We start from the raw sequence: 101094 nt of genomic DNA, 5'->3' as shown, positions 1-101094 counted from the left end.
GAGGTGGTGCGTCCGCGGACGCACCACCTCCGGCAGACGCCGTTCCGCCGGCCCCGCCCGCGGACGCACCACCTCCGGCAGACGCCGTTCCGCCGGCCCCGCCCGCGGACGCACCACCTCCGGCAGACGCCATGCCGCCCGCGCCCGCCGATGTGCCCCCGGCTCCGGGCGACGCCAACGGGGCGCCTTCCGCACCGCAGCAGGTCGCCGGGGTCGGCTACACCCAGAAAGTGTGGGACGCGATCCGCGGCGAGGACGTCAACGGCAACGATGCATTGGACGCGCTGGCGCTGTCGGCTCCCGCCAACTGACCACACTGACGCTGGATCGGATTTGGCGCTAAGCCGAACCCACCCATTCCTCGGTTCCGTCGTCGAAGAACTGGTGCTTCCACACCGGTAACCGCGCCTTGATGGTGTCGACCAGCTGGGAGCAGGTGGTGAATGCCGCTTGTCGATGGTCGGCGGCGACCGCGACCACCAGTGCTGCCTCTCCGATCTGCAGCGCGCCAATCCGGTGGCTGGCCGCGACCGCGCGCACGCCGCCGGATGCCTCGGCGACCGCGCGCACGCCGCCGGATGCCTCGGCGACCTCGGCCACCACCTCCGCTATCACCTGGGCGGCCGACGGATGCGCGGAGTACTCCAGCCGCACCACCCGGCGTCCCTCGTCGTGGTCGCGAATCATGCCGACGAACCCGACGATGGCCCCGGCCGAGCGATGGCCTACCAGCTCTTCATGCTGGTCCAAAGAAATCGGCTGCTCGGTCATCGCGGCCCGCAGGACGATGGTCATCGCTCGTGGTCTTTGCCGGCGATCTGATCGAGGGCATGGTCGAGCACGTCGGCAAGCACCCCCAGCCCATCGCGTACGCCGCCGGGCGATCCCGGGAGGTTGACGATCAAGGTCGCACCGGCCACACCGCACACACCGCGCGACAGCACCGAGGTCGGCACTTTGGGGAGTCCGGAGTGGCGAATCGCATCGGCCAAGCCGGGAATCATGTAGTCCACCACAGCCACAGTCTGATCCGGGGTGGTGTCGGTGGGCGAGATACCCGTGCCACCGGTCGTGAGGATGACGTCGACATCGTCGTCGAGTGCACCGCGCAGTGCCTCGCCAACCGGGTTCCCGTCGGCGACCACTTCCGGGTCTGCAGCCGAAAATCCATGCTGCTCAAGCCATTCAGCAATGATTGGCCCGCACTTGTCGGTGTAAACACCGCCTGAGGCCCGAGTCGAGGCGACAATGATGCGCGCGGATCGAGGACTCATGACCGCACCCAATTTCCGGTCTTGCCACCCTCCTTGCGGAGCACACGGATGTCATCGATACGGGCCGCCGGGTCAACCGCCTTGATCATGTCGTAAAGCGTAAGCGCGGCCACGCTGACGGCCGTCAGCGCCTCCATCTCCACGCCCGTGCGGTCGGTGCTGCGTACCGTCGCGACGATCTCGATATCCGACTCACCAACGGTGAAATTCACGTCGACTCCGGTGAGCGCGAGCTGGTGACACAGCGGAATCAGGTCACTGGTGCGCTTGGCCGCCAGAATGCCCGCCACCCGGGCAGTGGCCAGGGCATCGCCCTTGGGCAGCCCGCCGCTGGAGATCAGCGCCACCACTTGCGCGGAGGTCCGCAAAGAACCCGCGGCGACGGCGGTGCGCTTGGTGGCTCCCTTTTCGGTGACGTCGACCATGTGTGCCGCTCCCCGTTCGTCGAGGTGCGACAGTGCGTCCGGGCGGGATTCCTCGGACTGCAAGGCCTTCGCAGGCCTGGACGCCCCGGATGCTCCAGCCATCCCGGTGCTACCTACCGGTTGATGACCGTGACCGGGTGGACGTAGGGCAGATGATCGGATTCCACCGGGAACACCAATTCGCCAAACGGCGACAGTGCACCTGTTCGGTCGGTCACCAGCTCGCTTACCGCATGGTCGTCGGGGTCCGTCGTCGGCCAGCCGTTGTCGACGTACTTGGATTTACCCGCCTTGCCCTCAGCAATGTCAGCCACGCCGTCCATTCTGACAGGTCGCGCAGCCGCGCGTGACGCTAGTCGGAATGCGCGGCCCGTCCCGGCCGACCGGCAGTACCTGCGATGCGTCGTCGCCGCCGCCTCGCGATCCGCGAGCTGCTTTACGCTGGTCAGCGATGACCGACAACACCCCGGATATCCCGCTGGGGTCCTGGCTGGCCGACTTGCCCGACGAGCGGCTGATCCGACTACTGGAACTACGGCCAGACCTTGCCCAGCCACCACCCGGCAGCATCGCGGCCCTGGCCGCACGTGCCGGGGCTCGACAGTCGGTCAAGGCTGCCACCGACGAGCTCGACTTCCTGCGGCTGGCCATACTCGACGCACTGCTGGTGCTGCACGCCGACACCGCTGGGGTGCCGACGGCGAAGCTGCTGGCGCTGATCGACGACCGGGCCCCGCAGGCCGACGTGATCGACGCGTTGAACGACCTACGCCGGCGCGCGCTGGTGTGGGGCGATACCGCGATGCGGTTGGCCGCCGACGCCGGCATGGCGTTGCCCTGGCATCCGGGCCAGGTGACGCTCGAGGACACGTCGCGCACCGGCGAACAGATTTCGGAGCTGATCGACGGCCTCAACCAGGCGCAGCAGGAGGTCCTGGACAAGCTGCTCGAAGGGTCTCCGATGGGGCGTACCCGCGACGCCGCGCCCGGCGCCCCCACGGATCGGCCGGTGCCGCAGCTGCTGGCGATGGGGCTGCTGCGACGGGTCGACGCCGAGACGGTGATCTTGCCCCGCCATGTCGCGCAGGTGCTGCGCGGCGAGCAGCCGGGCCCGATGCAGCTGACCGCACCCGACCCGGTGGTGTCCACCACCACGTCCAGCGACGTGGACGCCGCGGCGGCCGGGGCCGTCATCGACCTGCTGCGGGAATTCGACGTGCTGCTGGAAAGCCTCGGCACCACACCGGTTTCCGAGCTGCGCAGCGGCGGTCTGGGAGTTCGCGAAGTCAAGCGGCTGGCCAAAGCGACCGGCATTGACGATCAGCGACTGGGTCTGGTCCTCGAAGTCGCGGCCGCCGCCGGGTTGATCGCCAGCGGCACGCCCGATCCGGAACCGGAAAACGGCGACGGCCTGTACTGGGCGCCGACGGTGGCCGCCGACCGCTTCGCCGCGATGTCCGCGGCCGAACGGTGGCACCAACTGGCCAGCGCCTGGCTTGACCTTCCGGGCCGCCCGGCGCTGATCGGCGGCCGCGGCCCGGACGGCAAACCGTATGCGGCCCTGTCCGAATCGCTGTACTCGACGGCGGCTCCGCTGGATCGGCGCCTGCTGCTGGGCACGCTCGCCGATCTGCCCACCGGCGCCGGAGTGAACGCGGCCACGGCGTCGGCGGCGCTGATCTGGCGGCGCCCGCGCTGGACCAGGCGTCTGCAGCCGGGACCCGTGGCCGATCTGCTGGCCGAGGGCCACGCGATGGGTCTGGTGGGCCGCGGGGCGATCAGCACTCCCGGCCGCGCGCTGCTGACCGAAACCGTCGACTTCTCAGTCACGGTGGACGCGATGGCGCGGGCACTGCCCAAACCGATCGACCACTTCTTGATGCAGGCCGACCTGACCGTTGTGGTGCCCGGGCCGCTGCACCGCGATCTCGCCGACGAACTGGCGATGGTGGCCAACGTCGAATCAGCCGGCGCGGCGATGGTGTACCGCATCAGCGAGCAGTCGATCCGGCACGCACTCGACGTGGGCAAAACCCGCGACTGGATGCACACATTTTTCGCTGATCACTCCAAAACACCGGTGCCGCAAGGACTTACATATCTCATCGACGACGTCGCCCGCCGGCACGGCCAGCTGCGCATCGGCATGGCCGCGTCGTTCGTGCGCTGCGAGGACCCGGCCTTGCTGGCCCAGGCCGTGGCGGCGGGTGAGGATCTGCAGCTGCGGGCCCTGGCCCCAACGGTGGCGGTGTCCCCCGCGCCGATCGCCGAGATGCTCGCGGTGCTTCGGGCCGCGGGCTTCGCCCCGGCCGCCGAAGATTCCACCGGCGCCATCGTCGACGTCCGCCCGCGGCGGGCTCGGGTGCCCACGCCGCAGCAACGTCGGCCCTACCGCACGTCGCCGCGGCCGAACAACGAGACACTGAACGCGGTCGTTTCGGTGCTTCGCAAGGTGACCACCGCGCCGTTCGGAAACAGTCGCGTCGACCCGGCGGTGGCGATGTCGCTGCTGGCCGAGGCGGCAAAGAATCAAGACACACTGGTGATCGGTTACCTTGACGCCGCGGGGGTCGCCAGCCAGCGGATGGTGTCGCCGATCACCATACGAGGCGGACAGTTGGTGGCCTTCGATTCGGCGTTGGGACGGCTGCGTGACTTCGCTATCCACCGCATCACGTCGGTGGTGTCGGCCGACAACCGATAATGGATGACATGACCGACGGACCATTGATCGTGCAGTCCGACAAGACGGTGCTGCTGGAAGTGGACCACGAGCAGGCCGACGCCGCGCGCGCCGCCATCGCGCCGTTCGCCGAGCTCGAGCGCGCACCCGAACACGTGCACACCTATCGCATCACTCCCCTGGCGCTGTGGAACGCCCGCGCCGCCGGCCACGACGCCGAGCAGGTCGTCGATGCCCTGGTCAATTTCTCCCTTTACGCCGTGCCGCAGCCGTTGCTGGTCGACATCGTCGACACGATGGCCCGGTACGGCCGGCTGCAACTGGTCAAGCACCCGGCGCATGGCCTGACCCTGGTGAGCCTGGACCGTGCGGTGCTCGAGGAGGTACTGCGCAACAAGAAGATCGCGCCGATGCTGGGTGCCCGGATCGACGACGACACCGTCATCGTCCACGGCAGTGAGCGCGGCCGCGTCAAGCAGATGCTGCTCAAGATCGGTTGGCCCGCGGAGGATCTCGCGGGCTATGTCGATGGCGAGGCGCATCCGATCAACCTGGAACTGCATGACTGGGAGCTACGCGATTATCAGCGGCTGGCCACGGACTCGTTTTGGGCCGGCGGCTCCGGGGTGGTGGTACTTCCGTGCGGTGCCGGCAAGACGCTGGTCGGCGCGGCGGCGATGGCGAAAGCCAGTGCGACGACGCTGATCTTGGTCACCAACATCGTGGCTGCCCGGCAATGGAAACGCGAACTCATCGCGCGCACCTCGCTGAGCGAGGAGGAAATCGGCGAATACTCCGGCGAACGCAAGGAAATCCGGCCCGTCACCATCTCGACCTACCAGATGATCACCCGCCGCAGTAAAGGCGAATACCGCCATCTGGAACTCTTCGACAGCCGCGACTGGGGGCTGATCATCTACGACGAGGTGCACTTGTTGCCGGCACCGGTGTTCCGGATGACCGCCGACCTGCAATCGAAGCGACGGCTTGGCCTGACCGCAACGTTGATCCGCGAAGACGGCCGCGAGGGCGACGTGTTCGCCCTGATCGGCCCGAAACGCTATGACGCTCCCTGGAAGGACATCGAGGCGCAGGGCTGGATCGCACCGGCGGAGTGCGTCGAAGTCCGGGTCACCATGACCGACAACGAGCGCATGATGTACGCCACCGCCGAACCCGAAGAGCGCTACAAGCTCTGCTCGACCGTGCACACCAAAATCGCTGTGGTCAAGTCGATTCTGGACAAACACCCCGGCGAGCAGACCCTGGTGATCGGCGCCTACCTGGATCAGCTCGACGAGCTCGGCACCGAGCTGAACGCCCCGGTGATCCAGGGGTCCACCAAAACCAAGGAACGTGAGGCATTGTTCGACGCATTCCGCACCGGCGAGATATCGACGCTGGTCGTGTCCAAAGTCGCCAACTTCTCCATCGACTTACCCGAAGCATCTGTGGCGGTGCAGGTTTCGGGCACGTTCGGTTCGCGCCAGGAGGAGGCGCAACGACTGGGGCGGCTACTGCGCCCGAAGGCCGACGGTGGCGGCGCCATCTTCTATTCAGTGGTGGCCCGCGACAGCCTGGACGCCGAATACGCCGCGCACCGGCAGCGCTTCCTGGCCGAGCAGGGCTACGGCTACATCATTCGCGACGCGGATGACCTTCTGGGACCGGCGATTTAGGGAGCGAAACGATACTCCGGCGGCGGCGGAGCATCGGGGTTTAACCACCGTGACCGCGCCAGCACCGCTCACCTGAAATCGGCAAGCACCTAAGCCGCGTATCCGGGGCAACAGAGATGTGTCACCGGTGACGAAAGCGCGTATGCGTTCGCGGCCGCCGCTGCGGCAAGTTTTGCGATCTCCGCAAAGCTGTAATACAGTTTGACAGATGCAGGACAGATCGCCGGTCACCACAGGGCCCATTCTTCGGACGACGTCGGCGACCGCGGTAAGAGACGAACTGGTCACGCTGATTCGGTCGGGCCACTTCCCGGTGGGAAATCGGTTGCCCGGGGAGATCGCGTTGGCTCGGTCGTTCGGCGTGTCTCGCCCGGTGCTCCGCGAAGCCCTCGGCGGGCTGCGTGCGGCAGGAATGATCGAGAGCCGTTCGGGAGCAGGGACATTCGTTATCAGTGCAACCGGTACCGACGCAGGGTTGTCCCTACTTGGTACGACGAACTCAACCGAGTTCTTCGAGGTGCGATCGATGCTGGAGGTCCCAGGCGCCGGCCTGGCCGCCCAGCGCAGAAGCACGATTCAGCTGGATCAGCTGCTCGAATTAGCGGCGACCAACAGCGAGGACGCCGACGTCGTGACGTGGGTGCGCAACGACCTCCGCTTTCACACTGCGATCGCGGAGATGACCGGGAATTCGCTGCACGTGCGATTGATCAGTCAGCTTCGCGAGCTTCAGTTCGAGCAGACAGTCCAGACAGCCAGACGGCTGGGCGGGCTGGGCGCGCCTATCGCTGAGCACGCAGCGATCGTTGACGCGATCGCCGCGGCGGACGCCGACGGGGCCAAAGCGGCAATGGCCGCACATTTACGCGCGATCCAAGAACGCGCTCAAATCGCCCAAGCATACGGAGAACGATGATGTCTGCGCTGCCTGCCCACGGCCGCTTCGAATACTCGGCAATAGTTGAACGGCCGGACTTCTGCTGGCCGGACGGCAAACGCCTGGCGGTGTATGTGGCCGTAAATGCAGAACACTTCTCGTACAACCAGGATGGGTTGGGGTTGTCCTACTCTCCCGGACTCGATCACCCCAATACCTACAACTGGGCATGGCGAGAGTACGGGAACAGAGTGGGCGGCTTTCGAATCGCAGACCTTCTCGACCAGTATGGAATTGCGCCGACTGTGCTACTCAACACCGCGACCTATGAGCATGCTCCGGCACTAATAAACCGGTTCCGCGGACAAAGGGCCGAGTTCGTTGCGCATGGCCACACGAACTCAATCCATCCAAACGGGCTGAATGAAGATGCCGAAAGAGCCATCATCGATGAAACCTTCACAAAGATCACAGATTACGAGGGGCACCCACCCCAAGGATGGATGAGTCCAGGCGCCAATCCGAGTGCGGTCACCGAGGACCTCCTGGCAGAGCGCGGATTTCGATACACGTTGGATTGGCCGATGGATGACCAACCAGTATGGCTCAGCACCCGTACCGGTCCACTTCTGAGCGTTCCCTACCCCCACGAAGTCAACGACGTACCGATGGTCGTCCTGCACCATGGCAGCGCGGACAAGTTCGCGGACATGGTCGTCGCATCATTCGACGAGATGCTGCAACAATCCTCGGAACAGCCTCTGGTACTTGGTATCTCGATACATACTTTCATCGTCGGCCAGCCGTTTCGGTTGCGTCACTTCCGACGGGCTCTGGACCATATACAGCGCCAACGAGAATCCGTGTGGTTCACCACACCCGGCGGAATCGCCGATTACTACCGTACCCACGTCTGTCCGCCCACAGGTGACGAGCGTTCATGAACGACTACGACGCATCGGGATCCGCTAGCATCCGTCCGATCCTGCTAGGGCATGGCGTGGCAATCGATGACTCTGAAGCCGCCCGAATTAGCTCGACAATCCGATCCGTTCGCTCAACCGTGGATTCGATGATCAAAGACGAAACGGCCCTGCTGGAGATCGGGCAATTCCGGGAACTCCTCAGGCGTGAGGCGAGCGTATGAGCCCACAACCATTGACTGCCGTAGAAATCAGCGCCGGCCTGCACTCCCGATCACTAAGCGCCACCGAGGTGGTCGAGTCCGCTCTAGAAGCCAGCCAGCTAGCACAGCTGTCGACGAACTGTTTCGTTTGCCTCGATGAGCAGAGAGCGCGTCAACTGGCAGCTCAGGTGGACCACGTCATGAAAATTGCTATTCCGCAACCATTACCGCTAGCCGGGGTCCCCTATGCGTATAAGGACATGTTCACGCGTAAGGGCAAACCAGCCGGTCTGGGTGTGAGCCGTTCATCGCTGCGAGCAGCAGACGACGACACACCATGTCTCGACCAGCTCGACAGTGCAGGCGCAATCACACTGGGCCGGCTCAACCTCGACCCCTACGGCTACTCGGCAACGGGTCTCAACAGCCACCACGGCCACGTGCGCAATCCTTTCAACCCACTTCGCATTGCCGGTGGATCATCGAGCGGGTCGGCCGCAGCCGTCGCCAGCGGTGCGGTACCCATCGCGATCGGCAGCGACACCGGGGGGTCAGTCAGAATTCCCGCGGCTCTGTGTGGCGTTGTCGGTTTCAAACCCACATTTGGTCGCATCTCACGGCGGGGTGCGATCTCGTTGTCACAGTCCCAAGACACCATCGGCATCATCGCCCGGACGGTGCAGGATGTAGCCCTCGCGCTAGCGGTGATGGCCGGGCACGATCCGGCAGACCCGGCATCCATCGACTGCCGGCCAGTGCAGCCGTTGGGGCAAATAGATATCAACCTGCACAACAAAAGAATCGGCATCGATTCTGGCTACCTGCGCGAGAAGTCGAGTCCGGACATAGTCACCAACATCGAAGCGTCCTGGGAGCTCCTGGAGACCATGGGTGCACAACTCGTCGAAGTAGATCTAAGCCCGCTCCGAGACTACGACCGAGCCGGATCACTGCTAACCTGGTGCGAAGCAGCAGCGGTTCATGGGGACCATTTTGGTAATGCAGCCAACGATTATCCCGCGGCAATACGATCCCGCCTGCATCATGCCTTCGTCACCAGCAGCGCGGATCACGTGCGGGCCCTGTGCGCCCAGGGCGCTTCGCTTGCACGATTCCTCGACACCGTCCTTGACGAGTGCGATGTCCTCGCAACCAATACGACGTTGGACACCGCCCCTACCATCGCCGCCGCGACCGAGGATGCCGCACAGACGACGGCACGCCTGCTGCGCACTACCCGCCCGTTCAGTTTCTTAGGACTTCCGGCCATCACTGTCCCAGCGGGCACCGACGCCGATGGCTTGCCCGTTGGCCTTCAACTTGCCGGAAGACCATTTGCCGACCAAACAGTCCTCACCGTGGCAGCAGCCTTCCAAAAGTGTTCGACCTCAATTCTTCCCACCCCTGCTCCCGTCCTCGAAAGCAGTAAATGACTGCCTCCGCCACCACCCCGAATCAAATCCGCGTCGGAATCGTCGGGCTCGGACCTGTCGGAAGCGTAGTGGCCCAAGCTCTCGACAAAGGTATCACCGGCTATCGTCTGTCGGCGGTGAGCGCCCGCCGCACGAAGCTCGCTGAAGACTTCTCCCGGACGCTCACCTCACCAGTCCCCGTCGTGGATGCCGACCAGATCGAACCCTGCTCTGACCTCGTCATCGAATGCGCGCCGGCAGCCCTGTTCGCCACCATCGCCACTCCAACTATCGAAGCAGGCAAACAGCTTGTCGTCCTGAGTTCGAGTGCTTTGCTACAACATTGGAGCCTGGTCGAGCGCGCTCACCAAACCGGAGCCGTTATCAGCGTGCCCTCTGGAGCGATCGCGGGATTGGACGCAGTCCAGGCGGCAGCTCGCGGCACCATCTTCGAAATCACGATGACCACGCGCAAACCGATCGCAAGCCTGATCGGCGCCCCCTACGTACGTGGTCGCGACGACGAGCTGCGCTCATTGCGTGAACCGCTGCTGCTTTTCGAGGGAAGCGCTCGCCAAGCGGCCACCGGCTTTCCGGCCAATCTCAATGTTGCTGTGGCACTTTCCCTCGCCGGGATAGGGCCGGATAACACCACCTTGCGGGTGTGGGCCGATCCCACGGTTGACCGCAATACCCATATCGTCGATATGCGCTCGGATTCCGCTGATCTACACATCCATATTGCGAACATTCCCACCGAGAACCCCAAAACAGGGCGGATCACCGCGCAAAGCGTGGTAGCCCACCTCGCCAAAACAGCGGGCACGCTGCGCCTGGCAACCTAACTCTCCCGATTATTGAAGGCATACTATGGATTTCGGAATAAACGACAAAGTCGCCCTTGTCACCGGCGCCGGGGGCGGACTCGGCGGCGCCATCGCATTGGCGCTGGCGCGTGAAGGTGCCCGCGTACTCGGCGCCGATCGAAACTCCGAATCTCTTACCGCAGTTGCCAAGTCGATAAGCGACGAGAAGCTCGACTTCACTCCCCTAGTCGTCGACTTCACCGACGCCACAAGCTTGGCCGAGATGCTCGCTGACCTACCGCACCGGTACGGAAACGTAGACATCCTGGTCAACAATACCGGCGGTCCTCCGCCGATAGCGGCTACTGAGATCGCCGGCGCCGACTGGCACACCTGGTTCAATGCTCTGGTAATCCCGGTCGTTACCACTACCGCCGCCGTATTACCCGCTATGCGCCAACGCCGTTGGGGCCGCATCATCACCAGCACGTCGTCGGGAATCGCCTGCCCAATTCCCAACCTCGCGCTATCGAACTCGTTGCGCGCATCCCTGGCGGGGTGGTCAAAGACTCTTGCCGCAGAGATTGGTCGTGACGGTGTCACCAGCAATATTGTCGTCCCGGGTCGTATCGCTACTGGCCGAATCACCGCACTTGACGAAGCCAAAGCGGCCCGTGACGGCACCACGGTCGAACACGTCGCTGCGGCAAGTACCGCCGCTATTCCCTTAGGCCGCTACGGGGATCCCGCCGAATACGGCGCTGCCGTAGCCTTTTTGGCCAGCGCTCGAGCCTCTTACATCACCGGATCGGTCGTGCGCGTCGATGGCGGACTCATTCCCAGTATCTGACCGACCACCCCCGAACCATGGAAGGACCCACTCATCGATGAACACCACCGCTGAAGAACGCGAAACAATCCGAACACGGTTCCTGGCAATCGATACGGCGAACGTGGGGGATGTCCTCGATGAACTCGGTTACCACGACCAAGGTCTCGACCCAGCGTTGGGCGCATTGGCGGGAGACTCGCTTGCCGGATGGGCATTCACGATTTCGGGTGCGATGTTGCCCTACACCGGCGATGGCGACCCCACCAAAATGGCAGCATGTGCCGACATATGCCCGGGTGACATCACCGTATGGTCGGGAGCGGGCGTTGGTATCTGCTACTTCGGAGAACTGATTGCCCTAGGCATGGCCGAACGTGGCGCTGTCGGAGCAATCGTCGACGGCGGCGTACGTGATCTCAAATGGCTACGGAAACATGACTTTCCCGTGTTTGGTCGCTACCGATCGCCCATTCAGTCAATCGGACGATGGAAAGTCACCGACTACAACCAGCCCGTCTACCTGCCCGGGGCAACCACCCGTCACGTCGCTGTGAATCCTGGTGACTTCATTCACGCAGACGCCGACGGCGCGTTAGTCATCCCGGCAAAGCTGATCGACCCCGTACTTATCCGAGCCGAGGAGCTCACTAACATCGAAGTGCTTGTGCGACAAGCAATCGCCGAGGGTTACTCTCTGCAGGATTGCCTTACCAGATTCGGACATGTTTGATCCGAACATTCGGTAGGAGTTACCCGAAAGTAGCCACATCCCCAGCGGACGGTCAACGCCCGATGGTCGGAATCTCAAAGGAGTACAACCATGATCCCCTCAAAACCGGCAATCCTTCTGCTACACGGACTCACCGGGAACCCCAGAATTTTCGGTGAGCTGCCCGAATACCTGTCGCGGCTCGGCTATTTCTGCTCGACACCAACACTGCCCGGCCACGGCACGGTCCTTGCCGATATGTATGGCAGCACGTGGGACGACTGGTTCACCAAAGCTCAATGTGCCGCAGCAGAGACGCTTGAGAGATCAAAATCTCTGGTAGTGATCGGACTCTCGATGGGCGCCACTCTCGCTCTAACACTTGCTACACCATTGCGAGAACAGATTCGCGGCCTCGTACTCATCAACCCTCTGATTTGCCCCACACCAGATTTGAAGCAGCAGCTTCGGCAGGCGGCAGCCATGGGCGAGACTCTGCTTTCGCCTTTCGGGGGAGATATCAAGGATCCCCAAGTCTCAGCCGCGGATTACGGAGCCGTTCCCATTGAATCCTTCCTCTCAGCGCTCGACGCTGTCGACGAAGTTCAGCCCTCGCTATCCGCCATCGAGATCCCCACTCTCATTTTGGCAAGCCGCAACGACGACGTTCTCGACGCGACTGCCGCAGCAGACCATCTTTGCGCGACCATGCCTGACACGTCGACAGTACTTCTCGACAAAGGAGGGCATCTCGCGACCATCGACTATGACAAGAACGAAGTAGCATCCGCTATAAGCGCTTTCATTCACGGACTGATATAGCAACGCATAGCCACCGCGAAGCCGTCTGCGGCTCCCAAGGACCGCGGCCCGGCCGCCTAGTCCGAACCTTCGTTGCTGCCGCGTTGCCCAATGCGCGGAACTGCAGAAATCAATCGGCGCCGGCGCCGTCGTTCCCGTAAGCGTGGATTCGGAATGGATAGCGTGAAATATGTTGCGGTGCAATACAATTCACATCAATCAACGATTGACGGCAGCAAACGGTATTGGTATCAATGATGTTATGAAAAACGTTCCAACACAGCATTTCATCCACGCCGCCGATGCCCCCGACAACACGGGCATTAACATCGGCAACTTCTCGCAAGCCGTGCGGGTCGGCCACATTGTTTACATTGGGGGTACGCTCGCCACCAATCAGCACGAGCAACGTGTCATCGACGAGAGCCCCGAAGTGGCAATCCGCCAAGCCTTCCGCAACCTCGAGGCGATTTGCCTGGAGGCTGGTGCCAGCCTCAAGGACATCGTCATGCTCACTGCCATGCTGACAGACTTGGGCGACCTCCGAACCCTCAATGCGGTACAAGCCGAGTTCTTTGCGGCGCCGTTTCCACCGCGGTCGACATACCAGGTGGTAGCGCTGCCGCATGGCCGAATCGAACTCGTGGCCGTTGCATACATCGGCTCCGGTCTGGACGAATAACGACGCATATCGACACCATAGATTTCGAGATACGCTGAACACTAAAGCTATTCGATCTCAGCTCGCCGCGCGCCGGTAGCGCTGTCCGGCCGGGTAGGGTTACGGCAGCATCATCGGCGACGCGGATAGCCTTCTAGAACAGGCGATTTAGAGCGACAGGATCGTCGCCGACGCGGTTCCGGGAGCGCCGTACACCTGCGCCAATCCAACCCGCGGGTTGCCGGGAACCTGGCGATCGCCCGCCTCGCCGCGCAGTTGACGCACCAGTTCGTGCATCTGACGCAGCCCCGACGCGCCGATCGGCTCGCCGTTGGCGATCAGCCCGCCATCGGTGTTCACCGGCATCGAGCCGTGAATCTCGGTGGCACCGTCGGCCAGCAGCTGCTCCTGCTCACCGTCGGCGCACAGGCCCGTCTCGGCCATGTGAATGACCTCGTTGCCGGCGTCGGTGTCCTGCAGTTGAGCGACGTCGACGTCCTCGGGCCCGATGCCCGCGGCCTCGTAGGCCGCCTTGGACGCGTAAACCGTCGGTGAGACGTCCTCATCCAACGGCGCGAAGGTGGCATGCACCTCGTACGCGCCGAACGTGCGGGTGCGGATCTCGCAGGCGCGCACGTACACCGGCTTGTCGGTAAACTTGTGCGCGATGTCAGCGCGGCACATGATGACGGCCGCGGCACCCTCGTCGGGTGCGCAGAACATGTACTGCGTCAACGGATAGTTGAGCACCGTCGAGTTGAGGATCTCTTCTTCAGGAATTGGCTTGCGACGAAACGCATTCGGGTTCAGCGCGCCATTGCGGAAGTTCTTGGCGGCAACCTTGGCCAAGGTGGCCTGAGAGATGTTGTGATCATGCAGGTACTTGTTGGCCTTCATCCCGAAAAACTTGGTCGTGACGAACTGCCCATTCTGCGCGTACCACTGCGGCAGTGCCAGCTTGGCGGGGTCGTCGGTGAAGGCGCCACGCGGATGCTTGTCTAAGCCGATGGCGATACCGATGTCGTACTTGCCCAACCGGATGGTGTCGGCGGTCTGCTGAATGGCACTGGCAGCGGTAGCACAGGCGTTGAAGACGTTGGTGAAGGTGATGCCCGTCAGCCCGACCAATCGGGTCACCGCGTCCGGGTTGGACACCTCGTGACTGCCGCCGAAGCCGAACTGGATGTCTTTCCACTGGACACCGGCATCGGTGAGCGCGAACTGGATGGCGTCGGCGCCCATCTCCATGGCGGTCTTGTCGAACCTGCCGAAGGGGTGCAGGCCCACGCCGATGATGGCTACGTCGTTAGTCATCTCGAGACTCCTTGCTAGACCGGCTGGAAAGCAAACGTGATGATCTCGTTGCCATCCGCGTCGGTGGTGAACGGCACCATGGTGAGCTCGACCTGTTGGCCGAATTGGAGTTTGGCCGGGTCATTCTCGGTCAGCCGACCCTCGACGCGGATCACGTCGCCGAGCTGGACCAGGCCCACGCCGAACGGCACGAAGTCCTTGCCGGTTGGGCCGGCGTAAGGCGCCCCGGGCGGGAACCCCTGGGTGGTCCAGGCCACCACGGTTCCGGTCCGCGGCAACAGCACCTCGCTCATCGCTCCGCCGCTGCACCGCGGGCACCGCTGCTGCACCGGGAAGGTGGTGGCACTGCAATCACCGCACCGGCTGCCGATCAGCTGCGGGTTCTCATCGGGCCAGGTCGAGATCTCGGGAGCGAGTGCCTTCTGCATTGAGGGATCCTCCAGGAACGTCCACGGTGGGCCAAAGAACAATTCTGACTGAACCGTATAACAGCTTTCCGAAAAGTGGAAATGGCATTCTCATCCGCATGCCCGGTGGTGGCCATTCCCGTCACCCGGAGCCAAACCCTTCAGGTGCAAGCCGGGCCCGCTTAGCGTTTGACCGGGCGCCGCCGCTGCCGTCCCATTCGCGAATCTCCGCAAAGGTCCTTCCAATAATCGTGAGCACACCCATCGAGACGGGCGCCGAAGCACTGCCGGCAGCCGCGGTCGCCAAGCCGCGCAGGCAGCGCCGGTGGGCCATCATCCGGATCTCGTCCCCGTTGGTTTTGGTGGTGTTGTGGCAGCTCTTCAGCGCGACCGGCCTGATCCCTGCGGACGTGCTGCCGGCCCCACAGCTCATCTTCGATGCCGGCCTGCAACTGATCCGCAACGGAAAGCTCGCCGAGGCCCTCGAGGTGTCCGGGCTTCGCGTAATCGAAGGCCTGCTGCTCGGCGGCGTGGTCGGCGTTGCCTTGGGGGTGGCCGTCGGGTTGTCGCGGTGGTTCGAGGCGACCGTCGACCCGCCCCTACAGATGGTGCGCGCGCTGCCGCACCTCGGCTTGATCCCGTTGTTCATTCTGTGGTTCGGCATCGGCGAGCTACCTAAGGTACTGCTGGTCGCGCTCGGAGTCAGCTTCCCGCTCTACCTCAATACCGTGTCCGCGATCAAGCAGGTCGACTCCAAGATGCTGGAAACCGCTGATGTCCTTGGCTTTTCGCTATGGAAGCGCCTGCGCGTCATCATCCTGCCGAGTGCGGCACCACAGGTTCTAGTCGGGCTGCGGCAGTCGCTGGCCATCGCGTGGCTGACGCTGATCGTCGCCGAACAGATCAACGCGGACAAGGGCATTGGGTTCTTGATCAACAACGCCCGCGACTTCTTGCGTATCGACATCATCATTTTCTGCTTGGTTATCTACGCGCTGCTCGGCATCGGAACCGATGCCATCGTTCGAGCTCTCGAACATCGAGCCCTGAGGTATCGCACATGACAGTGACATCGGAACGACAGACCGCCGTGGTGGGCAGGCTCACTAATATCGACAAGTGGTACGGCAATCGGAAGGTTCTCGACGGCATCTCCTTCGAGATCCGCACACATGAGATCGTCGCGCTGGTTGGCCGCAGCGGATGTGGCAAATCGACCGTATTGCGGGTGTTGGCAGGCCTTTCCGCCGATCACACCGGTGACCGCGAGGTCGTCGGCGCGCCGGCCGTCGCGTTCCAGGAGCCGCGGCTGTTCCCGTGGCGCGACGTGTGGACCAATGTGCGCTACGGCCTCAACCGCACCAGCCTGTCGCACCACGCTGCCCGGGGTCGGTCGCAGCGGGCGCTAGACGAGATCGGCCTTGCCGACCATGCGGGCGCATGGCCGCTGACGCTGTCTGGCGGTCAGGCACAACGTGTTTCGCTGGCGCGGGCACTAGTCGCCGAGCCCCAGCTGCTGCTGCTCGACGAGCCGTTCGGCGCGCTGGATGCACTCACCCGGCTTTCCATGCGGGCGCTACTACTCGACCTGTGGCGCGATCACGGGTTCGGCGTGCTGCTGGTCACACACGACGTCGACGAGGCCATCGAGCTGGCCGACCGGGTGCTGGTGCTCGAGGACGGCCGGGTTGCGCACACCATCGAAATCGGAACACCGCGGCCCACAGCGTCGGAGCGCACCGCGCAGCACGACCAATACCGCGCCCACCTTCTCGACAAGCTCGGCGTTCGGCTTTGACGGCCACACGCCGCATCGGCATTCGCGCCGCCCTGGTGCTGCTGCTCGTCGCGAGCTTGCCGGCATGTGTGTCACGGTCTTTGGGACCGCAGTTGATCGCATCGCCGCCGCCGGTCCCAGTGTCGGAGCTCGCCGGGGTGACCCTGCAAGTGGGTGATCAGAAAGGCGGCACCCAAGCGCTGCTGCGCGCGGCTGGTGCTCTAGACCAGCTGCCCTACAAGATCGCGTTCTCGACATTCACCTCGGGACCGCCGCAGATCGAGGCACTGACCGCCGGCAAGATCGACTTCGCGATCACCGGCAACACCCCACCCGTCTTCGGTGCCGCGGCCAACTCTAAGACCCGGGTGGTTTCGGTGTGGGACGGCGCCGAGATCGGCGAACAGATCCTGGTGCGCGCCGGTTCCCCGATTGCCAGCGTTCCCGATCTAAGGGGCAAGACAATCCTGGTGACCAAGGGCAGCTCCGCGCACGCCAACGTGCTTGAACACCTTGCCGATACGAGCCTGAAGCCAAAAGACGTGAAGCTGGTGTTCCTGCAGCCCGCCGATGCGCTGTCGGCATTCGCCAACGGACAAGGCGACGCCTGGGTCATCTGGGAGCCCTACACGTCGCAAGCCACTCTCACGCTGAAGGTGCGCAATATCGGGACCGCCGAAAACGGCTACCAGTTCGCAAGTGCCTCCATTCGGGCACTCACCGATCCCAAACGCAACACCGCGCTGGCCGATCTGTTGATCCGCTACAACAGGGCGGCGCAGTGGGCGCGGGAGAGTCCGCCGGAGTGGGCCAGCAAGTACGCCAACGCGGTGGGCCTGGACATCAAAAACGCCGAACTCGCTCAGAGTCACCAGCTGCGACTACCCATCCCCCTCGACGACAAGGTGGTCGCCGCCGAACAACGCCTGGCCGATTTGTTCGCCGCCGCCGACCAGATTCCGGAGGCGCCGCAGTTCGCAAAATGGGTCGACCGTAGGTTCAGCAGTGTGCTCGCGGCGAGCGGCGCACAGTGACGATACGAGGAGACGACGATGACGGTCACGGTAATACTCGAGCTCAAATTCAAACCCGAAGAGGTCGGCGCGGGGCGCGAACTGATGGGCCGGACGCTGCAAGTCACCCGCGGGTTCGAGGGTAACGTCCGCACCGACGTGCTGGTCAACGAGGACGACGAAGCGCACTGGCTGGTCTACGAAATCTGGGAGTCGGTCGAGCACGACGAGGCCTACCGCGCCTTCCGCGCCGGCGAAGGCAAGGTGACTCAGTTGCCTCCCCTGCTGGCCGCACCTCCGGTCAAGACGAGGTACACCACCACCGATATCTGAGCGCGCCTAGCTCAGTGCGGGAATGACTTCGCGCTCGAACAACTCGATGCCGGAGCGGTCGTAGGCCGCCTCGGGGAAGTAGCAGATCGCGTATTCACAGCCCAGGTCGCGGACCTTGGCGATGCGCTCGATGACCTGTTCCGTTGTGCCCGTTGCCCCCTCGGAGCCGCCAGACAGCATCGCCTCGGCCGCTGCCTGGGGGACGTAGCGGGAGATCCGGTCGAGTATCCGCGCCTGCCGGTCCTTGACGTCGGCCTCGGAGGTGCCGACGATCGCGCTGAAGTTAGCCGAGCGCACGATGGCGTCGAAGTCGGTGCCCAGATCCTGACAATGCCTCGCGAGCACCTCCGACTTGTGGGCAAAGGCCTCGGGCTCGGGCGTGAAGTTGGTGTACTGCGCGTACTTGGCGGCGATGCGCAGCGTCACCTTCTCGCCCCCGCCGGCAATCCATAGCGGAATACCGTTGTCCTGCAGCGGTTTCGGCTCGACAATCGCACCGTCGACCTGGTAGTGCTTGCCGTCGAGGCTGACCTTGCCGTCGCGCCAGGCGTCGCGCATGATCTGCACGCCTTCGTCCAGCCGGCCCAACCGCACCCCGGCCGACGGGAATCCGTAACCGTAAGCACGCCATTCGTGTTCGTACCAGCCGCCACCGATACCCATCTGGATGCGGCCGCCGGAGATGATGTCGGCGGTGGCCGCCACCTTGGCCAGGTAAACCGGATTGCGGTAGCTCATCGCCGTGCACATTTGGCCGAGCTTGACCCGCGACGTGGTCGCGGCGTAGGCCGACATCAACGACCAGGCCTCGTGCGTGGCTTCGGCACTCGGCATCGGGACGGTGTGGAAGTGGTCGTACACCCACACCGAGTCCCAGGCGCTGGCATCAGCGTAGGCGGCCAAGTCCCGCATCACCGCCCAGTGTTTCGCGGGATCGATGCCTACCAAATCCATCCGTCAGCCCTGCGGAATGAAGAAACCAAAGCGCATAGTTAGCGACTCTAGCTTCCGACGGTGCCAGCCGGAACCTCACAGTGGATGGATATAAAGCGCCCAGCGTGCACCTGAGAACCGGGCGGTAAATGAATGCATGGCAAACAGGTTGATCCCGGTGACACTGGCCGGGGCCGCGGCCGTCGCGGCACTCGCACTGTTCGGCGGCGCGCAGCCGGGCGGCCCCGCAACACCTGCGGCGTCCGGTCCGTCCGGCACCCGCATCGTCAACGTCGACGACAACGGCGGCGTCAATGACAACGGTCAGACTTCCGGCGATATCTTCACGCAGAATGCGCAGGACCAAAGCACCGCGAGCGGGGCGGGAACGTAACCCAGCGTCATACGCCCAGCGCGGCGAGCGCCGCTTCGACCGAGGTCGCGCGCAACGCCTCATAGGGGGTGTCCGGAAACTGTAGGCAGCAGTCCTGTAGGCCGCCGAAAGCCACTACCGCGCGGGTGGACTGCGCCAGCGTTGGCCGCGGCCCAAACACCAGCTTGCCCAGCCGATCGCGCCACGCCAGCACCTTGTCGATGAGGCCGAGGTCGGCCAGCATCGTCAGTTCGGTGAGCATCAGCACGATGTATTGACGGTGCCGGAAGTGGAAATCGAAGTAGCCCTCCAGCAATTCGCGGGCATCGCTGTCGCGGCGGCCCTCCTGCTCGTCGACGAATCGTTCGCCGTCCTCGATCAACGGCATCACGATGCTGCGCACCAGGTCTTCGCGGGAAGTGAAGTGGTAGTACAACGCGGGTTTGGTGATCCCCAGCCGGTCCGCGATGTCCTGCAGGCTGGTCCGCTGCACGCCATGTTGAAGGAACAGCTCCCGGGCGACCTCCTGGATGCGCTGACGGGTATCCGACCGCGGTCTCGTCACTCGAAAATTTTAGCTGACTTACCGATAGGTAAGTGCTATGTTAGGGTCACCTAACTCCAAGGAGGTCGACATGCGGATTCTCATCTCGGGGGCGAGCATCTCTGGCCCCGTACTGGCGTACTGGCTTACCCGGCACGGATTCGAAGTCACGATCGTCGAGCGCGCGACCCAACTGCGGAAGACGGGCGGCCACGCCGTCGACCTGTTCCGCCCGGCCATGGAGATCTCGGCAAAAATGGGTGTGCTGCCACAGATCGAGGCGCTCGCCACCGGGACGAACGAGCTGACCATGTATCGCGAGGGCGTCGCGCGCCCGGCGCACGTCGATCTGGCGAAAGTGTTCGGTGCGTCATCCGACCGGCACGTCGAGATCATGCGCGACGATCTCAGCGAGGCTTACTACCTCGCGGGTCGCAGTGACGTCGAGTACCTCTTCGGCGACTCGATCACGTCCATCTCGCCCGACGGTGACGTCACCTTCGAGCACAACAAGCCACGCACGTTCGACATCGTGATCGGCGCCGACGGTCTGCACTCCAACGTCCGGCGCCTGGTCTTCGGCGAGGACGCCGGGCGCACCAGGTTCCTCGGCGGCTACCTGGCGGTGGAGTCGGTGCCGAAATCGCTTGCCCACGATGGGGAAATGGCCGTGCACATGGGCGCCGGCCGGATGGCGGGGATCTACACGGCGCAACCGCTGGATGATGCACGGGCATTGTTCATGTTCCGCAGCAAGGAAGAACTGCAGTATGGCTACCGAGATGTCTTGTGGCAGAAGGAGTTATTGCGGAAAACCTTTGTCGGCATGGATACGGCGGTGGACGGTTGGCTCGCGGAGCTCGACCACGCACCGACGTTCTACTTCGACTCGATCATCCAGCTGGAGTTGGACACCTGGTCGCGTGGGCGGGTGGCACTGGTGGGCGACGCCGGGTACTGCCCGGGGCCGGCGGTCGGCGGCAGCACCAGCATCGCGGTGCTGGGCGCCTATGTGCTGGCCGGTGAATTGGCAGAAGCCAAAGGCGATTACACGCGAGCGTTCCCGGCCTACGAACGGGCCATGGCCGACGCGGTCCGGCGCAGCCGTGCCTTTGCACGCACGGCCGCCAAGACCATCGTCCCAGGCTCGCGAGCCGGAGTCTGGGCGCTGACCCGCGCCGCTCGGCTGATCTCGGTACTCCCCGCCGGTGTCAGCAAAGCCATCGCCAAGATGAACACCAACGGCGCCCGTCTGTACGACTCGATGGAGTACAAAGAGTACGCCGTCGTTTGACGCCAATGGCGGCGGCGGACCCCAGGTGCCTGCCACGAAAGGAACGATCTGCGATGGAGCTTGCCGGTGTCGGGATTTGGAGCAGTCAACTGCGCTACGGTGACCCGGCCGAATCCGCCGACGCGGCAGCAGAACTAGACGAGCTGGGATTCAAAGCACTGTGGATTCCGGATGTCGGCGGGCAAGTGTTCGACGCGATCGCCCGGCTACTTGGCGCGACCAAAAGCACCGTCATCGCCACCGGGATCCTGAACCTCTGGATGCACTCGCCCGGCGACGTGGCCGAAAGCTACGCCGCGCTGACCGGCGAGCACCCGGACCGCTTCCTGTTGGGGATCGGCGTCAGCCACGCACCGCTGATCGACGCCGATGAGCCCGGGCGATACCGCAAACCGCTGGCCGCGACGGCCGCATTCCTGGACGGACTGGACGCCGCGCCGGAACCAGTTCCCACCGAGAACCGGGTGCTCGCCGCGCTCGGTCCGAAGATGCTGGACTTGTCGGCCACCCGTGCCCGCGGTGCACACCCGTACCTGGTCACACCCGAGCACACCGCAAGTGCCCGTTCGACTTTGGGCGAAGGCCCGTTGCTGCTACCCGAACAGACGGTCATCCTCACCGATAGCGAGGAGGAGGCTCGCCGCGTCGGAACCGACTGGCTGCGTTCCTATTTGGCGCTTCCCAACTACGCCAACAATCTGCTGCGCAGCGGGTTCTCCGAAGATGATCTGACACAGGTCAGCGATCGGCTGTTCAACGCGATCATCGCGTGGGGCGACGAAGACGCCATCGTTCGCAGGGTCGACGAGCATCGCGTTGCCGGCGCCGACCACGTCTGCGTCCAGGTACTGCTGGCCGATCCGCAAGCCTTCCCCCGCGAACAATGGCGCCGGATTGCCGCCGCGGTTTAGACGCTGTCGAACGGCGCCACTAGACGCAAGGCACCCGGAGTCCGTTAGCTGCCAGACGCGCGAGCCCGCACCCGATCCGGGTAGCTCGCGGTGATTTTGAAGGCGGTGACCAGCAACACGGTAGGGATAACCCAGGCGGTCCAGTCGCCGGTGTCCGGCGCCTTGACCGAGACGAACGCCAGCACCGAGTTGGCCGCGAACGTCAAACCCCAGACCAACGTCAGCACCCGATTGGTGCGCTTGAATGCGGGGTGATCCCACACCTCGCGCGGGGTGGACTCGCGCGCGTATTGCTCGGTAAATGGCACGAACGCCAGCGAGCCCAACGCCACGGCCGCGAGGATCCCACTCGAGAGGGTGGCCGACCAGGTGTCCATCCAGTCGTCGTTCTTGGCACCCGTCGCGATCCCGGCGATAGTGAGCGCCACAAAGAATGCGATTGTGACCAGGTCGAGCATCTTGTGGCTGCCGCGAAGGATCGACGGACCCGCCAAGATAATCGCGGCTACCGCCGCGGCGAGCGCACCGTAGAGCCAGGTGCTTTTGCCACTGGCGACCACCCCGTAGATGATCCACGGGGCAAAACCCGCGATGGGGCTCTGCCCAATTCGTTCCAGCGCACCAGGCTGGCGAGCCGGCTGTGGCGCACTCCCGTCGGCGACCTCATGACCATTGGGCATGTGCACACCCTCCTCGTCGGAGCCCCGCCCGACGAGGACGTTAACTGAAATCGCTCGCTACCGCAGCAAACCCGGGTCAGGTCAGCGAGTCAGGCGGCAGGAAACGGTCGCCGTATTTGGCGGCCAGTTCTTTGGCCCGGGCCACGAAGGCTTCCTTGCCGGTACCGCCCGCGCCGGAGTAGCCGACGATGAACTGAGCGCTACCACCGGTGTACGGCGGGAACCCGATGCCCATGATCGATCCGATGTTGGCGTCGGCCGTCGACGTCAACACGTTCTCGTCAAGACACTTCTGGGTTTCCAGCGCCTCGGCGAACAACATCCGGTCGATCATGTCCTGCAGCGGCGGCTGCGAGGAGCCGGACTTGAACGTCTCCCGCAGGCCGGTCCACAGGCTGGTGCGCTTGCCGTCGACGTACTCGTAGAAGCCCGCGCCCTTCAACCGCGACGGCCGGCCGAGCTCGATCATCTTCTCGACGACGGCCTCCGCGGGGTGCGGCTCGTACTTGCCGCCCGCGTCCTCGACGCCCTTGCGGCTCGCGGTCGCGATCTTGTGCATCAGCTCCAGGTTGAGCTCGTCGGACAGCTGCAGCGGCGGCGCCGGGTAGCCGGCCTGCGAACCCGCGTGCTCGATGCTGGCGGGCTCGACACCCTCACCCAGCATCGCCAGCGCCTCGTTCACGAAGGTGCCGATCACCCGGCTGGTGAAGAATCCGCGGCTGTCGTTGACGACGATCGGGGTCTTGCCGATCGCCAGCGTGTAGTCGAACACGCGGGCCAGCGCCTCGTCAGAAGTCTTCTCGCCCTTGATGATTTCGACCAACGGCATCTTGTCGACCGGCGAGAAGAAGTGGATCCCGATGAAGTCTTCCTGCCGCTTGACGCCGGTCGCCAGACCGGTGATCGGCAGCGTCGAGGTGTTCGACCCGAGCAGCGCGTTCGGCTCGACGATGTCTTCGATCTCCTGGAACACCTTGTGCTTGAGGTCCTGGTTCTCGAAGACGGCCTCGACGACGAAGTCGACACCCTTCAGGTCGGCGGGGTCGGCGGCCGGCGTGATACGGGCCAGCAGCGCCTTGGACTTCTCCTCGGTGGTCTTGCCACGCTCAAGTGCTTTGGCCTCAAGCTTTTCCGCGTAGCCCTTGCCCTTCTTGGCGGCCTCGATGTCGACGTCCTTGAGTACCACGTCGAAGCCGGCCTTGGCCGAGACGTAGGCGATGCCGGCGCCCATCATGCCGGCACCCAGCACGCCGATCTTGGTGATCGGGGTCTTGCCGATGCCGTCGGGGCGGGAGCCACCGGAGTTGATGTACTGCAGGTCGAAGAAGAACGCCTGGATCATGTTCTTGGCGACTTGGCCGGTGACCAATTGGGTGAAGTAACGGCTCTCGATGCGGCTGGCCGTGTCGAAGTCCACCTGCGCGCCCTCGACGACCGCGTCCAGGATGGCCCGCGGTGCCGGCATCGGCGCACCCTTGAGTTGCTTTTTCAGCAACGCGGGGAACGACGGCAGGATGCCCGCCAATGCCGGGCTGGACGGCGTGCCGCCGGGCATCTTGTAACCCTTGGCATCCCACGGCTGGGTGTGCGAATCGGGGTTGGCCTTGATCCACGCCTTGGCGGCGGGCACCAGCTCCTCGACCGTTGCGACCAGCTCGTCCACCAGGCCGATCTCCTTAGCCTTCGCCGGCTTGAAGCGGGTGCCCTGCGACAGGATGTTCATGAAGGCGTTCTGGATGCCGAACATCCGGGTGGTGCGGGTCACGCCGCCGCCACCGGGCAGCAGGCCCAACGTCACCTCGGGCAGCCCGAGGTGACTGCCCTTCACATCGGCGGCGATGCGGTGGTGACAGGCCAGCGCGATCTCCAGCCCACCGCCGAGCGCGGCGCCGTTGATGGCGGCCACCACCGGCTTGCCCAGGGTCTCCAGGGCACGCAAGTCACGCTTGACCGACTCGACGGTGTCGAACGCCTCCCCTGCGTTTTCGGGACCGAGGTTGATCATCGCCTTCAGGTCACCGCCGGCGAAGAAGGTCTTCTTCGCGCTGGTAATGACCACACCGGTAACCGAATCTTTCTCTGCGACAAGGCGTTCGACGGTGTTATGCATGGACTCGGCGTAGTGCTCGTTCATCACGTTGGCCGACCCGGTGGGGTCGTCCAACGTGAGCGTGACGATACCGTCGGCGTCCTTGTCCCAAGCAATGGTGTTCTCTGGCATGGCCTTAAACCCTCTCGATGATGGTGGCGACACCCATGCCGCCGCCGATGCACAGCGTGATCAGCGCGCGTCGCGCATTGCGGCGCTCAAGCTCGTCGACCATGGTGCCGGTGATCATGGCGCCGGTGGCGCCCAGCGGGTGGCCCATCGCGATGGCGCCACCGTTGACGTTGAGCTTCTCGTCCGGGATGTTGAGGTCCTTCTGGAACTTCAGCACCACCGACGCGAACGCCTCGTTGAGTTCGAACAGGTCGATGTCGTCGACCGTCAGGCCCGCGCGGTCGAGCACCTTGCGGGTTGCCGGGGTCGGGCCGGTGAGCATGATGACCGGGTCCGAGCCACTGGTGGCGGTGGCCACGATGCGGGCTCGCGGGGTCAGGCCCTGCGACTTGCCCGCGGCCTCGGAACCGACCAGCACCAGCGCGGCGCCGTCGACGATGCCGGAGCTGTTACCGCCGGTATGGACGTGGTTGATCTTTTCGATGTAGTGATACTTCTGCAGCGCCACGTCGTTGAAGCCGCCCATCTCACCGACACCGTCGAACGCGGTCTTCAGCTTGCCGAGGCTCTCGACAGTGGAACCGGGCCGCATGTGCTCGTCGTGATCGAGGATGACCAGACCGTTCTGGTCCGTCACCGGCACGACCGACTTGGCGAAGTAACCGCCCGACCACGCCGCGGCCGCCTTCTCCTGCGAGCGGGCCGCATAGGCGTCGACATCCTCACGCGAGAAGCCCTCGATGGTGGCGATCAGGTCGGCACCAATGCCCTGCGGCACGAAGCCGAGACGGTAGTTGGTCTCGGGGTCGGTCGCCCAGGCGCCGCCGTCGGAGCCCATCGGGACGCGGCTCATCGACTCGACACCACCGGCCAGCACCAGGTCGTCCCACCCGGACCGGACCTTCTGCGCGGCGGTGTTGACGGCCTCGAGCCCCGAGGCGCAGAAGCGGTTGAGCTGGAACCCGCCCGTGGTTTCGGGCAACTTGGCGACCAGCGCGGCCGTGCGGGCGATGTCACCGCCCTGGTCACCGACTGGCGACACGACGCCGAGGATGACGTCGCTGATCAGGTTCTCGTCCAGGTCGGGAAACCGGGTGCGCAGTTCGTCGATCAGCCCGACGACCAGGTTGACGGGCTTGACCTCGTTCAACGAGCCGTTGCGTTGCTTGCCGCGCGGTGTGCGGATGGCCTCGTAGATGAAGGCTTCTTCGGACATGTCGATTCCTCTTCACAAAATGGGGGTTCGGATCGTCTACCAGCACCCTAACAGGGGCTCCCGGCCAACCTGTTGGTTGACCAAGCCTACGCTGGTCGAAGCGTTGAGCGTGACGCTGCAGTCACGCTCGGGTGGCATTGGGCAACGAGTGTTGCACAGGCACGTCGCTCGAGCACCCACCGCGCACCCCTAAGCTCGACGACCATGACCGTGTCGCGATTGCGGCCCTACGCGACCACGGTGTTCGCCGAAATGTCGGCGCTGGCCGCGCGGATCGGCGCGGTGAACCTGGGCCAGGGCTTTCCCGACGAAGACGGGCCCCCGGCGTTGCTGAAGGCGGCGCAAGAAGCGATCGCCGACGGTGCCAACCAGTACCCGCCGGGGATCGGCATCGCGCCGCTGCGCCACGCCATCGCGGCACAGCGCAAGCGCCACTTCGGCCTCGAGTACGACCCCGACTCCGAGGTCTTGGTGACGGTCGGCGCGACCGAGGCCATCGCGGCGGCCGTCATCGGCCTGGTCGAGCCAGGCTCGGAGGTATTGCTCATCGAGCCCTTCTACGACTCCTACTCTCCGGTAGTCGCGATGGCCGGCGCGCGCCGTGTCGCCGTGCCGCTGGTCGCCGACGGCCGCGGCTTCGCGCTGGACACCGACGCCTTGCGGCGGGCGGTGACACCGGCGACCCGGGCGCTCATCGTCAACACGCCACACAACCCCACCGGCGCCGTGCTGAGCGCGAGCGAACTGCAGGCAATCGCCGAGATCGCGGTGGCGGCCGACCTTTTGGTGATCACCGATGAGGTGTACGAGCACTTGGTGTTCGACGGCCCCGAGGGTAGCAAGCACCTGCCGCTGGCCGGTTTCGACGGCATGGCGCAGCGCACCATCACCATCTCCAGCGCGGCCAAGATGTTCAACTGCACCGGCTGGAAGATCGGATGGGCCTGCGGCCCAGCGGAACTCATTGCCGGGGTGCGTGCAGCCAAACAGTATCTGAGCTACGTCGGCGGCGCGCCGTTCCAGCCCGCGGTGGCACTGGCGCTGGACACCGAGGACGCGTGGGTGGCCGAACTCCGGTGCTCGCTGCAATCCCGGCGCGATCGGCTGGCCGCGGGCCTCGCCGACATCGGCTTCGCGGTGCACGACAGCTGCGGCACTTATTTCCTCTGCGCAGACCCGCGCCCACTCGGGTACGACGACAGCACGACGTTCTGCGCGGCACTACCGGAAAAGGTTGGCGTGGCTGCCATTCCGATGACGGCTTTCTGCGATCCCGCGGCACCGCATTCGGAGCTGTGGAATCACCTGGTGCGCTTCACCTTCTGCAAGCGCGACGACACTCTCGACGAGGCGATCAAAAGACTGTCCGCACTCAAGACCGCTTAGAATCCTCGTCACCCAGCACGCGCTTTCGCAAGCCCACCAGCGCGGCAGAGAGAATTTTGTTGCCCGCTGAGCGCACCCAGAACGCGGGCAGCGGCGCCCTGAGCTCGATGGTGAGGCTGAATCGCACCCGGGTCTTGTCGTCGCCCTCACGGTGCAGGTTGTATTCGCCATGCTGAGCGTGTTGCTGGGCGGTCTTCTGGGCATCCCACACCATCCAGTCAGAGCCCCAGTGATATTCGACAATTTCGGTATCGGCGATGCCGCTTACTCTGATCGTCATTCTCACGTGGTGCGGCAGTCCGTCGGGATATCGGTCGACGACTTCGACCCGCTTGTGCAACGGCGACCACGAGGGCACGGCGTCCATGTCGGCCAGCGCCTCCATGATTACTTCCGGGGGCGCCTCAATAATGATCTCCGACGATGCGCGTATGGCCACTGTCTACAAATTAGCAATCGGCCGGCTCCCGTGAACCGAAAATTACGGTGCCTTATCCGAACCGCCGCGCATTATCAGGTCACGCAACCCCTTCACCGAGGCGTTGAGGACATTTTCCATCGCGCGGCGGACGACAAATCCGGGAATGGGCCCCGCCGGTTCGACGGTGATATCGAAGCGCACCCGCATCTTGTCGACACCCTCGGGTTTGAGGTTGTACTCGACGTGCTGACCGTGCTGCTGGAAGGTGCCTTTGGCGTCGTACACCACCCAGTCCGGGCCCCAGTGATATTCCAGAACCTCTTTATCGACAAGGCCGAAAATCCGGATGGTGGTTTTCACGTGGTGTGCGCGGCCGTCGGGATAACGGTCGATTACTTCGATCCTTTTATGCAGCGGCGACCAGGATTCCAGCACGTTGACATCCTCGAGCGCCCCCATGACCACGTCAAGCGGCGCATCAACGACGAATTCACGTGATGCTTTTACAGCCACTGAGTTCAACCTAGCAACCCCACCCCACGCACGGAACGTGTTCGGAGTAGTTATTAGCTACCAGTTGATTTCGTTGATCGAGGTGGTTGCGGCCGGTGGCGGCCCGACCGGGCCGGCCGGCGTTCGGGAGAAACGCGGCGCGGGCGCGGCCTGCTCTACGCCGTGAGCGGTGATCACCGTCGACCGCGCGCGCAAATGGTCATTGGTGGCGGCCTCGCCCCACGTCAGCACCGGCGTCACGCAGGCATCGGTGCCGGCGAAAACCTGGGTCCACTCGTCACGCGTCCGGTCGGCGAACCGCTGCGCGAAGACGTCGTACATCTGCTGATACGAACCGATTTCGAGCTGACCCGGCACGTCGTCCGGCGACAAGCCGAGTCCGCCCAGCAGCGCCGCGAAGAATTGCGGCTCGATGGCGCCGACGGCCATGTACTTGCCATCGGAGGTCTCATAACAGCGGTAGAACGGGGCGCCGCCGTCGAGCAGAAACGATTCCCGCTTGTCGCGCAGGCTGCCGATTCCCTTCATGGTCCACATCATTTGGGCCAGCACACTGACCCCGTCGACCATCGCGGCGTCGACGACCTGACCCTTGCCCGACTTTTCCCGCTCATACAGCGCGACGGCGATACCGAGTAACACCAGCATCGAACCGCCGCCGAAATCGGCGACCAGGTTCAGCGGCGGCATCGGCGGCCGGTCGGCGTAGCCAAGCGCCGACAACGCGCCGGTCTGCGACAGATAGTTGATGTCGTGACCCGCGGTCGAGGCCAGCGGCCCGTCTTGCCCCCAGCCGGTAATCCGGGCATAGATCAGCCGCGGATTGACGGCCGCGCAGTCGTCGGGTCCGATGCCGAGTCGCTCGCAGGTGCCGGGCCGGAAGCAGTCCAGCAGCACATCGGCCTTGGCGGCCAGCTCCAAGAGGACGCCGGGCTGCGTCTTGACGTCTAAGTCGACAATCCGTTTGCCGCGGTGCAACAAGTCGCGGTCCTCGGCCGGCATCGTCAGGCCGCCGGGCCGGCGCACCCGCACCACGTCGGCACCCAAGTCGGCGAGCACCATCCCCGTGTGCGGCCCGGGTCCAATGCCGCCGAGTTCGATGACTTTGACGCCGGCCAACGGCCCGGCACTGGCCACGGCGGCTACTTACCCTTCTTCACCTGCAGCACCCGCTTGCGCAGGCCCTCCGTCCCGGTGTCGACCGTGCCTTTGATGGCGCGTTTCAACACAAAGCCAGGCAGCGGGACCACCGGGTCGACGCTGAGCTGAAACTTGACTTTGGTGCGCTCGCCGTCCGGAATCAGCGTGTAGGACGCATCCTGTGACCGCTGCTGACCCGAGCTGATCAGCGTCCAGCTCACCTTGTTGTCGCCCCAGGTGTACTCGATCACCTGCTCGTCGGTGATGCCCGCGGCTTTGACTTTCATCTTGACCTTGATGGGCCGCCCGTTGTCGTTGCGGTCGAGGATTTCTACGCTCTGATGCGGCGGCGACCACTCGGGCGCCGACTCCAGATCGGCAATGACATCGAGGATCTCTTCCGGGCTGGCATCGATAACAACTTCGCGGGTTTCGTTGATCGCCATGGCCCGCACGATAGCGAAACGGCGTCCGGGCGGGGGCGAATTCGACCGAGCGTACCGTCGACTTCGTGACTGATAACACGCCCGATGTGAGTTCCGCGGAATCCGACTACACCATCGGTGACTACCTTTTAGACCGTCTTGCCGAGCTTGGCGTCTCGGAGATCTTCGGCGTTCCGGGCGACTACAACCTGGAATTCCTCGACCACATCGTCGCGCATCGCAGAATTCGGTGGGTCGGCAACGCCAACGAGTTGAACGCCGGCTACGCCGCCGACGGGTATGGACGACTGCGCGGAATGTCGGCCGTGGTAACGACATTCGGCGTGGGCGAACTCTCGGCGACCAATGCGATCGCCGGCAGCTATGCCGAGCATGTGCCCGTCGTACACATCGTCGGCGGCCCCTCTAAGGACGCCCAGGGAACCCGGCGGGCGCTGCACCATTCGCTCGGCGACGGCGACTTCGAGCACTTCCTCCGCATCAGTCGCGAAATCACCTGCGCACAAGCCAATCTCATGCCGGCAACGGCTCGCCGCGAGATTGACCGGGTGCTGTCCGAGGTGCGCGAGCAAAAGCGGCCCGGCTACATCCTGCTGTCCACCGACGTGGCGCGGTTTGCCACCGAGCCGCCCGCAGCGCCGCTGCCCCGCTACACCGGCGGCACCAGTCCCCGCGCGCTGTCGATGTTCGTCGACGCGGCCCGTGAACTCATCGGCGACAACCGGTTGACAGTGCTGGCCGATCTGCTGGTTCATCGCTTGCAGGCGGTCAAAGAGCTTGAGGCACTGCTGTCCGCCGACGTGGTGCCCTACGCCACGCTGATGTGGGGAAAGAGCCTGCTGGACGAGAGCTCACCCAACTTCCTGGGGATCTATGCGGGCGCGGCCAGCGCGCCGCCGGTACGCACCGCGATTGAGGACGCACCCGTGTTGGTCACCGCCGGCGTGGTCTTCACCGACATGGTCAGCGGCTTCTTCAGCCAGCACATCGACCCGGCCCGGACCATCGACGTCGGGCAATATGAGGGCAGTGTGGCCGGCCACGTGTTCGCGCCGCTGGAAATGGATGCCGCGCTCGGCGCGCTCGCGGAGATCCTGGCGCAGCGCGGAATCAGTTCACCGCCGGTGGCGTCGGCCGGTGACCAAGAACCCGAGGCCGGAGCGCAACCACCGGCCCGTGATCAGCCCCTCACCCAGGAGATGGTGTGGAACCGGCTGTGCGACGCACTCACACCCGGAAATGTGGTGCTCGCCGATCAGGGCACCTCCTTCTATGGCATGGCCGACCACCGACTACCGAAGGGAGTCAGCTTCATCGGCCAACCCCTTTGGGGCTCAATCGGTTACACATTGCCTGCGGCGCTCGGCGCGGCGGTCGCGCACCCAGACCGCAGGACGGTGTTGTTGATCGGTGACGGCGCCGCGCAGCTGACCGTGCAGGAGCTCGGCACCTTCTTTCGCGAAGGGTTGTCCCCCGTCGTCGTGGTGGTCAACAACGACGGCTACACCGTCGAGCGGGCGATCCACGGAGAGACGGCGCCCTACAACGACATCGCCAGCTGGAGTTGGACCGACATTCCCAATGCGCTGGGGGTGGTCAATCACCTGGCGTTCAGCGCGCGAACCTACGGCGAACTCGACGACGCGCTGACCGCGGCGGCCGGACATCAGGACCGCATGGTGCTCGTCGAGGTGGTCTTGCCGCGCATGGAGATTCCGCCATTGCTGGTCGAACTCGTTGCACCCATGTCGCCGGACGGCAGCAAGCGCCGCTGATAGCAGATCAGGCCTAGGCCGGGTCTGGCTTCGACGATTTGAGTATCGCCTGGACGGTTTGCCGACAACGTCCGCAGTCGGCGCCTGCCCCGCAGGCGTGGGCGACCGCCTTTGTTGTCGAGGCCCCGGCGTTGATCGCGTCGATGACCGCCTGGCTGGTGACTCCGTTACACAGGCAGACGAACATCGAGCGCTCGGCTCAATTAACTCTCGATGCGCATGATGTCGGAGAACTGACCGACGAACAGCGGCGGGTAAGGCCCCACTCCCGCGCCCGACATCCATTGGGCGGCAGCGTCAGGGTGTTCGATCCACTCCCGCGCGCTCTCCTCGTCGGGGAACTCCTGCAGGATCAATACCTCGTGATTGTCGTCGAAAGCCCGGAATACCCAGGTCTTTCGGATGCCCGCCGCGGTAAACCTGTCCATCGCCGAGTCAACGCCCGCGATCAGTGCCGGCACATCGGCGACCGATGCGATGGCGGCCACCACGACCCCGGGAACCGCTGAAGACGACAGGGGCGCCGGGACGAATCTGTCGATGATCTCTCCGGCGAACACCGCGGGGATGTCCTCGACACCCGCCTCGTCGAACCAGTCGAAGAAAACCCGCGATCGCAGCAATTCCACAATCGGCTCACGACTGTGCACGCCGATCATCACCAGCACGCGGCCGTAGTCATGCGTCGACGTGTAGACCAGAACGTGGTGCGCTCCGATATCGGAGAGTGCCTTCTTGTTGTGCTCAAGGAAGGGCTTCACCCGGGACGGGTCGGGCAAACGATAGTCCGACGCGATCACCATCGAATGAATCTCACCGTTGTTCATCGAAGTTGGTCCTTCATCACCTTTCCCGTCGCGTTGAGTGGAAGTGAATCAAGGAACTGTACCGCGCGCGGCACCTTGAATCCGGCCATGCGATCGCGGCACCAGTCGATCAATTCGTCGGCGGCGGCCACACCGTTGAGAACGACGAACGCCTTGCCCACCTGCCCGAGTCGCTCGTCGGGAACGCCGATCACTGCCGCCTGCGCGACGGCCGGATGGCTCAGCAAGAAGCCCTCGATCTCGGCCGGGTAGGCGTTGAAGCCGCCCACGATGAACATGTCCTTTTTGCGGCCGACGACGCGCAGGCGCCCCGTCTCGGTGAATTCTCCCAGGTCTCCGGTGTGCAGCCAGCCGTCGCCGTCGATCGCCTCAGCGGTGGCCGCGGGGTCGTCCAGGTAGCCCTGCATTACGCCGTAACCGCGGGCCAGCACCTCACCGTCATCGGCGATGCGCACCTCAACGCCCTCACACGGCACGCCCGCCGTGGTAGCGACATCCTCGAAAGAATCGCCGGGCAGGGACAGCGTGACGTTGCCGGCCTCGGTGAGCCCGTAACCGGTCATCAGCGTCTGGAATGGCAGTTCGTCATGGATACGACGGACCAGCTCGACAGGAATGTCGGCGGCGCCGGTCACGCCGGCCCGCAACGTCCACAGCTTGGACTTGTCCCCCACCGTGAGCAACGAGTGGTACAACGTCGGCGGCCCGGGCAGCATCGTGATGCGTTCGCGCGCACTGAGTTCCACGACTGTATCGACGTCAAACACCGTCACCGGCAGCATCGTCGCGCCGCGCAGGAATGACGTGATGAGTCCCGCTTTGAGGCCGAACGTGTGGAAATACGGATTGATCTGCAAGTAGCGGTCACCCCGGCGCAGATCCGCCAGCGTCGCCCACTCCTCGTACATTCGCAGCGTTTGGCGATGATTCATCATCGCGCCCTTCGGGCGGCCGGTGGTGCCCGAGGTGAAGATGATGTCCGAAATGTCGCCGCCGCTCACCGGCCGCTCGAACGGGGAACCGCTGGAAAGGAAGTCGGACTTCAGATCGATGACCGGCGTCCCCGCGACCACGGTGTAGTCCTGGCCCAGAAATCCCTTCTGAACCAGGACGGCCTTTACTTCACTTCGGGCGATGATGTCGCCCGCTTCTCCGGTCTTGAACCGCGTATTGACCGGCACCAGCACCCCGCCCGCGGTGAGCAAGCCGAAAGCCGCGACGATCCACTCCGCGGAGTTGGGCGCCCAGATGGCGACCCGGTCACCCTTATCGATACCGAGTTCTGCGAATGCGCCTGCGGCGCAACGGATTCGTCCGACAAGTTCGACAAAGGTAAAGCGCAGCGGACCGTCGACGACTGCTTCCGCGTCGCCGAAGCGATCCGCCGCGCTCAAGACCATCTCGGGGATGGTCTCCCAGAGTGGGGTGCGTGTCACACCGTGACGAGCCGGGCGAGGTTACCGCCCATGATCTTCGCCTGGTCGTCGGCCGACAGGTGCGACAGCGCATTGATGTAGAAGGTCGGCTCCGCCAGCCCTTCCGGGTGCGGCCAGTCCGAGCCGTACAACACCTGATCCACACCGACGAGGTTGACCAGATCGTCGATGCCGTCCTCGAAGAACGGGCTGACGTGGATGCGGCTCTTGACCATCTCGACCGGATCGCTCGGGAAGGCTTCCGGGGCTTTGCGGAAGACCTCGGCCAGGCCGTCCAGCAGCGGCGTCATCCACTTCGAACCCGCCTCGACGATCGCCACCTTCAGCTTGGGGTGGCGGTAGAGCGCGCCGTGAATCACCCACGATCCCACCGAGTCCTGGATCGGCCGCCATTCGTTGAGGATGCCCATCGCGTTGGTCTGGAACGGCAGCATCTCTGCGCTGGCGCCGTCCCACTCCGAGGTGTACCGGGAGTAGCCGCTGTCGCTGGAGTGCATGCCGACCAGCACGTCGTACTCGACGACCCGCTCCCAGAACGGATCGAACTCGGGCAGTGCGAAGGATCGCGGGCCACGGAAGCCGGGGACCGGCGCCGGGCGGACCAGGATGCAACGCGCCCCACGCTTGACCGCCCACTCCAGCTCCTCGATCGCCTTCTCGACGATCGGCAGGGTGATGACCGGGGTGGTGAAGATCCGGTTCTGGTAGTTGAAGCCCCAGACCTCGTCGAGCCATTCGTTCAGCGCGTGAACCAGGACGTGGATGGCGAGCGGGTCGTCGGACAGCCGCTCCTCGAGCAGGCTGGCCAGCGTTGGGAACATCAGGGTGCGGTCCAGACCCAGCTCGTTCATCACCTCGAGGCGCGGGCCGGGCTCGAAGAACGCCGGGATCGCGCGCATCGGCTCACCGAACAGCTCGCGCTTGCTCTTGCCCTCCGGGTTGCCGTACTTGAAGTACTCCTCCCAAGCACCCGGCCGGGCGACGACCTCGAAGGTCGGGTTGGGAATGTAGTTGCTGATCTGGCCGCGGATCGCGATTTTCGTCCGACCGTTGATCTGCACGTACTGGACGTAGTCCTTGTACGCCTTGGGCAGGAACTTGGTCAGCGCCTCCGGCGGCTCGTAGAGGTGGTTATCGGCGTCAAAGATTGGAAACGGGACGTCTTCCCGGTGAGACAGTTGACCCATGAGATCCTCCTTCGCAATTTGCGAGAATACTATTCTCTCGAAGGCGGTCGCCGCAACATGCCCCCTGTCGGTGGACGGCACCCCGCGGTCAGCAGGTGGCGATGATTTTGAATTCGGCAGACACCGCTTCATTCGGCTTGTCGGTTTTGAAACCGTTGGCGGTGCCGGTGATCGTGAATTTGTCCCCAGTCATGCTCATGTCGGCGCTGCTACTGCCGCCCCGGGAGTACATCCCGGTGAACCCACCAAGATTCTGGATGCGCACAGACTGGGCTGTCGCCGGTTGCGCCCCCTCGTCGATAATCACCTTGGCTCCGGCAAAGTTGCCGCCGATGTCGATCGTCCGAGTCCACCCCAATTGGCTGCACTTCACGACGTGGAAGTTCGCGTCGTTGCCGTTGACGGCCACCGATGCCGTGCTGGCGATTTGGCTTGGCCGCGATGTGCAGGCCCCGACGCCGGCCACGGCAAGCACCGCAGCGGTCGCCGCGACGATTCGGTTCTGCACCGGGCCACCTCTATCCTTGATGAGCAAACCCATTCAGCCTGCAGCGATGATGTTATTCTCGCCGCACGAGAATGCCAATATCGACGGCTCTTCGAGGAGCAAATACGCATGCTGGATTTGGAGCTCGACAATGGGTTGGCGGTACTCACGATCGACCGTCCCCACGCGCGCAACGCGATCGCGCTCGACACCATGGACCAGTTGGAGAAGGCACTCGATGCGGCAACGGGCGCCCATGCCCTGGTGATCAGGGGTGCCGGCGACCGGGCATTCGTGTCGGGCGGCGACCTCAAGGAGCTCAGCGCGCTGCGCACCGTTGAGGACGCTGCCGCAATGGCAAAGCGGATGCGGACCATCTGCGATCAACTGGCGAACTTTCCCGCACCGGTGATCGCCGCGCTCAACGGCCACGCCTTCGGCGGTGGTGCCGAAGTGGCTGTTGCCGCCGACATCCGGGTTGCCGCAAGCGACATCAAGATTGCGTTCAATCAGGTGACGCTGGAAATCATGCCGGCTTGGGGCGGTGCCGAGAGACTGGCAGCCCTGGTCGGAAAGAGCAAAGCCTTGCTGCTCGCGGGCAGTGGGAAAACCGTTGACGCCGCCGAGGCCGAGCGGATGGGGTTGGTGGACGTGGTGTTGCCGCGCGCCTCCTTCGAGGAGGGCTGGCGTTCGCTTGCCACCTCACTGGCCCGCCAGCCGGCCGCGGAGATAAAACGACTAATCAGCGGCGTTTCACCTGATGAGGCGATAGCATCCTTTGCACGTTTGTGGGTTGCCGATGCCCATTGGCAGGCCGCAGAGCAGGTAATGAACCGAAACGCTAAGCCGCGCCCGGCCGGAGGAGCGACATGAGTACCAGCGTGAAGAAACTACTAGGCATCGGATCGGCGATGACCGTGGCGGGGCTGTTGGCGGGCGCGGGTTTGGTTGTGAGCCCCGGACGGGCTCATGCCGACCCAACTGCCGGGCCGATCATGCATCACGTCAAGTACGCCGTCACCGCTGAGAATCCGATCTACACCGATATTTATTACCTGGACCACCAGCCGGCAAGATTCTCCGAATACAGCCACAACCCTTACTCATTCACACCGCACATCGACGTCGATCTCGCCCCCGGTAAGCCGTGGACCTTCGATCTGGACATGTCGAACCCCGACGACTACGCGATGGTCGTGGCGAGCACGGGTACCGAGCCCGGCACGCCGGGGCTTCACTGTGTTCTGGCGGTGGACGGAGCCGTCGTCGTATCCAAGGATGGCCTCAAAGGCGTGCTTTGCTCGCTGCGGAACTGGTGAACCACCCAGGTCGGCGGGACACCCTCGATGGGTTGCGGTTCGCCTTCCAGGCGACGCAAGTGACTTTCGACTAGTTCCACGGTTTCGGCGTGACCGGAGGAGATACCGACCGCCTGCTCGAGCACCAGGAATCTCGACAGGCTGGACATCAGCACGGCGACCACCACCGGCGGCATCTCTTCGGAGGCCACGCCATATTCCTGTAGCGCGGTCGTCACCGCTTGGCGTTGCTCCTCGCGGAATCGTTCTGCGTAATATGCGATTTCGGCCCGCATCTCCTTGCGGTGATTGGCCAGCGCCATGAATTCCATGGAAATGCGCGTGAATGCGGGATCGGTGCCGAATCGCCACACCGCCCACAGCGGCTGCGCTGACTTCATCAGCTGCGCGTGCACCTCGAGCGATTCTTCACCGCGGCGGCGGAAGACCTCGAGGAACAGCTCCTCCATGGTGCGGAAGTAATAGTGCACCAGCTGAGGTTTCAGCCCCGCCTTGTTGGCCAGTCGGCGCGAGGTGACAGCGGCGTAGCCCTCTTCGATCATCAACTGTTCGGCAGCGTCGAGCAGCAGGCCGCGGTTCTTGGCGTCGGGCGCACCGATCCTGCGGGCCGATGTCATGCCGCTCTCCGTCCTGTCCGCGCTCGCCTGCCAACCACGGGAATCCTAGCGCGGCACGGCGTCGTGTCCTTGACCACGACATTACTGCCGTGCTAAGCAGGTGCTCAGCAGATTCTCGAAATCGGGCGGCGGTACCGCATGCCGCCGGACATCACCGGTAAACCCAGCCCAGGGAGACACAATCCGATGAGCAACTACGACTCGATCGACTTCTTCACCGATCAGTCTCTGGTCCCAGATCCGCACCCCTATTTCGACTACCTACGCAGCCAAAACCCGGTGCTGCGGTTGCCGCACTATGGGGTCGTCGCGATCACCGGCTACGCGGAAGCCACCGAGATCTACAAGGACCCGGAAACGTTCTCCAACATCGTCGCGCTGGGCGGGCCGTTCCCCCCGCTGCCGTTCCAGACCGACGGCGGCGACATCAGCGCCCTGATCAACGAGCACCGCAGCTACTTTCCGATGAACGAGCACATGGTCACCATGGACCCCCCGGACCACACCAAGGCCCGCTCGGTGCTCAGCAAGCTGTTGACCCCGAGCCGGCTGAAGCAGAACGAGGAGTTCATGTGGCGGCTGGCCGACCGCCAGCTTGACGAGTTCCTGCACAACGGCGAGTGCGAGTTCATCGCCGAATACTCCAAGCCGTTCGCCACGTTGGTGATCGCCGACCTGCTCGGCGTCCCCGAGGACGACCACAAGGAGTTCCGCGTCGTCTTGGGCGCCGACCGGCCCGAGGCACGGGTGGGTGCCCTGGACCACGAGTCGGTCGGCATCAACCCGCTCGAGTGGCTCGACGAGAAGTTCTGCAACTACATCGAAGCCCGGCGGCACGAGCCACGCGGCGACGTACTGACTTTCCTGGCGGAAGCGAAGTATCCGGACGGTTCCACCCCCGAGGTGATCGACGTGGTCCGTTCGGCCACGTTCCTTTTCGCCGCCGGCCAGGAGACCACGGCCAAATTGCTGAGCGCCGCCCTGCAAGCCCTGGGCGACCGGCCCGAGATACAGCAACAGATTCGCGACGACCGGAGCCTGATTCCCGGGTTCATCGAAGAATCACTGCGCATGGAGAGCCCGGTCAAAAGCGACTCACGATTGGTCGTGCGGGACACCAACATCGGTGGTGTCGACCTACCCGCCGGGACCGTGGTGATGGTCCTGCCGGGGGCGGCGAATCGCGATCCACGCCGGTTCGAGAACCCGCACGAGTTCGATGTCCGCCGCAAGAACGTTCGCGAGCACATGGCGTTTGCCCGCGGGGTGCACTCCTGCCCCGGTGGACCGCTCGCGCGCGTGGAGGGCCGCGTCTCCATCGAACGCATCCTGGACCGGATGCCGCACATCGAGATCAACGAAGCCCACCACGGGCCGGCCTCCGAGCGTCGTTACACCTACGAGCCGACCTATATCTTGCGGGGTTTGAGCGAGCTGCATCTGTCGTTCACAACCGCGGATGCGGTCGCACCCGTGGGCTGACCGCTTGCGGGCTCGGACTAGCGGATCTGCATTCCGACGAAATAGCAGCTGAGCATCGCGACGGCCATCACCACCACCCAGGCGTCGGTTAGCCGGCAGAGCAGAGCCGGAGCGCTTCGCACCTCCATGAACTCTCGAAAGATGATGCGCACCTTGATAAGTGCAATCACGATGACCATCGACGTCACCACCGCACTGGATTTCATCGACCCGTCGACCGAGTGGTCTATCCACAAATAAGCCAACGTCAGTGCGGCCAGGATGACCCAGACCAACAACAGGCTCTTGTTGAATTTCACTGCTCACCTCACCACGTACAACAGCGCAAAGATGAGCACCCATAGGAAATCGACGGTGTGCCAATACGTTGCGGCGGTTTCGACAAGTTCCTGGGAGCGCCGCGCCGGACTTCGGAGTTGGTACACGATGATGCCGAGGACGACGAAGCCTATCAGCAGGTGAACGAAGTGGATCCCGGTCAGGAAGAAGTAGTAGGTGAAGAAGTCATTGCTGTCGAACCCGTTGCCCGTGTGGACCAGCCGCGCCCACTCAAACACCTTGAAGAACAGGAACACCGCGGCGAATCCGGCCGTGATGAAGACGTCCCGCAGCGCCGCCCGGTAGGCGCCGGCGCGGGCTGACTGGACACACCGCGCCACCGACCACGAGCTCAGCAGCAAGACTAGGGTGTTGAAGACGCCGATCCGCAGGTCCAGGTGCGCCTGGGCGTGCAAGAACAGCTCGGGATTTTGGGCTCGAAAGAACAGATAGAAGCCGAAATACCCCGTGAATACCAGTGTTTCGAACAAAACGAAGGCCCACATGTCCGGTTGCCCCGGCACAGCCCTGGCTCGTTTGGTCTTTTCGGTAAGGTCCGTCATTGCGCCACAGCCTTTTTGCGCGGCGGGTCCGGCAGCGGCCCGGTGCCGAAGTCTTCGCGGCGGATCATCTGAAACAGCATGACAACAAACGTGACTTGGTAGATGCCGAACACGACCATGTCCAGCCACCATGCAATCTCACCGTCCCAGGCAAATACACCACGCCGGAAGATCCAGCAGGGCGCCACCACGACCTCGGTCAGCGCGTTGCATAGGTTGAGATAGCCGAACCACTTTGGGAACACTCGATTCTTGTCGAGCAAAATCGCGACCATCCAGATCAGCGAACCGATCAGAAAGACCCCCATGGTTCCGTCGAAGGACAAGAAGGCGAAGTCGTAAAGCCAACCGATCAATTCGGGGTTGCGCTCTGGTCGCAGCGTCCCGACGATCAGCGCGATGTTGAGCAGCAGCATGCCGGGAACCGCACTGAGCGAGTAAATGATCAGATACGAATACCCGAATGCACGGCTCACCGACATGCGCCGCATCGAATACGCGATCAGGGCATTGTTGGTCGCGATGATGCCGCTGATCGCAAAGATGACGCCGAAACCAAGGGGTATCCCGAGGTGGCGCTCTTGGAACCAGTGCACCTGCGTCACGAGGTCCCAGGTGGGCTCCGGCGGCGGCTGGACTTGCGCGACGATGAAGAACACCGGAAAGAAAAGGTTGTAGAACACCAGAAGCGCCCACCACGCCAACCAGAGTTCACGCTTGGGGTTGTGCCGCAGGTGCCAGCCGATTCGCCGATGCAGCGGGCCCGAAGGCGGCGTGGCCGGGGACGTCGGCGGCGTCATCACCGCGCTCATAAGTCGGCCAATTCGTCTGGGCGCCCGGGATTCTCGGCACGCTCGCGATAAACGACCCGCCCCAACACAACGCCCATCACGATGATCCAGACGCCGATCGCAACATTCTTCACCCAGAACGACAGGAAGCCGTCCCACGCCAGCGGACCGGTCAAGGACACGCCGACAAACGCCGCGGGCACCAACGCGGCCGCCACGAGAAGGTTGAAGCGAGCCACCCAACGGCTGAATATCGGCTGCGGCTGGTCATCGAAATAGATTGCCACGGCAAGGATCACACTTTGCCCGATCAGAAACGGGACCAGGATGGTGAAGGTGATCCAGCCGAAATCGTTGAGCAGCTGGGTCAGCTCGGGACTGCGCTCCGGACGGAACGCCGCCAGCAGCCAGCACACGTTGGCGACCAGGAACAGGGTCGGACCGCCGGCCACGCAACCCAGCATCGCGTAGGAGAAGATCGGCGTCCGATGTGCCATCCGCCGGATCTGCAGCACGATCAGGGCCAAGATCGGAATCAGGCATACGCCGAACCAATTGAACACGATCATGCTGTACCGGATCTCCGGGATGTGCGCCGGATCGGAAAAGAACGCGGCAACCTGCTCCGCCGGCATCGACGGTGACATCGGCGGATTGAAGCCCGGAAACAGAAGGAAGCCGGCGATCCAGAGGATCACCGTGACGGGCAACGTCCACAGCAGAATGACCTCGCCGTCGACGCGTCGCGGCGCCGTTCGTGGGGATTCCTGATCTGCGGTACCGCCCCCGCCGATGTCGGACATCGGTGACTCCCTTCAGCACGAAATCACTTGGCTACAACCGGCTCGTCACCGAAGCTAGCCGTTCGGCTAGCCTTGGTCAATAGCCATCGTCTAGTCTCGTTGCGTGGGAACAGCGCAACAGCCGGCCAGCGACGGGGAGCTGAGAGTTGTTCACTACAGCCCTGCTCGAACGCGGGTCCTCGATGCCGCGCTCGACCTATTCGCGGACCACGGTGTCAGCGGTACGTCGCTGCAGATGATCGCCGACACCGTCGGGATCACGAAAGCTGCCGTGTACCACCAATTCCGGACCAAGGACCAGATTGTTATCGCGGTCACCGAGCGCGAGCTCGGGCGGCTGCTTCCAGCGCTCGAGGAAGCCGAGGCGCACGGCAACGGCCCGCAAGCCCGGGATCTGCTGTTGGAACGCGTCGTGGAAATGGCGGTCCGCGACCGCCGGTTGGTCCGGACGCTGCAGTTCGATCCCGTCGTGGTTCGGCTGCTGGCCGAACACGCGCCGCTGCAACGCTTTATGGACCGGCTGTATCAGGCTCTGCTCAGCGATGCCGGGCTGGACGGCCGGATCGAGGCGGCGATGTTCTCCGGCGCGATCAGCACCGCGGTGATGCACCCGCTGGTCGCCGATATCGACGACGACACATTGCTCGCACGACTCACCGACATGATCCGGCGCCTGCTCGGCTTGCATCGAGAAACGCCCAAGCCATCCAGCTGAAGGAAATAACTGGGTCAGCTTCCTGACCGCGTCAATGCCCTTCGCCGCGGGGCTGGTTGGCGAGAAAACACTGCACTCGGGTAGCAGCATCGCTCGGCTTGACGCCCATACCCACTAAAATCTGAATTATTTGGGCAGAGGGAATACCAGAATCGAAATCGTTCGTAATCACGTGAACGCTCGGAAACCAAACTTCCGCACTTACCCCCGGCGGTGGGGGCTTGGTATCGCCGCCGACGCATCGAGCGTAGCCGTCGAGGCCAGACTCAGCATGCGCATACGCTGCCCCCATCAGCATGATCGGGGCGATGAGCACCATGGCAATGGCCTTGCCGACCCCCGCAACGCCATAGCTGGAACGGCCTCGACAGCTCGGGCCAGTAACCCGTTGGCCGCTGCTGAAATCAAAGTTCTGCATCGCGATCGGCTCCCTAATGTCGCCCCCGTGAAGGCTACGTGTCCGCGCGGATCCAGCTCAGTATGCCGTCGTGGGCAAAACAGATCAGGAACAGGCCATCAGGCGACTGCGCGACGTAGTTCTGGTAATTCTGGCAGCTGGCGTTTTCTTCCTTGACTCCCGCCATGGGAGGTGACCGAAACCATCGCGGCTGATATCTCCTCGGCGAACCGCAGAACATCAGCCGTCCGGGCTGCGAGCCGAAGGAGACATAACCATCCGTGACACCAAAGGCGTAGTAGGTGGTGTTGTCACACGGTGCCCCGAGGACCTGATGCGGCATGATGCCGGGTGTGCAATCGGGGTAGTCGCAGACTGTCGGCCCCGCGAAGGACGGCGCCGCCGCCAGCACACCGACGCCGAGCAACGCGGCAAATAGGGCCACGATTAATCGCACTCGATCACTTTGCCACACCTGAAAAGAAAATTCTCCTGGTTGGAGAACATCCCCTACGCACGAAAATCGGCCTGTGCCACGACCCGCGAAACGCTACTGCGCGCCGTTGCCCGACGAGCGACCATTTCCGCATGTAAGAGCCATGAAGGCAGCTGCCCGATGACGGCCTTGAGGCTCAGGCCAAAGTGATAAGCTGCCTCTCCGTGCACAATCCGGAAGGGCCCGACGCCGACGATTGTGGTGACCCGACGAATGTGAATTCCGATGAACCACAGTCGCGTTCAGGGGTCGATGCGGACGCCGCAGCGCGCACATCAGAAACGGACACACCAGACGAAGTTGTCGAGGCTGAGGCGCGCGCCGACGCGGCCAGGGCACGTGTCGTAGGGCTGCGCCGGGCTGCCGAAACCGAGGACGCGGACGACGCAGAGTCTCGAGATGCCAAGCAGCACACCGCAAAGTCGATCCGGAGACGGCTACGGTTGCCGCGTCGTCCCGGGCGTCCGCGGTGGCTCCGCCGCCCAGGGCGGAAAGCAATAGCTGTTGGTGCCGGGATCGTGGTCGCCTCGGCTTCTCTCGGCGCGAGCGGTTACATGGTGTGGCAGCACCACACCGCCGTACATAATCGGCAGCTCGCCGCGGAGTTCACCGCAGCCGCCCGCCAAGCGGTCTCGGCGCTGATGTCGATTGACCCCGATCATGCCAAGGAGAGCGTCCAGCGGATGATCGATACCTCGACAGGTGACCAGAAGAACCAGCTTTCGGTGCTGTCACTCCTGATAGTCAAGAAGGCCGAGGAGTCGAAGGTCGGCAGCAATGTCACCGTGGAAGCGGTCGCCGTCGAGTCGTTGAGCGAAAATTCTGGAGTCGTGCTCGTAGCGGTGAAAACCGCTCCCTTCGGGCCGGATAACGCCAAACCACCACCGGCCTTGTTTCGACTCAACGTCAATATGGACCGCGAGGGCGGTCAGCTTAAAATGTCGAAAGTTGATTTCCTGTCATGATTGTCGAGCGCGACTCGTCGTTGGACAGCCCCGAAGCAGCAAGCGACGGACTGGAAATTCCGCCCGGCGACGAACAAGGACATCCACCCGCTGACGAGGGATCGGCACGCTCACGCCGGTTTGCAGCGGTCCGCCGCTGGGTTCCGCCGCTGGTTGGCAAGGTGGCGTTCAATTGTCGCGACAACATTCGTCGTCGCCACTGCGATAGTCGCTGCCGGTGTGTACTTCATTCTCTACCGGCCCGATCAGCAAGTTGGCGATGCGGCGGCACACCGGGCAATCCAGGCGGCATCGGATGGCGCCGTGGCGGTGTTGTCCTATTCTTACGACCATTTAAATCGCGATTTCAACAACGCGAAATCGCATCTCACCGGCGATTTTCTGACCTACTACAACAAATTCACCGAAGGTGTCGTCGCACCGACGGCACAGCAGGGGCAATTGACAGCGACCGCTAAAGTGATTCGGGCCGCAGTCTCGGATTTGCGTCCAGATTCGGCCGTCGTGCTGGTTTTCGTCGACCAGACCACCGCAAGCGTTCGAAAGAAAGATCCCGAGAAGGCGCAGAGCGCCGTCCTGGTCACGCTGACAAAGGTCAATGGTTCCTGGCTGATCGCGAAATTCGACCCGGTCGCATGAGTGCAGTTCCAACCCGTTACCTGACGGGCCCAAGCGGTGTAACGTCATCGCTTGAGAACGCCGCAACCGATGGCGAAAAGCTGCCAGAGGCACTGTCGGATTATGCGCTTCGAGGAGTACCTGATGCGTTCAGCAAAAGCACTCACCACGGCAACCTTGGTGGCCGCCACCGTATTCGGCGGTTTGGAAACGGCCTCGCCGGCCCAAGCGACAACCAAGGAAGAGGTGGCCATCAACGGGACTTTCCGCGTCACATCCATTGGCGATTATGCCCAGAGGAATGACCAATACTTCGGCGAGCCGACGGTCTACCAAACATGGACCATCAGTTCGACGTGCGAAACATTCCAGGAATGCCACGGCACGGTGAAGAGCGACCAGGGCTGGAGCGCGCCCATATATTTGAATGATGGGGAGATGTGGAAGGTGAAACGCGAGGTGCCGAATTGGGAGCGGTGCGAAGACGGTACAGCGTTCTCCGGACAGCAGACTTTCTTTTTCTACCCAGTGAACGAGAATGGTGGATTTCAAATCGGATCGCCGACCTTGTCCGGCAAGGACAAGACGGTCGGACCGAGTGGTGCCTGCGGGCAAAACCAGTGGCTTGATATCGCGATGCCGTTGCGCCTGGATCGACTCTCCTAGTCAGGCAGTTGTAGCTTCGCGGCCTGCACCGTTTCAGGGCATGCGTCAGGTAGGAAGCATGTCCTTCCACGTCTTGGGAGCATTCGAAGTCGCGAGATCCGACTGCTGGTACAACTTCCCATCCGGACCGACATAACGACCGGTGCGCGGATCGTACTTTGCCACCACGATCGACGGCGCGGGTTTAGATGCATTGCCGCGGAACGCACTTGGCGCCGTCTGGGGCCGTGCACCATCGGCCTGATCCGGTGGTGTCGGGGCAGCGGGTGGCGGGGGTGGCGCCGGAAGCTCTCCCGGTGCAGGGACGTCGAGTGGGGCAAAAGCCGGAACGTCAGCCGACATTGGCGAAATGGGTGCCAGTCTCGGTCCCGACGGCACCGGGGGTACCGCTGCCCCAACCGCGTCCGGTGGCGGACTTGCTCCCCGCGGCCCCGCCGGTGTGCCACGCGGCACCGCCCCCGGCGGTAGCGGCGTTCCGCCGACCGGGCCGAAGATTCGGTTGTCGGCGGTAGTCCGGTCGTCGGGCGGTACACCCTGGGAGAGCAGATTCGGATCCAGTGGATAAGGACCGAGAGTGTGCTGGCGCATCGCCAGGGGCATGAACGGCTTGTCGCTGTTACAGATTTCGACGGTAGGCGCGCGCTTACCCGGGTGACCCATGCAGGGATAATTTCGCGCCCCGCGCACCGCCATTGGTGAATCCTGCGGGAGTTTGCAATACAACCCATCTGGCGTATCGATGTCGCTGAGGTCGTCCGGGGACCGCCATGTGTTGGGCGGCATGAAGCCAACCGTGCAGATCGGCGGATCATCGACCGTAAGTGCGAAGTCGCCCATCGCCTTTCCGTCGGGATGGTTTTCGCCAGTAGCGGCCAGCTCGATGGCAACCGCCGATGGCAGCAATACCAGCACCTGCTCGATCGAGGGGTGGTAAGTGACGCCGATCTGCCCGATGGTGGTCAAGTTGGCGAGCAGCACTGGCAGCGTCGGTTTGATTTGTTCGAGAAGCCCGGACGCTTCGTCCGCAGCCCCAGGCCCCTTTTCCAACACTGTACGAAAGTGGGAATCGTTGTCCACCAACACATCCGAAATCCCGGCGAAGCTACGCGCCCACGTCCGAATCGATTCGGTGGTGCGTGCTTGCGTATCCAACAGCGGCCCAGTGTCTTCGGTAAGGGCTTTGGTGCGATCGACGACGCTGTTGGAGTCGCGGGACAGTGTCTCCGAGGAATCGATCAGTGAGCCCAGGTCGTAACCGGAACCGTTGAAGCCCTGGAAAGTCTCGTCCAGCAATTGGCCAAGTTTGGTCTTCGGGATGCTGCCGACCAAGGCATTGAGCTGCTCGAGCATCGGCCCGACGGCCTGTGGAATCGTCGTGTTGCGGGCGGCGATAACCGAGCCGTCGTGCAGGTACGGTGCCGAATCGGTTTTGGGCCGTAGGTCCACATACTGTTCACCCACCGCGGAGACACTCAACACCTCCGCCGTCAGGTCTGCGGGAACCTTGGGTGAAGTGTTAAGGGAGAGTGTCGCTTTCGCTCCGGTCGGCGTCAAACCCACTGACGTGACCTTGCCGAGTTGAACACCCCGGTAGGTCACATTGGAGAATTGGTACAGGCCGCCGGTAGCCGGCAGCTCCAGCGTCACCGTCATCCGGCCGATGCCAAGCAGGGTCGGCGCTTGGATGTAGAAGATGACCATCGCGATCACGCCAAGGGTCCCGACGATCGTGAAGATCGCCAACTGGAGCCGAACGAAGCGCGTCAGCATCTATCCGCCACCTTCCGTCGGTGCCGTTGCCGGTGACTGCGTTTGACCGAGACCCGCGTCGGGTGTCGATGCCGGCCCGGGCAGGGGCCCGTACCCCGATGACGGCCCCGGCAGCGGGACCCCGTTTGGCGGCGGGGGCAACGGAAGCGCATTGGGATCGACCCACGGTGGCCTCAACGGGTTATGCAGTGGATCGAGTGTGTAATTCATGCGATACGGATCCCCGGGCTCCGGCACCGTTGGCATGTCCAGCTGGCCCCAGTGGGTCCCCAGCAGGAGTCCCTTCTTGAGTCGTGGAATCGATATGTCCAAATCGACATGCAGGTTGAAGTAGTCGCCTCGAACTGCTCGGTCGACGAAGTTCTGGGTGAACGGGAACACGAACCCCGCCGCGATCGCCATGCCGAACTCCGGCCCGACGTCGGCGAGCGCCTTGATGGCCGGCTCTAGGTTCTTGAGGTTCCTCACCAGATCGTCCTGAGCATCGTTGGCCAACCGGGTGGCGGTGTTACTGAACACGCGAAGGTGGTCCAGGGCCTCGGTCAGCCGCGGCCGCTCCTTGACCAGCACCTCGAGCGCGGGCGGAATCTTGCGCAGCGCCTCGGTGACAACGTCGCGTTGGTCGGCGAAGGTGCCGGCAAGACGATTCAGCGCCTGGATCGAGTTGACGAGGTTGTCACGCTGATCATCGAGTGTTCCGACGAACGTGTCGAGGCGAGTAATAAGATCACGCGCGGCGCCCTCATGCCCGGACAGAGCGGCGGAGAAGTTGTGGATGACCTCCCCAATCTGTCCCAGTCCCCCGCCGTTGACGACCGCGCCCAGCGACGACAGGGTCTGCTCGGTCGACGGGTAGGCGGTCGACCGGCTCAGCGGGATGGTGGCACCGGGCTGCAGCCGTCCGCTGCCCTGCTGGCCGAGCGGTGTATTGAGCTCCACATGCATCGAGCCCAACAGGCTGGTCTGACCGACGCTGGCTACCACGTTGGCCGGAACGACGACATCGCGCTTGACCGAGATCTCGACGTCGGCGTGCCAGCCTTGCACCCGCATCGTGCCGACACTGCCGACGACGACGTCGTCGATCATCACCGGCGAATTCGACTCCATCGTCCCGACATTCGGCAGTTCGACGTGGTAGATGTTGGCCCCCGGCCCGCGTCCGACCGCACCGGGCAGTGGCAGTGAGTTCAGCCCATGGAACGCGCATCCCGACGCCGTGAACACCACGCAACAGCCGGTTGCGAAGACCCGCCGAATCGAAACACGGGCGATCATTGCTGTGGCCCGTCTGCCGGCAGCAGCATCTCGGACGCACTCGGCGCCGGCGGTGGCGGCATCGGTGTCGACGGTGGCGGCGGCAGCGGCATCGCCGCACCCGGGATCCGCGCCGGTGGCACGGCCCCCGGTGGTCCCACCGGATCACCAGGCAGGCCGGTGTAGGCCGACACCGAGGGCGGGATCTCCGGCGGTCCGGGCTTCGGGCCCTCGCCGCCGGGTGCCAAGCGCGGTTCGGTGTAAAGGATCTTGGATGGGTCCATGGACTTCTGCAGAATAAAGTTGATCGGCAGTGGCGAGTTATTGAAGTTGAGTAGTCGCAATCCGGGACCCATAAACAGAGCGCACAGCTTGCCCGATTCGACCGCGGTGACGTTCTCGATCGCGCCGATTTGGTCGCAGCCCGGAATGGACATCAAAACCTGGCCGCCCCAGGTGGGATTCGCGAAGTTCATCAATCCGAACCCTCCCACGATGGTTCCGGTGTCCGCGTTGTAGTCGTTGAAGAAGTTGCCGAGCGCATTCGGAGCGCCGTGCAAGATGTTTTCCACCGCCATGTGGTGATCGACCAGGGTCTGCGTGACGTCGGCCAATCTGGCGATCTGCTCGCTGGTCTGGTTGCGACTGCCGGCAATGAATCGCTGCACCTCGCCGACCGCCGTCGACAGGTCGGTCAGTGCCGCGTCCAGATCGGATTTGCTGTCGTTGACCACGCTGGTGAGTGTGGCCAGTCGGTCGTTGAACTGCACGATCTGGACGTTGCTGTCACGTAGCGCGCCGACGAAGGTCTGCAGGTTTTTGATGATGTCGACGATGTTGCCGCTGCCGTTGGCGAGGATCCGCGCCACGCCTGACAATTGACCGAGTGTTTGCCGCAGCTTGTCGCCATTACCGTCGAGCGCGTTGGCGGCACTGTCGATGAAATGGCCGACGGATGTGCCCGATACTCCACTCTTGGGTCCCAAATCCGTTGCCAGCCGCATCAATTGGGTTTTGACCTCGTCCCACTCGACCGGCACCGCGGTCCGTTCGACCGGTATCACGGCGCCATCGTGCATGACCGGTCCCTTATCGCGATAGGCCGGTGAGAGCTGAACGTAGCGGGCCGCCACCAGATTCGGGGCGACCACTACCGCCTTCGCATCCGCCGGAATGGGCACGTCGCGATCGACTTTGAGGGTCATCTTGGCCTGGGTGCCCTGCGGCTGAATGGATTCGATGTTGCCGACTTTGACACCCGATACCCGCACCTCGTCATTGGGATAGATCGCGGTGGCGGTGGTGAAATAGGCCGTAATCGTCTTCTGCCCGAAGAACGCGTTGCGAACCACCACGGCCACGCCGGCAACGATCAGCACGACCAGGACAACCGCAGCTGCGGCCGCGAGCCTGCCGCGCGGCACCCGGGCGATCATTGCGACCCTCCGATCCGTCCACCCAAAGTGCAGCCAGGGCACATTGGAATAGCGTTGTACGGCCATGGGGTCAGCGACCGCGGTACCGGCGACGGGAAGCCGGGACCGCGAGAAGTATCGAAGGTGCGGAATCCCCAGAGGTAGTCGAACAACGGCTGAAAGAGTTGCGGGGCAAGGAAGTTCGGGACGAACGCCGAGTAGGCGTACATGCTCGAGATGCCCTCACCGACCGTGATCTCAAATTTTTTGAGACCTTCCAGTGATTTGGCAATGCTGTCCCGGTTCTTTTCCAGCATCGCTGTCACCGAATTAAGCTTCTCGAGAGTCGGCGCCAATGTGGCTTCGTTGTCGTGCACCAATGCGGTCAACTGCTTGGCCACAACCGACGTATTGGCCAGCAAGTCCACGATCTCTTGTCGCCGCGCCACCAGAACTTGGAGCAGCGAGCCGGAGTTGAGGATCAGCTTGTTGACCTGCTGGCTGCGTTCGGAAAGGATCCCGGTGACGTCGCCCGCACTCTTGAAGAGGTCGCCCAGGCTCTTGTTGCGACTGTTGAGAGTGCGGGACAACCGGCTGAGCGCGTCGAAGGCCGGACCCATTTGGGGTGCGAGTTGGTCGAGCGTCGCCGACAGCGTGTCCAACGACTGATTCAGCGCGGTGGTGTTGGTTCCCGCGGTGTCCGATGTCAGGTCGCTGACCGCTTCCGTCAACGAATAAGGCGAGGACGTACGCGAGAGGGGAATAAGCGTCATCGGGTGCATCGTGCCGCCACCGGCGGACTCCAACGTAAGCATCCGCTCGCCCAGCAGCGAGCCGGTGCGGATATGCGCGGTGGTCTCCGACCCGAGCAGGACGTTGCCCTTCGTCGTGAACGTCACCAGGGCATCGCCGTGCTGCAGTGCCACATCCGACACCGTGCCGACCTTCATCCCCGACACAATTACGGGGTTGCCGGCCGCGATGCCGCCGGCCTCGGAAAACAGCGCCTGGTACCTGACCATCGTCGCCCAGGAAACGAACCGATCGGGCGACAATCCGACCAGGATGACCAGCACAGCGAGGACGACCCCGATGAACCCGGCCTTTACCCGCCCACCTCCGCGATACTTAAGCATTAGGGCTCCGTGCACCTTCCCGCATCTGACCTAAAGATATTGGAGTGCACCGTCTTTCCTTGAAGATCAGTGCCGCGCAGCTCCAACTGACACAGGTAGTACGGAATCGTCGCACCGTTTGCGCCGAGTCGGACCAGCTTGCGGTAGTTCTTGGGCGCCTTTTGGATTGCGGCTTCGAGACGATCCTTGTCGCCATCGAGTATCGGCGCCAAACGATTCAACTCGGCTATGGTGCGGGACAGCGGCGGCCGCGCACTGGACAACAGGTCTGCCAGCGAGGCGGTCCCCCGGTCCAGGGCGTCAATCGCGGACCCGATGGTGTCACGGTCATTCGACAGCCCGCTGACAAGTTGCTCGAGGCGATCGATCGCGCCGGAGAAATCTTTGCCGTCCTTGGAAACCGTACCGACCACGGTGTTGAGATTGTCGATCAGTTGCTGCACGGTTTGATCGTTGTCCGCCAAGGCATTCGAAAACGACGTCGTCTTGGCGAACAGGGACTCGAGAGTCCCACCTTGCCCCTGGAAGACCTGTAACAATCCCGAGGTCAACGCGTTCACGTCGCGCGCATTCAGGCCTTGGGTGACGGGTTTCAGCCCGCCGAGCAACAGGTCGAGGTCAAGCGCCGGCTGGGTGCGGTTGACGGGAATCTGTCCACCGTCCGGCATCTTCTTGGTCGAGCCCGGACCATCGATGAGTTCCAGGTAGCGATCGCCCACCAGGTTCAGGTAGCGGACCGCCGCCCTGGTGCCCTCGGTGAGAACAACGTTGCGGTCGGCGTCGAACTTCACCACAACCTTCTTGTCCGGCTGCAGTGAAACGCTATCGACCGTGCCCACCCGGATCCCGGCGACCCGCACCGACTGACCCGGCTTGAGGCGCGACACGTCGGTGAACACTGCCGAATAGCCGGTCGTCGAACCGGTCCGGTACTGGCCGAAGATGAAGAACAAGAAGGCAGTAAGGATCGCCATCACAACCGCAAAGGCCGCAAACTTTATCAGCGTGGCGCGTGTTCTCATCCCGGTTGTCCGATCTGAGCGGGGTTGCGTGGTGGGCCTTCGATCGGCCCGTACAACAGTTGCTTGAGCAGGTCGGAGTTGAGCAACGTCTGTTGGTTTCCGTATCCCACCGGGTTCGCGCCGATATCGGTGATCAGTTGCGGCGGGTTCGTGTTGAACGGCAGCTTCGGCAGACCGACACACCGGGGGCCGCCCGTCGCCGCAACCTTGGGCAAGTTCGTCGGGTACCGATAGCGTTCGGCGCCCAACGTGAGGCTCGCCGAGATGTTGATGCTCGGTTCCGACAACGGCGCCCCGTGCCCAAGCTGGATGAGCCCGGCGAAAGCGCAAGTGAGTGCCGGGCCGTACTCGTTGAGCAGATCGGTGGTCGGCGCCAGCAGATGCATGACATCCGTCAGCGGTTGGCGGTTCGCCGACAAGACGTCGTTGCCGATGTCGGCCAAGCCGATCGCGCTGATCAGCAATGCGTCCAGGTTGTGCTGCTCGTCGACAATCGACTTGCTGATCCGAGTTGCGTTGGAGGCGGTCTTCACCAGGTTCGGTGCCGCGTCGGCATAGGCGTCGGCCACCGCAGGCAGGACCGTGAGGTCATGACGGAATGCGGGAAGGCTCGGCTCCAGCCTGGCCAGAAACGAATCCAGGTCGCTCAGGGCTTGGCCAAGCTTTGCGCCCCGCCCACTGAACGCTTGTGCCAGCGCACCGAGTGACTCGTTGAGCTTCGGCGGGTCGATCGCGCTCAGAACCGAGACCAATTGCTGGAACACCGTGTTGATTTCGACCATGACATGCTGCCCCTGCAGCGTCTGGCCACTACGTAGCCGTTGCGCCGAGGGTTGGTCGGGTTCCACCAGCAGGATCGACTTGGCACCGAACACCGTCGACGACGCGATATCGACGAGCACATTGCTGGGAATGAAGTGCATTTGCGATGGGTCCATCGCCAAGTGAATGGCCGCTTTGCCGTCAGGCAGCGGATCGATTGAGGCGACCTTGCCCACCTGCACACCGCGCATCTTGACCTTGGCGTCAGGGTTCATCACCAGGCCGGCTCGTTGCGAAATCACGGTCACCGGCACGCTTTCGGTGAAGGAGCCCTGGAACAAACAAATGGCCAACGCGAAAATCAAGCAGATGCTGATGACGGTGATCAGTCCGAGCAGGGGCGGCAGGTAATTCTGTCCGGCCGGTGGACGGGCATGGCCGGCGCGCGGGGGTCGGCCGGCTGTCGCGCCGCGACCCGCTGGCACATTCTGTGTCATTGCCTTTGCACCTCCTCTGCTAACCGGACAGGTTGAAGTTGCCGTTGGAACCGTAGATAGACAGCGAGACCAGCAGCGTCACCGACACCACGACGATGAGCGAGGTGCGCACCGCGTTACCGGTCGCGACACCGACGCCGGCCGGCCCGCCCGAAGCGAAATAGCCGTAGTACGTGTGGATCAGCAGGATGGTGAGCGCCATCAGGATGGCCTGCAGGAACGACCACAACAAGTCGATCGGGTTCAGGAAGGTGTTGAAGTAGTGCTGGTACAAACCCTGCGACTGGCCGAGCAAGAACGTCGTGGTGAACTGGCTGGCCACGAACGACAGGATTACGGCGACGCTGTACAACGGCGTGATAGCCAGCATGCCCGCCAGGATCCTGGTGCTCACTAAATAGGAAACCGGCCGAATAGCCATGCTCTCCAGCGCATCGATTTCTTCGTTGATCCGCATAGCGCCCAGCTGAGCAGTCACGCCGGCGCCGAAGGTTGCCGCCAGACCGATCCCGGCAACCACCGGTGCCGCGATACGCACGTTGATGAAGGCGGACAGAAAGCCCGTCAGCGCCTCGATGCCGATATTGCCCAGCGAGGTGTATCCCTGAATAGCCAGTGTGCCGCCCGCCGCCAGCGTCAGGAAGCCGACGATCACGACGGTCCCGCCGATCATCGCCAAAGTGCCCGCGCCCATGCTGATCTCGGCGATCAAACGAATCACCTCGTGCCGGTAACGAGTGGCCGCGAAGGGCACCCCGGCGAGGGCTCGACTGTAGAACAGGGTGTGGTCGCCGATCCGGCCCAACGAGGCGACCGGCCTCTCGAGTTGGCGGGTCAATCGCGGGTATACGCCCCTCAGCGCCATCGGCAGTCCCTACTTCGCCGTCATCTTGATGCCGATCGCGGTGACGACCACGTTGACGACGAATAGGGACATGAAGGCATAAACCACGGTTTCGTTCACCGCGTTGCCAACGGCCTTGGCGCCCCCGCCGGTGATCGACAAACCCCGATAGCAGGCGACCAACCCGGCGATGAGGCCGAAAAGGGCTGCCTTGACACATGAAATGACCACCTCGGGCACGCCGGTGAGCAAGGTGATACCCGCGGCGAACGCGCCGGGATTGACGTCTTGCACAAACACCGAAAAGACGTAGCCGCCGAGGACTCCGATAATGACAACGAGGCTGTTGAGCAGGAAGGCCACTAACCCGGAAGCCAACATGCGCGGTGTGACCAACCGCTGCACCGGGTTGATGCCCAGCACTTCCATGGCGTCGATTTCTTCGCGAATTGTTCGCGACCCCAGGTCCGCGCACATTGCCGTAGCACCCGCGCCCGCCACGATCAAAACCGTGACCAGCGGGCCGAGCTGGGTGACTGCACCGAATGCGGCACCCGCGCCGGATAGATCCGCCGCACCTAGTTCACGCAAAAGGATGTTGAGCGTGAAGCTGACGAGGACCGTAAACGGGATCGCTACCAACAGGGTGGGAGCCAGCGCCACCCGCGCGACAAACCAGGACTGGTCCAAGAATTCCCGCCACTGGAACGGCCGGACGAAGACGAACTTGACCGCGTCGGCCGACATCGCGAACAAGGCTCCGACTGCCTGCATGGGCCCCGAGATGTCCCATTTCAACTTCAACTGCGGCAATCCCGTTGTCCAGTGGTCTGGGCCCTTAGTCGCCATCGGCGTCGACCCCTTCCCAAGCTACGAGACTGGCAGTCTTGTTGTTGCGCAACGGCTGAGGTAAATTCGGCTCAGCCGACGATCTCGAGGGGATGCTGTCGATCACGAAATGCGCGGGGAGCAGTCGAAATTCAGCGTTCATGACTGGCGGCGCAGCACTTCCCTTCCTCACGCCTGTGTCTCCGTTCAGTCGCGCGAGTGGGCGCATCAAAACGAAGAGCCCGGCGTCTTGAAGCGTTCCGAGATTATGACTCATGCCGAGTCCAAGGTGGAGCAAAAACGCAGAATCGTTATTGCACAACCTGTAACCGCAGCGCGCGAACAGGAAGCGTCACTTTTGTTGGTGGGCTGAGACATTAAGGCTGCTCCGGTTCTACGTGACGGCGCCGGCCGTCTTGAGCTCGATAATGCGGTCCCAATCGAGTCCCAATTCCAGCAGGATTTCGTCGGTTTGTTCCGCGAATCCGGGTGCAGGCCCGGTTTGCGGTGCGGTGACGTCGAACTGGACGGGGTTAGCGACCAGGTCGAGTTCGCCTGCCCGGACGACATATTCGTTGGCCCGAATCTGCGAGTCATCGGCTGCCTGCAGTGTGTCCTGGACCGGGGCCCAGGGCCCGGCCAGCGTGGCAAAGCGTTCGCTCCACTCGGCTAGCGTGCGGGTTGCGATGGCCTTGGTCAAGATCTCGACGGCTTCTGCCGTGTTGGCGGTGATCTGGTCGATGGTGACGAACCGGGGATCGTCAGCCAGCTCAGGCAGGTCGACGTGGCGGCAAACGTCGGCCCAGAACTTCGTCGGCTGCATCATCACGAAGGAGATGTAGCGGCCATCCGATGTCGTGTACAGCCCTACCAACGGGTTGTTGGGTGCGCCGTGCACGCCGGGTGGCGGTGCCTCCAGTCGCTGATTCAGATGCTTGGTCAATGCGACGGTGTGCCCCATCGACCACAATCCACTGCCCAGCAACGACACGTCGACGACGGACGGCTCGCCGGAGCGTTCGCGCTTAAGCAATGCGGCCGCAATGCCTCCAGCGAGGTTGGTCCCAGAGATGGTGTCGCCGTAGGCAGGTCCCGGCGGAGCGATCATGCCGGGCATCCCCATCGGGGTGATGGTGGCGGCCGTTCCGGCCCGGCACCAGAACGCGGTCATGTCGTAGCCGCCCTTGGCCGCCTCTTCACCGCGCGGGCCGAGCGCGCTGCCCCGCGCGTAGATGATCGACGGGTTCACCGCCCTGATGTCGTCGACGTCGATGCCGAACTTCTGCCGGGCCCCGGGCAGGAAGCTGGTCAAGAACACGTCCGAGCGCCGGGCCAACTCGTAGAGGACTTCCTTGCCCTCGGGAACCGACATGTCGAGTCCGACACTGCGCTTGCCGCGGTTGGCGTGCTCGATGTTCGGATTCGGATCGCCTTCGACGCGCAACATGCCGGTCTGCCGAAGTCCACGCTGCGGGTCGCCCGTCACCGCGTGCTCGACTTTGACCACATCGGCACCCCACTCCGCCAACACGGCGCCCGCCGACGGGACGAACCCGTACATGGCGACTTCGAGAACGCGAATGCCTTCCAACGGCCTCATTTGTTGCCTCCCATCACCGGAACGGCAAACGTCTTGCGCTCCAAGAACTCTTCGAGACCGGCGACGCCCGTCTCGCGGCCAACACCGGACTGCTTGAAGCCCCCGAACGGACTATCCGCTCCGAAGTAATTGCCGCCGTTGATCGAAAACGATCCGGTCCGGATCCGGCGTGCCACAGCGAGTGCCCGATCCTGGTTGCGACTGAACACCGCACCCGCGAGTCCGTACACCGAGTTGTTTGCGATGCGCACCGCGTCGTCGTCATCGTCCAACGCGATCACGACGAGCACCGCTTGCCACCGAACCGACCATCGATCAGCAGTCGGCGGTCGAACCCGGAGCCTGCGGTTTCGGCGACGTCCGACACTGTGACCTGCGCTGGCATCCGGCTCCTCTTGTGGTGACGGTCACGAAAATTTCATTCTCTTCCCGGGCGAATCTTACATTCGAGTCTCGAGAATTCAAGAAAGTCACAGGAATGAGACAAGGGGGCTGACCGGCACCCTAAAAGCAGGGGCGATAGCGTGTGACCAGCCCCGGCCCAGGCAGCAGCGCGTTTCATCCGGATGTTGCACGCCACTTCGCCGTGAGAGTAAGGTTCTCATAATTGCGAAGGAGATTCTTTTTGACTGAGACGGCCGCATTTAGCCCAGGGGCCTCGGCGTGAAGACCGCGGTGGTCACCGGCGGCGGATCCGGAATCGGCCTAGCGGTCGCGCATCGGCTGCGCGCCGACGGCCTCGACGTCGCGACCATCGATCTCAAGCCCTCGGACGCCGAGCTATCTTTCACCGCCGACGTGACGGACAGGCCCCAGGTGGATGCCGCACTGTCGGCGATCCGCGCGCAATTGGGGCCGGTGGCGATTCTGGTCAACGCCGCGGGCCTGGACGGATTCAAGCGGTTCAGCAACATCACGTTCGAGGACTGGCAACGCGTCGTCGACGTCAACCTGCACGGGGTCTTCCACATGACTCAAGCGGTGCTGCCCGACATGGTCGAGGCGGGGTGGGGGCGAATCGTCAACATCTCGTCGTCGAGCACACATTCCGGCGCTCCCTATATGTCTCACTATGTCGCGGCCAAAACGGCGGTCAATGGGCTCACCAAATCACTGGCTCTCGAGTACGGCCCTAGCGGCATCACGGTCAATGCGGTGCCGCCCGGCTTCATCGACACCCCGATGCTGCGCAGCGCCGAGCAACGCGGCTATCTCGGCGACATCGACGAGACCATCGCCCGGACCCCGGTGCGCCGGATCGGCAAGCCCGAAGACATCGCCGCCGCCTGCGCATTCCTGATATCCGAGGAAGCCGGCTACATCACCGGGCAGATATTGGGCGTCAACGGTGGTCGAAACACCTGAGTGACGCCGTCGTCGGGACTACCGTAACGCCAGCCACACCGCAGCCCCAGGAGGAGACATCGTGAAGGTCTGGGTTGATTCAGAACGCTGCCAGGGCCACACCCTGTGCGCGATGATTGCGCCGGATTCATTCGAGCTCAGCGACATTGACGGTAGTTCGTCGGCGGTCAACGAAGTGGTCCCGGCCGACCAAGAGGACCAGGTTCGCGAGGCCGCGCAATCGTGCCCGGAGCAGGCGATCATGATCACCGACGAGACCTAAAGGGAGACAGCACGTTGAGTGTCGACGACGTCGCGAGCGATAGCAACGGTCAAAAGCCGACGTACCACTTCGACCGAAACGCGTCGGAGTATCGGTCACAGTTCAAGCAGATCACCGAGGAGATGCACGCCAAGTGTCCGATGGCGTGGTCCGAGACCTACGGTGGACACTGGGTCGCGGCAGGTAGCCACGAGGTTTTCGAGCTGGCACGCTGCCCCGTGGTCTCCAACGATCACGACATCCACAACGAACGCAGCGGCTACAAAGGGATTTCGATCCCGACTGCCAGCCGCGTCAGCGCCGTGCGCGGCGGCATCCTCGAGATGGACGAGCCCGACCACCGCACCTACCGCAACGTGTTGAACCCCTACCTGTCGCCGGCGGCGGTCAAGCGCTGGGAACCGTTTATCCACGACATCACTCGCGCCTGCCTCGACGAGAAGATCGAAGGCGGCAGCATCGACTTCGTCGACGACCTGGCCAACATCGTGCCTGCCGTTCTGACACTGGCGATGCTGGGCATTCCGCTGAAGAAGTGGAACCTCTACAGCGAGCCGGTGCACGCGGCCGTCTACACCCCCGAGCACTCCCCTGACATCGAGAAGGTCACCGCGATGCACCGGGAGATGGGCCTCGACATGGTCAACACCATGCTCGAGATTCGCGAGAACCCGCGGCCCGGCATCGTCAATGGATTGCTGCAGATGCGAATTGACGGCGAGCCCGCCCCGGATCTGGAAATTCTCGGCAACCTCGGCCTGGTCATTGGCGGGGGCTTCGACACCACCACGGCGCTGACGGCCCACACACTGGAATGGCTTTCGGAACATCCCGACGAGCGCGAGCGGCTGTCTGAGAATCGCGACGCCCTGCTCGACCCGGCGACCGAAGAATTCCTGCGTTATTTCACCCCGGCCGCCGGCGACGGCAGGACCTTTGCCGAAGACGTTGAACTCGACGGCAATCAGTTCAAAGAGGGTGAGCGGCTGTGGATTTCGTGGGCCATGGCCAACCGCGACCCAGCACTGTTCGCCGACCCGGACGATATTGTCCTTGACCGTAAAGGCAACCGGCACTTCAGCTTTGGCCTCGGATTGCATCGGTGCAAAGGGTCGAATGTGGCGCGTACGGTGTTCAAGTCGATGGTGACGGCGGTTCTCGATCGGATGCCCGACTACCGCTGCGACTCCGAAGGCACCGTCCACTACGAGACCATCGGCGTGATCCAGGGCATGCGCAAACTTCCGGCCACCTTCACCCCCGGCCCCAAGTTCGGGGCGGGACTCGACGAGACGCTCGAGAAGTTGCAACGCATCTGCGACGAGCAGCAGCTGGCTCTGCCCGTCACCGAGCGCACGGAAATCGCCGTCATCGACTAGGAGGGCTGGACGAACCGGCTGTCGAGTGCTCCAATTTTTCCGAGTAGCTCTGTTCAGCACGGCTGCCCTCTATATTCAGGCCCAAGCGCGTGCAGAGATGGGAGACGCACAGGTGAAGACTTTCGCAGTAAGCTTCGCGCTGGCAATGGCCGCGCTGACCGTCACGCCGACGGCCCACGCGGACATGATCATCGCCAATTACCGGGTGGTAACAGACCGGGATCCCGGCCACATGTGGGTCTGGGCCCTCGGCACGTGCACTCCCAAAGCGCCGGGATGCCTGACCATTCAAGGGGTGCCGCAACCCAACGGGCAAGCAGCACCCTGGAAGTCGGACGCGCACCTGTCGAACGGTCGCTACACCATGGTCGTCGATGTGCCCGACGGTGTGCGCTGCACGGTCCAGTTCTTTCCCTCGCACGACGTTTACTCGTGGGATGCGGTAACGCTGGCGGGTGAGGTCGTCTCCACATTCGACACGGGCTGTGGTGGCGGACCGGGGGGCAGTAACACCTATCCGTTCCAGCTCGTGCGATGGTAGCCGCGTGAGACGTAGACGAGCCAGTCGCTCATGAGGGCGACGGGGAGTAAGGACGATGGCTGAGGCGAAGAAGCCGCCGCAAGATGCCAAATCAAAAGCCGACACCTTGGCGTTGATCGCGGAGGCCGAGGCGGAGGCCGCCGAAGCCGAAGCGCTGGCTGCCGCGGCGCGCGCCCGCGCCCGGGCCGCACGGCTCCGGCGTGAAGTGCAGGCCCAAGAAGAGACCGAGGCAGAGGCTGAGACAGAGGCTGAAACCGAAGAAGCCCCGGCCGACGAAGCCTCGGATGAAGACGCAACCGACACCGACACCGATGAGGACGTAAGTGCCGCCGACGAGGCGGAGACCGAAGAAAAAGAAGAAGATGTCTCCGACGAAACGCCTGAAGATACAGAATCGGAATCCAAACCGGCCCGCTCCGGGCGACGTCTGCGATGGCCATCACTGTCGGTGACGTGGAAAGCGGCCGTCATCATCCTCATCTGCGCCTTCGTCGGGGCCAGTGGATACATGGTGTGGCAGCGTCACGAGATCACCGAGCGAAACCAGCGCGTCGCGAACTTCATCGCGGGGGCCAGACAAGGTGTCGTCAACATGACTTCCTTGGATTTCAATAGGGCCAAGGAGGACGTGCAGCGGGTGATCGACAGCTCGACCGGCCAGTTCAGGGACGATTTCGCGCAGCGCGCAAAGGATTTCACGACCGTCGTCGAACAGTCCAAAGTGGTCACTGTCGGAACCGTGAATGCTGCGGCCGTGCAATCCATCGACGGAAACTCCGCGTTGGTGCTCGTCGCGGCGACTTCGCGGATCACCAACGCCGCGGGCGCCAAAGACGAACCACGCAGATGGCGGCTCCGGGTGACCGTCACAGACGACGGCGGGCAATACAAGATGTCCAAAGTGGACTTCATTCCATGAGCGAGGACAACGGCAGCATCGACGACACCGAAGACTCTTCCGACCAAACAGAACGCAGTGAACGTAGCGAACCACCCGCGCGACGCAAGGTGAAAGTCGTTCCCGTTATTCTGATTTCGCTGCTGCTGATTTCCGGTGGTGCGGCGGCGTGGCTGTACTTCAAGGAGTACCGGCCCGACAAACAAACCGACGCCAGCGTCGCGAGCGCAGTCGTCAGTTCGGCGTCCGACGGAACGGTCGCGTTGCTGTCCTACTCCCCCGACTCACTCGACAAAGACTTCGCGGCCGCCAAGTCTCACCTGTCCGGGGACTTCTTGTCGTACTACAACCAATTCACCGAACAGATCGTGGCTCCGGCGGCCAAACAGAAGTCACTGAAAACCAGTGCTCGGGTGTTGGGGGCCGCGGTTCAGGAACTGCATCCGGATTCGGCCGTCGTGCTGGTGTTGGTCGACCAGAGCACCACCAGCAAGGACAACCCCGACCCCTCGATGGCCTCCAGCAGCGTGCTGGTGAGCTTGACCCGAGTCAACGGCAACTGGCTGATCACCAAATTCGAGCCGGTCTAGCAGGTGGCGCCTAAGCGTTAGCCGCGCGGTAAACCGAGCACCCGCTGGGCGATGATGTTGCGCTGGATTTCCGACGTCCCACCGGCGATGGTGCCGGAAAAGCTTCGCGCATAACGCTCGAACCAGCTGGCGAAGTAATGGTCGAGGTTCATGTGCGCGTACGGCCCGGTCAGACCGGGATGCACGAGCCCGTCAGATCCCGCGGACGTCAGCGCAAGATCCATGCCGCGCAGCTCGGCCTCGGACCCGAGCAGCTTGAGCACCGAGATCGCGGCCACGTCGTCTTCGCCGCGCGACGCGCGGGCCAAAGCCACCGAACCCAGCAGGCGCAGCGCCTGCTTGTCCATGATCGTGCTGGCGTACTGGTCGCGCTCGACCTCGGTGCTGGGGTGGAAGTCGTCGATCATGTTGTCGAGTCGATCGGCGAACCCCAGCCACATCATCGTGCGCTCATGCCCCAGCGAGCCGTTGGCCACCCGCCAGCCCTGGTCGATCTCGCCAACCAGATTCTCCGCGGGCACCCGCACGTCGGTGAAGAAGACCTCGTTGAAGTCCAGATCGTCGACACCGCAGATCGACGGGAACGGCCGGCGCACCAGACCCGGGGTGTCGGTGGGGATGATCAGCACGCTGATTCCCTTGTGCTTCGGGGCATCTGGGTTCGTCCGCACGAACGTCAGCAGGACGTCGGCATCGTGGGCGCCCGAGGTCCACACCTTCTGCCCGTTGACCACGAAGTGATCGCCGTCAAGCACCGCACGGGTACGCAACGACGCCAGATCGGAGCCCGCGCTCGGTTCGCTCATTCCGAGTGACGCGGTGATCTCGGCGCGCAGGATCGGCACCGCCCAGCGCCGCTTCTGCTCGTCACTGCCGAACGACAACAGCGATGCGCCAACAATATTCACGCCCTGCGGGTTGAAGCTGTGGTAGATCCGGCGGCGGCTCAGTTCCTGCAAGTACACGAATTGCTGAATGACGCCGGCATTGCGTCCGCCGAATTCCGGTGGCTGGCTGGGCAGCAGCCAACCGTTGTCGAACAGCAGCCGCTGCCAGTCGCGTGCCCACTGCGGCATGTGCGAGACCGACCGCGGACGCTCGAGCGTTTCGCTTGCGGGAGGCAGATTCTCGTCGAGGAAGGCCGAGAACTCGGCCCGGAACTCCTCGACGTCGGAATCAAAAGTGAGCTGCACGGTATTCCTCCGCGATCCGCGCCCGGTGCTCGGCGGCGCTGCCGAGCAGCAGCTCACCGGCTTTGGCCCGTTTCAGCGCGAACTGCAGGTCGTTCTCCCACGTGAAGCCCATCGCGCCGTGCAACTGTAGGCCGTGCCGGAATACCAGCGACTGGCATTCCCCTGCCGAGGCTTTGGCCATCGCGGCCGCCAGCCGGCGACGGGGATCGTCGGCGGCGATCGTCAACGCGGCGAAGTAGGCCAGTGCGCGAGCGCGTTCGACCGCGACGTGCATGTCGGCGGCCTTGTGCTGCACGGCCTGGAACGAGCCGATCGCCACGCCGAATTGCTGACGGCTTTTGACGTGTTCGAGCACCAGGTCGAGGATGCGTTGGCAGGCGCCGACCATCGTGATGGCCAGGCCGGTCAGCGCGAAATGATGAGCACGCTCCGCGTCCACGGTCAGCCGCTCGCTGTCGGGCACCCGAACCTCCGCGAACGACAGGTCGGCGACATGCAACACCGGGTCGAACACCGATGCACGCCGGGCCGACACCTGACTGGACGCCACGAGGAACACCCCGGCGTCGGTCACCACGGCCAGCCGGTCCGCGCGATCACCGTCCAATACGTGGCGCGCGGTGCCATCCAGCACCCAGCCCTGCGCGTCGCGATGCGCCGCGACCCCACTGTACACCGCGGTACCCGACTGGTGTGGGTCGAACCGGTCGCCGGCAAGCGGCGCGAACTGGCTCATCGTCGCCAGGAACGGCGTGGGATCGGTTGCGCGGCCGAGCTCTTCGAGCACGATGGCCAGCTCCACGGCGCTGTCCGATTCGTTCAGCTCGGTCCAGCCCTGATCGACATACGACTTCCACAGTGGGCTCGGGTCTACGCCATCCTCGGCCACGCTCCGCACCAGCGAGGGCGGGCACTGCTTTGCGACGGCGTCCCGCACCGTGTCCTGCCACAGTCGCTGATCAGCATCGAACTCCAACAGCATCGGGGCCGCCTCCTGTCGTCACCGCCCTCGCGAGAATACCATTCTCGCTTCCGGAAGTAATAATCTCGAATTCGGCGTATGGCGTATCGATGAGCGTTAACCGAGGCGTGCCGGCTCAGTTCGCCGGTCAGCCCGCAGGAGCTGCAAAAAGACCGCTGGCGGACTCGTCCCAGTGGTCGAGATTGACGAACTCGGCAAGCGGGCGGCGACGAAGCGGACCGTGCTTACCCTCGGGCCACCCGATGACGATGTGGCCGGCAACCAGCCAGCCCTCGGGCACCCCGATGGCGTCGCGCAGCAGCTGCTCCCCGCCGTAGGAGGCCCAGCTGGTCATGCACGCCCCGAGGCCCTGGGCACGAGCGGCCAGCAGGAAGTTCTGCATGGCGGGAAAGATCGAACCGCCGAGCAGCAGTTCGGATGCCGTCGGATAGTGCTGCTGCGCGAACAAGACCGAGGTGAATTCCCCAGCCCGGTCGTGCAATTCGTAGGTCGCGCGGTAGGTACGGGCACGGCGGCTGTTGTCGTCGTCGGCGGGCCGTGTCATTCCGTAGACCGGCTCGATCACTTCCAGGGCGTGGGCCGCAGCCTTGGCCACGACGGCCCGCTGCTCGGGCGAGCGCAGCACGACGAAGCGCCAGCCTTGCGCGTTGGCGCCCGACGGAGCCCATCGGGCCGCTTCCAGGCACTGCGCCAGCGTGAAGTCGTCGACCGGTTCGTCGGTGAAGCGCCGGATCGTCCGGGCCGTCGACATCACTTCCCAGACGTCGCTGCTCGCTCCCGTCATGGTCACTCCCTTTCGGCACGGGCCATCAGATGCAACCTAGCGCGCGGCGGGTAGCGCCCATCGCTGGGTGATGTCGTCATCACCCATCCAGTGCACGAATCGCTGCAGCGGATACATCGCGTCGTGCGGACTTCCCAGCACATGGGCGTTCGCGGTTCCCAAGCGGCACAACCGTTGCGCCCCTTGACTGGCCAACCGGTCGCGCAATTGCGCCTTACGCTCGTCGGGATAGATCCCGATGGTCTGGGTGGCGACGTTGACGTGGCGGACGGCGTCGTCGAGCGATTCGACCATCACGACATTGGAGGTCTTGTTGCCGGGCTGAAATTCGACTGGCCGGTCCGACAGGATCACCAAGCCGCGGCCGTCGAAGCCGCCCCACACTTTGAGATCGCCCATCGCTTCGGCCACCTGGATCTCTTCGCGCACCTCCGCCGGCAGCGCCGGGCCGATGGCCGAGGCGAAATCGCGATCCACGTTCAGCCGCTCCGCGAGTGCGACGCAGAGCGATTCGACTTGGGGTCGTTGACTTTCCACGAAGGCGTAGCGGCTGGCCAGACAGGCCTCCTGGTTGAACACGGTGGTGTCGGCGGCCAACCGATCGGCCACATCGGCGATGGTCTCCTGCGAGTCGAATACTTCACGACCGATCATCGAGATCGATGACTTCGGGTCGAACGAGATCAGCTGAATCCCGGGCCCGAGATACTGGATCACGTTGTTGATCGCGTCGCCGCCGCCCCAGGCGACGATTTTGTCGAAGTACTGCGGGCGGTACAGGGTGCGCTCGATCACCGTGTCCCCACCTTGCCAGTACACAGCTGACATCGACTGCACCACTGGTTGTTTCGGGTCGATCTCGGCCATGGTGCGCAGCACCGCCACCGTGGTGAACGGGTCGCTCGAGGGCATCTTGAACAGATTGACGGCCTTGACCAACGCCCCCTGCGCGATCGATGACACACATCCCGACGGGGCATTGCCCGCCAGCATGTGCACCATGCGCGGCGGGAAGGCGCGCACCGCCCCCTTGTTGCCGTGTCCGTCGACCCGCTCGACCCAGCCGTCGAGCGCTTCGCGGTTAGCAAAGTTCGAATCGACGATGCTTTCCAGCAGCCGTCTGTTCAAGAAGTACGGGGCCTGGCGGTAGAGGTTCTCCACCACCCGCCGGGGCAAGGGATTGGTGGCCGCGATCAGCTCTAGGCATTCCTGCAGGTGCGGGTTGCGATCCAGCTGCAGGCGTTCGCCGGTCTCGACCAGGAAGTCGATGATTTCGGCCAGCTTCACCTCCAGCAGCGGCGGCAGCTGCGCGCGCGGGAGCACCAGCGCATCGAGATCGATTGCAGGAGTGACGAAGTCAGCGCCAAGATCGCGTGATCGGTGACGAACGGCGTCCCCTTCGACCAGTACGCCCTGCACGAAATGGGGCGCCGGCAACGTGGTCATGCCACGCCTCGCACATAGGCGTCGATGCTGCCGGCGCAGGTGATCTTGTCGCCGCCGGGCAGGTCGGCGTACCGGGTGATCTCGCGGCCCACCGTCGGACCCTGATGCCCGCATGGGCATTTCGCGTAACTGACGCTGACCCGGTCCCCGCTGATCACGCCACCCCAGCGGCCTTCGAGCGACGCGTCGAAAAACGCGGCCCGAGCCTCGATCTCACCGTCACCGGGATCCAGCAGCTGCTCGCCCGCGGTATCGAGCGGCAGCACGATCACCCAGGGCGAGACGTGATATCGCTCGGCATGGCACAACGGGAACACCGCGTTGATCTCACGCATGCTGTACGCGTGAAAGAGCCGCTCTTCGGCGACGTTGAACGTCTCCAGCACGTACTCGCGGTAATTCTCCGGTAGGGCAGCACCTTTGAGTCCGCCCGCGACCATGAGCGCGTTGTCGGAATTGAAATCATCGCCCCCGTGCCCGTTGGCGCGGATGCCTTCGGCGATCTGATAAAGCGTGGCGAACATCCCGGCGCCCAACAGTGGCAGGTCGCGGGCCTCGATCACCGCGTCGACCGCCTTCTGGGCCGAAGTGTCCATATCGCTGGCCCGCCGTGTGGCGATGCGTTCGAACTCCGCGATCTCGCTAGGACGCGCGGTGCCGTCGGAGAGCTTGCGCCGCAGCGTGATGATGTCCACCATCGACCCGACCGTGATCGGTTCGCCGTCGCCGAACTGGTACGACGGATACTTCGAAGAGAAGCAGTCGACCATCGCCTGCCGGATCGCGTCCTCGCGCGGCGCGGCGAATTGTGGTCCCAGGCCTACGAATTTGCGGTCCTCGCCGCGCGTCAAGCCCGTCGCCCACAGCAGCGCCTCGATGTTGATTCGCCCCGACAGTTCGATGTCGCCCTCGGTACAGGACAGCATGGCCGGTTTCCCGGTGGTGCCGCTGGAACAGGACAGGTAGTGGCCGACGGTCTCCAGCTGCTTGATCCAGTCGTCGAGCGTCTGCACGCCGGCGGTGTCGAGGCCGTCGACCGCGCGGGTGGACACGGTGGCCAGCCACTTGCCCATCCGGTCCCACTGCCCCTCGTTGAGCCAACCTTCCGAGTAGGTCTTGTACGTGGTGTGCGCGAAGAGCAGTGGCACCAGGTCGCTCGGCTGCTTGATCTCCGTGACGCCGCCCGCGCGGTTATTCAGCAGCGGAATACATTCGGCCTGGCTTTGCAGCCGTTCGTTGGCGGCCTCCAGTTGCACTGGCAGCAGTTCGGCGGCCGGGATGTCGAAGCACTCCTTCGCCCCGACCAGCCCGACCAGCCGTTCGGTCGCAGATGTCATCTGTGACTCCTCTCTGACAGCAGCGTCATTAAGTACACGTCACTGTATATTAATGTCGCCGCTCGGTCGAGGCGGGAACATCACCGATACGACCGGCAGCGGTCGGCCAAGGTGGTGGCCAGCCATCCTGGGCGAGAGAACATCACGTCATGGCAGGCATCGACACAGATCATCGTGTCGACGCCGCCGAGGGATTCGATCGCGCCGAGCTGTTGGCGCGACGACAGTGCTCGATCGGCCAGCGTCATGATCCACGTCCGCGGCACCTCGCCGGGCAAGTCGCTGCGGTCAGCCGGTTCGAAGATAACGTTCGGCGATTCCAGGCACAGTCGCGACATCGCCAGCGCGCGTTGCTCGCGGGTCATGCCATTGCAGAAGGCGAAACGTGCTATGGCCCTTGGCATTGGAAACGATCTATGAATCCGGCCCGCCGATCGCGCCAACGGGACCAGGGGTCCACGCAGCGTCTGGACCACCGATGACCCCTGCGGCGGCACGAACGCCGCCAACAGGATCATCTCGCGTACTCGCGCGGCCCCCAGCTTCGCCACGATGCCCGGTACGGTCAGTCCGCCCATCGAATGCCCCACGATCACAACATCGCGGAGGCCGGCGTCGTCGATATCGGCGACCGCGGAGTTCACCCAGTCGGTGACGGTGACGGTCGTCAGATCCGCCGGCCTGCTGCCGCGGCCGGGCAGATCGACCGCGAGGACCGGCAATTCTGGTTCCTGCCGGGATAATTCGGCAATCGTAAGATCCCAGCAATCGGCGGCATGCGCTCCGCCGTGCACCAGTACCAACCCAGGCCGCGCCATCACAAGCTCAATCGCGCCGCGCGATGCCGCGCAGGAAAAGGTCCACGGCGTGTTGTAAGTGGCGCTCCTCCTCCTCCGGACTGCGGTAAATACCGCTGTCCGCCAACCGCGCGGGCAAATGTTCGACCGCGGCGATGAAATGGCCCGCGGCCAACTCGAGATCGTCCACCTCGATAACTCCGGCGTCCTGGTGATGGCGAAGCAAATCCATCACCTGTCGGTGGCGTGGCGACCAAGTCATCGAGTGCGCGCTGACCGCGAATTCGGGAAACCGTGCCGACTCGTTCATTGCGATCCGTTTCAAACGCACGATGTCAGGATCGATCGCCCGCGCAAGACCGGCCCGACCGACGGTGACCAGGGCGGCACGCAGGTCGCCGCCATCGATTTCTGGTGCGGCTTCGCGTTCGGTCCTGCGAGTGAGCGCCCAGGGAATCACATCGAGGAAAACCGCTCGTTTGTCGGGATAGCGCGCATAGAGCGTGCGCCGCGTGATGCCGGCCGCTTTGGCGATGGCGTCCATGCTGGTGCCGTCGTAGCCGTGCTTGACGAATGTCGCGACGGCCGCATTGCGCAACTTTTGTTGTAGCTTTTTGGATTCGGCCTGAGTCGGCCGCCCACGCCGGGTCGTCGTGACCATGGAAATATACATTAACGTGTAGATAACCGTTGGCACGACGAATCAAGTCAAGGGGTCACCGTGACCATCACACAGTCCTTCATCGACGGCGCATCGGTGGCCTCGTCTGACGTGTACGACAACATCGACCCGGCCACCGGCCGATCCCTCGGGGCGGTGGCACGCGGCGGTGGTGACGAGGTCGATCGCGCCGTCCGGGCCGCCGCGGCGGCATCCAAACGATGGCGGGACACATCGCCGGAGCAGCGAGCCACGCTGTTGACGCGGATCGCCGATCTGATCGAAGAACACCGCGACCGGTTAGCCCGAATCGAAAGCGAAGATACCGGAAAGCCGCTGACCCAGGCGGCCGCCGATGCGACAGTCGCCGCGCGCTATTTCCGCTTTTACGGCCACGCGATCGACTCCTACTATGGCCAAACCATCCCGCTGACAACGGATCTGCACGTTTACACCCGACGGGAGCCGTTCGGAGTAACCGGGCACATTGTCGCCTGGAACTACCCGATGCAGCTACTGGCCCGGGCCGTGGCCCCCGCGATCGCGGCGGGTAACTGCTCTGTGGCCAAGCCTGCCGACGAAACACCGCGCACCACAGTTGAATTAGCGCGGCTCGCGATTGAAGCGGGCTTGCCGGCTGGCGTATTCAACGTGGTGACCGGAATCGGCGCCGAGGCCGGCGCCGAATTGGCGGCGCACCCCGATGTCGACCACGTAGGCTTCGTCGGATCCACCCAGATCGGCTCGTTGATCGCCCACGCGGCCGCCGACCGGGTCGTGCCCACCACCCTGGAGTTGGGTGGCAAATCGCCGCAGATCGTGTTCCCCGACGCGCAGTTGGAGCGCGCCGCGGAATCGGTCGCGAAGGCAATCCTGCAGAACGCCGGTCAAATCTGCTCGGCCGGATCGCGGCTGCTGGTGCATGACTCCGTTCACGACACATTGGTCGAAATGGTTTGCCATCGGCTGCAGTTGGCGACGATCGGGCCGGGGCTCGACGACCCCGATCTCGGGCCGCTGGTATCCCGCAAGCAACAGCAGCGGGTGGCATCGATGGTCGCCGGCAACGTCAAGGGCGAAATACTGTGCGGCGGTGCACCACCGCAGGACCCGAAACTGGCCGACGGTGCCTATTTCGCACCCACGGTGATCACCGACGTCGATCCCGCGGAGACCATCGCCCAAGAAGAGATCTTCGGCCCGGTGCTGACCGTGAACAGATTCGTCGACGAGGACGAGGCGATCAGCTTGGCCAACGGGACACCTTACGGGCTGCTCGGCGCGGTGTGGACGAACGACCTTTCCCGCGCACATCGGCTCGCCGCGGAGATCCGGGCGGGTCAGGTCTACGTCAATACCTACGGCGCCGGCGGCGGAGTGGAATTGCCGTTTGGAGGTTTCAAGAAATCCGGATACGGCCGGGAGAAGGGCTATGAGGCCCTGGACATGTTCACCGCCACCAAGACCGTAGTCGTGCGCCTCTAACGCGCAGACCTCAGACATAAGGAGAAGACCTTGGATCGCGAAACATACCAGCGGGGACTAGAGATTCGCTCTGCTGTGCTGGGGGAGGCATACGTCAACCGGGCACTGGCCGACGCCGACGACTTCACCAAGCCACTGCAGGATCTCGTTACCGAGTACTGCTGGGGCGGGGTGTGGGGCCGAGAAGGATTGCCCCGCAAGACACGCAGCATGCTCAACTTGGCGATGATCCCGATCCTCAACCGGCCGAATGAATTACGCACGCATATCAAGGGGGCGCTGACCAACGGCGTCAGTCGCGAAGAGATCTGCGAGATCTTTCTACAAGTGGCCATTTATGCCGGTGTCCCGGCCGCTGTCGACAGCTTCCGGATCGCGCGTGAGGTGTTCGCCGAATTGGACCAGACCGCGGACGAGGGCTAGTCGCCGTGACCGAAATTGGGTTCATCGGGTTGGGAAACATGGGCTTTCCCATAGCATCCCGCCTTATCAGCGAAGGAAATGATGTCATCGCCTTCGACACGAACAGCACGGCAATCGAGCGCATCGTCTCGCTCGGCGGGCACGCCGCATCGTCGGCCAAAGAGGTCGCCGATCGCACGGAAACGGTGCTGGCCAGTCTTCCGTCGCCGGCGGTGTCACTCGAGGTCGCCACCGGGGCCGCGGGCGTGATCGGCGGCTCGCGGGTCAAGCGCTATGTCGACTTGTCAACCGTCGGCAGCCGAACGGCCGCGCAGATCCATGACCTGCTGTCGCAACGAGGCATCGCCGCGCTCGACAGCCCAGTCAGCGGCGGTGTCGGAGGGGCCGAAAAGGGCGCGCTCGCCGTCATGGTTTCCGGCCCGCGCAACGAATTCGACGTCATACGACCGGTACTCGAGGCGATCGGCCGCCCGTTCTACATCGGCGAGAAGCCCGGGTCGGCGCAAACGATGAAGCTCGCCAACAACATCCTCGCGGCCAACGTCTTGGCCGCGACATCAGAAGTCGTCGTGATGGGCGTCAAGGCCGGTCTCGACCCGGCCGTGATGGTCGAAGTTCTCAATGCGGGCTCGGGCGCAACGAGCGCCAGTCGGGACAAGTTTCCGCGCGCGATACTGCCTCGCACTTTCGACTACGGCTTTGCCACCGGGTTGATGGTCAAAGATGTCCGGCTCTATCTGGACGAGGCCAAAGCGCTCGGCGTGCCGGTCGACGTCGCCGAGACGATTGGCCGGCTCTGGGAGACCGCCGCACTCGACGAAGGCGCCGACGCGGATTTCACGACCGTCATCAAGCCGTTCGAAAAGGCGGCCGGTGTCACCGTCGACGGCCGAGGCCCGAAATAACCGGCGTGACATTGATCGGCGACTCTGTAACGCCTACGCGGTGAGCCCGGCCGCGGCGAGGCAATCGCGCCACCACGGCAGCCACCCTCCAACAAGGGTTGAGAATGGTATTATCCGGATTGAAGAACGACGATTGCTCTGATGGTGGCAATAGCAGCGATTACCAGGGAATATCGTTAACCGAGACGCTTACCGGAAATCCATTGATCGACAGCCGACAAGAATGTTAGATTATCTATCTTATGACCGGGCTTGGCTCACCTCGGCTACCGGAAACGAAGGGTGGCTGCCGTGATCGAACACGCTGACGGGACCAGCACGCCACTCATCGACGCGAGCGTGCACATCTTCTTCCCATCCAACAAAGCGCTCCGGCAGACCCTGCGTGAGCCGTTCAAGAGCCGCGGGTTCCCCGACTACGAGATGGACTGGTATGGCGCACCGGGTGGCGAGTACGCGCCCAACACCGAGGGCCCCAATCGCCAGTACCCCGGCTCGGATCCGGAATTCGTTGGCAATGAGCTGTTTTCGAAGCGCGGAGTCGACATTGCGGTGCTGCATCCGGCGGGCCGGGGCATCATGCCGGACCGGCACCTGGGTAGCGCGCTGCACGCCGCGCACAACGAGATGATGGTGTCGAACTGGCTGGAATCTGCTCAGTACGGTGACCGGTTCCGCGGCACCATCCGGGTGAATCCCGACGACATCACCGGAGCGCTGCGCGAGATCGAGAAATGGCGTAACCATCCGCGCGTGGTTCAGATCGGCGTCCCGCTGCAATCCCGCGAGGTCTACGGCAAACCGCAGTTCTGGCCACTGTGGGAGGCCGCGGCCGACGCCGGCCTTCCGGTGGCCGCGCACATCGAAGTCGGCTCAGGCATCGCCTTTCCGCCGACGCCCAACGGCAACACCCGGACCTACGAGCAGTACGTCAGCTTCATGGCGCTGAATTACCTGTACCACCTGATGAACCTGATCGCCGAGGGAGTGTTCGAACGCTTCGACGGCCTCAAGTTCGTCTGGGGCGATGGCGCCGCGGACTTCATCACGCCCTTCATGTGGCGGATGGACACGTTCGGCCGGCCACACCTCGAGCAAACGCCCTGGGCGCCGCGGATCCCCAGCGACTACCTGCCCGGTCACGTGTATTTCGTGCAGGGCAGCCTCGACGGTCCCGGCGACACCGAGTTCGCCGGCGAATGGTTCGGCTTCACCGGCAAGGACGACATGGTGATGTTCGGCTCGAGTTACCCACACTGGCAGTGCGGTGATGTCTTGAAGCTGCCCAGCGCCCTGTCCGCCGAACAGCGCGAAAAGCTGTGCTGGCGCAACGCGGCGCAGCTCTACGGCATAGACATCCCTGCTGGGGTGGGCGCACAGTAGATGTAACGCGGCAGACTGAGGAGACCCAGATGACGTTGACCCATTCGCAGGAGCGGGTTCCCGCTACCGAGCGTATAGCCGTCCGATGCGTCGATTCGGATGTCCACCCGGCACCCAAGCGCGGCGAGCTCGTCCCGTACATCCCCGAGCCCTGGCGCAGTAAGTATTTCCTCACCCGCACTGTCGGTGAACAGATTTACTACGACGCCCCCGACTACGCGCACTCCTATGCGATGCGCGTGGACGCCTTCCCCGCCGATGGCGAATTCCCTTGCAGCGACCCGGACATGGCGTTTCGCCAGCTGATCATGGAGGCCGGCTCCGACATCGCGATCCTGGAACCGGCCGCCTACCCGGCGCGTCTGCCCGAAGCGCAGCACGCGATGTCGGCCGCCTTGAACGAATGGCAGGCCAATCACTGGCTGGACAGTCACAACAACTGGCACGAGCGCTGGCGCGGTTCGATTTGTGCCGCCATCGAGGAGCCGGAAGAGTCCGCGCGCGAGATCGAAAAATGGGCCGGGCACCCATTCATGGCTCAGATTCTGATCAAGGCCGAGCCGCGGCCTTCCTGGGGCCACCCGAAATACGACCCGATCTGGGCGGCCGCCACCAAGCACGACATCACCGTGAGCTGCCACCTGTCGCGCAGCCAGTTCGACGAGCTACCGATCCCGCCGGTCGGATTCCCCAGCTATAACCACGACTTCATGGTGACCTACTCGCTGCTGGCCGCGAACCAGGTGATGAGCCTGATCTTCGACGGCGTCTTCGACCGGTTCCCCACGCTGCGGATCGTCTTCGTTGAGCACGCGTTCAGCTGGATCCTGCCGCTGATGTGGCGGATGGACGCGATCTACCAGGCACGCAAGTCCTGGGTCGACATCAAGCGCAAGCCGTCCGACTACGTCAAGGACCACATCAAGTTCACCACCCAGCCGCTGGACTATCCCGAAGACAAGACCGAGCTGACCCGCGCGCTGGAATGGATGGAGTGCGAGAAGATCCTGCTGTTCTCGTCGGACTACCCGCACTGGACATTCGATGACCCGCGCTGGTTGGTCAAGCACCTGCCCAAGCACGCCCGCGACGCGGTGATGTACAAAAACGGCATCGCCACCTATCACCTGCCCGAGACCGTCCCGGTGCTCGAGGGTCAGACCCGGGTGCTCTGAGTTGACGGAAGAAACCAAACGGCCCGAGCCACGCCTCGCCCAGGGCCGCGAGCACATTGTCGCCACCGTAGATGAGATTCCGCCGGGCACACACAAGTTGGTGCCGATCGGACGCCACGGCGTGGGTGTGTACAACGTCAACGGCGCCTTCTACGCGATCGCAAATTACTGCCCCCACCAAGGCGGGCCGCTGTGTTCGGGACGCGCCCGGGGACGCACGATCGTCGACGAGACGGCGCCGGGTGACGCGGTGATGGTGCGCGATCTGGAATACATCTACTGCCCCTGGCACCAATGGGGTTTCGAGCTGGCGACCGGCACCACGGCGGTCAAGCCGGAGTGGAGCATCCGCACCTATCCGGTGCGTGTCGTCGGCGACGACGTTCTGGTTCAGGCCTAACTACAGGAGAATCGCGTGCCTTCAATTGAGATCAACGGGGGAAATGTCGTCTACGAAATCCTCGGGGATGCAGGCGATCTCATTGCCCTGACGCCGGGCGGACGGTTCAGTAAGGAAATCGAAGGCCTACGTCCGCTCGCGGAGGCACTTGCCGCGGGCGGCTATCGGGTGCTGCTATGGGACCGGCCCAATTGCGGAGCATCCGATGTGCAGTTCTACGGGCAGAGCGAATCGCACATGCGCGCCGAGACGCTGCACGAGCTGGTGACGGGGCTGGGGTTCGAACGCTGCATCCTCGCCGGGGGATCTGGCGGCGCAAGGGATTCCATGTTGACCACGATGCTCTACCCCGAGATGGTCACCAAGCTCGTGGTGTGGAACATCGTCGGCGGCATTTACGGCAGCTTTGTGCTCGGTTCCTTCTACATCATCCCCAGCATTCTCGCGGTGCGAGGCACCGGAATGGACGGCGTGGTCGGAGTGCAGGAATGGCGCGACCGGATCGCGGAGAACCCGAAAAACAAGCAACGGTTCCTCGACTTCGAATCCGCCGACTTCCTCAAGATCATGCTGCGCTGGCTCAACGCCTTCGTATCCAAGCCGGGGCAGACGATCCCCGGTGTCGAAGACGAAATGTTCGATCGGATCAAGGTTCCCACGTTGATCATTCGCGGCGGCGAGAACGACATGGATCACCCCAAGCGGACGTCGTTGGAAGTCAGCTGCCTGATCAAGGGATCAAAACTGATCGACCCGCCGTGGCCCGAGGACGCCTGGGAGCGTGCATCCGAGGACCGCGCGGCGGGCCGGGTGAAGCACTTCAACATGTTCGACACCTGGGTGCAGGCGGCGCCCCCGATTCTTGAGTTCCTGGACTCGTAATGGCACTACACGGTGCGAATGTGGACCTCACAGTTGAGCGACGCTTCCAGCGCCGTATGGACTCGGCTTTCCGGAATGCGTTCGAGGTCGGACTCCCGCAGCGTCACATGAACGATGTCGAACCCGTCGTCGCCGGGTGTGCGCACGATGTCACCGGTGAGGCCGAAGGCGGACAACACGCCGTGCGCGTCGTCGTCGGTTCCCCTGCTGACAAACGTGATCACCCCAGGAACAGGCACAGCACTGAACACTTTGGTGCACAATCCGATTGCGGCTTCTCTGGCCGTATCGCCATCTTCGGCCGCGATCAGCAGCTCGACTTCACGACGGCCGACCGGCATGGACGCGAGGTCGTTGCAGACCACGTCGGCTTCGGCCTTCGCCGCGAGCTCGAGGAGCGCTGCCATGCCGTCACGTAGTTGCGCGGGTGTGAGCACGCCTTCCGGGTCGACGTTGACACGGACCACCGCAGTTCGCATGTGCGCAAGCCTAACTAAGACGATGGCAGGCCAGCTTTGAACACCACCCAGTCCACCACCATCACCACCGCCGCCCTTCCCGGGTGCACGCCGCGGCTGCTCACTGAGCAAGCCGGCCAGGCCCGTGAGGACCTCGCGGCCTATCGGCGGCTCGGCGGCTATCGCCCGCTCGCCGACACCGGTGCGTTACTGAGCGAGGTCGAGTCCAGTGGCCTCGTCGGCCGCGGCGGCGCGGCCTTCCCACTTGCGGTGAAGTTGCGGACGGTGCGCGACAACGGGCGCCTGATAGCGGACACAGGTGGCCCCGTCGTCATCGCGAATGGCGAAGAGGGAGAACCGGCTTCGATCAAGGACCGCTGGCTGCTGCGCAACCGTCCCCACCTGGTGCTGGACGGATTGCGGCTGGCCGCGGCGATCGTGGCCGCCGACCGCGCCTACGTGTATGTGTCCGACCCGGAGTCGGCGCACAGCGTCGAAACCGCGCTCGGCGAGCTCGATTCCGAAACCCAAGGCCTCGCGGTGCAGGTGCTGACCGTCCAGCCGGGATATGTGGCCGGCGAGGAGACCGCCGCGGTTCGAGTGATCAACGGCGGCCCGGCCAAGCCGACGGACAAACCGCCACGCCCGTTCGAAGCGGGCGTCAACGATCGACCAACGTTGGTGAGCAATGTCGAGACGCTGGCCAATCTGCCCTACTTACAGGGCAACGGCTCGGCGGCGTTCCGATCACAAGGCACGGCGCTGTCGACGGGCACCTTTTTGGCCACCATCACCGGGGGTGGTAAACCGCCGGTTCTTTACGAGCTCCCCCACGGCCTGGCATTCACCGAATTGCTTGCATTGCACGGTATTTCTCCTGAGCAGGTGCGGGGCGCGTTGATGGGCGGGTACTTTGCGGGCTTGCTCAACCGCACCGTGCTGGAGAGCACGCTGGACCACGAGACCATGCGGCGCCTCGGCAGCGGTCTGGGCTGCGGCGCGGTCTCGGTGATCACCGACGATTGTCCGGTCGCGGTCGCGGCATCGGTGCTGGCCTACTTCGACCGTGAAAATGCCGGGCAATGTGGATCGTGCTTCAACGGCACGGCGGCAATGGCCGCCGCGGCCGGGGCCCTGCGTGACGGTGCCGCGACGAAAGAAGATGTCGACCGATTGCGCCGCTGGTCGGTGCTGCTGCGCGGGCGCGGCGCCTGCGCGACGCTGGATGCCGCCACCAATGTGGCCGCCAGCATGCTCGATCAGTTCCCGGCCGAAGTCACCGCGCATCTCGACGGCAACTGCCCGGACTGCGGCGGTGGCGCCTTCCGCGCCGACCGTCCGTATGAGGTGGAAGGTGTGAGGCACGCATGAAAATCCGCCTGGACCGCACCATTTGCGACGGCTTCGGCATCTGCGCCAAGCATGCGCCCGGACATTTCTCGCTGGACGACTGGGGATACGCGGCCCTGATCGGAGATGGCACCGTGGCCGAAGCGGATCACGACGACGTCATGCGCGCGCTGTTGGACTGCCCGGTGCACGCCATCACCGAGATCGGTGAGCGCATTTCGAGGGCGGCTGCGCCACCGCTGACCGACGCGGACGATCCTGCCGAACATCTCAAAACCGAAGAGAACGAAGCCGAATGGGGCTTCACCCGTTGAGCTCTCCCGGCTCTGATTCGTAGCGTTCATGCAACTCACCTTTGACACCGAGGTGGAGGCCTTCCGTGCCGAGTTCGTCGGCTTTCTCGACGAACACCTGCCGACGCAGGCGCAGGCCGCGGAACGGCCCTCTTCGACATCGCACGTGCCCGAATGGTCGCGCCGCTGGCAGCGGCTCCAGTTCGAGCACGGCTGGCTGCTGCCGGGAAACCCGCCCGAATTCGGCGGCCGCAATGCCAATATTCTGCAGCAATTCGTGCACCGCGAGGAGCTGTCGCGTCGCCGGATCTATCACTGCTTCAATCCCCAAGGCGTCGGCATCATCGCGGCATCGCTGCTGTCCTTCGGCACCGACGAGCAAAAGCGGAACTGGGCGGTGCCGATTCTGCGCGCCGACATGACCGCGTCACTGGGGATGAGCGAACCGGGAGCGGGCTCCGACTTGGCGGGCCTCTCGACGAAGGCGGAGTTGGTCGGCGATCACTTCGTGGTCAACGGACAGAAGGTCTGGACCTCCGGCGCTCACGACGCCGACGTCATCCTGACTTTCGTCCGCACCGACCCAAACGCCCCCAGGCACAAGGGAATCAGCGCACTGCTGGTTCCCGCGGATACTCCCGGGGTGGTGTGCCGCCCCTTCGCCTCGGTCTACGACCGCGACGATCTGGACTTCAACGAGGTCTCCTTCAACGACGTGCGGGTACCCGCGGAAAATCTTGTCGGCCCGCGGGGCGGCGGCTGGCAGGTCGCGAACGGCTCGCTCGGTCACGAACGCACGTTGATGTGGCTGGCCTTCGCGAACCGGCTCGGGCAGCTTCTCGAGGACTACCGGCCGGCCGACGAGGTGAATGCCGACCACTACGCCACCATCGCGATGGACTACTACGCACTTCGGCTGCTCGGCTCGCGGGCGCTGGGCCGAGCAGCCCGCGGAGAGGTGGACGTGGCGGGCTTGTCCGTGCTGAAGGTCTTGGGGTCGGAGGCCGAACAGAGCGCCCTGCGGCATGCGCTGGACGCAGCGGGGGCCGATGGGTTACGCGACACGGCGCTCACGGCGCGGTACAACCCCCACGCCCCAGGTCTTTTCACCGCCAGCTGGTTCAGCCGCTACATCAGCAGTTACGCGGGCACGATCGCGGGCGGAACCTCGGAGATTCAGCGCAACATCATTGCTCAGCGAGTGCTCGGCCTACCGGCGCGCTGATCACAACGCGGGACACAGCGACGACAGAAACTCCTGGGTGCGGCGCCGCGATTCGGTCCGCTGCGTTGCGTCCTTGCCCAACGGCACAATTCGCGCGGCTAGATCGGTGACACCCGCGTCGCGATAGCGGCGCAGCCGGGCGAGGATTGCCGACTCGTCGCCGGCCGCCATCGTGTCGCCGACGTCCCGCGCGTCGCCGTGTTCCAGCAGGCGCACATAGTTCGGCGAGAAATCGGCGTGCCCGAGCACCTCGCTCGCGTACCCGCGAGCGTCGTCCGTCTCGCTGTCAGAGCACAAGGCGACGGGCACACCGGCGACGATCCGTGGCGGGGGCCGCCCGGCGCCGGTAGCAGCGGCGATGATGCGAGGCACGACGTGATCGCGGATCGCCCGCTCGTCCGCCATCCAGAGCACCGTGCCGCCGGCGTGCTCCCCGGCGAGTTGCAGCATGGCCGGCCCCAACGCGGACAACAGAATTGGAACCTCATAGACGTCCGTGACATCCACCGGCGAGTGCACCGCATAGCTGCCGTTGTCGACGTCGACAGTCCCCGGTCCGGCCATTGCGGCGGCGAGCACCTCGAGGTGGTCGCGCATCAAGCGCGCCGGGTGCTGGTAGTCCAATCCGAGCTGACCGTTGACGATCCAATGATGCGACGGCCCGATCCCGAGCGTGAACCGCCCGCCGCACGCGATCTGGGTGGTCAAAGCTTGCTGCGCCATGATCATCGGATGGCGGGTTTGAATGGGAACGACCGCCGTGCCGATCTCGACGCGATCGGTCGCCTGCCCGATCAGCGTCACGGCGGTCATCGCATCGAGATAGCCGGGCACCTGCGGCATCCAGAACGAGGTGATGCCGGCACTTTCGGCCGCGGCGGCATCGGCGATCAGCCCGGTCAGCCGCTCGGCACGCGGACGCTCCTTGTCGGAGCCGACCATCAGGCCGATGCGCATGCGACCCACCGCTTACGGGACATACCGATCCCACTCGTAGGGCACCACCGCGAAAAACGGTGCGGCAAACAAGGGTTCGATGCCCGGCTCGGCCCAGCGCGACGCCAGCACCGGTCGCAGCCGTTCCGCGGTGGCGACCGGGTCGGCATCGAGAAAGCAATACGTGATCGACTGATCCCCTTGCGCACTGGCCAGAGTGGCGTCGACCTCGCGCGACAATGCGGACCAGACACCGGCGACGCCCTCGACTTCGACCAGCGCGTCGACCGCCGCCGATCCTCGCTCGACCAAGACAAACGCGCCTCGCACCGGCAGCCAGGGAAGCACATCGGATCCGACCTTGACGCGCGGCGCGGCCGCTCGATTCAGGACCTCGTACACGCCGCGCTCCACCGGTGGCAGCAACGAAAGTTTGCGCCCGGCATTTCCGAGCGCCGTTGACAGCTCGTTGAAATCGCGGAGTCCGCCCGGGCTGGTGAAGAAGTAGGTCATCACGTGGTCGACCGCATCCAACGGCCCGCCGCCGATCGCACGCGCGGCGCGGCAGGCCGGTGTGGACACCAGCCGCAATGAGGCGCGCACCGCGGCCAGCCGGTGTTGCTCGGGACGGTGGTCAAGGGTGTGCCAGCGCAGGTACTCGGCGTCTGTTCCGTCGGGATGACGAGTCGCCATCGAGACGAACAGCGTGGTGATCTCTCCACGCCCGGTGGCGAGGATCTCCTCGACCTCGTCGGATGGCGTGCCGGGAAGCTGCATCGCGTACGTCCTTAGGCCTTCGTCGAATCATGCTGGGGCAGATTAATTTCCGGGTGCCGGGCCGCGACCATGCGCCGGAAGCCGTCGCGCCAGGGCACCTTCGTGCGGCCGAGCACCTCGTGCATGTGGGTGACATCCGGCCATAGCGGGGTGTGTGCCTGGGCCGTGTATTCGAAGATCGGCTCGACACCGACCAGTTCACCCATGAAGGTGCAGTAGTCCTCGACGCTGACCGTCTCGCTGCCGGCCCAGTTCACCACGACGGCCGGCACCGCGGCGACTTCCATGGCGCGGATGCCGAGATCGACGTAGTCGTCTTCGTAGATCGGGTTGTAGTTGTTCGGCTTGTCCGGATGCAGCCGAATTGGCTTGCCCGCCAGCATCGCATCGAGACGATCGGCTGGGGCGCCGCCTTGGGGCCCGTACGTCGAACAGATCCGGATGATGGTCAGCGGAATCCGATATTGCCTGGCGATCCACGTGCACACCGCCTCGGCCGCAACCTTGGACATGCTGTAGTTCGCCCGCAGCGGCACTCCCGGCGGATCGGATTCGGTCAGCGGCCGTTTCCCCTGGTAGGCGTAGATCGAGCCGGTGGAGCAGAAGACGAAACCCTTGGCGGCGCGGCAGTGGTGAAGCAATTCGCCGGACTTCTGCGCGTTCGTTTCGACGCAGCGATTCCAATCACCCGCGCCGGGGTCCACGGCCGCGTGGAAGACGTAGCTGAAATCGTCAGGGAGATCGGAGAAGTCGCCGGCGCTGATGTCCAACGCGATGGGCAAGATGCTGGCGCCGACGAGCTTTTCCCGGTCGGCGGGATCCTTCAGGCGAGCGGCGCCCCAGACCTCGTTTCCCGCTGCGGCGAGGGCTCGCGCGATGGGGAATGCGATCTTGCCCGTCGCCCCGGTGATCAGGATCTTTTCCGCGTTGAGCACCAAGACCTCCCAATGTGAAGTACTTGATATGTTGTTGGGGAGCATAACGCCCGGCCAATCGGACATGGCACGGGTGGTGTCAACGAAATAAGCTGGAACGGATCAGGTCGGGATGGCCAACGGGAGGCCCACCATGAGGTGTTTAGTTCGTCGGCTGACCGCCGCCTTCTCGGTCGTATTCGCGACGATGGCGGTCGAGATGATCGCGACGCCGGGGGTGGCGATCGCGAAGCCGGGTATCGGCGGGGCGCAGTGCCAGGCCACCAACATGTCGTGGAATGAGGCGACCGGCGAGTGTAAACCGCCACCGACGGCGCCGGCGTGGTACGTGGCCCCGCCTGCCTATGCGCCGTCGTTCGCCGGGCAGGACGTCCCGCCCCCACCGCTACGGCCATCGTGGTCACCGAACGCCCCGATGTGGCATGTCGGGTTTCACCAATGGGGTGCCTTTTTCAACGGCGTCTGGGTGCCGTACTGACGGCTGGCGGTCGTCGCCCGGCCCCTGCCAACGCCGTCTGGATCGCGCCTGCCTAGGTGATAACGTAATTCTCCAATTTGCATAATGGCCCTACCGGGCCGGCCGTGCGACCCCGGAGGTGACGTGTCAGCAGCACCGGGCCGCCCATTGCCCCAGGTCACGCCGGAAAACGGGTTTTTCTGGGCCTCGGGCGCCGACGGCAAGCTACGGCTGCAGGAATGTAAATCCTGCGAATCCCTGATCCATCCGCCGGCGCCGGTGTGCCGCTATTGCCGCTCGCGGGATATCGGGGTGCGCGCGCTCTCCGGCAAGGCGACACTCGCCGGATTCACCATCAACGAGCGGTTCAGTTTGCCCGGGCTGGTGGCGCCTTACGTGATCGCTCAGGTGGCGATCGCAGAAGACCCCCGCGTGCGATTGACCACCAACATCGTGGAGTGCGATCCCGACGGGCTCGAACTCGGCCAACAGGTCGAAGTCGTCTTCGAACAGGTCGAGGACGTGTGGTTTCCGCTGTTCCGGCCGGTACCGGACGCCGAGCCCGGTGAGCTGCCGATCGACGAGATCGCGCCGGAGCGCTTCGGCGAACACATCCGGCCGATGCTCACTGCGGAGAAGTTCGAAGACAAGGTGGCGCTGACCGGGATCGGCATGTCACCGATCGGTCGGCGGCTGATGGCACTGCCGCTGGCCCTGACGGTGCAGGCCTGCGAAGCCGCGATCGCCGACGCCGGCCTGACGTACGCCGACATCGACGGCCTGTCCACCTACCCCGGCGCGATCAATGTCGGCGGATTCGGGGAGGGCGGCACCACCGCTCTCGAGGGCGCGCTCGGTATTCGGCCGACCTGGCACAACGGCGCCATGGAGACGTTCGGCCCGGGCGGCTCGGTAATGCTCGCGGTCGCCTGCGGGCTGGCCCGCCACGTGCTCTGCTTCCGGACACTGTGGGAAGCCACCAACGGCGAGCTGATGAAGCAGGGCAAGATCATTCCGTCGATGGGCCGGATGTCGGGCTGGCAGATGCCATTTGGCGCCACCTCGGCGGCACACACCCTGGCGATGAACGCACAGCGCCACTTTCAGCGCTACGGCACCACCAAAGAGACTCTGGGCTGGATCGCGTTGAACCAGCGCGCCAACGCCGAACTCAACCCGACGGCCATTTACCGGACGCCGATGACGATGGACGACTACCTGAACGCGCGGCCCATTACCACGCCGTTCGGTCTGTACGACTGCGACGTGCCCTGCGACGGCGCGATAGCCGTGATCGTCTCCGCCGCCGACGCCGCGCGCGACCTTGCCAAGCCGCCGGTGCTGGTGGAGGCGGTCGGCACGCAGATCGTGGAGCGGCTCGACTGGGACCAGAGCACATTGACCCACGAGCCGCAGGTGCTGGGCCAGGCCGCGCACGTGTGGACCCGCACCGCGCTGCGGCCCACCGACGTCGACGTCGCCGAGTTGTACGACGGGTTTTCCTTCAACTGCCTGTCCTGGATCGAGGCGCTGGGCTTCTGCGGAGTCGGTGAGGCCAAGGAATTCCTGGACGGCGGCAAGAACATTGCGCGCGACGGTCAGTTGCCGCTCAACACCCACGGCGGCCAGCTCTCCCACGGCCGCACCCACGGCATGGGCCTGCTGCACGAGGCCATCACCCAGCTGCGCGGCGAGGCGGGCGACCGCCAGGTCACCGGCGCTCGGGTCGGCGTGGTCAGCAGCGGCGGCCTCACGCCCAGCGGCGTCCTGTTGCTGCGGGCCCCGGAATGAGGCGAGCATGAGTGCCGCTCCCCGTCCCCGGCTCGTGATCGTCGACGGGGTACCGATGTCGGCGTTGGTCGCCGAAGCCGAGGCTCCGAAGGCCGTGATTGTCGCGATTCACGGGGGCGGCACCACCGCAATGTATTTCGACTGCCCGGGTCACCCGTCGTACTCCATGACGCGGACCGGCGCGGCGGCCGGATTCACCGTGGTGGCCCTGGATCGACCCGGCTACGGCAGCTCGGCGCCCTATCCCGAGGCGATGGTCTCCGGCGAGCAGCGCGTCAACCTCGCGTACGGGGCGATCGACCGCATCCTCGGCGAAAGGCCGCGCGGCGCGGGCATATTCGTGTGGGGCCATTCCGGCGGCTGCGAACTGACGATGCGGATGGCCGCCGACGAGCGCGGTGCCGACCTGCTCGGCATCGAACTGGCCGGCACCGGGCGCCACTATCACCCCGCGGCCAAGGAAATACTCAAAACGGCGACCCGCGAAAGCCGCCCGCCGGGTATGCGCGGCCTGCTGTGGAGCCCGGAGGAGCTGTACCCGCCCGAAGTCCTTGGCGGCGCGACGGTTTCCCCGTCAGCTCCCTCCTACGAGGACCAGATGGTGTCGGACTGGGCCCGCAAAACCTTCCCCGAACTCGCGCCCGGCGTACGCGTCCCGGTGCACTTCAGCATCGCCGAGCACGAAAAGGTTTGGCAGGCCGACGATGCCGCGGTGACCGAGATCAAGACCCTGTTCTCTGGGGCCCCGAGGTTCGTCGTGCACCGGCAGCCGGACGCCGGGCACAACATCAGCCTCGGCCACACCGCCGCGGAGTATCACGCGCAGGTCCTCTCATTCGTCGACGAATGCGTCGCCGCTGCGCCGAGCGTGAAACCAACTTCACCCTCGCACTCCAACGTGAAACCAACTTCACGCTCGGCACAGGCTGACGAAGAGGCTGCCGGATGAGAGTCGGATTCATCGGCCTGGGCAGTCAGGGCGCACCCATGGCCCGGCGAATCATCGAGGGCGGCTTCGGAACCACGCTGTGGGCGCGCCGGCCCGCAGCGGTGCAGCCATTCGCCGACACCCCGGCCGAAATCGCTTCGTCACCAGCCGAACTCGCGGCGGCCAGCGATCTGGTCTGCCTCTGCGTGGTCGGCGAGGCCGATATCGAGGAGATCGCGAACGGGGAGCACGGGCTGCTCGCCGGCCTCAAGCCGGACAGCGTGATCGCGGTGCACAGCACGGTGCACCCCGACACCTGCAAAGCGCTGGCGGAAAGTGCTAGTAGCAAAGGCGTTTCGGTTATCGACGCCCCGGTCAGCGGCGGCGGTCCAGCGGCCGCTGAGGGTCATCTGATGGTGATGGTCGGTGGTGACACCGAGACCGTCGAGCGCTGCCGTCCCGTCTTCGAAACCTACGGCGATCCCGTGGTTCACCTCGGCGAATTGGGCACCGGACAAACCACCAAACTGCTCAACAACCTGCTGTTCACCGCCAACCTCGGAACCGCGGCAACCGCCCTTACGCTGGCGCAGTCCCTCGGCGTCGCGCCGGAGCGCCTCGTCGAGGTCGTCTCACGCGGTAGCGGAAACAGCTTTGCGCTCAGTGCTATTGGCGGGTCCGGCGGCCTGGATCGGCTGGCCGGCCTGGCGGGCACACTGCTGCAGAAGGACGTCCGGCTGATCGTCGACCTCGCCGAGGCGGCCGCCGCCCGCGGCGGCGCCGTCCTCGATGCCGCCGACGCCGCGCTGGCAATGATGGATCACCCGAGGTGAGAGTCGGGTTCGTCGGCGCCGGGCGGATGGGCCGCCCGATGGTCGCGCGTCTCGCGGCCGCCGGCCACGACGTCCGGGTGCTGGTTCGCGATCCCGACGATCACACCAAGCGCCGCGATCTCGAGCAGCTGGGCGCAACCGTGGTTAACGAGGTGGCTGACGCCGCCGCGCAGGCCGACGCGGTAGTGGTCTGCGTGTTCACCGACGAACAGGTGCGCGAAGTCTGCCTGGACAGTGTCCTGCTGTCCACCATGCCGTCCGGCTCGACGCTGGTCGTGCACACCACGAGCAGCCCGAAAACGATCGAGGCCATCGCCGCCCGGTCCGGTGCTGTCGATGTCGTCGATGCGCCGGTCAGCGGCGGCCCGCACAACATCGCGGCGGGCGAACTCACCGTGTTCGTAGGCGGCGCGGACGACATTGTGGCCCGGCTGCAACCGCTATTGGCCTGCTACGGCGATCCGGTGCTGCATGTCGGGCCGCGCGGCGCCGGTCAGACGGTGAAACTTGTCAACAACGCGCTGTTCGCCGGACACATCGGGCTGCTCGCGGAATCGATCCGGCTGGGCGAGCGTCTGGGCGTCCCGGAATCCACGCTGCTGGGCGCATTGGCGCACGGCAGCGCCACCAGCCGGGTCCGCGACATTGTGGCGGCACACGGTTCCCTCGCGGGGTTCGTCGAGGTGGCCGGGGAATTCGTCGGCAAGGACGTCGCGGTCGTCCGCAGCATCGCCGAAGAGCTCGGCATCAGCCTCGGCGCCCTGGACGACATCATCGGAGTCCTCGATGTCAGCGGAAAGGTCTGACATGACGCCACTTCGGTTCTTTCCGGTTCGCCTTGAAACCGCTACCGTTAGCGTTACAGTCAGGCATTCAATCGTAACGGTTCCAGCCCGCCCCAACCCTCGCCGCTGAGGAGCAAGTCAGTGACCAAGCCGAAGCTCATCTTCGACCCGTACTCCGAGGACTACTACAACAACCCGTTCGACATATATCGGCGGATGCGCGAGGACGCGCCGCTGTACTACGACGAGAAGGAAGACTTCTACGCGCTGACCCGCCATGAAGACGTGGCGGCGGCATTCAAAGACTTCGAGACGTATTCCTCGGCGCGCGGCTGCGACCTGGCGATGGTGCGCAGGGGCATCTCCCCCGAGCAGAAGTCGATCATCTTCATGGACCCGCCGGAACACCGCCATATGCGCAGCCTGCTCAACAAGGCGTTCACGCCGCGGGCCATTCAATCGCAGCTGGAAACGATCCACGAGGTGATCGACAAGTACCTGGGCGCCCTGGACCCCGACCACTTCGATGTGGTGCAGGACTTCTCCGGACCGTTCCCAGTGGAGGTCATCACCCGGATGGCCGGGGTGCCAGAGGAATACCGCCAGCAGGTGCGCCACTGGATCGACACCAGCCTGCATCACGAGCCCGGACAGATCGAGGTCAGGGAAGCCGGCATGCAGGCCAACATCGACACGGCGATGTACTACTTCGGCCTGATCCAGGAGCGGCGCGCGGACCCGCAGGACGACATGATCAGCAGGCTGATCGCGGCCGAGATCCCCGGTGAGGACGGTCAGACCCGCCAACTCGACGACATCGAAATCACCGGCTTCGCGACCCTTTTGGGCGGGGCGGGCGCCGAGACCGTCACCAAGCTGCTCGGCAACGCGGCCGTCATCTTCGCGCGTCACCCCGACCAATGGCAGAAGCTGCAGGACGACCGCGACAAGATTCCCGGCGCGGTGGAAGAGCTACTGCGCTACGAGGGACCAGTGCAATACAACGTCCGCTACACCGTCAAGGAAGCACACGTCAGCGGCGGTGTGATTCCGCCGTTCAAGCCGGTGTTCCTCTGCGGCGCCGCGGCCAACCGCGACCCGGAAGCTTTTACCGACGCGGACACCTTCGACATCGAGCGCGACCAGACCGAGGCGCAGCACCTCGGCCTCGGGTACGGAATTCACAGCTGCCTAGGCGCGGCGCTGGCCCGGCTGGAAAGCAGGATCGCGCTGGAGCGATTGGTCGACTTCATGCCGCGCTACGAGGTGGACTGGTCGGGGTGCAAACGGGTGAACATGCAAAACGTCGCGGGCTGGAAGAGCGTGCCCGTCAAAGTGCTTCGATAAGGGGGCCGCGATGACGAGGAAAATCGAAGTCGATTGGGGACTCTGCGAGAGCAACGGCGTCTGCATGGGCATCAATCCGGAGATCTTCGAGCTCGGCGACGACGACATGCTGACTGTCCACACCGAAGAAGTCACCCCGGAGAACGAGGCGGACGTGCGCGAGGCCGTCCGTCAATGCCCAAGGCAGGCAATCGCGATCGTTGGAGATTAGCGGTCAGAACCCCGAGAGGATGACCGCGTTGCAGTCCGCGGCTGCTTGGCGCAATTTCGCCGCCTTCTGGTAGCCCTCGGATTCGTACCACGCGCGCGCGGCGTCGACGGACTCGAATTCCAGCACCACGGTCTGGTCGCCGTGCCAGTCGCCCTCGATGACTTTGGGCTCGGTGTCCACAGCGAGGATGGTGGCACCGCTCATCGCCGAACCGGCGGCCTTGCCGTAAGCCTTCATGCCCTCCGGATCTTTGATCGCTTCGGTCAGGATCACATAACCTTTTGGCACTCGAATCTCCCTCCTCGCCTGTGTATTTCGTTACAGCTCGCTGATGGCCTGCTCAGGACAGCACTCGATGGCCTCCTGCGTGGCGGCTTCCAATTCCGTTGGGACATCGGTATCTATCGCTTCGGCGTAACCGTCGTCGGTCAAGCTGAACACGTCGGAGCACAGCGTGAGACACATGCCGTGACCGCGACACCGCTGGTCGTCTACCCAGACCTTCATGCCAGCGTGAACTCCAAGTGCAATTCGGTCAGGCCTCGCAGTATGTACGTCGGAACATATTGGTAACGACGATCATTCGCCGGGCCATGCACATCTTCGTTGATCCGGATGTCGGTCGTGCGGTCCAGCAGCCGCTCGATGGCCACCCGGGTTTCGGCGCGCGCCAGCGGCGCGCCGGGGCAGCTGTGGATACCGCGGCCGAACGAGATGTGCTGACGGGCGTTTTTGCGTTCCGGGTCGAAGGTGGTGGGGTCGTCGAACCGGCGTGGATCACGGTTGGCCGCCGCCTGCACGATCATCACGGTGGTGCCGGCCGGCAGGTCGACGCCCCCGACGCTGACCGGCTTACGGTTCATCCGGAAGTCCCCCTTGACCGGGCTCTCGTGGCGAAGCGACTCTTCGATGAAGTTCGGGAGCAGGCTGCGGTCCTTGCGTAACTGCGCCTGAATATCGGGGCGCTCGCCGAGCGTTTGCAACGCGGCGCCGAGCAGCCGCACGGTGGTCTCCTGGCCCGCCGAGAAGACGTTGGCCGCGACGCGGGCGACGTCTGCGACGTCCGGTGTGGAGCCGTCGGGGAAGGTAGCGGTCGCCAGGCCGGTGAGCACGTCGTCGCGGGGCCGGGCGCGACGGTCGGCGACATAGTCGGAGAACAGGCCGTACAGGAATTCCAGCGGACTGTGTGACAGCGACTCCTTACCGGTGCCGCCGATGCCGCCGCCCGCATGCTCGGCAATGCCCTTGACGAACTTGTCGCGATCTTCCATGGGCACGCCCAGCAGGTCGGCGATGACCAGCAGGGTGAACGGGCCGGAGAAGCCCTTGATCCATTCGCCGTGCCCGGGCGCCAGGAAGTCGTCGAGCGCCTGGTCGGCGAGCGCCCACATCGCGTCCTCGTTCTCCTTGAGGCGCTTGGGGGTGATCAGCCGCATCAGCAGCGAGCGGTGGTTGGTGTGGGTCGGCGGGTCAAGCGTGGGCAGCTGGTCGCTGAACGGCAGCTCGTCGCGATGCTCTTCGATCAGGTCGGTGATGTCGTCACCAACGAGTGGCACCGGGAAGCCGGGAAACGGGCCGGTCACCGAGATGCAGGACGACCAGGTCTCAGCGTCGTTCAAGACCGCGCAGGCCTCTTCCCAGCCGGTGACCATGGTGACCCCGTGATGGTCTTCCCGGGCCACCGGGCACTGCTCCCGCAGCGACTCGTAGTAGGGATACGGGTCCGCGATGAGCTCTTTGCCGCGGAAAAAGTCCATCTTGGAGAAGTCGTTCGTCATCTTGCTCCGTTCGAATCTCAGCAGTGAGAATGATCCTCTCAGAGATGAGTATTAGATTTCCACACGGCGTGATCGTCGTCAACGACGGGTGCAGCCGTTCGGTATGGGGCTGGGTGGTGACGTGTCGGCCGCAGGCCGCGCGATTTAGCTGGCCGGGACCAGATCGGCGGCCACCGACGGGCATGCCAACAGGCCGCTTCGGAAGTTTTCGGTCTGACCGATCGAGTACTCCGGGATGGCCGCGGCGGCCAGCGCCTTGCCCTTGAACATCTGCGCGGCCATGCTCAGCCGGTGCTGGACCAGGCCGACGCTGCCGTCTAGCTCCGCGGGCCAGGTGTTCCCCCACAGCGTCACCTCGGTGACGCCCGCGTCGAGGGCCTGCAAGACGCCCTGGCGCACCCGCGAGTCGCAGCCCACCAGATCCGCCGCGGCCGCCAGGGCCTGCGGACGGGGACGATCCTTGACCGACACGATGGCGTCTTCGAGGTCGAGGGTGCGGGCTCCAATGATCTGCAGTGGTCGGACATCCGGGTGGTCGGCCAGGTCGGTGAGCAGGACGGTGACGTCCCAGCCGGCCATCGACCGGTCGAACAGCCACCCTCCGGCGAACCGCACCACGTCGACCACGCTGGAGGCGACGACGTCGAGTCGGTACCTCATGTCGTGCTCAGCGGCTTGTGGGGCGGCGTGAAGTCCCGCGCCAGCGTCTCGGCGTACTGCTTGAACACCTCGGTCAGCGGTATCGAAGGATCGAGCAACCATGTGGTTTCCATTCCGTGGACGAAGGCGAGTATCTCCACTGCCTTGATGGTGGGGTCTATGTCCGAGCGATAGCGGCCATCGGCCTGACCGTTGCGGATGAGCTTGGCGACGATGTCGACCGCTTGCCGGTGCCGGTCGAGCATGCGGTCGTGCAGCGGGGCGTCGGGAAGGATGTTCTCGACGAGCAGCACCGTGAACGTGCCGACCAATTCGGGCGCCCGGTGGAACCGATCGGCGACCGCAGAGATCTGGGCCATCAGGTCGCCGGCACGGTCGGCATGGGAATCGTCGTCTTGATCGCGGGCGTCCAGGACCGCGTGCAGCAGCTGTTCCTTGGACTCGAAGTGGTGCAGCAGCCCCGCGGGGGTGACGCCGGCCTCGCCGGCGATCTGAGCCAGTGTGGTGTTGCGCCAGCCGTTGCGCGTGAGGAGCCGTTGCGCGACCGCGAGGATCCGCTGCTTGCGGTCCTCACCTTTGGCGAGAAGCGTGTCATAACGCCGTGCGTCGGGCACCGGACTCCTTTGACCGATTGGCGGGCTAAACCAACCTAGTGAATACACAGTAGGTAGGTTTGCGCGCTGTGACAAGGGTCTCAGGCGGACTCTTAAAAAGCTCTTCGCCCGGTGTTACGCGACCAATTCGACCAGGGTGGCGTTGGCGGTGCCACCGCCTTCGCACATCGTCTGCAGCCCGTAGCGAATGCCGTTATCGCGCATGTGGTGGGCCAGTCGCGTCATCAGCACCGCACCGGAGGCGCCGAGCGGGTGCCCCAGCGCGATCGCGCCGCCCAGCGGATTGACCAAGCCCGGGTCCGCACCAGTCTCGGCAATCCATGCCATCGGAACCGGTGCAAAGGCCTCGTTCACCTCGAAGGCGCCCACTTCGGCGAGCGAGACGCCCGCCTTGCGCAGCACCTTTTCGGTCGCCGGAATGGGGCCGGTCAGCATCAGCACCGGATCCGCCCCGGTGACCGCGCCGGCCCGGTACCGCACGATCGGGGTCAGCCCCAGCTCGATCGCCATTTCCGAGGTCGTCACCAGCAGCGCTGCCGCGCCGTCGGAGATCTGCGAGGAGTTGCCCGCGTGGATGACGCCGTCTTCGGCGAACGCGGGCTTGAGCGCGCCCAGCTTCTCCACCGGGCTCCCCCGCCGCACGCCCTCGTCGGCGGTGACGACGGCTTCGTCGTCGGTGAAGACGGGGATCATCTGGTCGGTGAAGGCGCCACTGTCCTGGGCCGCGGCGGCCCGTTCGTGGGATTGGACGGAGAATTCGTCAAGCTGGCTGCGGGATAAGCCCCACTTCTTGGCGATCATCTCCGCCGACAGGCCCTGGTTGAAGGAGAAGTCGTCGTAGCGGGCCAGCACCTTCGGCCCGTAGGGCATGCCGCTCGCCCGGGCGGAACCGAGCGGAACGCGGCTCATCACCTCGACGCCGCCGGCGACCACGACGTCTTGCTGCCCCGACATCACCGCCTGCACCGCGAAGTCGAGGGCCTGCTGGCTGGAACCGCAGGCCCGGTTGACCGTGGTCCCGGGAATGCTCTCGGGCCAGCCGGCGGCCAGCACCGCGTAACGCCCGATGTTGCTCGACTGATCGCCGACCTGCGACACGCAGCCCCAGATCACGTCGTCGACGATCTCGGGCCCCACACCGGCGCGTTCCAGCACCTCGTTGAGCACGATCGCGGACAGGTCCGCGGCGTGCATGCCCGACAGCCCGCCATTGCGTTTTCCGACCGGCGTACGCACCGCCTCGACGATGACCGTCTCCCGCATATCCCTACTCCGAATCCTCGTCAGATTTTGATAGCGCCCACCGGCCAGTAAACGACGGCTCCCGTCGCTCGCTGAAGGCGGCATAGGCGGCGGCCGCGTCCGCTGTCGCAAAGTTACCGATCTGGGCCCGCGCCTCGTTGGCCAGCGCGTCGCGCAGGGTGCGGTCGGCACCTTCGTTCAGCAGCGCCTTGGTCTGGGCCAGCGCGACGGGTGGACCAGCCGCGAGCCGGTCGGCCAGATCCTTGACGAAGGCGTCGATCTCCGCGGCGGGCACCACCCAGGTGACCAGGTTCAGTGCCAATGCCTCCGCGGCGTCGATGGTATCGGCCAGCAGCGCAAGTCGCTTAGCCTGTTGCAGGCCAACAAGTTTCGGCAACAGCCAGGAACCGCCGAGATCGATCGACAGACCGCGTTTGGAAAAGATCTGGGAGAACGTCGATTCCGGCGTCGCGACCACCAGGTCGCAGCCCAGCGCCAGGTTCCATCCAGCGCCGACCGCGACGCCCGTCACCTTGGCCACCGTCGGGATCGGAAGTTCGTGCAACGCCAGTGCCACATCGGTCAGCCGGGCCAACTTGTATTTCGGATGAATGTCGTCCGGAATCCCAATGTCGGCGCCGGAGCAGAAAGCCCCGCCCGCACCGGTGATCACCAGCGCCCGCACGCTGCGGTCGCGACCGGCATCGTACAGCGCGTCGCGCAACGCGATCCACAGCGCCGGACTGATGGCGTTTTTGCGCCGCGGCCGATTGAGGGTCAGCGTGCGTACCCCGTCGCTGTCATCGGACAGCAGCACGGGGTCTTCGGGCGTGGTCAATAGCTCCTCGGCAGTTTCAGGACGTTGGATCCCAGGAAGTTCAGAATCATCTCCTGGCTGACCGGCGCGATCTTCATCAGCCGGGCCTCACGGAAGTAACGCGTGATGTGGTACTCCTCCGCGTAGCCCATGCCGCCATGAGTTTGCAATGCCCGGTCCGCGGCGGTGAAGCCGGCATCGGCACACAGGTACTTGGCGGTATTCGCCTCGCGGCCACAGGGTTTGCCGTTGTCGTAGAGCCAGGTGGCTTTACGCAACATCAGCTCCGCGGCGTCGAGTCGGGCCAACGAATCCGCGAGGGGGAACTGCAGGCCCTGGTTCATGCCGATCGGCCGGCCGAAGACCTCGCGCTCGTTGCCGTACTTCACCGCTTTTTCCAGCGCCACCCGGCCGATACCGAGCGCCTCGGCCGCGATCAGCATCCGTTCGGGATTCAGGCCGTCGAGGATGTACTGAAATCCCTTGCCCTCCTCACCAACTCGGTCCTCAACCGGCACTTCTAGATTGTCGATGAACAACTCGTTGGAGCTGACGGCATTACGGCCCATCTTGCGGATCGGGCGGACATCGACCCGGCTGCGATCGAGGTCGGTGAGGAACAGCGTCATTCCGTCGGTCTTCTTGGTGACCTCGTCGTAACTCTTGGTGCGGGTGAGCAGCAGGATCTTGTCGGACTCCATCGCCTTGGAGATCCACACCTTGCGGCCATTGACGATGTAGCGGTCTCCGTCGCGCTTGGCGAATGTGGTGATCCGCGAAGTATCAAGCCCGGCACCGGGTTCGGTGACTCCGAAGCAGATGTGCACCTCACCGTTGGCGACCGTGGGCAAGGTACGCGCCTTGAGTTCGTCGGAGCCGTGCACCACGACCGGCTGCATCCCGAAGATCGACAGGTGAATCGCACTGGCCGCGTTCATCGCACCGCCGGCCTTGGCGACCTCCTCGAGCAGCAGTGTCGCTTCGGTGATTCCGAGGCCATGCCCGCCGTACTCGGTGGGAATGGTCATACCGAGCCAGCCGCCCTGAGCGATGGCGTCATAGAACTCGGTCGGAAACTCGTGCGCCAGGTCCTTTTCCATCCAGTACTGGTCGTCGAACTTTCGTGCCAGCTCGGCGACCGACCTGCGGATCAGCTCCTGGTCATCGGTCAGCTCAAAATTCATTCCATCGCCGGGCACTGCCAGATCTCCTTAAGTCAGTTAACGCACCGGCGCGCAAAGCGTTGCGGTGGTGCCTCAGTCCTTGTTGCCGGTAAGGGCTTTCGCGTTGGCCGCGAAATCCGCGAAGGACGAGCCGCCTCGGCTGTCCTTGTCGTGGCCCGCCGCCTTGATGGACACGTCGTGGCCCTCGGCGGCCTTGCGCAGCGCGCCGACGGTGGCCTGCTCGCGCGAGATGTGGCTGAACGGGTCGAACGAGTACCAGCGCATGGCGTTCTCGTAGGTCATCTTGTTGATCTCGTCGTCCGGAACGTTGTTCAGCGACAACACTTCCCACAGCTCTTCCGGCGCGCCCGGCCACATCGAGTCGCTGTGCGGGTAGTCGGCCTCCCAGCAGATGTTGTCGATGCCGATCATGTTGCGCAGCGCCACACCGACCTTGTCGCTGATGAAGCAGGTCAGGAAGTGGTCGCGGAAGACCTCGCTGGGCAGCTTCCCCTTGAAGTCCTGGTGCGTCCAGGTGGAGTGCATCTCGTAGGTGCGGTCGGCGCGCTCCAGGAAGTAGGGGATCCAGCCGGTTCCGCCTTCGGACAGCGCGACCTTGAGGTCCGGGTACTCCTTGATCGGCCGCGACCACAGCAGGTCCGCGGCGGCCTGCACGATGTTCATCGGCTGCAGCGTGATCATCACGTCCATCGGCGCGTCCGGCGCGGTGATCGCCAGCCGGCCCGAGGATCCGATGTGCACGTTCATCACGGTGTCGGTGTCGCACAAGGCTTTCCACAGTGGCGCCCAGTACTCGTCGTGGAAGCTCGGGTAGCCCATCGCGGCGGGGTTCTCGGTGAAGGTCAGCGCGTGCACGCCCTTCTTGGAAACCCGCCGCACCTCGGCGGCACACGCCTCGGCATCCCAGATCACCGGAATCGCCATCGGGATGAAGCGCGCGGGGTAAGCGCCGCACCATTCGTCGATGTGCCAGTCGTTGTAGGCCTGCACCAGCGCGACCGAGAAATCGTGGTCGTCGGTGGCGAACAGTCGCCCGGCGAAGCCCGGGAACGACGGGAAGCAGATCGAGGCCAGGATGCCGCCGGCGTTCATGTCCTTGACCCGCTCGTCGACGTTGTAGCAACCCGGCCGGATCTCGTCGAGCCCCGTCGGCTCGATGCCGTACTCCTCCTTCGGCCGGCCGGCGACCGCGTTCAGGGCCACGTTCGGAATGACGGTGTCGCGGAACTTCCACATGTCCGAGCCGTCGTCGTTGTGCACCAGCCGAGGCGCGTCGTCCTGGTACTTCTTCGGCAGGTTGTTCTTGAACATGTCGGGTGGTTCGACAGTGTGGTCGTCGACGCTGATCAGGATCATGTCTTCTTTGTTCATGAGCTTCCCTCTCCATCGGGTCCACTTGCAGTCTGCACCCAGGGCGTTGGCTGTCGTCTCGCCCCGCTACCTCTGAAAACTATCTTCTCGCCATTTGAGAATCAACATCCACAGAGCCGCCCGGGCAAAACCGGACACTGTTCCGGTATACCCCATCTTGGCGCGGATCGCGCTCTCACGTGCAACTACGCGATCACGAAAATGCCAGCACTGGGCATCCGACCCGAGGAGAAACCAAAAATTTGTTACATCGTGGGTAGGTGAGCTCACCCGGACAGTCGGCCGACAGGCGCCAAGCGGCGCGCGAGTCGGCCAGGCTGCGGATCATTACCCGCTGGCATTGACCAGCCGAGCGAATCGTGCAAGTCTGTTGGTTGTAAATGAGAATCTGATTCTCTTTCGCCGAGAGGACACCGTCGATGCGCTTGGAGCCGCTGCCGGCTGACCAGTGGGACGAGGCTACCCAGCAGGCACTCTCGGCAATGCGTGGCGCGGACACCAACAATGCGCTGTCCACTCTCGCCCACCACCCCGCGCTGGCCAAGGCGTTTCTCCGGTTCAACGTCCACCTATTGATGACGTCCACGCTGCCGCCACGCATCCGCGAGCTGGCCATTCTGCGGGTGGCGCATCGCCGCGAATGCGCCTACGAGTGGTCGCACCACGTCAGCATGGCCAAGGACGAGGGAATCACCGACGACCAGATCGCCGCAGTCCAGCGAGGCGAGGCAGCGGACGCATTCGACCGCGCGGTGATCACCGCGGTCGACGAACTCGACGAGAAATCCGAGATGTCCGACCAGACCTGGGCAGCACTCGGCGAGCGCCTCAACGACCAGCAGCGCATGGACTTCGTCTTCACGGTCGGTTGCTACACCCTGCTGGCCATGGCGTTCAACACTTTCGGCATTCAGCTCGAGCACGCCGAACAGCACTGACAAGAGGAGCAAGAACGTTGCCGCACTTCCCGAAGCCAGCCGCCGGCAGCTGGACAGAAAATTACCCCGAGTTGGGGACCGCGCCGGTTGACTACACCGACTCGATCGATCCGGCATTCTTCGAAGCCGAACGTGAGGCGGTCTTCAAGAAGACCTGGCTCAACGTCGGCCGGGTCGAGCGACTCCCCCGCACCGGCAGCTACTTCACCAGAGAGCTGCCGTCGGCCGGCAAGGGCACATCGGTAATCATCACCAAGACTAAGGACGGATCAGTCAAGGCGTATCACAACGTCTGCCGGCACCGCGGAAACAAGTTGGTGTGGAACGACTTTCCCAACGAGGAGACTTCCGGTACCTGCCGGCAGTTCACCTGTAAGTACCACGCATGGCGCTACAGCCTCGACGGTGACCTGACCTTCGTCCAGCAGGAAGAAGAGTTCTTCAACCTCGACAGGGGCAACTTCGGCCTGGCATCCGTCCGGTGCGAGGTGTGGGAAGGCTTCATCTTCATCAACTTCGACGACAACGCGGCACCGTTGATCGACTACCTCGGGCCGTTGGCCAAGAGCATCGAGGGCTACCCGTTCGGAGAGATGACGGAGACCTACTCCTACCGGGCCGAGGTTGGCAGCAACTGGAAATTGTTCATCGACGCCTTCGTCGAGTTCTACCACGCGCCGATCCTGCACCAGGGGCAGTACACCAAGGAAGAAGCCGCCAAGATCCAGAAGTTCGGCTATGAAGCGCTGCACTACGAGGTGGCCGGCCCGCACAACCTGCAGTCGACCTGGGGTGGTCAGGCACCACCGCCGGACATGTCCATGGTCAAGCCGTTGGACCAGGTGTTGCGCAGCGGGCTGTTCGGCCCGTGGGACAAGCCGGAGATCATCCAGAAGCTGGAACTGCCACCGGGCGTCAACGTGAAGCGGGTACCGCAGTGGGGCATCGACTCGTGGCTGTTCTACCCGAACTTCATGCTGCTGATCTGGGAGCCGGGCTGGTACTTGACCTACCACTACTGGCCGACCGCGGTGGACAAACACATCTTCGAGTCGTCGCTGTATTTCGTCCCACCGCGCAATGCGCGGGAACGCCTGGCGCAGGAACTGGCCGCGGTGACGTTCAAGGAGTACGCGCTGCAGGACGCCAATACGCTGGAAGCGACCCAGACCATGATCGGCACCCGGGCCGTCAAAGAGTTCCTGCTGTGCGACCAGGAAATCTTGATCCGTCATCTGCACAAGACGACCGGTGACTACGTGAAGGAGTACCAGCGCAATGTCGCTACCGTCTGAGTTCGCGGCTCTGCAGCCCCATTTGGATTGGGATCTGGCCACCGAGCCCGAGCGCTACGCCAAGCGGCTGGCCTCGACGATGCCCGAGATGCAGGCTTTCTACGACGTCGCGTTTCCGCTGCTGCCCGAGGTCATCGAGTACTGCGACAAATACTCGCTAGACGACTTGCCGGACGACGCCAAGACCTTGATGCACATCATGCAATCGTTAGTCATGGTGTCGTTCCCGATCGAAGCATGGAAGCAGCCGCGGGTCCCCGACAGCGGCGCGGCATGGGTCGAGGTGCTCCGGGAGCCGGTGATCTAAGCGGTGCTGACGCTCAAGGCCGCCGGGCTGCTCGACGTCGACTCCGGTGAGATCATTCGGCCCGGCAACGTGGCGATCGAGGAAGACCGGATCGTCGGCGTCGGCGCAGATCCCGAAGGCGAGATCATCGATCTCGGCGACGCGATCCTGCTGCCCGGCTTGATGGACATGGAGGTCAACCTCCTGATGGGCGGGCGCGGCGAGACGCCCGGGCTGTCCCAGGTGCAGGACGACCCCCCGACGCGGGTGCTGCGCGCGGTCGGCAATGCCAGACGCACGCTGCACGCCGGTTTCACCACCGTGCGCAATCTGGGCCTATTCGTGAAGACCGGCGGCTACCTGCTCGACGTCGCCCTGGGCAAGGCGATCGACGCGGGGTGGATCGAGGGGCCGCGGGTGGTCCCGGCCGGCCACGCGATCACGCCCACCGGCGGGCACCTGGATCCGACGATGTTCGCCGCGTTCATGCCGGGCGCACTCGAGCTCACAGTCGAAGAGGGCATCGCCAACGGAATCGATGAGATCCGCAAAGCCGTGCGATACCAGATCAAGCACGGCGCCCAATTGATCAAGGTGTGCGTTTCCGGCGGCGTGATGTCCTTAACCGGCGAGGCTGGCGCACAACACTATTCAGACGAGGAACTGCGCGCAATCGTCGACGAGGCGCACCGTCGCGGCCTACGCGTCGCGGCGCACACGCACGGAGCGGAAGCGGTCAAGCACGCGGTCGCGTGCGGGATCGACTGCATCGAACACGGCTTCCTGATGGACGACGAGGCCATCCAGATGCTGGTCGATAACGACCGCTTCCTGGTGACCACCCGCAGGCTCGCCGAGGCGATGGATGTGTCCCGCGCTCCGAAGGAGTTGCAGGACAAGGCCGCCGAGATGTTCCCCAAGGCGAAGACCTCGATCAAGGCCGCCTATGAAGCCGGCGTGAAGATCGCCGTCGGCACGGACGCGCCGGCGATCCCGCATGGCCGCAACGCGGACGAACTCGTCACCCTGGTCGATTGGGGCATGCCGCCGCTGGCGGTGCTGCGGGCGGCGACCATTACCGCGGCCGAACTGATCAACTCGACCGACCGGGGGCGGCTCGCGGCCGGTCAGCTCGCCGATATTATCGCGGTACCGGGAAACCCATTGGAAGACATCACCGTTACCCGCAACGTCAGCTTCGTGATGAAAGGCGGCAAGGTCTATGTCAACTCCTCAGCCGAGTAGAACTGACGATCTGGTCGAGATCCAGCAGCTGCTCGCCCGCTACGCCGTCACCATCACCCAGGAAGACATCGACGGGCTCATCGGCGTGTTCACACCCGACGGAACCTACAGCGCCTTCGGCTCCACCTACCGCCTGGACAGGTTTCCGGAGCTGGTGGCCGCCGCACCAAAAGGCTTATTCCTCACCGGGACTGCCTTGGTCGACAACATTGACGGCGATTCGGCGAGCGGCACTCAGCCGTTGTGCTTCATCGACGGCTCCACGCATGACATGCGGATCGGCTACTACCGCGACACCTACTCGCGGACCGCGGACGGATGGCGATTGAAAACTCGCGCCATGACGTTCATTCGCCGCAGCGGCGTGCACGACTCCGGGCGTCCGCACGCCATCGGCCGCCCCACGCCGTGAACGTCGAGGAGTTCCGGTCGGGTCTGCGTAAGTGGCTCGACGAGAACGACTTAACGCCAGGACCCGATCACTCGCTGCAGGGCCAGATGCAGCAGTTCCTGCGGGTCAGCCGGGCGCTGTACGACACCGATTGGATGCGCTACGGGTGGCCTGTCCAGGTTGGCGGCTTGGGCGGCCCCGCGCTACTGCGCGCGATCGTCGGCGAAGAAGTGGTGGGCCGGCGACTGGCCGAGCCCGGCCCGTATTCCATGCTCGAGGTGCTCACACCCACGATGATCGATTACGCCCCCGCAGAACTCGCCGCGGAGATGGTCCCGCGGCTGCTGCGCGGCGAGGAGCAATGGTGCCAAGGCTTTTCCGAACCGGGGTCGGGCAGCGACCTCGCGTCGCTGAGCACTCGTGCCACCCAGCAGGGCGATGACTGGATAGTCAACGGGCAGAAGGCCTGGACCAGCTTCGCCCAGTTCTGCACCCGCTGTATCTTGCTCACTCGCACCGGACCCGGCCACGACGGAATTACCGCGTTCTTCGTAGACCTCGACACCCCAGGCATCACCGTCCGCCCGCTGCGCACGATGCACGGCGTCGACGAGTTCTGCGAGGTGTACTACGACGATGTGGTGATCCCCGGGAGCCGGATGCTTGGCCAGCCGGGCGACGGCTGGCGGCTCGCGATGGACCTGCTCCCCTTCGAACGCTCCACCTGTTTTTGGCAGCGGATCGCCTATCTCTACTCCCGGTTCGATGCGCTCATCGCGGAGGTTTCCGGTGGAAGCCGGCACGGCGGCCACGACGAATACGAGCTTGGCGCAGCGTATCTCGCTCTGCACACGCTGCGCTGTCGGTCCCGCGCTACGCAGTATCGGCTGCGCGACGGAGCACGCCTGGGCCCCGATACCTCGATCGACAAGGTGCTGCTGGCCTCGGCCGAACAGCGGTTGTACGACACCGTCCGCGACCTGCTGCCCGGCGACCTCGAACTTGACGACACACCCTGGCGCTCGGAGTACCTGTACTCGCGCGCGTCGACCATTTATGGTGGCACCGCCGAGATTCAGCGCAACATCATCGCCCGCCGGCTTCTCGATCTCGGGAAGGAGTGATCATGGACCTGACCACAGACTCCGAGGAACTTCAACTGCTGGCCGACTCGATACGCACCGCGATGGGCACGACTTCCGGCGCCAAGCTCGATACGGCGCTGACCGACCTCGGCTGGCACGACATGCTGGACGAAA

At 64.1% G+C, this 101094-nt stretch carries 112 protein-coding genes and 3 pseudogenes (1 of these 115 cut by a window edge); 58 read left to right on the top strand and 57 right to left on the bottom strand.

Annotated elements, in window-relative coordinates; translation table 11 throughout:
- Window positions 1-311: pseudogene (locus DB708_RS27825) on the top strand (transglycosylase family protein); the annotation flags it as partial.
- Window positions 312-339: 28 nt separating this feature from the next.
- Here the strand turns inward: DB708_RS27825 and DB708_RS23400 are convergent.
- Genes DB708_RS23400 through DB708_RS23385 form a run of 4 tightly spaced genes read right to left on the bottom strand, consistent with a single transcriptional unit; the run spans window position 340 to window position 2013 of the window.
- Window positions 340-795: a molybdenum cofactor biosynthesis protein MoaE gene (locus DB708_RS23400; RefSeq protein ID WP_108925852.1), complete on the bottom strand. Its 456-nt coding sequence runs from the start codon at window positions 793-795 to the stop codon at window positions 340-342.
- Complete coding sequence (locus tag DB708_RS23395) at window positions 792-1274, bottom strand: MogA/MoaB family molybdenum cofactor biosynthesis protein (protein ID WP_108925851.1); 483 nt, start codon at window positions 1272-1274, stop codon at window positions 792-794. Before DB708_RS23395 ends, DB708_RS23400 begins: the two co-directional genes overlap by 4 nt.
- Window positions 1271-1801: a cyclic pyranopterin monophosphate synthase MoaC gene (gene moaC / locus DB708_RS23390; protein ID WP_261859529.1), complete on the bottom strand. Its 531-nt coding sequence runs from the start codon at window positions 1799-1801 to the stop codon at window positions 1271-1273. Before moaC ends, DB708_RS23395 begins: the two co-directional genes overlap by 4 nt.
- Before the next feature lie 11 nt (window positions 1802-1812).
- Window positions 1813-2013 (bottom strand): hypothetical protein, encoded by a 201-nt coding sequence (locus tag DB708_RS23385; RefSeq protein WP_201263600.1) that lies wholly within the window; start codon window positions 2011-2013, stop codon window positions 1813-1815.
- Between the two features lie 137 nt (window positions 2014-2150).
- Here DB708_RS23385 and DB708_RS23380 point away from each other — a divergent pair, with 137 nt between their 5' ends.
- From DB708_RS23380 to DB708_RS23330, 11 genes are all read left to right on the top strand, one after another.
- Window positions 2151-4403, top strand: coding sequence for a helicase-associated domain-containing protein (locus tag DB708_RS23380; RefSeq protein WP_108925849.1), 2253 nt, complete (start codon window positions 2151-2153; stop codon window positions 4401-4403).
- 8 nt (window positions 4404-4411) lie between these two features.
- Entirely contained in the window at window positions 4412-6061 is a 1650-nt protein-coding gene (locus tag DB708_RS23375) for a DNA repair helicase XPB (protein WP_108925876.1), read from the top strand.
- Window positions 6062-6269: 208 nt separating this feature from the next.
- Window positions 6270-6977: a FadR/GntR family transcriptional regulator gene (locus DB708_RS23370; RefSeq protein WP_108925848.1), complete on the top strand. Its 708-nt coding sequence runs from the start codon at window positions 6270-6272 to the stop codon at window positions 6975-6977.
- Complete coding sequence (locus DB708_RS23365; protein WP_108925875.1) at window positions 6977-7882, top strand: polysaccharide deacetylase family protein; 906 nt, start codon at window positions 6977-6979, stop codon at window positions 7880-7882. Before DB708_RS23370 ends, DB708_RS23365 begins: the two co-directional genes overlap by 1 nt.
- A complete protein-coding gene (locus tag DB708_RS23360) occupies window positions 7879-8085 on the top strand; it encodes a hypothetical protein (RefSeq protein WP_108925847.1) in 207 nt (68 codons plus the stop codon). Before DB708_RS23365 ends, DB708_RS23360 begins: the two co-directional genes overlap by 4 nt.
- A complete protein-coding gene (locus tag DB708_RS23355) occupies window positions 8082-9497 on the top strand; it encodes an amidase (RefSeq protein ID WP_108925846.1) in 1416 nt (471 codons plus the stop codon). The genes DB708_RS23360 and DB708_RS23355 overlap by 4 nt, the downstream gene beginning before the upstream one ends.
- Window positions 9494-10321 carry an aspartate dehydrogenase gene (locus DB708_RS23350; RefSeq protein ID WP_108925845.1) on the top strand — a complete coding sequence of 276 codons (828 nt, stop codon included), beginning with the start codon at window positions 9494-9496 and terminating at the stop codon, window positions 10319-10321. Before DB708_RS23355 ends, DB708_RS23350 begins: the two co-directional genes overlap by 4 nt.
- A gap of 25 nt (window positions 10322-10346) precedes the next feature.
- The gene (locus DB708_RS23345; protein ID WP_108925844.1) at window positions 10347-11132 is read left to right on the top strand and encodes an SDR family oxidoreductase; all 786 of its coding nucleotides are present in this window, start codon (window positions 10347-10349) and stop codon (window positions 11130-11132) included.
- 37 nt (window positions 11133-11169) lie between these two features.
- Complete coding sequence (locus tag DB708_RS23340) at window positions 11170-11844, top strand: RraA family protein (RefSeq protein WP_108925843.1); 675 nt, start codon at window positions 11170-11172, stop codon at window positions 11842-11844.
- A 90-nt stretch (window positions 11845-11934) separates the two neighbouring features.
- Complete coding sequence (locus DB708_RS23335; protein WP_108925842.1) at window positions 11935-12645, top strand: alpha/beta hydrolase; 711 nt, start codon at window positions 11935-11937, stop codon at window positions 12643-12645.
- Window positions 12646-12886: 241 nt separating this feature from the next.
- Window positions 12887-13306 carry a RidA family protein gene (locus DB708_RS23330; RefSeq protein ID WP_165839900.1) on the top strand — a complete coding sequence of 140 codons (420 nt, stop codon included), beginning with the start codon at window positions 12887-12889 and terminating at the stop codon, window positions 13304-13306.
- Between the two features lie 147 nt (window positions 13307-13453).
- Here the strand turns inward: DB708_RS23330 and DB708_RS23325 are convergent, their stop codons facing one another.
- Both DB708_RS23325 and DB708_RS23320 read right to left on the bottom strand, forming a co-directional pair.
- Window positions 13454-14599 (bottom strand): thiolase family protein, encoded by a 1146-nt coding sequence (locus DB708_RS23325; RefSeq protein WP_108925840.1) that lies wholly within the window; start codon window positions 14597-14599, stop codon window positions 13454-13456.
- 14 nt (window positions 14600-14613) lie between these two features.
- On the bottom strand, window positions 14614-15027 hold the full coding sequence (locus tag DB708_RS23320) for a Zn-ribbon domain-containing OB-fold protein (RefSeq protein ID WP_108925839.1): 414 nt from the start codon (window positions 15025-15027) through the stop codon (window positions 14614-14616).
- 242 nt (window positions 15028-15269) lie between these two features.
- On the opposite strand from DB708_RS23320, the gene DB708_RS23315 reads away from it, so the two are divergent.
- From DB708_RS23315 to DB708_RS23300, 4 genes are read left to right on the top strand one after another with little or no spacing between them, the layout of a single operon-like run.
- Window positions 15270-16070: an ABC transporter permease gene (locus DB708_RS23315; RefSeq protein ID WP_235616914.1), complete on the top strand. Its 801-nt coding sequence runs from the start codon at window positions 15270-15272 to the stop codon at window positions 16068-16070.
- Window positions 16067-16804, top strand: a complete 738-nt coding sequence (locus DB708_RS27820; RefSeq protein ID WP_108925838.1) for an ABC transporter ATP-binding protein — start codon at window positions 16067-16069, stop codon at window positions 16802-16804. The genes DB708_RS23315 and DB708_RS27820 overlap by 4 nt, the downstream gene beginning before the upstream one ends.
- A complete protein-coding gene (locus tag DB708_RS23305; RefSeq protein ID WP_409347626.1) occupies window positions 16801-17817 on the top strand; it encodes an ABC transporter substrate-binding protein in 1017 nt (338 codons plus the stop codon). The genes DB708_RS27820 and DB708_RS23305 overlap by 4 nt, the downstream gene beginning before the upstream one ends.
- 18 nt (window positions 17818-17835) lie before the next feature.
- Complete coding sequence (locus tag DB708_RS23300; protein WP_108925836.1) at window positions 17836-18129, top strand: putative quinol monooxygenase; 294 nt, start codon at window positions 17836-17838, stop codon at window positions 18127-18129.
- A 6-nt stretch (window positions 18130-18135) separates the two neighbouring features.
- On the opposite strand, the gene DB708_RS23295 is transcribed toward DB708_RS23300, so the two are convergent.
- Window positions 18136-19083 (bottom strand): LLM class F420-dependent oxidoreductase, encoded by a 948-nt coding sequence (locus tag DB708_RS23295; RefSeq protein WP_108925835.1) that lies wholly within the window; start codon window positions 19081-19083, stop codon window positions 18136-18138.
- A 136-nt stretch (window positions 19084-19219) separates the two neighbouring features.
- Between DB708_RS23295 and DB708_RS23290 the strand changes: the two genes are divergently transcribed.
- Window positions 19220-19456, top strand: coding sequence for a hypothetical protein (locus tag DB708_RS23290; protein ID WP_133251045.1), 237 nt, complete (start codon window positions 19220-19222; stop codon window positions 19454-19456).
- A 7-nt stretch (window positions 19457-19463) separates the two neighbouring features.
- On the opposite strand, the gene DB708_RS23285 is transcribed toward DB708_RS23290, so the two are convergent.
- Window positions 19464-20000, bottom strand: coding sequence for a TetR/AcrR family transcriptional regulator (locus DB708_RS23285; protein WP_108925833.1), 537 nt, complete (start codon window positions 19998-20000; stop codon window positions 19464-19466).
- 70 nt (window positions 20001-20070) lie between these two features.
- Here DB708_RS23285 and DB708_RS23280 point away from each other — a divergent pair, with 70 nt between their 5' ends.
- Both DB708_RS23280 and DB708_RS23275 read left to right on the top strand, forming a co-directional pair.
- A complete protein-coding gene (locus DB708_RS23280; RefSeq protein ID WP_108925832.1) occupies window positions 20071-21273 on the top strand; it encodes an FAD-dependent monooxygenase in 1203 nt (400 codons plus the stop codon).
- A gap of 53 nt (window positions 21274-21326) precedes the next feature.
- Window positions 21327-22184 carry an LLM class F420-dependent oxidoreductase gene (locus DB708_RS23275; protein ID WP_108925831.1) on the top strand — a complete coding sequence of 286 codons (858 nt, stop codon included), beginning with the start codon at window positions 21327-21329 and terminating at the stop codon, window positions 22182-22184.
- A 44-nt stretch (window positions 22185-22228) separates the two neighbouring features.
- Here DB708_RS23275 and DB708_RS23270 read toward each other — a convergent pair whose 3' ends face one another.
- The 3 genes from DB708_RS23270 to DB708_RS23260 form a co-directional block, all read right to left on the bottom strand.
- On the bottom strand, window positions 22229-22864 hold the full coding sequence (locus DB708_RS23270) for a DUF3159 domain-containing protein (RefSeq protein WP_235616909.1): 636 nt from the start codon (window positions 22862-22864) through the stop codon (window positions 22229-22231).
- 76 nt (window positions 22865-22940) lie between these two features.
- Window positions 22941-25085 (bottom strand): 3-hydroxyacyl-CoA dehydrogenase NAD-binding domain-containing protein, encoded by a 2145-nt coding sequence (locus tag DB708_RS23265; protein WP_108925830.1) that lies wholly within the window; start codon window positions 25083-25085, stop codon window positions 22941-22943.
- Window positions 25086-25089: 4 nt separating this feature from the next.
- Window positions 25090-26301 (bottom strand): acetyl-CoA C-acetyltransferase, encoded by a 1212-nt coding sequence (locus DB708_RS23260; RefSeq protein ID WP_108925829.1) that lies wholly within the window; start codon window positions 26299-26301, stop codon window positions 25090-25092.
- Between the two features lie 204 nt (window positions 26302-26505).
- Here DB708_RS23260 and DB708_RS23255 point away from each other — a divergent pair, with 204 nt between their 5' ends.
- Window positions 26506-27687: a pyridoxal phosphate-dependent aminotransferase gene (locus tag DB708_RS23255; RefSeq protein ID WP_108925828.1), complete on the top strand. Its 1182-nt coding sequence runs from the start codon at window positions 26506-26508 to the stop codon at window positions 27685-27687.
- On the opposite strand, the gene DB708_RS23250 is transcribed toward DB708_RS23255, so the two are convergent.
- From DB708_RS23250 to DB708_RS23235, 4 genes are read right to left on the bottom strand one after another with little or no spacing between them, the layout of a single operon-like run.
- Window positions 27674-28126: an SRPBCC family protein gene (locus DB708_RS23250; RefSeq protein ID WP_108925827.1), complete on the bottom strand. Its 453-nt coding sequence runs from the start codon at window positions 28124-28126 to the stop codon at window positions 27674-27676. The two genes, DB708_RS23255 and DB708_RS23250, sit on opposite strands and share 14 nt — an antisense overlap.
- Window positions 28127-28168: 42 nt before the next feature.
- On the bottom strand, window positions 28169-28621 hold the full coding sequence (locus DB708_RS23245; RefSeq protein ID WP_108925826.1) for an SRPBCC family protein: 453 nt from the start codon (window positions 28619-28621) through the stop codon (window positions 28169-28171).
- Window positions 28622-28678: 57 nt separating this feature from the next.
- Window positions 28679-29758, bottom strand: a complete 1080-nt coding sequence (locus DB708_RS23240) for a CaiB/BaiF CoA transferase family protein (RefSeq protein WP_108925825.1) — start codon at window positions 29756-29758, stop codon at window positions 28679-28681.
- Between the two features lie 5 nt (window positions 29759-29763).
- Window positions 29764-30207 carry an SRPBCC family protein gene (locus tag DB708_RS23235; protein ID WP_108925824.1) on the bottom strand — a complete coding sequence of 148 codons (444 nt, stop codon included), beginning with the start codon at window positions 30205-30207 and terminating at the stop codon, window positions 29764-29766.
- Between the two features lie 65 nt (window positions 30208-30272).
- On the opposite strand from DB708_RS23235, the gene DB708_RS23230 reads away from it, so the two are divergent.
- Window positions 30273-31982, top strand: coding sequence for an alpha-keto acid decarboxylase family protein (locus DB708_RS23230; RefSeq protein WP_409347625.1), 1710 nt, complete (start codon window positions 30273-30275; stop codon window positions 31980-31982).
- Window positions 31983-31995: 13 nt separating this feature from the next.
- On the opposite strand, the gene DB708_RS23225 is transcribed toward DB708_RS23230, so the two are convergent.
- From DB708_RS23225 to DB708_RS23205, 5 genes are all read right to left on the bottom strand, one after another.
- A complete protein-coding gene (locus DB708_RS23225; RefSeq protein WP_108925823.1) occupies window positions 31996-32169 on the bottom strand; it encodes a (2Fe-2S)-binding protein in 174 nt (57 codons plus the stop codon).
- A 16-nt stretch (window positions 32170-32185) separates the two neighbouring features.
- Window positions 32186-32809 carry a fatty-acid--CoA ligase gene (locus DB708_RS23220; RefSeq protein WP_108925822.1) on the bottom strand — a complete coding sequence of 208 codons (624 nt, stop codon included), beginning with the start codon at window positions 32807-32809 and terminating at the stop codon, window positions 32186-32188.
- Window positions 32806-34209, bottom strand: coding sequence for a FadD3 family acyl-CoA ligase (locus DB708_RS23215; protein WP_235616912.1), 1404 nt, complete (start codon window positions 34207-34209; stop codon window positions 32806-32808). Before DB708_RS23215 ends, DB708_RS23220 begins: the two co-directional genes overlap by 4 nt.
- Window positions 34210-34241: 32 nt before the next feature.
- Window positions 34242-35432 carry an amidohydrolase family protein gene (locus DB708_RS23210; RefSeq protein ID WP_108925820.1) on the bottom strand — a complete coding sequence of 397 codons (1191 nt, stop codon included), beginning with the start codon at window positions 35430-35432 and terminating at the stop codon, window positions 34242-34244.
- A gap of 88 nt (window positions 35433-35520) precedes the next feature.
- Window positions 35521-35940, bottom strand: coding sequence for a lipoprotein LpqH (locus DB708_RS23205; RefSeq protein WP_108925871.1), 420 nt, complete (start codon window positions 35938-35940; stop codon window positions 35521-35523).
- Between the two features lie 108 nt (window positions 35941-36048).
- Between DB708_RS23205 and DB708_RS23200 the strand changes: the two genes are divergently transcribed.
- Window positions 36049-36792: an enoyl-CoA hydratase/isomerase family protein gene (locus tag DB708_RS23200; RefSeq protein WP_108925819.1), complete on the top strand. Its 744-nt coding sequence runs from the start codon at window positions 36049-36051 to the stop codon at window positions 36790-36792.
- Window positions 36793-36863: 71 nt separating this feature from the next.
- The gene (locus DB708_RS23195; RefSeq protein ID WP_108925870.1) at window positions 36864-37238 is read left to right on the top strand and encodes a hypothetical protein; all 375 of its coding nucleotides are present in this window, start codon (window positions 36864-36866) and stop codon (window positions 37236-37238) included.
- On the opposite strand, the gene DB708_RS23190 is transcribed toward DB708_RS23195, so the two are convergent.
- On the bottom strand, window positions 37154-37855 hold the full coding sequence (locus tag DB708_RS23190; RefSeq protein ID WP_108925818.1) for a TetR/AcrR family transcriptional regulator: 702 nt from the start codon (window positions 37853-37855) through the stop codon (window positions 37154-37156). The genes DB708_RS23195 and DB708_RS23190 overlap by 85 nt on opposite strands.
- A 186-nt stretch (window positions 37856-38041) precedes the next feature.
- Here DB708_RS23190 and DB708_RS23185 point away from each other — a divergent pair, with 186 nt between their 5' ends.
- Window positions 38042-39337, top strand: a complete 1296-nt coding sequence (locus tag DB708_RS23185; protein ID WP_108925817.1) for a cytochrome P450 — start codon at window positions 38042-38044, stop codon at window positions 39335-39337.
- Window positions 39338-39354: 17 nt separating this feature from the next.
- On the opposite strand, the gene DB708_RS23180 is transcribed toward DB708_RS23185, so the two are convergent.
- The 4 genes from DB708_RS23180 to DB708_RS23165 are packed head-to-tail and all read right to left on the bottom strand — an operon-like array spanning window position 39355 to window position 41812.
- The gene (locus DB708_RS23180) at window positions 39355-39636 is read right to left on the bottom strand and encodes a cytochrome C oxidase subunit IV family protein (protein ID WP_108925816.1); all 282 of its coding nucleotides are present in this window, start codon (window positions 39634-39636) and stop codon (window positions 39355-39357) included.
- A 3-nt stretch (window positions 39637-39639) separates the two neighbouring features.
- Entirely contained in the window at window positions 39640-40218 is a 579-nt protein-coding gene (locus tag DB708_RS23175) for a cytochrome c oxidase subunit 3 family protein (RefSeq protein ID WP_108925815.1), read from the bottom strand.
- Window positions 40215-41030: a hypothetical protein gene (locus DB708_RS23170; RefSeq protein ID WP_108925814.1), complete on the bottom strand. Its 816-nt coding sequence runs from the start codon at window positions 41028-41030 to the stop codon at window positions 40215-40217. The genes DB708_RS23175 and DB708_RS23170 overlap by 4 nt, the downstream gene beginning before the upstream one ends.
- Window positions 41027-41812, bottom strand: coding sequence for a hypothetical protein (locus DB708_RS23165; RefSeq protein WP_108925813.1), 786 nt, complete (start codon window positions 41810-41812; stop codon window positions 41027-41029). The genes DB708_RS23170 and DB708_RS23165 overlap by 4 nt, the downstream gene beginning before the upstream one ends.
- A gap of 103 nt (window positions 41813-41915) precedes the next feature.
- Here DB708_RS23165 and DB708_RS23160 point away from each other — a divergent pair, with 103 nt between their 5' ends.
- Window positions 41916-42527, top strand: coding sequence for a TetR/AcrR family transcriptional regulator (locus tag DB708_RS23160; RefSeq protein WP_108925812.1), 612 nt, complete (start codon window positions 41916-41918; stop codon window positions 42525-42527).
- Window positions 42528-42558: 31 nt separating this feature from the next.
- Here the strand turns inward: DB708_RS23160 and DB708_RS23155 are convergent, their stop codons facing one another.
- Together DB708_RS23155 and DB708_RS23150 are read right to left on the bottom strand one after the other, a co-directional pair.
- The gene (locus DB708_RS23155; RefSeq protein WP_108925869.1) at window positions 42559-42846 is read right to left on the bottom strand and encodes a hypothetical protein; all 288 of its coding nucleotides are present in this window, start codon (window positions 42844-42846) and stop codon (window positions 42559-42561) included.
- Between the two features lie 133 nt (window positions 42847-42979).
- Entirely contained in the window at window positions 42980-43369 is a 390-nt protein-coding gene (locus DB708_RS23150; RefSeq protein ID WP_108925811.1) for a hypothetical protein, read from the bottom strand.
- A gap of 215 nt (window positions 43370-43584) precedes the next feature.
- Between DB708_RS23150 and DB708_RS23145 the strand changes: the two genes are divergently transcribed.
- The 3 genes and pseudogenes from DB708_RS23145 to DB708_RS23135 all read left to right on the top strand — a co-directional run bounded on the left by DB708_RS23145 (window position 43585) and on the right by DB708_RS23135 (window position 45669).
- Entirely contained in the window at window positions 43585-44385 is an 801-nt protein-coding gene (locus DB708_RS23145) for a hypothetical protein (RefSeq protein WP_108925810.1), read from the top strand.
- A pseudogene (locus DB708_RS23140) lies at window positions 44382-45024 on the top strand (hypothetical protein). The gene DB708_RS23145 and the pseudogene DB708_RS23140 overlap by 4 nt, the downstream one beginning before the upstream one ends.
- 123 nt (window positions 45025-45147) lie before the next feature.
- A complete protein-coding gene (locus tag DB708_RS23135; RefSeq protein WP_108925868.1) occupies window positions 45148-45669 on the top strand; it encodes an Rv2253/PknI dimerization domain-containing protein in 522 nt (173 codons plus the stop codon).
- A 45-nt stretch (window positions 45670-45714) separates the two neighbouring features.
- Here the strand turns inward: DB708_RS23135 and DB708_RS23130 are convergent, their stop codons facing one another.
- The 10 genes and pseudogenes from DB708_RS23130 to DB708_RS23085 all read right to left on the bottom strand — a co-directional run.
- On the bottom strand, window positions 45715-47439 hold the full coding sequence (locus DB708_RS23130) for an MCE family protein (RefSeq protein ID WP_108925809.1): 1725 nt from the start codon (window positions 47437-47439) through the stop codon (window positions 45715-45717).
- The gene (locus tag DB708_RS23125; RefSeq protein WP_108925808.1) at window positions 47440-48717 is read right to left on the bottom strand and encodes an MCE family protein; all 1278 of its coding nucleotides are present in this window, start codon (window positions 48715-48717) and stop codon (window positions 47440-47442) included.
- Window positions 48714-50132 (bottom strand): MCE family protein, encoded by a 1419-nt coding sequence (locus DB708_RS23120; RefSeq protein WP_108925807.1) that lies wholly within the window; start codon window positions 50130-50132, stop codon window positions 48714-48716. Before DB708_RS23120 ends, DB708_RS23125 begins: the two co-directional genes overlap by 4 nt.
- Complete coding sequence (locus DB708_RS23115; RefSeq protein ID WP_108925806.1) at window positions 50129-51247, bottom strand: MCE family protein; 1119 nt, start codon at window positions 51245-51247, stop codon at window positions 50129-50131. The genes DB708_RS23120 and DB708_RS23115 overlap by 4 nt, the downstream gene beginning before the upstream one ends.
- Entirely contained in the window at window positions 51247-52269 is a 1023-nt protein-coding gene (locus DB708_RS23110) for an MCE family protein (protein ID WP_108925805.1), read from the bottom strand. Before DB708_RS23110 ends, DB708_RS23115 begins: the two co-directional genes overlap by 1 nt.
- On the bottom strand, window positions 52266-53528 hold the full coding sequence (locus tag DB708_RS23105) for an MCE family protein (protein WP_108925804.1): 1263 nt from the start codon (window positions 53526-53528) through the stop codon (window positions 52266-52268). The genes DB708_RS23110 and DB708_RS23105 overlap by 4 nt, the downstream gene beginning before the upstream one ends.
- A gap of 19 nt (window positions 53529-53547) precedes the next feature.
- Complete coding sequence (locus DB708_RS23100; protein WP_108925803.1) at window positions 53548-54393, bottom strand: ABC transporter permease; 846 nt, start codon at window positions 54391-54393, stop codon at window positions 53548-53550.
- 9 nt (window positions 54394-54402) lie between these two features.
- A complete protein-coding gene (locus tag DB708_RS23095) occupies window positions 54403-55221 on the bottom strand; it encodes an MlaE family ABC transporter permease (RefSeq protein ID WP_108925802.1) in 819 nt (272 codons plus the stop codon).
- Window positions 55222-55594: 373 nt separating this feature from the next.
- Complete coding sequence (locus DB708_RS23090; protein WP_108925801.1) at window positions 55595-56800, bottom strand: CaiB/BaiF CoA transferase family protein; 1206 nt, start codon at window positions 56798-56800, stop codon at window positions 55595-55597.
- A pseudogene (locus tag DB708_RS23085) lies at window positions 56797-57090 on the bottom strand (aldehyde dehydrogenase family protein); the annotation flags it as partial. The pseudogene DB708_RS23085 and the gene DB708_RS23090, both read right to left, overlap by 4 nt.
- A 373-nt stretch (window positions 57091-57463) precedes the next feature.
- Here DB708_RS23085 and DB708_RS23080 point away from each other — a divergent pair.
- From DB708_RS23080 to DB708_RS23055, 6 genes are all read left to right on the top strand, one after another.
- Complete coding sequence (locus tag DB708_RS23080) at window positions 57464-58165, top strand: SDR family NAD(P)-dependent oxidoreductase (protein ID WP_108925800.1); 702 nt, start codon at window positions 57464-57466, stop codon at window positions 58163-58165.
- Window positions 58166-58226: 61 nt separating this feature from the next.
- On the top strand, window positions 58227-58427 hold the full coding sequence (locus DB708_RS23075) for a ferredoxin (protein WP_108925799.1): 201 nt from the start codon (window positions 58227-58229) through the stop codon (window positions 58425-58427).
- Between the two features lie 14 nt (window positions 58428-58441).
- The gene (locus DB708_RS23070; RefSeq protein ID WP_108925798.1) at window positions 58442-59806 is read left to right on the top strand and encodes a cytochrome P450; all 1365 of its coding nucleotides are present in this window, start codon (window positions 58442-58444) and stop codon (window positions 59804-59806) included.
- Window positions 59807-59903: 97 nt separating this feature from the next.
- A complete protein-coding gene (locus DB708_RS23065; RefSeq protein WP_201263598.1) occupies window positions 59904-60347 on the top strand; it encodes a hypothetical protein in 444 nt (147 codons plus the stop codon).
- 55 nt (window positions 60348-60402) lie between these two features.
- Window positions 60403-61266 (top strand): hypothetical protein, encoded by an 864-nt coding sequence (locus DB708_RS23060; protein ID WP_108925797.1) that lies wholly within the window; start codon window positions 60403-60405, stop codon window positions 61264-61266.
- The gene (locus tag DB708_RS23055; RefSeq protein WP_108925796.1) at window positions 61263-61835 is read left to right on the top strand and encodes a hypothetical protein; all 573 of its coding nucleotides are present in this window, start codon (window positions 61263-61265) and stop codon (window positions 61833-61835) included. The genes DB708_RS23060 and DB708_RS23055 overlap by 4 nt, the downstream gene beginning before the upstream one ends.
- A 17-nt stretch (window positions 61836-61852) precedes the next feature.
- Here the strand turns inward: DB708_RS23055 and DB708_RS23050 are convergent, their stop codons facing one another.
- The 7 genes from DB708_RS23050 to DB708_RS23020 all read right to left on the bottom strand — a co-directional run bounded on the left by DB708_RS23050 (window position 61853) and on the right by DB708_RS23020 (window position 69035).
- Window positions 61853-63028 carry an acyl-CoA dehydrogenase family protein gene (locus DB708_RS23050; RefSeq protein WP_108925795.1) on the bottom strand — a complete coding sequence of 392 codons (1176 nt, stop codon included), beginning with the start codon at window positions 63026-63028 and terminating at the stop codon, window positions 61853-61855.
- The gene (locus tag DB708_RS23045; protein ID WP_108925794.1) at window positions 63012-64010 is read right to left on the bottom strand and encodes an acyl-CoA dehydrogenase family protein; all 999 of its coding nucleotides are present in this window, start codon (window positions 64008-64010) and stop codon (window positions 63012-63014) included. The genes DB708_RS23050 and DB708_RS23045 overlap by 17 nt, the downstream gene beginning before the upstream one ends.
- 127 nt (window positions 64011-64137) lie before the next feature.
- The gene (locus DB708_RS23040) at window positions 64138-64794 is read right to left on the bottom strand and encodes a nitroreductase family protein (protein WP_108925866.1); all 657 of its coding nucleotides are present in this window, start codon (window positions 64792-64794) and stop codon (window positions 64138-64140) included.
- A 36-nt stretch (window positions 64795-64830) separates the two neighbouring features.
- Window positions 64831-66240 carry an acyl-CoA reductase gene (locus DB708_RS23035; RefSeq protein ID WP_108925793.1) on the bottom strand — a complete coding sequence of 470 codons (1410 nt, stop codon included), beginning with the start codon at window positions 66238-66240 and terminating at the stop codon, window positions 64831-64833.
- Window positions 66237-67577, bottom strand: coding sequence for a hypothetical protein (locus DB708_RS23030; RefSeq protein WP_108925792.1), 1341 nt, complete (start codon window positions 67575-67577; stop codon window positions 66237-66239). Before DB708_RS23030 ends, DB708_RS23035 begins: the two co-directional genes overlap by 4 nt.
- A gap of 80 nt (window positions 67578-67657) precedes the next feature.
- Complete coding sequence (locus DB708_RS23025) at window positions 67658-68395, bottom strand: alpha/beta fold hydrolase (protein WP_108925791.1); 738 nt, start codon at window positions 68393-68395, stop codon at window positions 67658-67660.
- Window positions 68396-68402: 7 nt separating this feature from the next.
- Window positions 68403-69035: a TetR/AcrR family transcriptional regulator gene (locus DB708_RS23020; RefSeq protein WP_261859530.1), complete on the bottom strand. Its 633-nt coding sequence runs from the start codon at window positions 69033-69035 to the stop codon at window positions 68403-68405.
- Window positions 69036-69095: 60 nt separating this feature from the next.
- Here DB708_RS23020 and DB708_RS23015 point away from each other — a divergent pair, with 60 nt between their 5' ends.
- The 7 genes from DB708_RS23015 (at window position 69096) to DB708_RS22985 (ending at window position 75688) form a co-directional block, all read left to right on the top strand.
- Complete coding sequence (locus tag DB708_RS23015) at window positions 69096-70520, top strand: aldehyde dehydrogenase family protein (protein WP_108925789.1); 1425 nt, start codon at window positions 69096-69098, stop codon at window positions 70518-70520.
- Between the two features lie 30 nt (window positions 70521-70550).
- Window positions 70551-70943: a carboxymuconolactone decarboxylase family protein gene (locus DB708_RS23010; protein WP_108925788.1), complete on the top strand. Its 393-nt coding sequence runs from the start codon at window positions 70551-70553 to the stop codon at window positions 70941-70943.
- Between the two features lie 5 nt (window positions 70944-70948).
- Window positions 70949-71848, top strand: a complete 900-nt coding sequence (locus DB708_RS23005; protein WP_261859531.1) for an NAD(P)-dependent oxidoreductase — start codon at window positions 70949-70951, stop codon at window positions 71846-71848.
- A 291-nt stretch (window positions 71849-72139) separates the two neighbouring features.
- On the top strand, window positions 72140-73231 hold the full coding sequence (locus DB708_RS23000) for an amidohydrolase family protein (RefSeq protein ID WP_108925865.1): 1092 nt from the start codon (window positions 72140-72142) through the stop codon (window positions 73229-73231).
- A 29-nt stretch (window positions 73232-73260) separates the two neighbouring features.
- Window positions 73261-74406: an amidohydrolase family protein gene (locus tag DB708_RS22995; protein WP_108925786.1), complete on the top strand. Its 1146-nt coding sequence runs from the start codon at window positions 73261-73263 to the stop codon at window positions 74404-74406.
- 1 nt (window position 74407) lies between these two features.
- Complete coding sequence (locus tag DB708_RS22990; protein ID WP_108925785.1) at window positions 74408-74806, top strand: Rieske (2Fe-2S) protein; 399 nt, start codon at window positions 74408-74410, stop codon at window positions 74804-74806.
- Window positions 74807-74821: 15 nt separating this feature from the next.
- Complete coding sequence (locus DB708_RS22985) at window positions 74822-75688, top strand: alpha/beta fold hydrolase (RefSeq protein ID WP_108925784.1); 867 nt, start codon at window positions 74822-74824, stop codon at window positions 75686-75688.
- 5 nt (window positions 75689-75693) lie between these two features.
- On the opposite strand, the gene DB708_RS22980 is transcribed toward DB708_RS22985, so the two are convergent.
- The gene (locus DB708_RS22980; RefSeq protein WP_108925783.1) at window positions 75694-76167 is read right to left on the bottom strand and encodes a hypothetical protein; all 474 of its coding nucleotides are present in this window, start codon (window positions 76165-76167) and stop codon (window positions 75694-75696) included.
- A 36-nt stretch (window positions 76168-76203) separates the two neighbouring features.
- On the opposite strand from DB708_RS22980, the gene DB708_RS22975 reads away from it, so the two are divergent.
- Genes DB708_RS22975 through DB708_RS22965 form a run of 3 tightly spaced genes read left to right on the top strand, consistent with a single transcriptional unit; the run spans window position 76204 to window position 79014 of the window.
- Entirely contained in the window at window positions 76204-77517 is a 1314-nt protein-coding gene (locus DB708_RS22975; protein ID WP_108925782.1) for an NADH-ubiquinone oxidoreductase-F iron-sulfur binding region domain-containing protein, read from the top strand.
- Complete coding sequence (locus DB708_RS22970) at window positions 77514-77810, top strand: ferredoxin (protein WP_108925781.1); 297 nt, start codon at window positions 77514-77516, stop codon at window positions 77808-77810. The genes DB708_RS22975 and DB708_RS22970 overlap by 4 nt, the downstream gene beginning before the upstream one ends.
- Window positions 77811-77838: 28 nt before the next feature.
- Complete coding sequence (locus DB708_RS22965; protein WP_108925780.1) at window positions 77839-79014, top strand: acyl-CoA dehydrogenase family protein; 1176 nt, start codon at window positions 77839-77841, stop codon at window positions 79012-79014.
- Here DB708_RS22965 and DB708_RS22960 read toward each other — a convergent pair whose 3' ends face one another.
- The 3 genes from DB708_RS22960 to DB708_RS22950 are packed head-to-tail and all read right to left on the bottom strand — an operon-like array spanning window position 79015 to window position 81662.
- Window positions 79015-79971, bottom strand: coding sequence for an LLM class F420-dependent oxidoreductase (locus tag DB708_RS22960; RefSeq protein ID WP_108925779.1), 957 nt, complete (start codon window positions 79969-79971; stop codon window positions 79015-79017). It lies immediately after the preceding gene.
- A gap of 12 nt (window positions 79972-79983) precedes the next feature.
- Entirely contained in the window at window positions 79984-80727 is a 744-nt protein-coding gene (locus DB708_RS22955) for a hypothetical protein (protein ID WP_108925778.1), read from the bottom strand.
- Between the two features lie 11 nt (window positions 80728-80738).
- Window positions 80739-81662: an NAD-dependent epimerase/dehydratase family protein gene (locus DB708_RS22950; RefSeq protein WP_108925864.1), complete on the bottom strand. Its 924-nt coding sequence runs from the start codon at window positions 81660-81662 to the stop codon at window positions 80739-80741.
- A 133-nt stretch (window positions 81663-81795) separates the two neighbouring features.
- Between DB708_RS22950 and DB708_RS22945 the strand changes: the two genes are divergently transcribed.
- The 7 genes from DB708_RS22945 (at window position 81796) to DB708_RS22915 (ending at window position 88014) form a co-directional block, all read left to right on the top strand.
- Entirely contained in the window at window positions 81796-82140 is a 345-nt protein-coding gene (locus DB708_RS22945; RefSeq protein WP_108925777.1) for a hypothetical protein, read from the top strand.
- 123 nt (window positions 82141-82263) lie between these two features.
- Complete coding sequence (locus tag DB708_RS22940; protein WP_108925863.1) at window positions 82264-83910, top strand: thiolase C-terminal domain-containing protein; 1647 nt, start codon at window positions 82264-82266, stop codon at window positions 83908-83910.
- Window positions 83911-83917: 7 nt separating this feature from the next.
- Window positions 83918-84859, top strand: a complete 942-nt coding sequence (locus tag DB708_RS22935; RefSeq protein WP_108925776.1) for an alpha/beta hydrolase — start codon at window positions 83918-83920, stop codon at window positions 84857-84859.
- Entirely contained in the window at window positions 84856-85671 is an 816-nt protein-coding gene (locus DB708_RS22930; RefSeq protein WP_108925775.1) for an NAD(P)-dependent oxidoreductase, read from the top strand. Before DB708_RS22935 ends, DB708_RS22930 begins: the two co-directional genes overlap by 4 nt.
- Entirely contained in the window at window positions 85668-86477 is an 810-nt protein-coding gene (locus DB708_RS22925) for an NAD(P)-dependent oxidoreductase (RefSeq protein ID WP_108925774.1), read from the top strand. Before DB708_RS22930 ends, DB708_RS22925 begins: the two co-directional genes overlap by 4 nt.
- A gap of 120 nt (window positions 86478-86597) precedes the next feature.
- Window positions 86598-87803 (top strand): cytochrome P450, encoded by a 1206-nt coding sequence (locus tag DB708_RS22920; protein ID WP_108925773.1) that lies wholly within the window; start codon window positions 86598-86600, stop codon window positions 87801-87803.
- Window positions 87804-87813: 10 nt separating this feature from the next.
- Window positions 87814-88014 (top strand): ferredoxin, encoded by a 201-nt coding sequence (locus DB708_RS22915; RefSeq protein WP_108925772.1) that lies wholly within the window; start codon window positions 87814-87816, stop codon window positions 88012-88014.
- A gap of 3 nt (window positions 88015-88017) precedes the next feature.
- Here the strand turns inward: DB708_RS22915 and DB708_RS22910 are convergent, their stop codons facing one another.
- From DB708_RS22910 to DB708_RS22870, 9 genes are all read right to left on the bottom strand, one after another.
- On the bottom strand, window positions 88018-88251 hold the full coding sequence (locus DB708_RS22910; protein WP_235616910.1) for a DUF1330 domain-containing protein: 234 nt from the start codon (window positions 88249-88251) through the stop codon (window positions 88018-88020).
- An 81-nt stretch (window positions 88252-88332) separates the two neighbouring features.
- Window positions 88333-88521, bottom strand: coding sequence for a ferredoxin (locus tag DB708_RS22905; RefSeq protein WP_108925770.1), 189 nt, complete (start codon window positions 88519-88521; stop codon window positions 88333-88335).
- A complete protein-coding gene (locus DB708_RS22900; RefSeq protein WP_108925769.1) occupies window positions 88518-89792 on the bottom strand; it encodes a cytochrome P450 in 1275 nt (424 codons plus the stop codon). Before DB708_RS22900 ends, DB708_RS22905 begins: the two co-directional genes overlap by 4 nt.
- A 144-nt stretch (window positions 89793-89936) precedes the next feature.
- Window positions 89937-90452, bottom strand: coding sequence for a hypothetical protein (locus DB708_RS22895; RefSeq protein ID WP_108925768.1), 516 nt, complete (start codon window positions 90450-90452; stop codon window positions 89937-89939).
- Window positions 90449-91066 (bottom strand): TetR/AcrR family transcriptional regulator, encoded by a 618-nt coding sequence (locus DB708_RS22890; RefSeq protein ID WP_108925767.1) that lies wholly within the window; start codon window positions 91064-91066, stop codon window positions 90449-90451. Before DB708_RS22890 ends, DB708_RS22895 begins: the two co-directional genes overlap by 4 nt.
- A 114-nt stretch (window positions 91067-91180) precedes the next feature.
- Complete coding sequence (locus DB708_RS22885; RefSeq protein WP_108925766.1) at window positions 91181-92329, bottom strand: thiolase family protein; 1149 nt, start codon at window positions 92327-92329, stop codon at window positions 91181-91183.
- A gap of 4 nt (window positions 92330-92333) precedes the next feature.
- On the bottom strand, window positions 92334-93146 hold the full coding sequence (locus DB708_RS22880) for an enoyl-CoA hydratase/isomerase family protein (RefSeq protein WP_108925765.1): 813 nt from the start codon (window positions 93144-93146) through the stop codon (window positions 92334-92336).
- Window positions 93143-94309, bottom strand: a complete 1167-nt coding sequence (locus tag DB708_RS22875; RefSeq protein WP_108925764.1) for an acyl-CoA dehydrogenase family protein — start codon at window positions 94307-94309, stop codon at window positions 93143-93145. The genes DB708_RS22880 and DB708_RS22875 overlap by 4 nt, the downstream gene beginning before the upstream one ends.
- Before the next feature lie 72 nt (window positions 94310-94381).
- Window positions 94382-95680, bottom strand: a complete 1299-nt coding sequence (locus DB708_RS22870) for an amidohydrolase family protein (RefSeq protein ID WP_108925763.1) — start codon at window positions 95678-95680, stop codon at window positions 94382-94384.
- A 419-nt stretch (window positions 95681-96099) separates the two neighbouring features.
- Between DB708_RS22870 and DB708_RS22865 the strand changes: the two genes are divergently transcribed.
- The 7 genes in view from DB708_RS22865 to DB708_RS22835 are tightly spaced (at most 17 nt apart) and all read left to right on the top strand, a layout consistent with a single transcriptional unit that may run on beyond the window.
- Complete coding sequence (locus DB708_RS22865; protein ID WP_108925762.1) at window positions 96100-96618, top strand: carboxymuconolactone decarboxylase family protein; 519 nt, start codon at window positions 96100-96102, stop codon at window positions 96616-96618.
- A 17-nt stretch (window positions 96619-96635) separates the two neighbouring features.
- Window positions 96636-97913 (top strand): aromatic ring-hydroxylating oxygenase subunit alpha, encoded by a 1278-nt coding sequence (locus tag DB708_RS22860; RefSeq protein ID WP_108925761.1) that lies wholly within the window; start codon window positions 96636-96638, stop codon window positions 97911-97913.
- Window positions 97897-98220 (top strand): hypothetical protein, encoded by a 324-nt coding sequence (locus DB708_RS22855; RefSeq protein ID WP_108925760.1) that lies wholly within the window; start codon window positions 97897-97899, stop codon window positions 98218-98220. The genes DB708_RS22860 and DB708_RS22855 overlap by 17 nt, the downstream gene beginning before the upstream one ends.
- 3 nt (window positions 98221-98223) lie before the next feature.
- Complete coding sequence (locus DB708_RS22850) at window positions 98224-99444, top strand: metal-dependent hydrolase family protein (RefSeq protein WP_108925759.1); 1221 nt, start codon at window positions 98224-98226, stop codon at window positions 99442-99444.
- On the top strand, window positions 99422-99856 hold the full coding sequence (locus tag DB708_RS22845; RefSeq protein WP_108925758.1) for a nuclear transport factor 2 family protein: 435 nt from the start codon (window positions 99422-99424) through the stop codon (window positions 99854-99856). Before DB708_RS22850 ends, DB708_RS22845 begins: the two co-directional genes overlap by 23 nt.
- Window positions 99853-100959: an acyl-CoA dehydrogenase family protein gene (locus DB708_RS22840; RefSeq protein ID WP_108925757.1), complete on the top strand. Its 1107-nt coding sequence runs from the start codon at window positions 99853-99855 to the stop codon at window positions 100957-100959. Before DB708_RS22845 ends, DB708_RS22840 begins: the two co-directional genes overlap by 4 nt.
- A 2-nt stretch (window positions 100960-100961) precedes the next feature.
- Window positions 100962-101094, top strand: partial view of an acyl-CoA dehydrogenase family protein gene (locus DB708_RS22835; RefSeq protein WP_108925756.1) — the 5' portion only. 689 nt of this gene lie beyond the right edge of the window; the window shows 133 of its 822 coding nt (coding positions 1-133); the start codon lies at window positions 100962-100964; its stop codon lies beyond the right edge, outside the window.

This window comes from Mycobacterium montefiorense, assembly GCF_003112775.1.
Taxonomy (GTDB): domain Bacteria; phylum Actinomycetota; class Actinomycetes; order Mycobacteriales; family Mycobacteriaceae; genus Mycobacterium; species Mycobacterium montefiorense.
The sequence above is the reverse complement of the archived record's forward strand: the minus strand, read 5'-3'. Positions and strand labels throughout refer to the sequence as shown.

What these genes read in the sequence shown, in the direction of transcription:
- DB708_RS23400 (WP_108925852.1), bottom strand. Translation starts at nt 795, where the DNA reads ATGACCATCGTCCTGCGGGCCGCGATGACCGAGCAGCCGATTTCTTTG.
- DB708_RS23395 (WP_108925851.1), bottom strand. Translation starts at nt 1,274, where the DNA reads ATGAGTCCTCGATCCGCGCGCATCATTGTCGCCTCGACTCGGGCCTCA.
- moaC (WP_261859529.1), bottom strand. Translation starts at nt 1,801, where the DNA reads ATGGCTGGAGCATCCGGGGCGTCCAGGCCTGCGAAGGCCTTGCAGTCC.
- DB708_RS23380 (WP_108925849.1), top strand. Translation starts at nt 2,151, where the DNA reads ATGACCGACAACACCCCGGATATCCCGCTGGGGTCCTGGCTGGCCGAC.
- DB708_RS23375 (WP_108925876.1), top strand. Translation starts at nt 4,412, where the DNA reads ATGACCGACGGACCATTGATCGTGCAGTCCGACAAGACGGTGCTGCTG.
- DB708_RS23370 (WP_108925848.1), top strand. Translation starts at nt 6,270, where the DNA reads ATGCAGGACAGATCGCCGGTCACCACAGGGCCCATTCTTCGGACGACG.
- DB708_RS23365 (WP_108925875.1), top strand. Translation starts at nt 6,977, where the DNA reads ATGTCTGCGCTGCCTGCCCACGGCCGCTTCGAATACTCGGCAATAGTT.
- DB708_RS23360 (WP_108925847.1), top strand. Translation starts at nt 7,879, where the DNA reads ATGAACGACTACGACGCATCGGGATCCGCTAGCATCCGTCCGATCCTG.
- DB708_RS23355 (WP_108925846.1), top strand. Translation starts at nt 8,082, where the DNA reads ATGAGCCCACAACCATTGACTGCCGTAGAAATCAGCGCCGGCCTGCAC.
- DB708_RS23350 (WP_108925845.1), top strand. Translation starts at nt 9,494, where the DNA reads ATGACTGCCTCCGCCACCACCCCGAATCAAATCCGCGTCGGAATCGTC.
- DB708_RS23345 (WP_108925844.1), top strand. Translation starts at nt 10,347, where the DNA reads ATGGATTTCGGAATAAACGACAAAGTCGCCCTTGTCACCGGCGCCGGG.
- DB708_RS23340 (WP_108925843.1), top strand. Translation starts at nt 11,170, where the DNA reads ATGAACACCACCGCTGAAGAACGCGAAACAATCCGAACACGGTTCCTG.
- DB708_RS23335 (WP_108925842.1), top strand. Translation starts at nt 11,935, where the DNA reads ATGATCCCCTCAAAACCGGCAATCCTTCTGCTACACGGACTCACCGGG.
- DB708_RS23330 (WP_165839900.1), top strand. Translation starts at nt 12,887, where the DNA reads ATGAAAAACGTTCCAACACAGCATTTCATCCACGCCGCCGATGCCCCC.
- DB708_RS23325 (WP_108925840.1), bottom strand. Translation starts at nt 14,599, where the DNA reads ATGACTAACGACGTAGCCATCATCGGCGTGGGCCTGCACCCCTTCGGC.
- DB708_RS23320 (WP_108925839.1), bottom strand. Translation starts at nt 15,027, where the DNA reads ATGCAGAAGGCACTCGCTCCCGAGATCTCGACCTGGCCCGATGAGAAC.
- DB708_RS27820 (WP_108925838.1), top strand. Translation starts at nt 16,067, where the DNA reads ATGACAGTGACATCGGAACGACAGACCGCCGTGGTGGGCAGGCTCACT.
- DB708_RS23300 (WP_108925836.1), top strand. Translation starts at nt 17,836, where the DNA reads ATGACGGTCACGGTAATACTCGAGCTCAAATTCAAACCCGAAGAGGTC.
- DB708_RS23295 (WP_108925835.1), bottom strand. Translation starts at nt 19,083, where the DNA reads ATGGATTTGGTAGGCATCGATCCCGCGAAACACTGGGCGGTGATGCGG.
- DB708_RS23290 (WP_133251045.1), top strand. Translation starts at nt 19,220, where the DNA reads ATGGCAAACAGGTTGATCCCGGTGACACTGGCCGGGGCCGCGGCCGTC.
- DB708_RS23280 (WP_108925832.1), top strand. Translation starts at nt 20,071, where the DNA reads ATGCGGATTCTCATCTCGGGGGCGAGCATCTCTGGCCCCGTACTGGCG.
- DB708_RS23275 (WP_108925831.1), top strand. Translation starts at nt 21,327, where the DNA reads ATGGAGCTTGCCGGTGTCGGGATTTGGAGCAGTCAACTGCGCTACGGT.
- DB708_RS23270 (WP_235616909.1), bottom strand. Translation starts at nt 22,864, where the DNA reads ATGCCCAATGGTCATGAGGTCGCCGACGGGAGTGCGCCACAGCCGGCT.
- DB708_RS23265 (WP_108925830.1), bottom strand. Translation starts at nt 25,085, where the DNA reads ATGCCAGAGAACACCATTGCTTGGGACAAGGACGCCGACGGTATCGTC.
- DB708_RS23260 (WP_108925829.1), bottom strand. Translation starts at nt 26,301, where the DNA reads ATGTCCGAAGAAGCCTTCATCTACGAGGCCATCCGCACACCGCGCGGC.
- DB708_RS23255 (WP_108925828.1), top strand. Translation starts at nt 26,506, where the DNA reads ATGACCGTGTCGCGATTGCGGCCCTACGCGACCACGGTGTTCGCCGAA.
- DB708_RS23235 (WP_108925824.1), bottom strand. Translation starts at nt 30,207, where the DNA reads ATGGCGATCAACGAAACCCGCGAAGTTGTTATCGATGCCAGCCCGGAA.
- DB708_RS23225 (WP_108925823.1), bottom strand. Translation starts at nt 32,169, where the DNA reads ATGTTCGTCTGCCTGTGTAACGGAGTCACCAGCCAGGCGGTCATCGAC.
- DB708_RS23220 (WP_108925822.1), bottom strand. Translation starts at nt 32,809, where the DNA reads ATGAACAACGGTGAGATTCATTCGATGGTGATCGCGTCGGACTATCGT.
- DB708_RS23215 (WP_235616912.1), bottom strand. Translation starts at nt 34,209, where the DNA reads ATGGTCTTGAGCGCGGCGGATCGCTTCGGCGACGCGGAAGCAGTCGTC.
- DB708_RS23210 (WP_108925820.1), bottom strand. Translation starts at nt 35,432, where the DNA reads ATGGGTCAACTGTCTCACCGGGAAGACGTCCCGTTTCCAATCTTTGAC.
- DB708_RS23200 (WP_108925819.1), top strand. Translation starts at nt 36,049, where the DNA reads ATGCTGGATTTGGAGCTCGACAATGGGTTGGCGGTACTCACGATCGAC.
- DB708_RS23190 (WP_108925818.1), bottom strand. Translation starts at nt 37,855, where the DNA reads ATGACATCGGCCCGCAGGATCGGTGCGCCCGACGCCAAGAACCGCGGC.
- DB708_RS23185 (WP_108925817.1), top strand. Translation starts at nt 38,042, where the DNA reads ATGAGCAACTACGACTCGATCGACTTCTTCACCGATCAGTCTCTGGTC.
- DB708_RS23175 (WP_108925815.1), bottom strand. Translation starts at nt 40,218, where the DNA reads ATGACGGACCTTACCGAAAAGACCAAACGAGCCAGGGCTGTGCCGGGG.
- DB708_RS23170 (WP_108925814.1), bottom strand. Translation starts at nt 41,030, where the DNA reads ATGAGCGCGGTGATGACGCCGCCGACGTCCCCGGCCACGCCGCCTTCG.
- DB708_RS23165 (WP_108925813.1), bottom strand. Translation starts at nt 41,812, where the DNA reads ATGTCCGACATCGGCGGGGGCGGTACCGCAGATCAGGAATCCCCACGA.
- DB708_RS23155 (WP_108925869.1), bottom strand. Translation starts at nt 42,846, where the DNA reads ATGGTGCTCATCGCCCCGATCATGCTGATGGGGGCAGCGTATGCGCAT.
- DB708_RS23135 (WP_108925868.1), top strand. Translation starts at nt 45,148, where the DNA reads ATGCGTTCAGCAAAAGCACTCACCACGGCAACCTTGGTGGCCGCCACC.
- DB708_RS23130 (WP_108925809.1), bottom strand. Translation starts at nt 47,439, where the DNA reads ATGCTGACGCGCTTCGTTCGGCTCCAGTTGGCGATCTTCACGATCGTC.
- DB708_RS23125 (WP_108925808.1), bottom strand. Translation starts at nt 48,717, where the DNA reads ATGATCGCCCGTGTTTCGATTCGGCGGGTCTTCGCAACCGGCTGTTGC.
- DB708_RS23120 (WP_108925807.1), bottom strand. Translation starts at nt 50,132, where the DNA reads ATGATCGCCCGGGTGCCGCGCGGCAGGCTCGCGGCCGCAGCTGCGGTT.
- DB708_RS23115 (WP_108925806.1), bottom strand. Translation starts at nt 51,247, where the DNA reads ATGCTTAAGTATCGCGGAGGTGGGCGGGTAAAGGCCGGGTTCATCGGG.
- DB708_RS23110 (WP_108925805.1), bottom strand. Translation starts at nt 52,269, where the DNA reads ATGAGAACACGCGCCACGCTGATAAAGTTTGCGGCCTTTGCGGTTGTG.
- DB708_RS23105 (WP_108925804.1), bottom strand. Translation starts at nt 53,528, where the DNA reads ATGACACAGAATGTGCCAGCGGGTCGCGGCGCGACAGCCGGCCGACCC.
- DB708_RS23100 (WP_108925803.1), bottom strand. Translation starts at nt 54,393, where the DNA reads ATGGCGCTGAGGGGCGTATACCCGCGATTGACCCGCCAACTCGAGAGG.
- DB708_RS23095 (WP_108925802.1), bottom strand. Translation starts at nt 55,221, where the DNA reads ATGGCGACTAAGGGCCCAGACCACTGGACAACGGGATTGCCGCAGTTG.
- DB708_RS23090 (WP_108925801.1), bottom strand. Translation starts at nt 56,800, where the DNA reads ATGAGGCCGTTGGAAGGCATTCGCGTTCTCGAAGTCGCCATGTACGGG.
- DB708_RS23065 (WP_201263598.1), top strand. Translation starts at nt 59,904, where the DNA reads ATGGGAGACGCACAGGTGAAGACTTTCGCAGTAAGCTTCGCGCTGGCA.
- DB708_RS23060 (WP_108925797.1), top strand. Translation starts at nt 60,403, where the DNA reads ATGGCTGAGGCGAAGAAGCCGCCGCAAGATGCCAAATCAAAAGCCGAC.
- DB708_RS23055 (WP_108925796.1), top strand. Translation starts at nt 61,263, where the DNA reads ATGAGCGAGGACAACGGCAGCATCGACGACACCGAAGACTCTTCCGAC.
- DB708_RS23045 (WP_108925794.1), bottom strand. Translation starts at nt 64,010, where the DNA reads ATGCTGTTGGAGTTCGATGCTGATCAGCGACTGTGGCAGGACACGGTG.
- DB708_RS23040 (WP_108925866.1), bottom strand. Translation starts at nt 64,794, where the DNA reads ATGACGGGAGCGAGCAGCGACGTCTGGGAAGTGATGTCGACGGCCCGG.
- DB708_RS23035 (WP_108925793.1), bottom strand. Translation starts at nt 66,240, where the DNA reads ATGACCACGTTGCCGGCGCCCCATTTCGTGCAGGGCGTACTGGTCGAA.
- DB708_RS23030 (WP_108925792.1), bottom strand. Translation starts at nt 67,577, where the DNA reads ATGACATCTGCGACCGAACGGCTGGTCGGGCTGGTCGGGGCGAAGGAG.
- DB708_RS23025 (WP_108925791.1), bottom strand. Translation starts at nt 68,395, where the DNA reads ATGGCGCGGCCTGGGTTGGTACTGGTGCACGGCGGAGCGCATGCCGCC.
- DB708_RS23020 (WP_261859530.1), bottom strand. Translation starts at nt 69,035, where the DNA reads ATGGTCACGACGACCCGGCGTGGGCGGCCGACTCAGGCCGAATCCAAA.
- DB708_RS22995 (WP_108925786.1), top strand. Translation starts at nt 73,261, where the DNA reads ATGACGTTGACCCATTCGCAGGAGCGGGTTCCCGCTACCGAGCGTATA.
- DB708_RS22980 (WP_108925783.1), bottom strand. Translation starts at nt 76,167, where the DNA reads ATGCGAACTGCGGTGGTCCGTGTCAACGTCGACCCGGAAGGCGTGCTC.
- DB708_RS22970 (WP_108925781.1), top strand. Translation starts at nt 77,514, where the DNA reads ATGAAAATCCGCCTGGACCGCACCATTTGCGACGGCTTCGGCATCTGC.
- DB708_RS22965 (WP_108925780.1), top strand. Translation starts at nt 77,839, where the DNA reads ATGCAACTCACCTTTGACACCGAGGTGGAGGCCTTCCGTGCCGAGTTC.
- DB708_RS22960 (WP_108925779.1), bottom strand. Translation starts at nt 79,971, where the DNA reads ATGCGCATCGGCCTGATGGTCGGCTCCGACAAGGAGCGTCCGCGTGCC.
- DB708_RS22955 (WP_108925778.1), bottom strand. Translation starts at nt 80,727, where the DNA reads ATGCAGCTTCCCGGCACGCCATCCGACGAGGTCGAGGAGATCCTCGCC.
- DB708_RS22945 (WP_108925777.1), top strand. Translation starts at nt 81,796, where the DNA reads ATGAGGTGTTTAGTTCGTCGGCTGACCGCCGCCTTCTCGGTCGTATTC.
- DB708_RS22935 (WP_108925776.1), top strand. Translation starts at nt 83,918, where the DNA reads ATGAGTGCCGCTCCCCGTCCCCGGCTCGTGATCGTCGACGGGGTACCG.
- DB708_RS22930 (WP_108925775.1), top strand. Translation starts at nt 84,856, where the DNA reads ATGAGAGTCGGATTCATCGGCCTGGGCAGTCAGGGCGCACCCATGGCC.
- DB708_RS22915 (WP_108925772.1), top strand. Translation starts at nt 87,814, where the DNA reads ATGACGAGGAAAATCGAAGTCGATTGGGGACTCTGCGAGAGCAACGGC.
- DB708_RS22910 (WP_235616910.1), bottom strand. Translation starts at nt 88,251, where the DNA reads ATGAAGGCTTACGGCAAGGCCGCCGGTTCGGCGATGAGCGGTGCCACC.
- DB708_RS22905 (WP_108925770.1), bottom strand. Translation starts at nt 88,521, where the DNA reads ATGAAGGTCTGGGTAGACGACCAGCGGTGTCGCGGTCACGGCATGTGT.
- DB708_RS22900 (WP_108925769.1), bottom strand. Translation starts at nt 89,792, where the DNA reads ATGACGAACGACTTCTCCAAGATGGACTTTTTCCGCGGCAAAGAGCTC.
- DB708_RS22895 (WP_108925768.1), bottom strand. Translation starts at nt 90,452, where the DNA reads ATGAGGTACCGACTCGACGTCGTCGCCTCCAGCGTGGTCGACGTGGTG.
- DB708_RS22885 (WP_108925766.1), bottom strand. Translation starts at nt 92,329, where the DNA reads ATGCGGGAGACGGTCATCGTCGAGGCGGTGCGTACGCCGGTCGGAAAA.
- DB708_RS22875 (WP_108925764.1), bottom strand. Translation starts at nt 94,309, where the DNA reads ATGAATTTTGAGCTGACCGATGACCAGGAGCTGATCCGCAGGTCGGTC.
- DB708_RS22870 (WP_108925763.1), bottom strand. Translation starts at nt 95,680, where the DNA reads ATGAACAAAGAAGACATGATCCTGATCAGCGTCGACGACCACACTGTC.
- DB708_RS22865 (WP_108925762.1), top strand. Translation starts at nt 96,100, where the DNA reads ATGCGCTTGGAGCCGCTGCCGGCTGACCAGTGGGACGAGGCTACCCAG.
- DB708_RS22855 (WP_108925760.1), top strand. Translation starts at nt 97,897, where the DNA reads ATGTCGCTACCGTCTGAGTTCGCGGCTCTGCAGCCCCATTTGGATTGG.
- DB708_RS22845 (WP_108925758.1), top strand. Translation starts at nt 99,422, where the DNA reads ATGTCAACTCCTCAGCCGAGTAGAACTGACGATCTGGTCGAGATCCAG.